The organism is Achromobacter sp. JCM 18799 (assembly GCF_055395645.1).
In genome coordinates, this window is the sequence record NZ_AP043866.1 from 6,269,253 (window position 1) to 6,383,364 (window position 114,112).

Consider the following 114,112-nt stretch of genomic DNA (forward strand, 5'->3'; position numbering starts at 1 on the left):
CCATGACCTGTCTGGCGATGCTGGCCAGCGGCGTCATGAACCTGACGCCCTGGGGCGGCCCGACGGCGCGCGCCGCAAGCGCCTTGCACGTGGACGCGGGCGACATCTTCGTGCCGCTGGTGCCGGTGATGGGCGTGGCCATTGTCGCCATCCTGATCCTGGCGTTCTGCCTGGGCCTGCGCGAACGCCGCCGCCTGGGCGTGCTGTCGCTGCCGGACGGCGCTTCGCTGCACGCCGGCTATGACGAGGACGGCCCCAAGAACCTGCCCGAGATCGAGGTCGACCAGGACCTGCGCCGCCCCAAGCTGCTGTGGGTGAACGCCGGATTGACGCTGGCGCTGATGGTGAGCCTGGTGATGGGCGTGCTGCCGCTGCCGGTGCTGTTCATGATCGCCTTCGCCATTGCGCTGGTCATCAACTATCCGGACCTGGCCGAACAGCGCCGCCGCGTTGCGCAGCACGCGGGCAATGTGCTGTCGGTGGTGTCGCTGATTTTCGCGGCCGGGATCTTCACCGGCATCCTGTCTGGCACGGGCATGGTCGAGGCCATGTCGCGCAGCCTGCTGGCGGTGATCCCGGACGCCATGGGGCCGTACCTGGCGGGCATTACCGCGCTGGTGAGCCTGCCCTTTACCTTCTTCATGTCCAACGACGCCTTCTACTTCGGCGTGCTGCCGATCCTGAGCGAAGCGGCCCAGGGTTACGGCATTTCGCCGGTCGAGATGGCGCGCGCCTCGTTGATCGGCCAGCCCGTGCACTTGCTGAGCCCGCTGGTGCCGTCGACCTACCTGCTGGTCGGCCTGGCCGGCGTGGACTTCGGCGACCACCAGCGCTATTCGCTCAAGTGGGCCACGATGGTCTGCCTGGTGATGCTGGCCGCGGCGCTGGCGTTCGGCCTGTTCCCGCTGGTCGGCCAGATGGGCTGAGCGGCGGCGCGATACCGTCTTTTCAAAAGGGGAAGTACATGGCTTTGCGCATTGCTTACGTCACCAGCGGTATGGGCCACACCGGCACCGCGATCTGCCAGGCGCTGCACAACGCGGGACATCGCGTGGTGGCAGGCTGCGGGCCGCGCTCCTCGCGCAAGGACCACTGGCTGAAGGAACAGAAATCCCTGGGCTACGATTTCGTCGCCTCCGAGGGCGACGCCACCGATTGGGCCTCGACCGAGGCGGCCTTCGCCAAGGTGCGGCGCGAGGTCGGCGAGATCGACGTGCTGGTGAACAATGCCGGCGCCATGCTGGACATGCGCTTTCGCCAGATGAGCCAGGCGGACTGGTCGGCGGTGCTGCGCAGCAATCTGGACACGCTGTTCAACACCACCAAGCAGGTGGTCGACAGCATGGCCGACCGCGGCTGGGGCCGCATCATCAACATCGGCTCCGTGGCCGCGGAGAAAGGCCAGATCGGACAGATCAACTACGCCACCGCCAAGGGCGCCGTGATCGGCTTCACCCGTTCGCTGGCGCAGGAAGTCGCGGCGCGCGGCGTGACCGTCAACCTGGCGTCGCCGGGCTTCATCGCCGACGACACCGTGAAGGCCTTTCCGCCGGCCCTGCTGGACCGTATCGTCGAAAGCGTGCCGGTGGGCCGGCTGGGTACTGCCAAGGATCTGGCGGGGCTGTGCGTCTGGCTGGCGTCGGATGACGCCGCGTTCGTGACGGGCGCGAACTATGCGATCAATGGCGGCGTGTATATGAGTTGAGGGCGAGACCTCAATTCGCCAGCTTCACCGCCCCGCTGTCGATCAGCTTCTGCCACTTGGCGCTATCCGCCTGGATGAACGACTGCAATTCATCCCGCGAGCCGCCGCCGGCGATCATGCCGGCGTTGTCCAGGGCGGCCTTGAACTCCGGCGTGGCCACGGCGGCGCGCAGCGCGGCGTTGACCTGATCGAGCTGCGCGGCCGGGATGTCCTTGCTGGCCGCGACCGAGAACCATTGGGTGGCGGCATAGCCTTTGAAGCCGGACTCTTCCACCGTGGGCACGCCGGGCAGGCTGTCCAGGCGGTAGGGCGTGGTGACGGCGTAGGCTTTCAGCGTGCCGGCCTTGATCTGCGGCATGACCGGGGCCGAGCCCAGGATCGCCAGGGGGATCTGGCCACCGGCCACGTCGGCCACCGCCTGGCCGCCGCCCTTGTAGGGCACGTGCACGATACGGGTGCCGGCGTACTGGTTGAGCAGTTCGCCCGCCAGGTTCTGCGAGGTGCCGTTGCCTGAGCTGCCGTAGCTCCAGGCCTCGGGCCGCTGGCGGGCGTCCGCCAGCACGTCCTGCAAGGATGCCCGGGCGTCCTTGGCGGGGCCGACGATGACCATGGGACCCTGAGCCATCAGGATGACGGGCGCCAGCTCGCGGCCGATCTCGGGCTGGGGCGTGGGGTAGATCAGCGGGCCGGGCACGGTCAGCAAGTAACCGTCGCTGGCCTTGCTGCGCGCCACCAGCTGCAGGGCGATGGCGCCCGCCGCGCCGGGGCGGTTTTCCACGATGACGTTCAGGCCGCTGCGCCGCGCCAGTTCCTGGGCGGCGATGCGGGTCAGCACGTCGGCGGTGCCGCCCGGCACGAAGCCGATCACCCAGGTGATCTGCTTGCCAGGCCATTCCAGCTTGGTGTCTGCCGCGCTGGCGGTGGCGGTTAGCGCGGCGCCCAGCAGTAGCGCGCAGCAGCGGATAGCGAATTTCATGTTTTCCCCTTTGTGTTTTTTTGCCCGGACCGCCGCGCGTCTCAGCTCGGGTCCGGCTTGCCGGGCGGCGTATTCGGATGCGCGGCGCAAGACTGGTTGAAGGACTGCACCATTTTCAGGATCGGACCTAGCACCCAGGTGTTGAAGATGAGGATGTCGCTTTCTTCCTTGGGGTCCTGCTTCAGGTTGAACAGGTACGGCGACTCCAGTTTGCCCTTGCCTTCGTTGACCTCGGGCTCCCAGTAGAAATGCAGCTTCCAGTCGCGCCATTTGACCGCGCGCAGGTCGTTCTTGATGTAGAACAGGAAGCCCTCGCGCGGCGAGGCGGGGCTGGCGCCGGTGAAAAAGTCGGTCTGGTCTATGCCGTCGATGGGCCGGTCTTGCGGAATGGACGCGCCGCCGATGCGCGACAGCGTGGTGTACAGGTCGGTGACGTGGACGATCTCGTTGGAGACCTGGCCGGGCTGGACCCGGCCGGGCCAGCGGATCATGAAGGGCACGCGCAGGCTGCCTTCCATGGCGGTGTGGTAGGTACCGGTCCAGGGGCCGGCGGTGCCGCGGTAGGGCTTGCGAAATTCCGGACCGTTGTCGCTGCAGAAAATGAACACGGTGTCGTCACGCAGATTCAGCTCGTCCACCGCCTGCACGATCTGGCCGACGCGGTGGTCCATTTCCACCATGGAGTCGGCGAAGTCGCCGGCGCCGGTGCGGCCCGCGAAGTCCGGGTGCGGCAGGGTGGGGAAGTGCAGGTGCACCAGCGGCAGGTATAGGAAGAAGGGGCGGCTGGCCTCGGCATGCTTGCGCATGAAGCCGATGGACCGGTCGACCAGTTCGGCGTCGATGCCGCGGCGCGTCTCCAGGTCGTAGACCTTGACGTTTTCCGAAGGCGAGCCGGCCTGGCCCTGCATGATGTGCGGGATGTCGGCGACCGAGGGATCGAAGCCGATGGACGAGGTGAACTGGCTTTCGTCCGTGGTGCGCGGGATGCCGTACCACTCGTCGAAGCCGCGGTCGGACGGATAGCGGCCGGGGATGTCGCCCAGGTGCCATTTGCCGTAGTGCGCGGTGGCGTAGCCCTGGCCCGACAGTTGCTGGGCCAGCGTGATTTCATCGCGCGCCAGGCCTTGCGGCAGGCCGGGAGGCACCGATTGCAAACAACCGGTGCGGATGGGATGCCGGCCGCTCATGAGCGCCGAGCGCGTAGGCACGCAGTCGCTTTCCACGTTGAAGTTCTGCAGCAGCAGCCCTTCCGAGGCCAGCCGGTCGATGTTGGGGGTGGGAGCGCCGCGCAGCGCGCCGCCGCCGTAGCAGCCCAATTCGCCCCATCCCAGGTTGTCGGCCACGATCAATACGATATTGGGCTGCTTGTCCACGCGCTGCGTCTCCTGTCTGCGGGTTTATCCAGGGATTCTAGGAGCGCGGGCCCGGCTTAATATTCCTGAAGCTGAGTCTATGCATAACTGTTGATTATGAATCTGTCCTTGCGCGACATCGAGTATTTCCTGGCCGTGGTGGAACACGGCAACCTGGACCGCGCCGCAGCCGCCTGCGGCGTCAGTCAGCCGGCGCTGTCCAAGTCTTTGCAGCGGCTGGAAGCCGACACGGGACTGGCGCTGCTGGACCGCGGCGGGCGTGGCTTGCGCCTGACCTCGGCGGGCCTGGCGTTTCGCGAGCATGCGCAGCGGCTGTGGGCGGAATACCGTGACGCCGTGCGCAACGCGATGGAGCTGCGCCTGGGCGAGGCCGGACTGCTGCGCATTGGCGCCACCGGCGCTACCGTGGACAGCGTGGTGATGCCGGCGTTGCGCCGCCTGCTGCCGCGCCGGCCCGCGCTGCGGGTGCAGTTGACGCAAGGCCAGTCGGACGACCTCAACGAGCAGGTGGCGGGCGGCAAGTTGGACCTTGCGGTGACGCCAATCTACGCCGACGTGCCGGGTTCGCTGCACCAGGAATCGATCCGCGAGGACGGCCTGTGCGTCGCCGCCAGCCGCAAGCATCCGCTGGCGTCGCGGCGCAAGCTGGCGTTGCGCGACCTGGAAGGCCAACGCTGGATCCTGCCCATGCAGGGATCGGTGGCGCGTCAGGCGCTGCAGGCCCGCTATGCCGAGGCGGGCCTGGCGCAGCCCGCGGCGGCGCTGGAAGTCCAGCATTTCTCGGGCGGCGCGCTGGCCTTGCTGGCAGGCTCGGACTTGTTGGCGCTGATGCCGCACAGCGCGCTGGCGCCGGACATTGCGGAGTTGCCGGTGGCGCTGGGCCGTCCTTTGCGGCGCAGCATGGCACTGGTCACGCGCCACGGCGCCACCTGGTCGCCGCTGATGCAGGAGTTCCGCGCCGTGGTGCTGGAGGCCGCGGGCCAAGATGCCTAGCGCTCCGACTCCCTCCGCCCGCGCGCGGCGCTAGCGGAACGCCGTCCAGGCCAGGGTCAGCGAGAACAATCCCAGGATGACGGAAGCCCCGCGCTGCGCCCGCGCCGGATCGATCCAGCGTGTTTTCGCGCCACCCAGCGACGCGCCGAACGCCACCCAGGCCAGGCCGATCGGCACCAGCAGCGCGGCGAACAGCGCCATGGCTGCAAGGTAGGCGGGCAGGCTCCAGAACGCCGCCGGCGGAAATACCGCGCTGGCAAAGAGGATGCCCTTGGGATTGAGCAGGGTGGCCGTGAACAGCGTGCGCATGCCGATGACCTGCCGAGCCACCGCCGGCACGGCGCGGGCGGCGCGCCACATGCGCACGGCCAGGCAGGCGATGTAGATGCTGCTGGCGGCGCGCACGCAAGCCGGCAGCCACGGCAAGGATTTCGCCGCCTGCTCAAGAAAGCGGCCCCAGAGCGAGATCGACACGATGTAGCCGGCCAGTTCGGCCATCGTCAGCCGCGCCGCGCGCGCGAAACCCAGGCGCAGGCCGGCTGCGGCCAGCAAGGTATTGGTCGGGCCTGGCATGGCCAGGATGACGGTGACTCCGACGGCGAATACTCCTGCGGTGGCAAGACTAAGCATGGACGAAACAGGCGGCGTTGAACATGACGGCGGGTAGTGTAGCGGCGCGCGCCCTGCCAAGGGAAACGCCGGGCGGGCCCGGGCCGCTCCCAACGCTCAGGCAGTTCGCGGCAAGCCCCCGTAGGGCGCCCACCCTGATCCGGCGATGACGCCGCCGTCGCAAGGGATGGTGGCGCCGGTGATGACCGCGGCCGCGGGCGACAGCAGGAAGAACACGACGTCTGCTATCTCGCGCGGCTGCATCAGGCGGCCTAGCGGCGTGGCGTTCAGGATCGGCGTCATGTCCCGCTCCCCCTGCCGCTCCTTGGGTTTCAGGAAGGGCGTGTCGGTCCAGCCGGGCGCGATGGCGTTGACGCGCAAGCCGCGGCGCGCCCAGTGCACCGCGAGGGCTTCGGTCAGATTGACCACGGCGGCCTTGGCCGGACCGTAGGCCAGCACCGGGCCGGGGCGGAAGGACAGCACGGACGCCACGTTGACGACCGCCCCGCGTCCGCGTTCGGCCATCGCGCTGCCGAATACGCGGCAGGCGATATAGGTGCCTTTCAGATGGGAATCCACCACACGGGCCCAGGCCTCCACCGGATAGTCTTCGATGGCGGTTGGAACCTGGGCGATACCGGCGCAGTTCACCAGTCCGTTGACCGCGGGCAAAAGGGCGGCAAGCCGTTCCTGAGTGGCCCGCAGTCCGGCCTCGTCCAGCACGTCGCCCGGGGCGGCCACCGCGCGCGGTCCCAGTTCCCGCGCCAGCGTGTGCGCGGCTTCCTGGTTGAGGTCCAGGATCGCGGCGTAGCCGCCTGCCTCGATCACGCGCCTGCATACCGCCGCGCCGATGCCGCTGGCGCCGCCCGTGACGATGACCGACAGGGTCGAGTCCGATATTGCGTGGTCCATCAGCGTCCCCAGCGCGCCTTCAGGCGCTGTTCAAACATGCGCAGCGCAACGTCGATGCAGATGCCGACGATGCCGATGGCGATCATGCCGGCCATGACGATATTGGTGGCGACGTTGAGCTGCCCCTGGACCATCATGTAGCCGATGCCGTTGCCCACCACGATCAGTTCCGCGCCCACCAGCGATTGCCAGCCGATGCCGGCGCTGACGCGCAGACCGGCCAGGATGGATGGCAACGAGGCCGGCAGCAGCACTTCGGCCACGATGCGCGGGCCGCTGGCGCCCAGCGTGCGCGAGGCTTCCAGCAGCCGCGTGTCGACGAACTTGGCGCCGCGATAGGCGCTGATCAGGCAGGGCGGAAAGGCGCCGGCGAAGATGATCAGGGTGGGTCCGCCGATGCCGGTGCCGAACCACAGGCCGGCGAACGGCACCCAGGCGATGGGCGCCACGAAGCGCAACGCATCGAAGAACGGACTGACCACGTCGTCCAGCCAGCGGTACCAGCCCATCAGCAGCCCCAGCGGTATGCCTACCGCCGCGGCCAGCAGGAAGCCGCAGGCGAAGCGGTAGAGGCTGGCGCCCAGGTGCGTCCAGAGCGTGGCGCCGGAATAGGGTTCGCTGCTGTACTGCGCGATGGTCTGCAGCACGGTCAGCGGGCCAGGCAGGTAATTGGGCGGGAAAACGCCTGCCACGCTCAGCAGGTGCCAGGCCAGGAAGAAGCCGGCCAGCCCCAGGCAGGACAAGCCGAAGGTGAAGGCGGGCGGGTCGCCCGAGGTGCGTGTCAGCGTAGCCATGGCAAGGCCCTCTTTTCGATCCATTCCAGTCCGCGCGTCATCACCGCGCCCAGCAGGCCTACCCAGACCATGGCGTACAGGATCATGCCGGGCCGGATGTCCAGCGCCGCGGTGTCCAGCACCTTGCCCAGGCCGATGAAGGCGCCGATGAGTTCCGCCGCCACCAGCGTCATCCACGCGGTCTGCAGCGACAGCCGCAGGCCGGTGAAGATCATGGGCATGGAACCGGGTATCAGGACCTCGCGCAGCATCCGGACCGGATTGCCCGCGCCGTGCACGCGCGCGGCCTCGATCAGCGTGGGGTCGATGTTGCGCACGCCTGCATAGGTGTTGATGACGGCAGGCGTGAAAGAAGACACCCAGATCAGGAAGATCTTCGCCGGATCCCCCAGGCCCAGCCAAAGGATGGCCAGCGGAATCCAGGCCAGCGGCGGAATCGGACGCAGCAGCGAGAATACCGGCCCGACCAGGGCGTCGATGCGCTTGCTGAAACCCATCAGCAGGCCCAGCGGGACGCCGGTGCCGATTGCGACCAGAAATCCCAGGAATACCAGGCGCAGGCTGTGGCCGATGTGCTGGAACAGCGTGCCGCCGGCGTAGCCCGAATCGCGCGAGAGCTGCACCGCGGCCTGCCAGGTGGTGAGCGGGGTGGGAAAGCGCGCGCCATTGACCAGGCCCAGCGCCGACACGATCCACCAGGCGGCAAAGGCGATGGCGACGGCGGCCACGCCCACGGTGACGCGGCGGCGTGATGCGCGCGGCCGCCGCGCGGGCAGGGTTGCGATGTGTTCACTCATGGCCGGACCCCGCGGCCTCGCGGTCCAGGTGGGCCACGTCTTCGAGCAGCAGCAGCATGGCGGTGCAGTCCTGCTCCTGCCGTCCCCACGACTTGGCAAGCGCGAACATCTCGCGGGCGTAGCCGCCCAGGCCCAGCGGCGCGCCCACCGACGCCGCCAGGTTCATGGCCAGGTTGATGTCCTTGTAGCCCATGCGCATGGGGAAGTCGGGGCTGATGTCGCCCGCCAGTACCTTGCCGGGGAAATTGGTCAGGAGCTGCCCGCGCCCCGCCGTGGTGTTGGACAGCACCTTGACGACGGTGGCGCGGTCCAGTCCGAGCTTGGCGGCGAACATCAGCGCTTCGCCCGTCAGCACCATGCCAACCATGGACATGTAGTTGTTGACCAGCTTGAGCCGGATGCCCGAACCGAAAGCGCCCACATGCACGATTTCGTTGGCCATGGCGGCGAAGATGGGCGCGGCCTGGTCGAAGTCGGCCTGCGCGCCGCCGGCCATGATCAAGGCCTTGCCCTGCGCCGCCTCGCGCGGCGTGCGGCCCACGGGAGCATCCATGCAACGCAGGCCCAGGGCCGCGAGATCGGCGGCGATGCGGTCGGTCTCGACCGCGTCGCCGGTGCTCATTTCGATGACCAGGGCGCCCGGGTTCAAGCCCGCCGCCGCGCCGTCGGCGCCGAACAAGGCGTCGCGGACCTGGGCCGAGGTGGGCAGCATGGTGATCGCCACGTCGCAGCCGCGCGCGGCGTCCAAGGGCGTGGCGGCCCGCCGGAAGCCGGTGTCGGCCAGGCGCTCCATGGCTGCGGGAACGACGTCGTAGCCTGATACTGCATACCCCTGCGCGGCCAGGTTGCGCAGCATCGCGCTCCCCATGACGCCCAGGCCCAGGAATGCAATGCGGGGTGATTCGATGTGTTCCATGGGGCTTGCTCCGTTGTGGTCAGCTGCCTAGCCGCGCACTGGTGCTGCTGCGCGGCGGCGCGGTAGTGTCGCGGACGATCAATTCCAGTTCGATGCAGACATTCTCGGGCGGCGTGTTGGCGTCGGCTGCCAGCAGAATGTTGGCGGCGCGCTGGCCCAGCTCGAAGGCCGGCACGTTCAGGGTGGTGATGCCGGGCCGGCAATGGGCGGCCATTTCGATGTTGTCGAAGCCCGTGATCGAGATCTGCTCGGGCACGCGCAGGTTTTGCCACAGGCATTCCTGCAGCGCGCCGTAGGCCAGGATGTCGTTGCCGCACATGACCGCAGTGGGCGGCTCGGGCAGGCGCAGCAGGGTGGCCATGGCGCGGCGGGCTTCGGGCACGGTGTAGGGCTTTTCGATGACGTACTGCGGCGGCAGTTCGATGCCGCGGCGCGTCAGGGCGCGTGTGAAGCCGGCCACGCGGTCGGCGGCGCGGTCGTTGTCCTTGGATATGCCGGCAATCACGCCGAGGCGGCGGTGGCCGATGTCCAGCAGGTAGTCGGCGATGCGTTGCGCCGCCGCGGCGTTGTCCCAGCCCACCATGGGCCAGGGATCGGCGGCGTCGTAATGGCAGGTGGTGACGAAGGGGATGCCCTTGGAGTGCAGCAGTTCGTAGAGTTCCGGGTCGCGGCTGCGGCCGACCAGCATCATGGCGTCCACGCCGCGCTCGATCAGCGCGCGCACTTCGCCCGCTTCGCGCGCCGGGCTGTAGTTGGTGCTGGCCAGCAGCAGCTGATAGCCGTGTTCGTGGATCGCCTGCTGCATGCCGTCGACCAGCTTGGCGAACAGGGCGCTGTCCACCGTGGGGATGATGGCGCCCATGGTGCGGGTCTTGCGGGAAGCGAGCGAACGGGCTGCGCCGTGCGGTACGTAGCCAGCCTCGGCCAGCAGGGCCATGGCGCGCGCGCGCAGGTCGGGCCGCACTTTTTCCGGGTGGTTCAACACCCGCGACAACGTTGCCGACGAGATGCCGCCAGCGACGGCGATGGACTTCAGGGTGTCCCCGGATAGGGGCGCGGATTTTCGCTTCATTTTTTGAAAGCGCTTTCAGAAATTTGATGGTGTGAATATACAGTTATTGAAACGCTACGGTCTATCTCTAGGGTTTTCTCGGGGTTGAACGGGATTCTTGCGCGCTTATTCTTTGTATGCGCTTTCAAAAAACCGAGCCCGGACGCAGATCCGGGCCTGCTATCCGGGGAATGTCGCGGCAGCTCGCGCATGCAGACCGGAATCCACTATCGGAGACTAAGCATGTCGAGAATCCCCCGCATCCTGGGTCTGTGCCTGGCGCCGCTGGGCGCCTTGTTGTTGAGCCCGTCCGCGTCGGCCCAGACGCCGACTCCCATCAAGGTCAGCTACCAGATTGCCTATTGGGCGCTGCCGATCTACATCGCCACGGAAAAGAACTGGTGGGCGGAAGCCGGCCTGAAGCCGGAGTTCGTGGTGTATCCGGCGGGGGCGCAGCAGATTGCCGGCGCCGCGTCCAAGTCCTGGGACGTGGGCGGAACGGGGTCGCCGCCCGCGGTGCTGGGCGCGCAGCGCTACGGCATCGTGACGCTCGGCGTCACCAATGACGAATCGACCGCCAACGGCGTGATGGCGCGCAAGGAAAACGCCGCCGCCGTGCGCAGCAACGCGGCCAAGGAAGTGAAGGGCAAACAGATCCTCCTCAGTCCGAACTCGACGGGCGAATACGCCACCATGGCCTGCCTGAAGAAATGGGGCATGCAGCGCAGCGACGTCAGCGTGGTGACGCTGGCCCCGGCGCAACTGGTGTCCGCCTACACCGGAGGTAACGGCATGCTGGCCGGCACCTGGGCGCCCAATTTCTACACGCTCAACGAACAGATAGGCGCGGAAGTCGTGTGCAGCGGCAAGGACGCGGGCGTGATGATTCCAGGCGCGCTGGTGGCGCGCGGCGAATTCGCCCAGCAGAATCCGGACGCGGTCGCCAAGTTCCTGGCGGTATATCTGCGGGCAGTCAGCTTCGAAAAGAACAACAAGGCGGAAGCCATGGGCTACCTGCGCAAGCTGTTCCAGGCCAACGGCATCAAGCTCAACGACGGCTACCTGGGGCAGGAGCTGGAACGGCCGATCTTCACGCTGGATGAACAGCTCAAGCTGATGTCGCGCAGCGGCGGCAAGTCCACACTGGACAACGCCTACGAGGCTCTGTCTGGCTACTTGAAGAGCGTGGGCACGCTCACCGAGGTGCCGGATCCCAAGGCCTACATCACGGACGACTACATGAAGCGAGTCGAGCAGACGCCGGCGCTCAAGACCTTCGCCAACAAGACCAACTGAGCTTCATCCATTCTTCCGCGAGGCCATACCATGGCAGTAAGCAAGCTCAAATCCGCGTCCAGGCAGCCCCAGGGCAATGAGGCCGCCGCGCGCGAGGTCGCAGCCGAGATGCTGGCGAACATCAAGTCGGGCGGCGAGGCCGCGGTGCGCGACTACGCCCGGCGGCTGGATAAATGGGAGGGGGAAATTCTGGTCGGCCCCGCAGAGATGGAGCGGCGCACCGCGGGCATTCCCGACGGCATCAAGCGCGATATCGAGTTCGCCGCCGGCCAGGTGCGCAAGTTCGCGCAGGCGCAGATGGCTTCGGTGCGCGAGTTCGAATTGGAGCTCGCGCCCGGCCTGGTCGCGGGCCAACGCCTGATACCGGTCAATGTGGCGGGCTGCTATGTGCCCACCGGGCGCTACGCGCACATCGCCTCGGCCTACATGAGCATCGCCACGGCCAAGGCGGCGGGCGTGCCCATGGTCATCGCCTGCTCCACGCCCTACCGCGGCGAGGGCATACATCCGCAGGTGCTGTACGCCATGAAGGTGGCGGGCGTGGACGCCGTGATGACGTTGGGGGGCGTGCAAGCGATCGCCGCCATGGCCTACGGCCTGTTCACCGGCAAGCCGGCCGACATCATCGTCGGACCGGGCAACAAGTTCGTGGCCGAGGCCAAGCGCATGCTGTTCGGCAGCGTGGGCATCGACGTATTCGCCGGGCCTTCGGAGGTCTGCATCATCGCTGACGCGTCGGCGGACCCGGCGATTGTGGCCTCGGACCTTGTTGGGCAGGCCGAGCATGGGCACGAATCGCCGGCCTGGCTGATCGCCACCGACCGCAAGTTGGCCGAAGCCGTGCTCAAGCGGGTGCCCGAACTGATCGCGTCCCTGCCGCCTACCGCAAGGGACGCGGCCGGCGCCGCCTGGCGCGACTACGGCGAGGTGGTGCTGTGCGATACGCGCGACGAGGCGGTCGAGGTCTCCGACCGCTATGCCAGCGAACACCTGGAGGTCCATTGCGAGGACCTGGACTGGTGGTTCCGGCATCTGACCTGCTATGGCTCGCTGTTCTTGGGCGAGGAAACCACGGTGGCGTTCGGCGACAAGGCCAGCGGCACCAACCACATCCTGCCCACCAAGGGCGCGGCGCGCTATTCGGGCGGCCTTTCGGTGCACAAGTTCATCAAGACCGTCACCTGGCAGCGCATGACGCGCCAGGCCAGCCGCGACACCGCCCAGGTGACGGCGCGGATCTCGCGCCTGGAAGGCATGGAGGCGCATGCGCGCACAGCGGACGACCGCCTGGCCAAGTACTTTCCCAAAGAGTCCTTCGAACTTGGCGAACCGGTGCGGGAGTGAAGCCATCATGCAGAACGACATGTTCCGCCTGTTCGACCTGGACGGCCGAGTTGCGCTGGTAAGTGGCGGCAGTTCCGGCATAGGCAAGGCCATCGGCCTGGCGCTGGCGCGGGCCGGCGCCAGCGTGGTGCTGGTGGCGCGGCGCGAGCAGGAGCTGGCTTGCGCCGCGGGTGAATTCGAAGCGCAAGGCCTGCGGGCGCGCGCCTTGTCCTGCGATCTGGCTGACCGCGATGCGTTGCGCGGCTTTGCCGCCCGCGCGGCCCAACCGTTCGGCGCGCCCGACATCCTGGTAAATGCCTCGGGCATCAACGTGCGCAAGCCCTTCGAGGACACGGCCGACGAGGACTGGGACCGCTCGCTGGCGATCAACCTGACCGCGCCGTTCCTGCTGACCCGCGCGCTGGCGCCGGCCATGCGCGAACGCGGCTGGGGCCGCATCGTCAATATCACCTCGCTGCAGTGCGTGCGCGCCTTTCCCGACAGCGCGCCCTATGGCGCGTCCAAGGGCGGCCTGATGCAGCTGACCCGCGCCATCGCCGAGTACTGGTCGCGCCACGGAATTACCTGCAACGCGATCGCGCCGGGCTTCTTCGAGACGCCGCTGACCGCGCCCGTGATGAGCGACCCGGCCCGGGTGCAGGCCCTGGCGGCCAGCACCATGATCGGTCGCAACGGCCGGCTGGAGGACCTGTACGGCGCGGCCGTGTTCCTGGCGAGCGAGGCGTCGGCCTACATCACCGGGCAGACCCTGTTCATAGACGGCGGCTTTTCGGCTCGCTGATCGGCATCTCCGTGGAGTCCCGCCATGAAAGCCCTTGTCTACACCGCGCCCGGCCAGCTGACTTACCGCGATGAACCCGACCCCGCGCCAGCGGACGGTGATGCGCTGCTGCGCATCGAGGCCGTGGGCATCTGCGGCTCGGACATGCACGCCTATCATGGGCATGATCCGCGCCGCAATCCGCCGCTGATCCTGGGCCACGAGTTCGTCGGCACGCTGGTGGGCGGCAGCCGCGCGGGCCAGCGGGTCACCGGCAATCCGCTGATCCACTGCGGCCAGTGCGATTTCTGCGTGCAGGGCCGCAACAATCTTTGCCGCAACCGCGGCATGGTGGGCATGACGCGTCCCGGCGCGTTCGCCGAGTTCATGGCCATACCGGAGCGTTGCCTGATACCCGTGCCGCAGGACATGCCGGCCGCCGCGGCCGCGCTGACCGAGCCCGCGGCCACGGCCTTGCACGGCTTGGCGCTGGCGCAGCGGGCGCTGTTCCGCCCGCTGGCCGAAGCCCGCGCGCTGGTCGTGGGCGGCGGCGCCATCGGCCTCCTGACGGCGCTGCTGCTGCGCAGCCAGGGCTGCCGCGTCAGCCTGGCCGAGACCAATCCGTTGCGGCGCGCCTCGGCGCAGCGGCATGCGGGCTGCATGGCCTTCGATCCGCGCGAGGCTGCGCCCGAACCGGGCGCGTACGAACTGGTGGTGGACGCGGTGGGCGGCAAGCTTACGCGCGCCGCGGCGCTGGCCGCGGTGCAGCCAGGCGGCGTCATGCTGCACATCGGCCTGCAGGACTGGGCCAGCGAGATCGACATGCGGCGCCTGACGCTGGACGAGATCACCCTCATTGGCGCCTATACGTACACCAGCGCCGACCTGCGCGCGACAGTAGAGGCGCTGCATCGCGGCGCTTTCGGCGACCTGTCCTGGATCGAGGAGCGTGAGCTGGGTGCGGGCGCGCGGGCTTTCTCCGACCTCGATGGCGGACGCGCGGCGTCGGCAAAGATCGTGCTGAGGACGCATTGACATGGCCCGCCATCCTCTTTCCCCGCCCGCCGTCGGCGGCGTTCCGGCCGCCCTGGCCCTGCTCGACCGGAGCGCCGCCATGACCGTCGCCAGGCCACCCGCCCCTCCGCCCGCGCCGGTGCGCCGGCGCCTGTCCCTGCGCTGGCTGGTCAGCGGCGCGTCGGTCACGGCGCTGTTCCTGGCCTGGTACCTGGCCACGGGGCCGTTGGAGTTGTTGAGCCCGGTACAGCTGCCGTCGCCCGCCGACGCCTGGGACGCCCTGCTGGAGATCGCTGGGGAAGGCTATGCCGACGGTACGTTGTTGCAGCACATCGCGGCCAGCTCCGGACTGGTGCTGTACGGGTTTGCAGCGGCGGCGTTGACGGGGGTGCCGCTGGGCATCCTGATGGGGCAGAACCGGCTGGTCGAGGCCTACGTCAATCCGGTGTTCCAGATTGTCCGGCCGATCGCGCCCATCGCCTGGATTCCGCTGACCATCCTGTGGTTCGGGCTGGGCACCAGCGCCAAGGTCTTCGTCATCTGGCTGGCAGCCTTCGCGCCGACCGTGATCAATACCTACACCGGCGTGCGCAACATCGACGACACGCTGCTCCAGGCGGCGCGCGTCAATGGCGCGGCGGGCCGCCTGATGCTGCTGGACGTCATTGTTCCAGGCGCGCTGCCCGCCATCTTCACGGGCCTGAGGACCTCGCTGCAGGCCTGCTGGATGGTGCTGGTGGCGGCCGAGCTGGTTGGCTCTTTCGTCGGCCTGGGCCATGTGCTGATCATCGCCACCCGCGACCTGAACTCGGGAATGATAGTGGTGGCCATGGCCGCCGTGGCCAGCATGGGCATGCTGATGTCGGCCCTGCTGGCGCAGGTCGAACGCAAGGTGATGCCATGGAAAGCCTGAGCCGCGCCGGCCCGTCCCGCGCGCGCGCCCTCGTGTCGCGCCGCGTGCTGGAACGCTGGCTGATGCCGGCGCTGGGCATCGCCACCCTGTTCGGCAGTTGGGCATTGCTGTCCGGGCTGGGCCTGGTGTCCCCGGCCTTCCTGCCTGGACCGTTGACGGTGCTGCGCAGCATGGCCGAGCACACGCACGAACCTTATGCGGGCTCGGTGCTGCAGATGCATCTGCTGGCCAGCCTGGAGAAATTCCTGATCAGCTTCTCCATCGCGGTCCTGCTTGGTGTCCCGCTGGGCTTGTTCATGGGGCGTTTCAAGGCGCTGGATTGGGCGGTGGCGCCGGTGTTCGAAGCCTTCCGCTTCATTCCCCCGATCGCCTGGGTGCCGTTCGCGATCTTCTGGTTCGGCACCGGATTCCTGTCGCCCACGCTGGTGATATTCGCCGGCGCCTTCGCGCCCTGTGTACTGAACTCCTATCGCGGCGCCAGGCAGATCGACCGCGCCTTGATCGAGGCCGGCCAGATGCTGGGGGCGGGGCGCTGGACGACGCTGACGGAAATCCTGCTGCCGGCCGCATTGGCGCACATCGTCGCTGGCATCCGCGTCGGCGCGGGGTTCGGCTGGCAGTCCTTGATCGGCGCGGAACTGATCGTGGGTTCGACCGGGCTGGGCTACATGATCGTGCAGGGCGGCAGCAATCTGGAGCCCGCCATCGTGATCAGCGGAATGATCACCATCGGCCTGATAGGCGCAGGCATCGACTACGGCATGCGCGCCTTGCAGCGCAGGGTGCAGCGCGACTGGTCGCGCTGACCCCGGGAACAAAGGAGGGAGTACAGGCAGGCAGTGCAGGCAGCGTCATTTCATACTGGAGAGAGACAGATGAAACACTACAAAGGCCTCAAGGCCTTGGCAGCGCTCGTGATCGGGTGCTGGCTGGGGGGACCCGGACAGGCGGCGGCCCAGGCCGCGCCGGCGGGAGATGAACTGTTCACCATCCGCATCGGGCAGCAGCCGCAGCGGTGGGCGCTGGAGTGGTACATCGCCAGCGAGAAGGGGTGGTGGAAGGAGGTGGGCCTGAAGCCGGAGATCTCGACCTTCGCTTCCGGCGCGGTCGAAATCGCGGCGGGCGCGTCCGGATCATGGGACGTGGGCGGGGCGGGCAATATTCCGTCGCTGCTGGGCGCGTCGAAGTATGGCTTGCAGACCATAGGCATCGCCGACGGCGAGGCCGCCATCATCACGCTGATGGCCACCAAGGACCGGGCGGACGAGTATCTCAAGAACCCGGCGCTGCTCAAGGGTGAGACCATTCCCGTCACCAGCAACTCCACGGGCCAGTGGGGCGCCACGGAATGCCTGTCGCAGAAGTTCGGCCTCAAGCCCGACGACTACCGTTTCGTGAACCTGTCGCCGCCCGACATCAATGCCGCGGTAATGAGCGGCAAGTACGACATTTCCTCGGTGTGGGCTCCCAATACCTACATCCTGGAAGAGGCCATAGGCGCAAAGGTGATCTGCACCGGCGCCGAGCTGAAGATGCCTATCCACAGCTACCTGTTCACGACGCCGGACTTCGCCAAGAAGCATCCCGACAAGGTCGCCCGCTTCCTGGCGGTCTACCTGCGCGCGGTGGCCTGGCAGCGCGCGCATCCCGAGGAGGCCCAGGCGTATCTGAAGGCCTTCTTCGGCAGCGTGGGCGTGAAGTTCCCCAACAAGTACCTGGCGCAGGAATTGCGCGACCGTCCGGCTTTCGACCTGGCGGAGCAGACCAAGTTGTTTGCGCCGGGCCCGGGCGGCTCCTCGGAGATCGTGGGCTGGTGGAACAGCGTGGGGGAATTCATGGTGTCCGTGGGCGTGGTCAAGAAGATCCCCGATCCCAAGACCATGGTCACGGGCAAGTATCTGCAGATGATCCAGGACGATCCCAAGCTCAGGGCCTTCGTCGCCGATGTCGCCAGGTAAGCCGGCGGCCGCGGCTCTCAACAAAGGAACGCAAGCATGAGTCAGATTACTTTCGAGCGGGTGCAGCGCACGTTCAGCCGGGGTGGGGAAAGCTTCCTGGCCCTGGATGACGTGAGTTTCGAGGTGGGCGAGAGGGAGTTCGTTTCCATCGTCGGGCCGTCCGGCTGCGGCAAGACCACGCTGATGCGCATGGCGGCCGGCCTGGAGTTTCCCTCGGCCGGCAGCGTGCGGGTGGGTGGCAAGGAAGTCGAGGAACCGGGACCGGACCGCGCCGTCGTGTTCCAGCAGTTTGCACTGTTTCCCTGGAAGACCGTGACCGAGAACATTGGCTTCGGCTTGAAGTGCAAGGGCGCCTCGCGCGAGGCGCGGGCGCGGACCGTGGCGCGCTACATCGAACTGATGGGCCTGGCGGGCTACGAGCAGGCCTATCCGCACCAGCTGTCCGGCGGGATGCAGCAGCGCGTGGCCATCGCCCGCAGCTACGCGCTGGATCCCGACGTGCTGCTGATGGACGAGCCCTTCGGCGCGCTGGACGCCCAGACCCGCGTGGTGATGCAGGAAGAACTGGTCAAGCTGTCCCGCCTCAATCCGCGCACCGTGCTGTTCATTACCCACAGCGTGGAAGAAGCGGTGTATCTGTCCGACCGCGTGGTGGTGCTGACCGGCCGCCCGGGACAGATCAAGGAAATCATCAACGTGGCCGACGTGCGCAAGCGCGAGGACTGGGACAGCATGGAGCGGATCGAGGACGTGATGGACATGGAGGCATTCGTGCACCTGCGCACGCACATCTGGAAGTTGCTGCGCGCGCAGGAAACCGAACCGCTGGATGCCGCCCTGGCCGCGGCTCACTGAAGGGAAGCGTAGATGAAGCACATCAATGAAGGCGCGGCGCCTGCCGCGAAACCCTCGCGGCTTGCCGCCCTGCACACCGACACGCCGTGGTGGCGGCTTACCGCCACCGCCGCGGATGGGGGGGCCATCGCGCCGCGCGAGATGGTCCGCATGCTGGAGCAGTTGATACTGATCCGGCGCTTCGAAGAGAAGCTGCTGAAGCTGAGCGTGGCCGGCATCCTGCATGGTCCGGCGCATTCCAGCATCGGCCAGGACGGCGCCGCCGTGGGCGCCATGTCGGTGCTGGAGTCGGCCGACAAGATCAACGGCACCCACCGCATGCACCACCAGTTTCTTGCCAAGGCGCTGAACCACGCCACACCGGCGGACTATTCGCCGTTGGACTCGGAAACGCTGGATTCGCACCGCGAGGTGGTCTACCGGACTTATGCCGAGATCCTGGGCCTGACGCCGGGTTATTGCGGCGGCCGCGGCGGTTCCATGCATCTGCGCTATCCCGAGGCCGGCATCTATGGATCCAACGCCATCGTGGGCGGCAATCCGTCGCATGCGGTGGGTTACGCCTTTGCCGACAAGCTGCGCGGGCGCGATCATGTGTCGGTGGCCTTCTTCGGCGACGGCGCCATGCAGAGCGGAGCGGCGTACGAGGCCATGAACCTTGCGGCGCTCTACAACGCTCCCACCATTTTCTTCGTGGAAAACAACCTGTACGCCGTGTCCACCCACGTGTCGGAACAGACGCGCGAAACCCGCTTGTCGGCGCGCGGCCTGTCCCTGGGCGTGCCGGCGATCGAGTTCGACGGCATGGACGTGGTGGCTGCGCGCCTGGCCATGCAGGAAGCTCGGGCCATCATCCGCCGCGACGGCGGGCCGGTGCTGCTGGAAGCGCAGACCTACCGCTACCTGCACCAGTCGGGCGCGCTCAAGGGCAGCGCGTTCCGCTACCGCGACAAGGACGAGGAAGAGGCCTGGGGCGCGCGCGATCCCATGTCGATGTTTCCCGCGCAGCTGAAATCGCTGGGCCTGATCGACGATGCCGGCTTCACCCGCCTGGAGCGCCGTGCGGACGAACTGATAGACGGCGCCCTAGGGCGGCTGTTGGAGCACTACGGCGACGAGGCAGCGCAACGCATCCGGCCCGAACTGTGGCCGGACCCGGCCAGCGTGGACAGCGGTATCCGCGGCAACCTGGGCGAACTCGCGGGCCAACGCGCCATCGAGCTGGAGGAGCAGACGCCAGCGAGCCTGGCGGACGCCAAGTTCCAGGACGTGATTTCGCGCGCCATGCTGCTGAACATGCAGCGCGACGACGGCATCTTCATCCTGGGCGAGGATGTGCATCGCCTGAAAGGCGGCACGGCCGGCGCTACCAAGGACATAGGCGATCACTTTCCGGAACGCCTCATCGGCACGCCCATCTGCGAGAATGGTTTCACTGGCCTGGCCTTGGGCGCGGCGTTGAACGGCATGCGGCCCGTGGTGGAGATCATGTATCCCGACTTCGCGCTGGTGGCCGCGGACCAGCTGTTCAACCAGATCGCCAAGGTGCGCCACATGTTCGGCGGCAAGTTCGCAGTGCCGGTGCTGGTGCGCAGCCGGGTCACGGCGGGCACCGGCTATGGCTCGCAGCATTCCATGGACGCCAGCGGCCTGTTTGCCCAGTATCCAGGGTGGCGGATCCTGGCGCCATCGCGTCCCTATGACTATATCGGCTTGCTCAACGCCGCGCTGCGCTGCGACGATCCGGTCCTGATGGTGGAATACAACGACCTGTTCAAGACGGTGGGCAAGGTGCCCGCCGAGGACTGGGACTACATCGTGCCGATCGGCCGGGCCCGGGTCGCGCGCGAGGGCGCACGCTGCACCATCCTGACCTACGGCGTCATGGTCGAGGTCTGCTGCCAGGCGGCGGAACGTACGGGCATCGACGCCCAGGTGATAGACCTGCGCACGCTGGATCCGCTGGGCATCGATTGGGACACCATCGCGGCCGGCGTCAAGCGCACGCAGGCGCTGATGATCGTGGAGCAGACTACCCGCGGCACCTCGATCGGCTCGCGGGTGGCGAGCGAGGCGCAGTCAAGGCTGTTCGACTGGCTGGACCACGAGATCGTGCACGTTACGGGCGCCAATTCCTCGCCCGTGGTCTCCAAGGTGCTGGAGCGCGCCGCATTGGCGGACGCGCAGGCCGTGGAGATGGCCCTGAAATCCATGGACAGCCGCCGCGGCGGCGCCCGCTGAACCGGACGCCATAGGAGAGAAAAATGCTCAAGGACAAACTGCTAGCCACGCATCACACGGCCGTCTGCGTCAATGATTTCGAACGCGCGCGCAACTTCTATACCGGCTTTCTCGGCTTCGAGCTGGAGGGCGAGATGGACCACCGCAGCGAGCCCGCGCTGGGCGAAGTGGTCGGCCTGCCGGGTGCGACCATACGCTGGGCCATGCTGCGCCATGGCGGACACCGGGTGGAACTGTTCAAGTACTACACGCCGGAAGGCGACAGGCAGCCCCGCCGCCAATGCGATTTCGGCTACAGCCACGTGGCCTTCGAAGTGGAGGACGTGGATGCCGTATACGAGCAGGCCACGCGCGCCGGCTATGAAAGCGTGTCCTCGCCGCGTGTCATGCGGCAAGGGCGCACCAAGGTGTTCTATCTGATGGAGCCGGAAGGCGCCATCACGGAGTTCATCCAGTTCATGAATCCGGCGGCCTGACGCTGCGCTGGCGCAACTCCGCTTGCCGGGGCGCGCATCGATCTTCGAAGGAACAAGCATGACGAGAACGCTGGATATGGTCGTCCCGCCGACAGGCGAGGCCCTGGACGCTGCCCGCCTGGTCGCCTGGATCGTGGCGCCTGGGCAGGCCTTCAAGACGGGCGACGTGCTGGTCGAAATCGAGACCGACAAATCCATCATCGAGGTGCCCGCGCACGACGACGGGGTCATGGTGGAACATCTGGTCGCGGTGGACGGCCTCGTCAACGCGGATACAGTGATCGCGCGGGTACAGATGGAAGGCGAGGCTGTGGCGGCGAGCGCGGGCGGCGCGGCGGCGCAATCCGCGGCAGCAAAGCCTGCGGATGCCGCGGCGGCCGCTGCCGCGGCGGCCGTTGTCGCGCCGCCGGCCGCGCCGCCTGCCGCGCGGACGCCGGCGGCCTCGCCGTCGTTGGCGCATCCTGTCGCGCAGCCTTCGGTAGACCGCAAGTTCGCCACCCCCGCCGCCCGCCGCGTCGCGGCCGAGCGCGGCATCGCACTGGACGCAGTGGCGGGGACCGGGCCCAACGGCCGTGTGACCGTGGCGGATGTCGGTCAGGCAAGCGCCAGCGGACAGGGCAGCATGCAGGCCCGCGGCGCGCCAGGAGAAAAGCGCGAGGCCTGGGCGTACACCCGCCACGGCGAAGTCCGGTTCACGGTGTGGGAAGGGGGGCGTCCGGGCAGCCAGACGGCGGTGTTGATCCACGGCATGTTCGGCGACCGCGACGCCTGGGCCAGCCTGGCGCATGCGCTCAGCCGCGCCGGACTGCGCGTGCTGGCGATGGACCTGCCTTGCCATGGCGCCACGCGTTCGCAGGCCACGCGCTTCGAACATATCGTCGATGCGGTGGCCGACACGGTGGCGTCCCAGTGCATCGGACCCGTGAACCTGATTGGCCATTCTTTTGGCGCGGCGGTGGCGGCCCGGGCGGCATCCCGCCCCGGCATGGCCGTGGATAGCCTGGTCCTGATCGCGCCGGTCGGGCTGGGCACTGAAATCGACCAGAGCTTCCTGACGGGCATGACGCATGCCGGCACCAACGAAGCGGCGCAGCGCGAGCTGCAGAAGCTCACCGTCTCCGGCATGACTCCGTCGGGAAATTTCATCGACGCCTTGCGCCAGAGCACGCAGGCGCGGCGCGAGCCCCTGATCGAGTTATGCCGGGAGGTGGGCTGGAACGGCGTGCAGCAACTGAGCATCGCCGCGGACCTGGCCAGCCTGCAATGCCGCTGCACGTTGATCCACGGGCGGCGCGACGCCGTCATCCCCTGGCGCCACGCGCTGAATGCGCCAGCCAGGACCGCGCTGCATCTGCTGCCGGATGCCGGCCACATGCCGCAATGGGAGGCCGGCAAGCTGGTGGCGGATATCGTGCTCGGGGCGATGGCGCGGCCCTGATGGTATGGCGGTTGGGGCTTGGCGTTTGCCGGGACGGCCGGCGCGGAGTCAGCCCTTCAGCCCGATGCGCCGCGCCAGCTTGTGCAGATTGCTGGAGTCCACGCCCAGTGCGCGCGCGGCATGGGCCCAGTTGCCCTGGTGCGTTTCCAGCGCCCGGCGGATGGCCTGGCGCTGGCAGGCGTCCACGGCCTCGCGCAGCGTCTGGTCAGGACCGGCGGGCGCGTCGGCGTTCTCCTGAGGCGCGGCCAGCGGCATGTCGCCGTCGGACAGGTCCAGCAGCTTGGCGCCCAGCGTCACGATCTCGTTGCGCGTGGCGCCGTGGCTGACGGCCTTGATGGCGGCGCGGCTGATGACGTGCTCCAGTTCGCGCACGTTGCCGGGCCAGCGGTAGCGGCGCAGCATGTCCTCGGCCTCCGGCGACAGCCGCAGGCTGCGCAAACCCAGGCGCGCGCGGTTCAGTTCCAGGTAGCGGCCCGCCAGCAGCAGCACGTCGTTGCCGCGGTCGCGCAGCGGCGGAATGGGGATGGGATAGACCGATAGCCGGTGATAGAGGTCGGCGCGGAAATCGCCGACCCGCACCAGGTCGCGCAGGCTGCGGTTGGTGGCGGCCAGGATGCGCACGTCGACGCGGCGCGGCCGGTCGTCGCCCAGGCGCTGGATTTCGCCGTTCTGCAAGGTGCGCAGCAGCTTGGCCTGCACCAGCAGCGGCAGTTCGCCCACTTCGTCCAGGAACAGCGTGCCGCCATTGGCGGCTTCGAAGCGGCCGGGCCGGTCGGCCACGGCGCCCGAGAAGGCGCCCTTGGCGTGGCCGAACAATTCGCTTTCGGCCAGCGATTCGGGCAGCGCGGCGCAGTTCACATGCACCAGCGGCTTGTCGCGGCGGCGCGAGAGGCGGTGCACGCGATGCGCGAACAGTTCCTTGCCCACGCCGGTTTCGCCCAGCAGCAGGATAGGCAGCTCGGAATCCGCCACCACCTGGATTTCGTGCAACAGGCGGCCGATGGCTACGCTTTGCCCCAGGATCTCGCTGTTGTCGGCGACGGCGCTGTCGGCCGGTTCGGCGCCGCGCGCCACGCGCAGCGCGCGGATTTCGGCTTCCAGGCGCGTGGTGCGCAAAGCGGCTTCCAGCAGCACGATGTAGTCGCGCAGGTCGGACTGGGCCTCGGCGTCGAAGGTGCCGACTTCCAGGGCGTCCAGGGTCAGCACGCCCCAGGGGCGGCCCTCGATGTGCAGGCTGGTGCCCATGCAGTCGTGCACCGGCAGCGGTTCCCCAGCCATGCCGTTGATCAGGCCGTCATAGGGATCGGGCAGGGTGCTGTCGTGGTGGAAACAGGTGACGCCGCGCCGCGCCAGGATGGCCGCCAACCGCGGATGCTGTTGCACGGCGAAACGGCGGCCCAGGGCGTCTTGCGTCAGGCCATCCACCGCGATGGGGCGTAGATGGTCTTCCTCCAGTTGCAGCAGCGCCACCGCGCCGCAGCGGAAGTGCGTACGCAGGCTGGACACCAGCCGCTGCAGGCGGACGGCGGGGGGCAGGTCGGCGACCAGATCGGCGAGCAGGAGGTTTTGCATGGGGTGAATTTTACCGTTCGGGGTGGATAAAACCTTGACCTGCCAGGGTGATATTCACCCTTTAATTTGCAATTCATTGATAAATAGCAAGTTTTTCCTGGCACGGATTTCGCATTGCTTCCAGTACCCGTCACGAACTATGGAGAGACGCGATGAGCATGGTTGAGCAATCCCTGGGCCAATTGGCCCGCAGCATCCCCGGCGCCACGCAGGTGTTTCATGAGTACCAGCTGGACTTCTGCTGTGGCGGCAAGAAGAGCCTGGCCGAGGCGGCGGCCGAGCGTTCGTTGGACGCGGCGCAGATCGAGGCGCGCCTGATGGAGCTGGCGCGCAGCCCGTCCCACGAAACGGATTGGGGGCTGGCCTCGCCGGCCGAACTGGTCGACCATATCCTGGCGCGCTACCACGAGGTGCACCGCCAGCAATTGCCCGAGCTGATCCGGCTGGCGCTCAAGGTGGAGCAGGTGCACGCCGACAGCCCTGACTGCCCGACCGGCCTGGCCGATCACCTGCGCGTGATGCAGCAGGAGCTGGAAAGCCATATGCAGAAGGAGGAACAGGTGCTGTTCCCGATGCTGGCCCGCGGCCATGGCGCCATGGCCGGCATGCCCATCATGGTCATGCGCGCCGAGCACGACGACCACGGCGTGGCGCTGGAACGGCTGCTGGCGCTGACCCACGACATCACGCTGCCGCGCGCCGCATGCAACACGTGGCGGGCGCTGTACCTGGGATTGCGTACCTTCAAGGAAGACCTGATGGCGCACATCCACCTGGAAAACAACATCCTGTTCGAGAACGCGGCCAGCCCGGCGGCGCACGCGCACAGCTAGCGCCCGCGTTCGGGCGTTGCAGCCGCTAGCGGCGTTCCGGCGGAACGCCGTCCAGGCTGCGCCGCAAGGCGTCGTGCGCGGCCAGGTCGACCGGACGATGCTTGCGCTCGGTGCTGGCCGGGTACTTGCCCAGGAAGTTGCCGCCCTTGCGGTCGCTGGCGGGGCGGACCGGCCGGGGCGCGAAGCCGCCGCCGCAATTGGGGCAGACATTGCCCAGCAATCCTTCGGCGCAAGCGGCGCAGAAGGTGCATTCAAAACTGCATATGCGGGCGGCGGTGGAGTCTGGCGGCAGCGCCGCATCGCAGTGTTCGCAGCTGGGTCGCAAGGCAAGCATGTGGCCTCCTGGGGGGGGCAATAGTCGGGTCCAGCCGCCAGGGTAGGCCGGCATGCCCGGCCGCGCCATCGGGGTTACGGACAGAAAAGAAGTGAAAACGGCCAGGCGGGCGACGCTTGGCGGACGCCGGCCGCCTGTACACTCGAAAATCCTTTCGAGGCACAGGGGATTCTTGATGGCGGGAAGCAGCTTCTTCGCACTGTTTGACGATATCGCGACCATATTGGACGACGTGTCCGTCATGACCAAGGTCGCGGCCAAGAAAACGGCCGGGGTGCTGGGCGACGACCTGGCGTTGAACGCCCAGCAGGTTACGGGCGTGCCGGTCAACCGGGAACTGCCGGTCGTCTGGGCGGTGGCCAAGGGCTCCTTCATCAACAAGCTGATCCTGGTGCCGGCGGCGCTGCTGATCAGCGCCTTCGCGCCCTGGGCCGTGACGCCCCTGCTGATGGTGGGCGGGGCCTTTCTCTGCTACGAAGGCGTGGAGAAGCTGGCGCACAAGTTCCTGCCGCACGGCGATTCGGACGAAGGCAACCACGCCGCGCGCGCCCAGGCCCTGCAGGATGATACGGTCGACATGGTGGCCTTCGAGCGCGACAAGATCAAAGGCGCGATACGCACGGACTTCATCCTGTCGGCGGAAATCATCGTCATCAGCCTGGGGGCGGTGGCGGGCGCCGACTTTACCCGGCAGGTGCTGGTGCTGTCGGTCATCGCCATCGCGATGACGGTTGGGGTCTACGGCCTGGTGGCCGGCATCGTCAAGCTGGACGATCTGGGCCTATACCTGAGCCAGAAATCGTCCCAGGCGGTGGCCTGGCTGGGCCGGCGCATCGTGGGTGCGGCGCCCTATCTGATGAAGACCCTTTCGGTGGTCGGCACCGCGGCCATGTTCATGGTGGGCGGCGCCATCCTGACGCACGGCATTGCGCCGGTGCAGGCTGCGGTCGACCAGGCCGCCGCGGCGGTGGGCGGGGGCGGGGTGGTGCAGGCGCTCACGGCCACCTTGCTCAATGCCTTGTTCGGCATCGTGGCCGGAGCCGTGGTGCTGGGGGCGGTCAGCCTCGCCAAGCGGCTGTTCAAGAAAGGCTGAGGCGGACTGGCGCCGGCCCGCTGAGCGGGGGCGCCGGCGCCATCCAGGGGAGCGCCGCGGCGCTCCCTTTTTACGTTCCTAGGGAATCCCCTGCCTTGTTGCGCCGGAATACGTGCGCCTAAAATTGGCGCCAATTTATGTGATCATTATTTCGACCACCGGCATAGACCATCGGCCCCGCGGCCATGGAAACGAGGAAATCATGCAGTCCAACGCAGCACCCGCCATCCAGCCCGACGCCGCCCGCGCGCGGGCCATGTACGACCTGGGCCACAGCACCGTCTTCGCCGCCCGCTCCGACCCGCGCTTTTCCTATTGCACCTATGTCCCGCCGCACATCGACAGCGCCAGGCATCCCATGCAGCTGGTGGTGATCATGCACGGCACCGGCCGCGCCTTCGTGGAATACCGCGACGCGTTCGCGGAGTTCGCCCGCTGGAACGACTGCATCGTGCTGTGCCCGCTGTTCCCCGTAAGCCCGCTGGGCGACGGCAACCGCGACGGTTTCAAGCAATTGCGCGAAGGCGACATCCGCTACGACGAGATCCTGCTGGACATGGTGGCGGAAGTGGGCGAGAAGTTCGGCTGCGACTTCAAGAAGTTCGGCCTGTTCGGCTATTCGGGCGGCGGCCAGTTCGTCAACCGGTTCGCCTACCTGCACCCCGAAAGCCTGTGGGCCGTGTCGATCGGCGCGCCGGGCTCGGTCACGCTGCTGGATCCCAGCCAGGATTGGTGGGTGGGCGTGCGCGATGCCGAGGCCCGTTTCGGCAAGCGCATCGACATCGAAGCGCTCAAGCAGGTGGCGGTCCACATGATCGTTGGCAAGGCCGACCTGGAAACCTGGGAAATCACCCACCGCGAAGGCGGCAAGTTCTTCATGCCTGGCGCGAACTCCGCCGGCAGTACCCGCCCGGAGCGCCTGGAGTCGCTGCGCCGTTCGTTCGAAGCGCAGGGTGTGAACGCGGTGCTGGACGTGGTGGAAAACGTGCCGCATGACGGCTTGAAGTGCGTGGGCCAGGTGCAGGACTTCCTGGCCGCCGCCCTGCGCAAGCTGCGGCATGAAGACAACTGAGACCGGCGGACGCGGCGCTTGCGGGCATCCGCGAGTCCGCGACCAGGAATAGGAGAGGGGCATGCTGCGTTTCGCGCTATCCCGGATCGTCATGGCCATACCGACGCTGCTGATTGTGGCGGTGGCGGTGTTCGTGATGATCCGGCTCATCCCGGGCGACCCAGCCCAACTGCTGCTGGGCGACCTGGCGACGCCGGCCGCGCTGGCCGACCTGCGGGAGCGGCTGGGGCTGGACCAGACCTGGCTTACCCAGTTCGGCATCTGGTTCGGCAACATGCTGCACGGGGACCTGGGTTCGTCCATCAATACCGGCCAGCCGGTGCTGCCGCTGGTGTGGGACCGCTTCCTGATCAGCGGCCGCGTGGTGGTGGTGGCGGTGCTGTTCGCCGCGCTGGTGGCGGTGCCGGCCGGCATGATCGCCGCCTGGAAGCAGAACAAGGCGCCCGACCTGTTCCTGGTCGGCACGGCCACGCTGCTGGTGTCGATTCCGACCTTCTGGCTGGGCCTGCTGCTGCTGATCTTCTTCGGCCTCAAGCTGCAATGGCTGCCGGTGGTGGGCTACGTGTCCATCGGTGAAGACTGGAAGGCCGGCCTGTTGTACCTGGCCATGCCCATCCTGACGCTGTTCCTGCATGAGATCGGCGTGCTGATGCGCATGGCGCGGGCCAGCACGCTGGAAGTGCTGCGGCTGGACTACATCACCCATGCGCGGGCCAAGGGCCTGTCGGAATCCGCGGTGCTGATGCGCCACGCCTTCCGCAATGCCTTCGGTCCCACCTGGACGCTGATCGGCCTGGTGCTGGGCAACCTGCTGGGCGGCATCGCGGTGGTGGAGACGGTGTTCACCATCCCCGGCCTGGGACGTCTGCTGGTGGACTCCATCTTCGCCCGCGATTACCCCGTGATCCAGGGCTGTCTGCTGTTCGTGGGCGTGGTCTACGTGATCGTGAACCTGTTCATCGACCTTTGCTATCCCCTCTTTGACCCGAGAGTGACCGCCGAATGAAAAAGCGAATTGCAGCCAACGCGCTACTGGGCGGCGTCATCGTGGCGCTGATGCTGGTGGCGGCCATCATGGGCGCCTTCTGGACGCCGCATGACCCGCTCAAGATCAACTTCGTGGCGCGCCTGAAGCCGCCGGGCGGCGAGTTCCTGCTCGGCACGGACGAATTCGGCCGCGACGAGCTGTCGCGCCTGCTGGCCGGCGCCTCCAGCAGTGTCTGGATCAGTTTGCTGACGGTGAGCTTCGCCATCGTCGCGGGCACGATCGTCGGCACCCTGACCGGCTTTGTGCGGGGCTGGACCGACCGCATCATCATGGCCTTCAACAACGCGCTGCTGGCCTTTCCCGGGCTGTTGCTGGCGCTGGGCCTGCTGGCAGTAGTAGGCGCCAACAAGTACGGCATCATCCTGGCGCTGGGCCTGGCCTATACGCCCTCGGTGACGCGCATCGTGCGCGGCACGGTGCTGTCGCTGCGCGAGAAGGAGTTCATCGAATCCTCGCGCGTGCTGGGCAACTCCGAGCTCTACACCATGTTCCGCCACGTGCTGCCCAATTGCGTGGCGCCGCTGACGGTGCTGGCGACTTCCATGTTCGGCTGGGTGATCCTGGCGGAAAGCGCGCTGTCCTTCCTGGGCCTGGGCGTGCCGCCTCCCGCGCCCACCTGGGGCAACATGCTGGCCGCCGCAAGGCCGTTCATGGCGCAGGCTTCCTATCTATCCATACTTCCCGGCCTGGCCATCGCGCTCGCGCTGCTGGGAATCAATCTGCTGGGCGACGCGGTGCGTGACCGCTTCGATCCCCGCATGAGGGGCGTGTAATGAGCGCATTGGTATCCGTATCGAATCTGTCGCTGACCGTTGGCGCGGGCGGGCGCGAAATCGTCAGCGGCGTGTCCTTCGAGGTGGCGCCTGGCGAGATGGTCGGCATCGTCGGGGAATCCGGCAGCGGCAAGACGCAGGCCGCGCGCGCCATCATGGGCCTGACGCCATCGCCGCTGGTGGTGGCCGGCGGCTCCATCAAGTTCGAAGGCGTGGACGTGACGCAGGCGTCCCCGGCCGCGCTGCGCAAGCTGCGCGGCGCGCGCATCGGCATGGTGTTCCAGGAGCCGATGACCTCGCTGAATCCGTCCATGCCCATCGGCCGCCAGCTGGAGGAGGGCCTGCGCCTGCACCGCAAGGGCCTGTCCGCCGCCGCGCGCCGCGAACGCATCCTGGAAATGCTGCGCCGGGTGGGCATCCGCGATCCCAAGGGCGCGATGGAAGCCTGGCCGCACGAGTTCTCCGGGGGCATGCGCCAGCGCATGATGCTGGCGTCCGTGATGCTGCTGGAGCCCGCGCTCCTGATCGCCGACGAGCCCACCACCGCGCTGGACGCGGTGGTGCAGCGCGACGTGCTGGAGCTGATGGTGGACCTGACCCGCGAACACCATACGGCGGTGCTGATGATCAGCCACGACCTGCCGATGGTCGCGCGCTACACCGAGCGCATGGTGGTGATGCAACACGGCAAGGTGCTGGAGACAGGCGCCACCGCCAGCATTCTGGAGCGGCCGCAGCACCCCTACACCCGCAAGCTGCTGGACGCCATGCCGCGCCGGCTGCCGGCGCGCCAGCTGGGCAAGGAGCCGCCCATCGTCGAGGTCAAGAGCCTGGTGGTCGACTACGCCGGCCATCAGCGGCTGTTCTCGCGCACCGGCGCCAAGCGCGCGCTCAACGGCATCGACCTGCACGTCAAGCCGCGCGAAGTGGTGGCGGTGGTGGGCGGCTCCGGTTCGGGCAAGACCACGCTGGGACGGGCCATCGCTGGATTGCTGGCGCCGACTTCGGGCCAGATCCTGTTCCGCGGCCAGGCCGTGAACCGCCGTTCGGCCTCCTGGCGTGATTACCGGCTGAACTGCCAGATGGTGTTCCAGGATCCGTATTCCTCGCTGGACCCGCGCATGACCATCGGCCAACTGGTGGGAGAGGGCCTGCGCATGCTGGACGACATGCCCGCGGCGGAGAAGCGCCGCCGGGTGGACGAAGTGCTGGCCGAAGTGGGCCTGGGTTCCGAGTACGCCAAGCGCTATCCCCACGAGATGTCGGGCGGCCAGCGCCAGCGTGTGGCAATTGCCCGCGCCATCGTGCGCCGTCCGGCCTTCGTCATCGCTGACGAACCGGTGTCCGCGCTGGATGTGACCGTGCGCGCGCAGGTGCTGGACTTGTTTGCCGACCTGCAGGAACGCCATGGCTTTTCCTGCCTGTTCATCAGCCACGACCTGGGCGTGGTGGAGCAGGTGGCCGACCGCGTGGTGGTGATGCGCGACGGCGGCATCGTCGAGCAGGGCTCTCGCGACGCCGTGTTCGACCAACCGCAAGAGGAGTACACCCGCAGCCTGCTGTCGGCGATTCCGGCGCTGGAATCCACCGATACCGGCGGCGTGCGCCTGCGCTGGCGGCTGGACCAGCAGCAGCCGTTGCGGGCCAGCGCCTGAGGGGCGGGTATCCCAGGGGGCGCAGGCGCCGTCCCCCGGGAATACTTACGCATAAAATACGCGCTTCGGATTTGATAGACGGGAGTGGTCCATGCCGAAAGCGGCAACGGCGCAACCCGGCCTGGTTGATCGCATCGCCCACGATATACAGGCGGGCGTTTACGGTCCCGGCGCCTGGCTGAAACAGATCGACCTGCAGGAACGCTACGACGCCAAGCGTCTGGACGTCCGGCGGGCGCTAGACCAATTGGCCGCCAAGCGGCTGATCGCGCACATCCCGAACCGGGGCTATCACGTCTACGCCATGGATCCGGACCAGCATCTGCAGATCCGCGACATCCGCATCCTGCTGGAAACGGGCGCGGCGGCGGACCTGATGCCCAACGTCACCGTGGCCAAGGTCAAGGCGCTGCGCACCCTGGCCGAACGCTTCGCCAAGCTGCTGCAGGACGGCACGCTGCTGGAGCAGTACGAGGTCAACCTGGCTTTCCACGCGGGCATGTACGACATGTGCCGCAACCGCGAACTGGTCGCGCTGATCCACGAAACCCGGGCCCGCGGCCCGGCGGCGCCGGCCAAGGAATGGGTGACGCGCTCGCGCATCGAGATTTCCGCGCGCGAGCATTTCGACATGGTGGACGCGCTGGAAGCGCGCGACGTCAAGCGCCTGCAGAAAATCATTGCCCAGCACGTGGGGCAGGACATCTCCTGAGGCGGCCGGCGCAACCGGCGCTGCAAGCATGCGGCGGCCTTCGGAATGAAGGCCGCCGTTTTTCATTCCGGCGGCGCCTTCAGGGATACCCCCGATAGCGAAGCGGCGCATTCCGCTCATAATGGGCAGCTAATTTTGGCGCCAATATATGCGTGAATTTTGCGCCGCACGCCGGGGAGTCTTTGCATGCACCATGTTTTCGTACCTAGAGCGCTCGCGCTCAGCCTGGCGCTGGCCGCCGCCGGTTCGGCCCAGGCCGCGCTGCTGACCATCGCCCAGCCCGCCGACATCCGCTCGACCAACCCCGGCGTCAACCGCGACAACACCACCGACGGCGTGATCCTCAACATCGTCGAGGGCCTGGTCGGCTATCGCGAGAACGGCACCGTGGGGCCCTTGCTGGCCAAGTCGGTGGACCTGTCGGAAGACGGTTTGACCTATACCTTCAAGTTGCGCGACGGCGTCAAGTTCCACAACGGCGCCGCGCTGACCTCGGCCGATGTGGTCTGGAACTGGCAGCGCTACATGGATCCCAAGACGGATTGGCGCTGCCGCAGCGACTTTGATGGCCGCAACGGCCTGAAGGTGACGGACGTGTCCGCGCCCGACGCGCAGACCGTGGTGATGAAGGTGGACCGCAAGTCGGCCGTGTTCCTGGATTCGCTGGCCCGCACCGATTGCGGCATGACCGCCATCATCTCCAAGGATTCGGTCGCCGCCGACGGTTCCTGGATCAAGCCGGTGGGCACCGGCCCCTACATGTTCAAGGACTGGAAGCGCGGTGAATACACCTTGCTGACGGCCTACAAGGATTACGTCTCGCCCGCTGGCGACAAGCCGGACGGCTACGTGGGCTCCAAGCGTCCGCTGGCCGATGAGGTCAAGTTCCTGGTGGTGCCGGATCCGTCCACTTCGAAGGCGGGCCTGTTGTCGGGCGCCATCGACGCCGCGCAGATCACCAACACAGATGTGGGCGAACTGAAGAACGCCAAGAACCTGACGGTGTTCAGCCCGCATGACGCGGTCAAGCACGTGCTGCTGTTCCAGACCGAGGATCCGGTGCTGAAGAATGTGAAGATCCGCCAGGCCATCGCCGCCTCGCTGGATATTCCGCAGGTCGTGGCCGCCGCCTCCGAAGGACTGGGCCAACTGAACAATTCCGCGGTCTACGCGGGTTCGGCCTATTACAAGGACGCGGAAAAGCGCGGCTACAAATACGATCCGGCCCGGGCGCAGCAATTGCTGAAGGAAGCCGGCTACAAGGGCGAGCCCGTGATCATCTACGCCAACAAGCGCGCCCACGTGCCGAGCTATCAAGTGGCGGTGATCGCCCAGGCCATGATGCAGGCGGTGGGCATCAACGCCAAGATCGAGGTGCTGGAATGGGCCACGCAGCTGGACCGCTACAACACCGGCAAGTATCAGATCAGCTCGTTCTCGTTTTCTTCGCGCCTGGACCCTTCGCTGAGCTTCGAGCAGTTTTCGGGCGACAAGACCAAGCAGCCGCGCAAGGTCTGGGATGACCCCGCGGCGCAGAAGCTGATCGATGAGAGTTTCCTGGAATCCGATCCGGCCAAGCGCCAGGCGCTGTTCGACCAGTTGCACGCCCTGATGCTGGAACAGACCCCGATGCTGATGCTGTACAACGGCGCGGACGCCTGGGCATCCAGCAAGCGCGTGGAAGGATTTTCGGTCTGGGAAGGCAAGCCGCGGGCCTGGGAAACCAAGGTCCGCGACGGCAAGTAAGGACGCTTGATGGCGCCGGGCCGCGCTCGCGGCCCGGCGCCAGCCGCTAGTCGAGCTTCACGCCCGCCTGCTTGATCACCGCGGCCCAGTCGCGCACTTCATTGCCCAGGAACGCGCTCAGCTCCGCCTGCGTGGACGGCGCCAGGATCAGGCCCTCGTCGGCAAAGCGCTTGCGCAGCTCGGCGTTGGTCAGCACCTTTTCCAGCGCCGGATGCAGGCGCTGCACCACTTCCGCCGGCACGCCCGCGGGCGCCATCAGGCTGTACCACGTGGTGGCTTCCAGTCCCTTCACGCCTTGCGAGGCAGCGGTGGTCACGTCGGGCAGGGCGGGCGACTTCTCGATGCCCGTCACCGCCGCGGCGCCAACCCGGCCGCCCTTGTACTGCGGCAGCATCTCCACAACCTGCGTCACGCCCATGCTCAATTCGCCCGAGGCCACCGCCAGCAGCACCGGCGAGCTGCCCTTGTAGGGCACGTGCACCAGTTTTCCGCCCGTGGCCAGGTTCAGCACTTCACCGGTCAGGTGGGTGATGCTGCCCGCGCCGGAAGAGCCAAAGGTCAGCTTGCCGGGATCCTTGTTCGCCAGCGCGATCAGTTCGGGCAGGTTCTTCGCCTGCAGGCCCGGATTGACCGCGAATACCAGTGGACTCTTGCCCACCAGGGTTATGGGCGTGAAATCCTTCACCGGGTCGTAGTTCAGGTTCGGATACAGGCTGGGCGCGATCGCCAGCGTGGACACGTTGCCCAACAGCAGCGTGTAGCCATCCGGCTCCGCGCGCGCCACCGCATTGGTGCCGATGGTGCCGCCCGCGCCGGCGCGGTTTTCCACGATGACCTGCTTGCCCAGCGTGTCGTTCAACTGCTGCGACAGCGCGCGCGCCAGGGTGTCGGCCGCGCCGCCGGGCGGGAAGGGCACGACGATGCGGATCGGCTTGCTGGGATAGGCCTCGGCTTGCGCCGCTGGGCTCAAGCCCAGCGCCAGCAACCCGGCCAGGGCCGTGGCCAGCAGGCCGCGGCGATTGATTTTCTGGTACTTCGACATGCTGCTCTCCTGATGAGAAAACGTGGGCGATGCAGAAAACGAATCAGCGCGCGGCGCCCTGGGCGGCCGGATGGTGCGCATGCCAGTGGCGAGCGATGTCGGCGCGCCGGCAGACCCAGACGTCGCCGTGCGCCGCCACGTGGTCCAGGAAGCGCGCCAGGCCTGCCGCGCGGCCCGGCTGGCCGACCAGCCGCAGATGCAATCCCACGGACATCATCTTGGGAGCCGTGGCGCCTTCCTCGTACAGCATGTCGAATGCGTCGCGCAGGTACTCGAACAGGTCCTGCCCCGTGGCCATGCCGCCGCGGATGAACTTGGCGTCGTTATTGGCCAGGCCGTAAGGCACCAGCAGGTGGGGCTTGCCGCCGACCTCGGTCCAGTAGGGCAGCTCGTCGTTATAGGTATCGGAGTCGTACAGAAAGCCGCCTTCCTCGGCCAGCAAGGCGCGGGTGTTCAGGCTGGGGCCGTAGCGGCAGTACCAGCCCAGCGGGCGCGAACCCACCGTGCGGGTGATCGATTCCACGGTGCGGCGGATGCGCTCGCGCTCTTCTTCCAGCGTCAGGTTCTGGTGCCGTTCCCAGCGCCAGCCGTGCGCGCACACGTCATAGCCCGCCGTCTTGATGGCCTCGCAGACCTCCGGATTGCGTTCCAGCGCCAGGCCGCAGCCCAGTATCGTGGCCGCCATGCCGCGTTCCTGCAGCAGCCGGTGCACGCGCCAGAAGCCGATCCGGCTGCCGTACTCGAACATCGATTCGGCCGCCAGGTCGCGCCCGGCGAAACCGCCGGCGCCGCCCTCGGTCAGGCCGGTCTCGGATTCAGCGTCGCCGTCCGGCACCGAAGGCTCGCCGCCTTCCTCGTAATTGATGCAGAGGTTCAACGCCAGGCGTGCGCCGCCCGGCCAACGGGGATCGGGCGGGTTGGCGCCGTAGCCGACGAAATCGCGGCGCAAGTGCGGATGATCGGTAGTCATAGCGGGGCTAGCCATCGAGGTAGGGTCAATCGGAAATCGAAACCAGGGCGTGCGGAGCCGGCGCCTGCCAGAACTCGTCGTCATCGCCGCGGCCGGTCTGGCCCATCAGGACCAGGAACTCCGCCGGCCCCTGCAACACGGTCAGGCCGTGATGCCAGACGCCCACGCGGTAGCACACGCCCTGGCTGCCAGTCGCGAGAAACGCTTCCAGCCGCGCCATGTCGGGCAGATCGTCGGCGCCGGTCGGCGCCACCACCACCAGATAGGGCGAGTCCGTCAACGGCACGAAGCTCTGCGCCGCATGGCGGTGGCGTTCCATCAGCCGGATTTCCACCGGCCCCGGCGCCGCCGCCTGCACCCGGCTGACCCAGCCGGCCTGGCGAACCACCTCGGGCCCATGCCGCATGGGCTCGGTCAGATAGTGACGGCGCTCCGCGCCCTGGTGCGCGATCACCTCGCCATATGGCGCAAAGGCCTCGGGCGTGAGCGGCCGCGGGCGGATCACGCGCGGGGATGCGTCCAGGTCACGCGCCATGGCTCAGATACCCCAGCGAGTTCACATAGCTGCGCCGCACGTTCTCCAGATGCGCCGCCATCGCCTGCCGCGCCCGGGCCGACTCGCCCGACAGCAGCGCTTCCACGATCGCCAAGTGTTCTTCCCGCGCCTGCACCTGCCGTTGCGGCAAGCGCTCCACATCGCACATCCGCACCTGCCGCCGCGTCGCCGTGATCATCGTCGCCAGATTCCGGTTGCCGCAGTACGCCGCCACCAGATCGTGCAGCGCGTTATCGACCTCCCAATCCGACTTTTCGTCCGGCGTCTTCGCATCCAGCAAGGCCTGCAAGCGCGCCCGCAGCCCTTCCAGCGGCTCCGCCGGAATCCGCCCGGTCGCCATCGCCGCCGCCTCGCTTTCCAGCAGGCTGCGGATCTGCAGCAATTCCAGCAGGTCCGTCACGCCAAACGAGCGCACCACGATGGATCCGTTGGACAGCCGCTCCAGCATCCCTTCGCCCAACAACCGGTTCATCGCCGCGCGCAACGGCGTGCGCGACACCTCCAGCTCATCCGCCAACCGGCGTTCCTCCAACACTTCCCCCGCCGGAATCCGGCGCGAAACGATCTGGTCCAGCAGGGTCTGATAGGTGCGTTGAGTAGCGTTCATGTGTGTTGCAGCGTAAGAAAAAAGCGCGGACGACAGAGACTCCGAGTTGCCGTCGCGCGTAACGGATGAGAAGGTACCCCACTGGTATCCCAAAGAGATACCAGTAGTATCCCTAATAGGCGTGGCCGGATACGGCCAGGCAATCAGAGTGGCGAGAAAAGGGGAGAAGAAGGGAAGGCAGAGCGAAAGCGGAGAAAAAAACGGAAAGGAAGGTGCGGGGGGAGAAAACCGCAGGAGAGAAAAAACAAGACCCACGCCAGCGCGCCAGCGCACACCGCTCCGACGCCCCACCACCAAGTAAGCTGAATGCGGCCGCGCAGGCGGCCGCATTCAGCGGGCCCCGCAAACCTCGCCACTACCCACGGGTCTGACGGCGCAGCGAACCAAGAAACTCGTAGCCCGGCGGCGCGGGCCTGGTGGCTGCGAGCAACCTCGATGCGCCCGAGGGAATCTGAAGGAGTCGCCGAAGGCGAGGACGAAGATGACGAAGGGGCAGTCCGGAGCGAACGCTCCGGACCGCAATCGTGGGCGCGAGCAGCCACCAGGCCCGCGCCGCCGGGCGACCTACGAAGACCGCACCGGCACCAACAAAGACAACAAAATCAACATCAAGGGGCCGAAACCCGCTCCACCTCCCATGCCCGCGGCTTCTTAACCGCCCAAGGCTGATACCCCCTGATATCCGCCCGATAAGCCCCAATATCCAACCCGTTGTACAAAGGAATACTAGGCACATCCGCCAGGAACAGCCTATGCAGCTGATCAAACGAAGCCTGCCGCTTCGCATGATCCGTATCCGACGACGCCGCCTCGATCAGCTTCAGCGCGGCGGGATTGTCCCAGACCTTGCGCGGCTGCTTCGCCTTGTCCCCCGTCACCATCTCGTAGTTCAGCGCCGCGTCCAGCCGCGCCGAATAAGGGAACGTCATCATCTGGTAAGTGCCCGCGTTATAGCGGTCCAGCTGCGTCGCCCACTCCACCACCGACAGCTGCGCCTTGATCCCCACCGCCTGGAACATCGCCTGGATGATGACCGCCGAGTTGTACGACTGCGGATAGCGCTTGGTCGTCAGGATCGTCAGATCCTGCCCTTTGTAGCCCGCTTCGCCCAGCAGCTTCTGCGCCAGCGCCGGATCGTAGTTCCAGCCCTGCTTCTGCGCCGCGTCGTAGTAGGGCGAAACCAGCGGCACGATCGAATTGTTGGGCTGGGCCAGGCCTTCCGTCACTGCCGCCGCCAGTTGCTGGTAATCGATCGCGTGCGCCAGCGCCTGCCGCATCTTGGGATTGGCCAGCACCGGATCCCTGGTCTGCATCAGCAGCGCCGTCATGCTCATCACCGGCGCATGCGCCACCTTGACGTTCGGCGTGCCTTGCAGCACCGGCACGTCGCTGTTGGACACGTCCTCGATGATGTCGATGTTGCCGCGCTGCAGGGCCGCCTTGGCGGTGGAATCGTCCGGCACGATCAGGAAGCGCACCTCGTCCACCAGCGGCCGCTTCGATCCCGTATAGCCGTCGCGCTTGCCGTCCAGGTTCGAATAGCCCGCGAACTTCGTCAGGCGCACGTACTCGCCACGCTTCCATTCCGCCAATTCGAATGGCCCGGTGCCGATGGGCTTGTCCCAGGAACCGTCCGCGCGCACCGAGTCCTTGGACAGGATGCCGGTGCCGCCGCAGTCGGCGCGCGCGAGCGTCGCCAGGAACAGGCTGCTGGGCTTTTCGATGCGATAGACGACCGTCTGCGCGTTCGGCGCTTCCACGCCCGTCACCTTGACCGTGCCGCGCCCGTCGAACTCGCTGGCGCAACGCCAGCCCGAATTGGCCGCGGTGTAATGCTGCCAGGTCCACAGCACGTCGGCCGACGTCATCGGCTTGCCGTTGTGGAACGTGATGCCTTCGCGCAGCTTGAAGGTATAGGTCTTGCCGTCCGGGCTGATGTCCACCGACTTGGCCAGCAGCGGCCGCACCTCGGCATCCTCGCCGTAGGCCACCAGGCCCTCGACGATGTGCAGCACCACCGCGTCGCTGTTGCTGTCGCGGTTGACGCCGGGTTCGGTGGAGCGGATGTCCGCCGTCAGTGAAATGCGCAGCGGCGGGGCCGATTGCGCCCAGGCCGCGCCGGCCATGGAACCCAGCGCCAGCGCAACCGCGGCGCTCAACAAATGGTTTTTCATCGATACGTCTTCCTGGGGTTGCGCGGGCGCGCCGCTTCAGGCGGCAGCCAGCAGTTCGGGTTCGGCGCTCAGGCTGTAGCGGGTGAAACTGCGGTTCAGCGCCGGCAGCGGCGCGACTTCCATCAGGCCGGCCTCGGGCTCCATGATCACCATCGCCACCGTGGCCGACAGGTTGTCGTGGCTGCCGGGGCGCGGCGGACGGCAGACCGAATAGGGCGCGCCGAAGTCATCGAACAGCGCGCGCTTCAAGTCTTCGCGCGTCAGCTTGGATTGTTCGTTCAACAGGCGGCGCACGCGCCAGTCGCGGTAGGCGCTTTCCGGCGTGCTGGCGCGGCCCGTGTCGCGCAGCTTGCACAGGGCCACGTCGCTGACCCAGTGGTTGGCGTGGACGATGAGGTCATCGCTGCCCGGGTAGATGGGGAAGGCTTCGTCGGTGGTGCATTCGTAATCGACCCCGAAGCCCGCCGCCATGCCGATCATGATGTTGTTGGAGCAAGACTTGGGCGTGGTTGCCACCGCCTTGATCGCCAGCGCGAAGTGTTCCTGTTCCAGCACCTTGCGGCGGATCAGCGACAGCGGCACGCCCAGCTGGCGGAAGTCGCGGTCGGATTCCAGGTAGTTGGCGGTGATCGAGACGCCGGCGCTGTTCAGGCCGCTGCGCGCCAGGCCGCCCGCTTCGACGAAGGTCAGCATGTCGGGGCCGTTGTCGTTGCGCACACGCAGCACGATGGCGGTGTCGGCGCATTCCGCGCGCCAGTCCCAGTTCTGGCCATGGATCAGGCGGCCGTTGGCCGAGCGCGTCGGCAGGATCAGCGCGCCGGTGCAGCCGTCGCCCGGCTCCAGTTCGGCGGCCTTCTTCTTTTCGGCGCGGGCCTTGGCGATGACTTCGGTGCGGGCGTTCACCATCACGATGTCTTCGAACGGCACGTCGGCGCCCGCGGCGATGCCGCGCATCTCTTCCAGGTAGTGCGGCGCGAAGTTCTCGATCTCGCGGGCGAAGCCGTTGATCAGCTGGGTGCGCGCCATGGCGTCGTAGCCCAGGTCGACCAGGGTCTGGCCGTACATCTTGGCGCTCTTGCGCACGCGGTCGGCAGCTTGCTGGCCATAGGAGCGGCCGCGGGCCTCGGGCGCGCCCGAAACCGATACGAAGGGAAATTGGGTGATCTGGGTCATGGACATAGGGCGGCGCGCCGCGCCGCAATCTGGGGTGGAAATTGGTTGGCGAAAAAATGTTAGCTTATTTTGGCGCCAATATTGCTCAGGGTTTACCAGTGCAAGCAGGCCATGGGCGTCCTGCGTTCAGCGCGTATGGTGGGAGGCGGCGGCCAATTCGGCGCAGGTCTTGAAGCTGGCGCCCGCGGCGCGGAAGCGCTCCAGCAGTTGCTCGACTTTCAGCAGCCTGGCCGCGCGGCCCACGCCGTTGTCGGCGCGCGGATGCAAGGTCAGGCAGGCATAGCCATCGGCCGCGAGCAGCGCGTCGCCTTGTTCCACCCAGTGCGCGTAGGCGCGGTCCTGCGTCACGCGGCGGCTGAAATGGGTGGCGTCGCACAGGCCTTCGCTCCAGGGCAGCTCCAGCATGCCGGGGCCGCCGTCGGCGTCCAGGGCGTAGGGGGCGTCGTCGTCGATTGCGCTGCTGTCGTAGCGATAGCCGAGCCGGTGCAGCAGCGGTACGGTGCTGGCGGTAAACGCGCTGGCATAGCGAAAGCCCTGCGGGGGGGCGCCGGTCAGTTCGGCCAGCCGGTCGCGGGCCCGTTCCAGCACTTCGCCTTCGCGCTCGCCCAGCGCGGGCAGGTCTTCGTAGGCATTGCCTTGCGAGGCTGCCTCGTGACCGTCGCGCAGGCTTTGTTCCAGCAGGCCGCGGCAGCGTTCGGCTTCGAACACCGGCCAGAACAGCGTGGCGCGGATGTCCTGGCGGCGCAGCATGTCCAGCACGCGCGCCAGGCCGCCGCCGTAGGTATAGCGGCCATGCGCGTCGCGGCCGTGCAGCGAGGCTTCCGGCTGGGTCGCGGCTTCGGGGCCGATGCCCTGCACATTGAGGGTGACCAGTACGGTTTTGTCGGCGCTCATGCGCTTCTCCAGGCGTCGGGGCGGGCAAGGCAGTGGCGCGCCAGCGCTTCCAGCGTCATGACGTGCACATCGGGTTGGGCGGCCAGATAGGCCAGGAAGCGGTCCAGCGCCGCGGCGCGGGCCGGCGTGCCGGAACCGCCGGCAGCCTTGGGGTGCACGGTCAGGTGCACATAGCCTTCGGCTTGGCGCAGCGCCTCGAATTCCTGCACCCAGTTGTCATACGCTTCCGCCGCGAGGCTGTGGCCCGAAAAGTAAAACGGATAGTCGTCCAGCGAGACCGTGTTGTTCGGCAGCATGATGAAATCCGCCGTGTCCGCCGGCAGGTAGGGACGGTCCTGGTCCTTTTCGCTGGCGTCGTAGCAATAGCCCAGGCGTCGCAGCGCGGGCAGGGTCCGATGGCTCTTGCGGCCCGAAGGCGAACACCAGCCCGCCGGCGTCACGCCCAGCTCGCGCTGGATGATGCGATGGGTTTTCTCCAGCAGCGCGGGCTCGTCATCGCCCAGGTCCCAGGCTTCGTGCAGATAGCCGTGGGCGGCGATCTCGTGGCCTGCCTCCAGGATGCGGTGGAAGGTCGCCGGATAGTGCTCGACGTCGTAGCCGCAGGCGAAGAACGTGGCAGGCATGCCGTGGCGCGCCAGGATCTCCAGGTGCCGCGCCACGCCGCGGCGGATGGCATAGCGGCCCGCGGTATGGGGACCGGCCGGGAACTGCTTGCGGCCGACCTCGACGGCGGGGCCGTCGACGTGGACGGTGACGCAAACCACCGCGCGCACCGGCGCGGCGCCCGCGGCGCGCAGGCCCTGCGCGCGCAGTTCGCGGTCCAGCGGCAGCCAGGGATTGGCGCTGGCGTCCAAGGGGACGCCGTAGGGTATGCGTTGCATCAGGTGGCCTTGATGTCGGCGTTCTTGATCAGCGTGCGCCACTTCTCGCTCTCAGTCGCGACGAAACGGCTCAGTTCTTGCGGGGTGCTGCCGTGCAGCTCCAGTCCGTTCTGCGTCAACTGCTCCAGGGCGGGCTGCTTGAGCGCGCTTTGCACGGCGCCATTGAGCGTCTGGATGATGGCGGCGGACGTGCCCGCGGGCGCGAACACGCCGTTCCAGCCTATGGCCTGATAGCCGGGAAAGCCCGATTCCGCCACGGTCGGCACGTCGGGCAGCGCCTGCGCGCGCTGCGCCGAGGTCACGGCCAGCGGGCGCGACTTGCCGCCGCGGATGAATTGCTGCTGGTTGATCACCACGTCCATCAGGATCGGAAACTGCCCGCCCAGGAAGTCGTTGACCGCGGCCGCCGCGCCCTTGTACGGCACGCCGGGCAGGTCCAGGCCGGCCGTGGCCTTGAGTAGTTCCATGGCCAGGTGGGCAGAGCTGCCGTTCTGCGTGATGCCATAGAAGTACTTGCCCGGATTGGCCTTGATGAGCGCGACCAGCTCCTGCAGCGTGCGCGCCGGAAACGACGGATGCAACACCAGCACGTTGTTGTAGTAGCAGACCATGGACACCGGCTCGAAGTCCTTGACCGGGTCGTAGCCGATGTTCTGGTACAGGCTCTGGTTCACCGTGTGCGTGCCGGTGGAGCCCAGCGCGATGGTGTAGCCGTCCGGCGCCGAACGGGCGGCCTGCTGCGTGCCGATGTTGCCCGCGGCGCCGCCCTTGTTGATCACGACCACGCTTTGCTTGAGCGCCTCGCCGATGCCCTGGGCCAGCGGACGAGCCACCAGGTCGGTGCCGCCGCCGGCCGGGAAGGGCACGATGAACTGGATGGCACGTTCGGCCGGATAGCCGGCCGCCCAGGCGCGGTCGGGCCGCGCCAGCGCAGCGCTGGCCAAGGTGGCGGCCGAGGCCCCCAGGAAATGCCGGCGGCTGATGCCGCCCTTGGTGCCGCAAGACTGCTTCATGGATTTTCCCCTGATGTTTTCCGCAGGTGCAGTGGCGTGTTGGACGTCAATCTGCTCATTGCTTGAATGTCATTATTCGATAAAAAATAATTCAATCCAATTAGTTTTTATCTATAAATGATAAAAAATAGGAAAACGATAGTTTTGGACTTGAGCTTGGGCTAGGGGCGATAGGCAGCGCCAATGGCACAGGCGCGCCGCACGCACCCCTGTGATACGCTGCGCCCGATCCCGCGTTGTTCCCCGCCCCACGACCGCCATGTCCACCCTGAAGCGAGCCCTAGCGATACTTGACCTCTTCAGTCTCGAAACCCCGGTGCTGTCGGCGGAAGAGATCATTTCGCGCCTGTCGTATTCGGCGCCCACGGGCTACCGCTACATCCGTGACCTGACGGACCTGGGCTATCTGCTGCGGGTGACGGGCGAAGGCTACAAGCTGGGGCCACGCATCATCGAACTGGACCACCTCATCATCGACGGCGATCCGGTGCTGGGCGTGGCGCGCCCGATCATGCGCGAGGTGGTGGACCAGGTGGGCGGCGACGTGCTGCTCAGCGTGATCCACGGCCTGCGCATCCTGAATATCCACCACGAGCGCGGTCCCGACGAGCTGGGCATTCCGCACGGCCGCGGCCGCGCCCATCCGCTGTTCCGCGGCGCCACGGCCAAGACCATCGTCGCGTTCCTGCCGCGCAAGGACCAGCGCCGCCTGTACGAAGCCCATGCGGACGAGATCCGCGACCTGGGCCTGGGCGCGACGCAGGCCGAATTCACCGGCAAGCTGGACCAGATCCGGGTGCAGGGCTTTTATCTGGGAGTGGGCGAGATCTCGCCGGAGCGGGCGGGCATCGCGGTGCCGGTGTTCCAGGAGGACCGCCGCGTGTTCGGCGCGCTGACCGTCACCTTTCTTGCGGCCCGGCTCAACACCATCGCGCAGGACAAGACCACGGCCTTGCTGCAGTCGGCCGCCCGCCGCATCGAATCGCTGGCGCTGGCCACGCGCATGAAGGAACAAGCCCCCGCGCCGTGAGCGCGAGGGCTTGCGTGCGGGCCTGCGGCGATCTTGGCTGGATGCGCTATTGCTGCGCGGCGCGGGCCGGCGACCCCATGGCCTGAAACAACGCCGCCGTTTCGGTCAGGCGCGCATTGGCGTACTCGATCTCGCGCAGGCGGGCCGCCACGTAATGCTGTTCCGCGGCGTATTCGGTATAAGGCGCCAGCGCGCCCAGCCGCACGCGGCTGGCGGTGTTGCGGTAGGACTGTTCGGCCGAGCGGCGCGAGGCTTCGGCGGAGGCCAGCGCCTGCCCGTCGGCATCCAACCGCGACAGCGTGTCGGCCACGTCGCGGAAGGCGGTCAGCACGGTCTGCTTGTATTGCAGCAGCGCGGCTTCGTAGCGTTCCTTGGCCGCGCTGCGTTCGGCCAGCAGCGCGCCGCCATGGAAGATGGGTTGCGTGAGCGTAGCGCCAACCGCCCAGATGGCGCCGGCGCCCGACATCGCCGCGGGCCAATTGAAGCCGCTCTTGCCCATGGACGCGGACAAGGACAGGCTGGGGAACAACTGCGCGGTGGCCAGGCCCACGTCGGCCGCGGCGGCTTGCACCACCGCATCCGCGAACAGGATGTCCGGGCGCGCAGCCAGCAGTTCGGACGGCACCACCACCGGCACTTGCCGCGGCACGGCCAGCATGCTGAAGGCGAGATCGGGTGGGGCCTGGTCTGGGTTGCGGCCCAGCAGCACCGCCAGCGCATGGCGCGTCGCATGCCAGCGCGCGCGCAGGCCGGGCAGGGACGCTTCCAGCGTGGCGGCATCCTGGTCCGCGTCCAGCGCGTCGTTCTGCGAGGCCGAACCCAGTTCGTAGCGGCGCTGCGTGTCGCGCGCCACCTGTCGCGCCAGCACGACCTGCTTTTCCGTCAACGCCACGCGTTCGGCCAGTGCGGCGGCAGTGATGGCGCCGGTGACGATATTGCTGGCGAGCGAACGGCGGGCGGATTCCAGCTGGAAGGCCTGCTGCTCGACCTGGGCCGCGAGCGAGGCGTTGGCAAAGCGCGCCGCGCCGAACAGGTCCAGGTCGTACTTGGCGTGGATCTGGCCGGTGAAGACGTTGTACTGCGCGGTCGGTTCGTGCAGGTTCGGCATGGTCAGCGCGCGCCGGCGGGAGGCGTCGGCGCCCGCGTCCACCGAAGGCAGCAGCGACGAATTCACCTGGCCGCGCAGCTGTTCGCGCGCGCCGGCCAGGTTGCGTTCGGCGGCGGCGAGGTCCGGGCTGTTGGTCAGGCCTTCGGCCACCAGCGCGTTCAGCGCCTCTGATTCATAACGCTTCCACCATTCGGGCACGGGCCGCGCGCCTTGTTCGAAGCGCTGCGCCACGCCCTGGGCGGCGGCGCTTGCGGCGGGCGTGGCCTCGACGCCGTATTGCGCCGGTTGCGCGACCGCGGGCGGCTTGCTGCTGGGCGCGAAGGCGCAAGCGCCCAAGGCCAGCGTCAGGGGCAGGGCGGCCAGGCGCAAGGAAAGTCGGTTCATCGTCATGCTCCCCGTTCCACCGTGTCGCCGGCGTTGGCGCCCGGCGGCACGCCTTCGGGTTCGTCGCGCTCGTCGTGGCGGACGCGGAACCACGCGGCATACAGGGCCGGCAGGAAGAACAGCGTCAGCACGGTGGCGATGGTGATGCCGCCCATCAGGGCGGTGGCCATGGGGCCGAAGAAGTTGCTGCGCAAAAGCGGGATCAGGGCCAGCACGGCGGCCGCGGCCGTCAGGGTAATCGGGCGGAAACGGCGCACGGTGGCGCCGACGATGGCGTCCACGCGCTTGTGGCCGGCGCCGATGTCCTGTTCGATCTGGTCCACCAGGATGACCGAGTTGCGCATGATGATGCCGAACATGGCGATCACGCCCAGCATGGCGACGAAGCCGAAGGGCTTGCCGAACAGCAGCAGCGCCGCGACCACGCCTATCAGTCCCAGCGGCGCGGTCAGCACCACCATCAGCACGCGGGCGAAGCTTTGCAGCTGCAGCATCAGCAGGGTCAGCACGGCCACCGCCATCAGCGGCATCTGGGCGTTGATCGAGGACTGGCCCTTGGCGCTTTCCTCCACCGGGCCGCCCACCTCGACGCGGTAGCCGACGGGCAGTCCGGCGCGCAGGGCGTTGAGCTTGGCGTCGATGGCGCGGGTGACGTCGATGCCTTGCGCGCCAGCGGCGACGTCCGCTTGCACCGTGATGGTGGGCTGGCGGTCGCGTTCCCAGATGACGCCGTACTCCAGGTCATAGCGCACGTGGCCCAGGCTGCCCAGCGGCACCGCGCCGTTGGGCGTGGGCATGGCCAGGGTGCTCAGGCGCGCGGGGTCGATCCGTTCTTCCTGCGGCGCGCGCAGGCTCACGGTGATCAGCTTGTCGCGTTCGCGGTATTGCGTGACCGCGTAGCCCGACAGCGTCATGGCCAGGAAGTCCGAGATGTCGCTGGAACTGACGCCCAGCTCGCGCGCCTTCTGCTGGTCGATCTCGAAGCGCACCGAACGTTCGGACGGCTCGTCCCAGTCGAACTGCACATTGGTCGAACGCGGATCGGCGCGGACTTCGGCTGCCACCTGTTCGGCCACCGCGCGCACGTCGGCGATCTTGTCGCCGCTGACGCGGAACTGCACCTGGAAGCCCACGGGCGGGCCGTTCTCCAGGCGCGACAGGCGGCTGCGGATGGCCGGGAACTGCTCGCGCAGCACGGGCTGCAGCCATTGCGCGAGCTTCTCGCGGTCCTCGACCGAATGCGTGGTGATGACCAGCTGGGCGAAGTTCGGGGTGGCGAGCTGTTGGTCCAGCGGCAGATAGAAGCGCGGCGCGCCGGTGCCGACGAAGCTGACCGAGTGGTCGATTTCCGGACGGCCTTCCAGCGTCTTTTCCAGCCGCTCGACCTGGCGCAGCGTGGCCGCGAACGACGCGCCTTCCTGCAGGCGCACGTCCACCAGCAGTTCGCTGCGGTCGGAGCTCGGGAAGAACTGTTGCGGCACGAAGCGGAAGCAGGCCATGGCAGCCACGAAGACCAGCGCCGTGGCGCCCAGCACCAGGTAGCGGCGGTCCACGCACCAGCCCACCCAGCCGCGCAGGCGCTGGTAGAAGCGGGTGTTGTAGATATCGTGTTCGTGGTCGTCGGGCAGATGGGCTTCGCGTTTGCGCTCGGGCAGCAGGCGGTAGCCCAGCAGCGGGATCAGCACCACGGCGGCGAACCAGGAGGTGATCAGCGCGATGGCGGACACCTGGAAGATGGAACGGGTGTATTCGCCCGTGCTGGACTTGGCCAGCGCGATCGGCAGGAAGCCCGCCACCGTGACCAGGGTGCCGGTCAGCATGGGGAAGGCGGTGCTGGTGTAGGCGAATGCGGCGGCGCGCGCGCGGCTCCAGCCCTGTTCGAGCTTCACTGCCATCATTTCGACCGCGATGATGGCGTCGTCCACCAGCAGGCCCAGCGCCAGCACCAGCGTACCCAGGGATACCTTGTGCAGGCCGATGCCGAACATGTCCATGAACAGCGCCGTGACCGCCAGCACCACCGGGATCGAGATGACCACGACCATGCCGGTGCGCAAGCCTAGCGACACCAGGCTCACGGCCAGCACGATGGCCACCGCTTCGGCCACGGAGCGCAGGAAGTCGTCGACCGAATGCGATACCGCCTTGGGCATGCTGGAGACTTCCTTCAGGGTCAGCCCGGCGGGTAGCTGGGCCTGGAGTTCTTCGAACTTGGCGCTCAAAGCCTTGCCCAGATGGACCACGTCGCGCCCCGGCTGCATGGTGATGCCTATGCCCAGCACGGAGCTGCCGCCCAGCCGCATCTGTTCGACGGCCGGGTCTTGGTAGCCGCGGCGGATGATGGCGATGTCACCCAACCGGATCGATTTGCCGTTGACCCGGATCAGCGTGTCGGCCAGGACGCGGCTGTTGGCGTACTGGCCGCTGGGCCGCACGAAGACGCGGTCGTCGGCGGTGGTCAACGTGCCCGCGCTCGTCACGGCGTTCTGGCTGTTGATGGCCTGGGCGATCTGCTGCGCCGAAACGCCCAGTCGCGTGAGCTGGGTGTTGGAGATCTCGACGTAGATGTGCTCGGGCTGGTCGCCGAAGTAGTCCACCTTGGCCACGCCCGGCACGCGCAGCAGCACGGTGCGCAGCCGGTCGGCGTAGTCGTGCAGCTGGGCGGGCGAAAAGCCGTCGCCCTGCAGCGTGTAGATGTTGGTGTAGACGTCGCCGAATTCATCGTTGAAGAAGGGGCCTTGCACGCCCGGGGGCAGCGTGGCCGAGATGTCGCCGACCTTCTTGCGCACCTGGTACCACTGCTCGGCCACGGCGCTGGCGGGCGCGGAGTCCTTCATGGTGTAGAAGATCAGCGACTCGCCCGGCCGCGAATAGCTGCGCATGAAGTCCGTGTTGGGGGCTTCCTGCAGCTTCTTGCCGATGCGGTCGGTGATCTGTTCCTGCACCTGCTGCGCGGTGGCGCCGGGCCACAGCGTCTTGATGACCATGACGCGGAAGGTGAAGGGCGGATCTTCCGATTGCGCCAGCTTCGAGTACGACAACACGCCGAACAGCGTGATCAGCGTGATGATGAAGACGACCAGCGGCTGGTGCCGCAGCGCCCAGGCCGACAGGTTGAAGCGGCCTTCCTCGTGGCGATGCGCCTGGGTCGCGGCGTCCTGCTGCGGGCCGCTCATGAGGCGAAATCCTCGGGATGCAGCGGCGGCACGGCGCGGACTTTCTCGCCGGCGGCCACCGTGTGCACGCCTTGCCAGACCACGCGTTCGCCGGCCTGCAAGCCCTTGGACAGGGTGACGGTGCGGGCGTCGTAGCGCAGCACCTGGACGCGGCGCAGCTCCAGCGTGTCGGCGTCCGGCTTGACGATCCACACGGCGGGCGCGGGGCCGTCATGGAACAGCGCGGTGGCCGGCACCGTGTAGGTCGTCAGGCTTTCGCCTGAGCGGTTGTCGAAGCTGATGTTGGCCGTCATGCCCAGGCGCACCTCCGGGGTCGGGGATTCCAGCGTGAGCTTGGCGCGATAGGTGCGGCTTTGCGGATCCGCAGCCGGCGCGATCTCGCGCAGCACCGCGGAAAACGTCTGGCCGGGCAGGGGGCCGAGCGTGACGCTGGCGCGCTGGCCGATGGCCAGGCCTGCCAGCACGCTTTCCGGTACGTCGCAGATGGCATCGATGTCGCCGGACCAGGCCAGGTTGTAGACCGGCTCGCCGGCGGCCACGTTCTGTCCGGTGTCTGCCTGTTCCGCGGTGATGACGCCAGCATGGTCGGCCTGCAGCGTGGTGTATTTGAGCTGGTCGGCCGCCAATGCCGCCTGCTGTTGCGCCTGGTCGCGCTGCGCCAATGCCGTGGCGTAGTCGTTGCGGGTTTGCTCCAGCTGGGTCGCAGCGATCAGGTTTTCGCGGGCCTGGGCGCGGTCGCGGTCCAGCTGCTGGCGCGCATAGTCCAGCTGGTGCTGGGCCGCCGACAACTGCGCGCGGGCGCTGGCCGCGTTCTTGGCGGCGTCGGCCGGATCCAGCTTCGCGACGATCTGCCCGGGGGTGACGGCATCGCCCAGTCGGACCTGGCGCTCGATGATCTTGCCGCCCACGCGGAACGACAGCGGCGTGCTGTAGCGCGCTTGCACTTCGCCAGGCAGCGTCCAGGCCGGCAAGCGTTCATCGGCCTGGGCCGGCATGGCGACCACCGGACGCGGCGCGGGCGGGGGCGCCTCGTTGCGGCCGCAGGCGGCCAGCAACAAGGCGAGGGCGGCTGCGCCCGGCAGCGACAACAGGCGCGGCCAACGGCGGGAACGGGTGGAGGGCGAAAGCGGCGCCGCGGGGGCGGCCGCGGCGGAGCGCGCGGCAAGGCGCGCGGCAGGGCCAGGGCAAGTCACGTAACACCTCGCGGCGCGGAAATTCGGGAATAAGGGCCGGTTCCGGCCCGATACGGCCTGGATTCTAATACAGGTATGAATTCAGATTCAATGGTGAATTTGAAATGCGCCCCAGTGCTAAACTCGCGCCATGTCAAAAGTCCGCCTTACGCGAGAGCAAAGCCGTGATCAGACGCGCCAGCGTCTGCTCGACGCTGCGCAATCGATTTTTGTAGCGAAAGGGTTTGTGGCGACCAGCGTGGAGGACATCGCCGAACAGGCGGGCTACACGCGCGGAGCCTTCTATTCCAATTTCAGCAGCAAGTCCGAACTGTTCCTGCAACTGCTCAGACGCGACCACGAAAGCGTCATGAACGAGATGCGCGCCATCTTCGAGGACGGGTCGTCGCGCCCGCAGATGGAAGCGCGCGTGCTCGAGCACTACTCCACGCACTTTCGCCAGAACGACTGTTTCCTGCTGTGGATGGAAGGCAAGCTGCAGGCGGTCCGCGACCCTGAATTCCGCGAGGGCTTTCTGGCCTGTATGCGGGAATTGCGCGCAGCCGTCACGGACTACGTGCAGCAGTTTTCGGCCCGGGTCGGCACGCCGCTACGCATGCCGCCGGAGCAAATGGCGCTGGGCTTGCTGGCCCTGTCGGACGGCATGCAGTTCAGCTATGCCTTCGACCCGCAGGCCGTCACGCCGGAAATGACCGAGGCCGTGCTGGCCGGTTTCTTCCGCAGCGTGGTCTTCGGCGAACCGAAGACCGAGTAAGGCGGCCGGTCCCCGGCCTCAGGCCAGCAATTCCGAGATTTCGATGAGGTTCAGGTCCGGATCCCGCAGGTAGACCGAGCGGATCTTGCCGGTCGCGCCGGTGCGCGGCACCGGGCCTTCGATGATCCGGGCGCCTTCGCGGTTCAGATGCGCGATCACCTCTTCCAGCGGACGGTCGGCGATGAAGCACAGGTCCAGCGCGCCCGGCACGGGCAGGTGGGCCTTGGGTTCGAACTCATGGCCGCGCACGTGCAGGTTGATCTTCTGGTTGCCGAAGCGCAGCGCCTGACGGTTCTCTCCGAACGTCTCCAGGCGCATGCCCAGGATCCGGGTATAGAAGTCCACCGTGGCGGCGGGGTCGGTGCAGGTCAGGACCAGATGGTCCAGGTGATCGATCATGGATATCTCTCCTCTGGCCGGCCCGGCTTGAGGTTACTGATTGTCAGACGGCCTTAGGCCGTGATAGTAATACTTGCGGCGCGCGCCGGACTGAGGGGGACGCGCGCTGGAATTTCCAACCCTCGGGCGAAAGGAGCGGCAGCATGACTTCAGAAACCCGACCATCCACCATCAATCGTCCCGTGTTTTTTCCGGCGGCCGTGTTCACGCTGCTGCTGGTGGGATTCGCGATCCTGGCGCCCAAGGTCGCGCAAGGCCTGTTCGAGTCCATGCAGGGCTGGATCCTGGGCAACGCCAGCTGGTTCTACATCCTGGTCGTGGCCATCATCCTGATAGCGGTGGTGTTCCTGGCGGTCAGCCGGTACGGCGACATCAAGCTGGGGCCCGACCACAGCGAACCCGATTACCGCAACTTCACCTGGTTTGCGATGCTGTTCTCCGCGGGCATGGGGATCGGCCTGATGTTCTTCGGCGTGGCCGAGCCCGTGATGCACTTCATCGCGCCGCCGGTGGGCGAAGGCGGCACCGCCCTCGCGGCGCGCGAATCCATGAAGATCACGTTCTTCCACTGGGGGCTGCATGCCTGGGCCATCTACGCGGTGGTGGCGCTGATTCTGGCTTTCTTCAGCTATCGGCACGGGCTGCCGCTGACCTTGCGTTCGGCGCTGTATCCGCTGATCGGCAACCGCATCCACGGGCCTATCGGGCATGCGGTCGACATCTTCGCCATCATCGGCACGGTGCTGGGCGTGGCCACTTCGCTGGGCCTGGGCGTGGCGCAGATCAACAGCGGCCTGAACCACCTGTTCGGCATTCCGGTGGGCGTGACCACGCAGATCATCCTGGTCGTCGTCACCTGCGGCTTGGCGACCCTGTCGGTGGCCAGCGGCCTGGACAAGGGCATCCGCATCCTGTCCGAGACCAATCTGGTGCTGGCGGCGGTGCTGCTGCTGTTCGTGCTGGTGGTCGGCCCCACGGTATTCCTGTTCCAGACCTTCGTGCAGAACACGGGCGCTTACCTGTCCGATATCGTCAACAAGACCTTCAACCTCTACGCCTATGAACCGACCGACTGGATCGGCGGCTGGACGCTGTTCTACTGGGGCTGGTGGATTGCCTGGTCGCCCTTCGTGGGCCTGTTCATCGCGCGCATTTCGCGCGGCCGCACCATCCGCGAATTCGTCACCGGCGTGCTGCTGGTGCCGGCCGGCTTCACGCTGTTCTGGATGACGGTGTTCGGCGATACCGCCATCCACATGATCCTGGTCGACAAGGTGCAGGGCCTGGCGGAAGTGGTGCAGGCCGATTCTTCCCTTGCGCTGTTCGCCTTCCTGGAACAATTGCCCTGGAGCGGGGTGCTGTCCGTCGTCGCCATCGCGATGGTGGCGGTGTTCTTCGTCACCTCGGCCGACTCGGGCGCGCTGGTGGTCGACCTGCTGGCTTCCGGCGGCTCGGACCGCACGCCCGTGTGGCAACGCATCTTCTGGTCGGTGCTGATGGGGGCGGTGGCGATCGCGCTGCTGCTGGCCGACGGCCTGACAGCGTTGCAGACCGCTACCATCGCCAGCGCGCTGCCTTTCTCCATCATTTTGCTGCTGTCGCTGTGGGGCCTGTTCAAGGCGCTCAAGCTGGACGCGACCAAGCGCGGCATCCGCTATCAGTCGCTGACGCTGTCGCGCCCGGCGCGCGGCGGACAGTCTTGGGAGCGGCGGCTGCGCAACATGGTCATGATGCCGCGCCGCGCCCATGTGCAGCGCTTCATCGGCGACGTGGTGCGCCCCGCATTGGAAGACGTGGCGGATGAACTGCGCAAGCAGGGCTATCAAGTGGAAGTGCGCGAACACGGCAACGATGAGGGCGTGATCATGGAAGTCTCCCATGGCGAACACCTGGACTTCTCCTACGCCGTGCTGCCGGAGGCCTTCGTACGCCCCAGCCTCACGCCCGAGGAAGCGGCCGACGAGGAAGAGCGCAAGTACTTCCGCGCCGAGGTCCACCTGCGTGAAGGGGGGCAGGATTACGACATCATGGGCTGGAGCCGCGATGCCGTTATCGGCGACATCCTGGACCAGTACGAACGCCACCGCCACTATCTGCACATGGTGCGGACCTAGCCGCGCCGTACCCCGCGAAACCGCCAGCTTGCTGGCGGTTTTTTTATGCCCACACGCCCCGCAGGGGCTTGCACGCCATAGTCCGCCGCTATGCCGGGGATTGGATTAGCCCTTTTGACGAAATGCCCGATATCGTGGATTATCCAAGAACATTCTTTGATAAATAGCGAGTCAATCATGAAGGCGAAATCAGGAGCGTGGGCGGCCGGGGTCGTGGCGCTGGCGCTGGCGGGCGGCGGGCTGTACTGGAAGTACGGCGGCGCGCAGCAAAAGGGCGGCTGGGCCATGGCGCCGGCCAAGGTCGCGGTGGCCGCCGCGCGGCAGGCGGACTTCCCGGTCACGCTGAGCGGCATCGGCTCGCTGGAGGCCGCGCGCCAGGTGCAGGTCGCGGCCGAAGTGGACGGCCGGGTCGACCGTATCCTGTTCGCCTCGGGCGCGCAGGTCCAGGCCGGCCAGTTGCTGGTGCAGTTGAACGACGCGCCCGAGCAGGGCGAACTGGCCCGCTTGCAGGCCCAGGCGCGCAATGCGCGCGCCTTGCTGGATCGCACCCGCCGCCTGCTGCCGCAGCAGGCCGCCACGCGCGAACAGCTGGACCAGGCGCAGGCCGACTACGACCAGGCCGCGGGCGACATCAAGCGGGTGCAGGCGCTGATCGAGCAAAAGCGCGTCAAGGCGCCGTTTGACGGCGTGCTGGGCGTGCGCCGCGTGAACCTGGGGCAATTCGCCCGCGCCGGCGATCCGCTGGTATCGCTGACCGACGCTTCCGCCATGTATGCCAACATCACCCTGCCCGAGCAGGCCATGGGTGCGTTGCGCGCGGGCCTGCCGGTGGCGGTGACTGTCGACGCCCATGCGGGCCGCGTCTTCGAAGGCCAGATCAGCACCGTGGAGCCGCAGGTGGATGCGGGATCGCGCACCGTGCGCGTGCAGGCGACCCTGCCCAACGCCGACCGCGCGCTCGCGGCCGGCATGTACGCCCAGGGCCAGATCGGCCTGCCGGCGCGCCCCGGCGTGATCACCGTGCCGGAAACCGCGGTCAGCTACAGCGCCTATGGCGATTCCGTCTACGTGCTGAACCCGCCCAAGGCGGGCGAGGCGTCCACCGGCCCGACGGTCCGGCAGGCCTACGTGAAGACGGCCGAGCGCGTGCGCGGCCGCGTGGTCGTGACCGAAGGCCTGCAGGCGGGCGACCAGGTCGTGACCTCGGGCCAGCTGCGCCTGCACAACGGCGCGGCGGTCGAGGTCAGCGCCCAGGACACCGTGGCGCTGGACGCCGCGCAGCAGACCGTGGCGCAAGTCCGGTGAGGGCGCGGAGCAGAACATGAAATTCACCGATCTCTTTGTACGCCGGCCGGTGCTGGCGCTGGTGGTCAGCACGCTGATCCTGCTGCTGGGCATCAAGGCCCTGAGCGGCCTGCCGGTGCGGCAGTATCCGCTGACCGAAAGCACCACCATCACCATCACCACCCAGTATCCGGGCGCTTCGCCCGATCTCATGCAGGGCTTCGTCACCCAGCCCATCGCGCAGTCCGTGGCCACGGTGGAAGGCATCGACTACCTGTCGTCTTCCTCCACCCAAGGCCGCAGCGTGATCACGGTGCGGATGAAGCTGAACGCCGATTCCAACAAGGCCATGACCGAGGTGATGGCCAAGGTCAACGAGGTCAAGTACCGCTTGCCGCAGGACGTGTACGACCCTGTGCTGGTCAAGTCCGCCGGCGAGGCGACCGCCGTGGCCTATGTGGGCTTTTCCAGCAGCACCTTGTCGCTGGCGTCATTGACCGACTATTTGTCGCGCGTGGTGCAGCCGCAGCTCTCGTCCATCGACGGCGTGGCCAGCGTGGAGCTCTACGGCGGGCAGAAACTGGCGATGCGGGTGTGGCTGGACCCGAACCGGATGGCGGCGCGCGGTATTTCCGCGGGCGAGCTGGCCGACGCGCTGCGCGACAACAACGTGCAGGCGGCGCCGGGACAGGCCAAGGGCCTGTACGTGGTGTCCAACATCCAGGTCAACACGGACCTGGTCAACGTCGCGGAATTCCGCGACATGGTGGTCAAGCGCGAGGGCGACGCGATCGTGCGCCTGGGCGATGTGGCCACGGTGGAACTGGGCGCCGCGTCCACCGATTCCAGCGGCCTGATGGACGGCGAGCCGGCGGTGTACTTCGGCCTGAACGCCACGCCGGTGGGCAATCCGCTGGTGATCGTCAAGCGCCTGAACGAGCTGCTGCCCAACATCAAGCAGAACCTGCCGCCCGGCACCAGCGTGCAGGTGCCGTTCGAGCTGGCCCGCTTCATCAGCGCCTCGATCGACGGCGTGGTGCGCACGCTGATCGAGGCCGTCGCCATCGTGGTGGTGGTGATCTTCCTGTGCCTGGGGTCCTTGCGCGCCGTGCTGATTCCGGTACTGACCATTCCGCTGTCCATGCTGGGCGGGGCGGCCATCATGGCGCTGTTCGGCTTCAGCGTGAACCTGTTGACCTTGCTGGCCATGGTGCTGGCCATCGGCCTGGTGGTGGACGACGCCATCGTGGTGGTGGAAAACGTGCACCGCCACATCGAAGAGGGCAAGTCGCCGGTGCGCGCGGCCCTCATCGGCGCGCGCGAAGTGGCGGGGCCGGTGATCGCCATGACCATTACGCTGGCGGCGGTCTACGCGCCCATCGGGCTGATGGGCGGGCTTACCGGTTCGCTCTTCAAGGAGTTCGCCTTCACCCTGGCGGGATCGGTGGTGGTGTCGGGCGTCATCGCGCTGACCTTGTCGCCGGTGATGAGTTCGTTCCTGCTGGACAGCCGCGTTTCCGAGGGCTGGATGGCACGCCGCGCCGAGCATTTCTTCGGACGCCTGGGCGACGCCTATGGCCGCGTGCTGGACGTCTCGCTGCATCACCGCTGGGTGACCGGGTTGATCGCCGTGGCGGTGCTGGCCAGCCTGCCGTTCCTCTACAACGCGGCGCAGCGCGAGCTGGCGCCGGTAGAGGACCAGTCCACCGTGCTGACGGCGATCAAGTCGCCGCAGCACGCCAACATCGACTACGTGGAGAAGTTCGGCCGCAAGTGGGACGACGTCATGAAGACCCTGCCCGAACAGCAGGGGCGCTGGCTGATCAATGGCTCCGACGGCGTCTCCAACAGCATCGGCGGCGTGGACTTCGTGCCCTGGGATAAGCGCCACCGTTCGGCCGACCAGATCCAGGCCGACATGCAGGCCATGGTGAACCAGGTCGAGGGCAGCAACATCTTCGCCTTCCAGCTGCCGTCGCTGCCGGGATCGACCGGCGGGCTGCCGGTGCAGATGGTCATCATGAGCGCGTCCGACTATCCGGTGGTCTACGAGGCCATGGAGGGCTTGAAGAAGGCGGCGCGCGAGAGCGGCCTGTTCATGGTGGTCGACAGCGACCTGGACTACAACAACCCGGTGGTGCAGCTGAAGGTGGACCGCGCCAAGGCCAACAGCCTGGGCGTCACCATGAAGGCCATCGGCGACACGCTGGCCGTGCTGGTGGGCGAGAACTACGTGAACCGCTTCGGCATGGACGGCCGTTCCTACGACGTCATTCCGCAGAGCCTGCGCGAGCAGCGCATCTCGCCGGAGTCGCTGGCGCGCTACTACGTCAAGAGCGCCAGCGGCGCCCAGGTACCGCTGTCCAACCTCGTGACCGTGTCCATGGGCGTGGAGCCCAACAAGCTGACCCAGTTCAATCAGCTCAACGCGGCCACCTTCCAGGCCATTCCCATGCCGGGTGTCACCATGGGCGATGCGGTGCAGTTCCTGACCGACCAGGCCAAGTTCCTGCCCGCGGGCTTCAGCTACGACTGGCAGTCGGACGCGCGCCAGTACAGCCAGGAAGGCTCGGCGCTGATGATCACCTTCATCTTCGCCATCATCGTGATCTACCTGGTGCTGGCGGCGCAATACGAGAGCCTGCGCGATCCCTTCATCATCCTGGTGAGCGTGCCCATGTCGATCTGCGGCGCGCTGATACCGCTGGCGCTGGGCATGGCCACCATCAATATCTACACCCAGATCGGGCTGGTGACCCTGATCGGCCTGATCAGCAAGCACGGCATCCTGATGGTGGAGTTCGCCAATGAAATGCAGGTCAGCCACGGGCTGGACCGGCGCACCGCGATGGAGCAGGCCGCCCGCATCCGGCTGCGCCCCATCCTGATGACGACCGCTGCCATGGTCATGGGCCTGATCCCGCTGCTGTTCGCCAGCGGCGCGGGCGCGCACAGCCGCTACAGCCTGGGCCTGGTCATCGTGGTGGGCCTGCTGGTGGGCACGCTGTTCACGCTGTTCGTGCTGCCCACCGTCTACACCGTATTCGCCCGCGACCACCGCGCAGCGCACGACACGCCGCGCGCCCGGGAACTGGCGCTGGCCCAGGCCGAGGACGCCGCGGCGCCCGCCGCCTCCGCTTAGCCGAAGGAAACCATCATGAAGCATCCACAACTTTCCCTACGCTTGCGCCGCGGCGCGGCCGTGCTGCTGGCCGCGCTGGCCACCGCCGGCTGCGCCGTCGGCCCCGACTACCAGAAGCCCCAGGCCGCGCCGGTGGCGCTGGCCAGCCCTGAACAGGCCCTGTTCTCCACCGATCAATTGCAGCGCGACTGGTGGAAGCAATTGCAGGATCCGCAGCTGGACCGGTTGATCGATCTGGCGCTGTCCCGCAACCTCGACATCCGCATAGCGCAGGCGCGCCTGGCCGAATCGCGCGCGGTGCTGGACGAGAAGGATCTGGACCGGCTGCCCGTGGTCACGCTGGGCGGCGGCTATGAGCGCAGCCTGTCCCAGGCCAATGCTGGCGTCGCGGGTCAACGCAACCTGGCCGAAAGCTATCGGGCCGGCTTTGACGCCACCTGGGAGCTGGACCTGTTCGGCCGGCTGCGCCGGGCGGCCGAGGGCGCCGCCGCGCGCAGCGAGGCGCAGGCCGCGGACCTGGCCCAGACCCGCATCGTGGTGGCGGCCGAAGTGGCGCGCAACTACTTCGAGCTGCGCGGCGCGGAACAGCGCCTGGCCGTGGCGCGCGCCAATCTGCAGAGCCAGCGCGACAGCTTGCGCGTGATCCAGGCCATGGTGTCGGCTGGCCGTGGCGACGAAGGCGACCTGGCCAGCGCGCGCGCCGAACTGGAGACCGTGCAGGCCAGCGTGCCGGTGCAGATCGCGGCCCGGCGGCTGGCGCAGTACCGGATCGCCGTGCTGGCGGGCCTGCGCCCGGTGGAGCTGGGCGAGCTCGATGCGGGCAAGGCGCTGGCTCCCCTGGACACCCGCCTGCCGATCGGCGACGTGAGCGCCTTGCTGTCGCGGCGCCCGGACGTGCTGGCGGCCGAGCGCGGCATGGCCGCTGCCAACGCCGACGTGGGCGTGGCGACCGCCGAACTGTATCCGCGCATCGACCTGGGCGGATTCCTGGGCTTTGTCGCCCTGCGCGGCGCGGATTTCGGCTCATCGGCCAGCCGCGCGTTCAGCGTGGCGGCCACGGCCAACTGGCCCGCCTTCCACCTGCCCACGGCGCTGGCGCGCAAGCGCGGCGCGGTGGCGCGCGCGGACGGCGCCGTCGCCAGCTACGAACTGACCGTGCTGCGGGCGGTCGAGGAACTGGAATCGGCGCTGACGGAATACGGCCAGACCCAGCAGCGCCTGGGCAGCCTGGCGCAGGCGGCCGCGCACAGCGGCAGGGCGGCGGAACTGGCGCAACTGCGCTACCGTGAAGGCAGCACCCCGTATTTGACGGTGCTGGACGCGCAGCGTACGCTTTTGCGCGCCCAGGACGCCGTGGCCGTGGCCGAAACCGAGTCCTATACCCGCCTGATTGCGCTGTACAAGGCGCTGGGAGGCGGATGGGAAGCGCCGGCGGCCGACCCGCAGGCGGCTTCCGGCTGACTGGCAGCCGCGGTTCATGGCACCATAGGCAAACAACCGGAGACTCCACATTCATGTCTGACAGTCCGTCCCATCCCGTGGTCTGGGAGCATCAGCCCGCCGACCGCGTGCTCATGACCCTGAAGACGCGCGGCCCGCAATCCGTCGCCGTCATTGCCAAGACCTTGGACGTGACGGCCGAGGCGGTGCGTCAGCAGATGACGCGCTTGCATGCGGAAGGACTGGTGGATTCCGAAAGCCACAGCGCGGGCCGCGGCCGGCCCACGCAGATCTGGTTTCTGACCGATGCCGGAAACGGGCGCTTTCCGGACACGCATGCCGAAATGACGGTACAGATGCTGGGCGCCGTGCGCCAGGTGTTCGGCGAAGAGGGCATCGAAAAGCTGATCCAGGCGCGCGAAACCGCCATGCTCAACGGCTATCGCCAGGCCATGCAGGGCGCCCGCAGCCTGAAGGAAAGGCTGGAGCGGCTGGTGGAAGTCCGCTGCGCCGAAGGCTACATGGCCGAGCTGCGCAAGGATGGCGCGGACTTCCTCTTCATCGAGAACCACTGCCCGATCTGCTCCGCGGCCAAAGCCTGTATGGGCTTTTGCCGCAGCGAGCTGGAACTCTTCCACAAGGTGCTCGGAGCAGAGGTCCGGGTGCGGCGCGAAGAGCACATCCTCGCGGGCGCGCGCCGCTGCGCCTACCGCATCGACAAGGCTGACTGATCCGTCAGGATCCGGGCTGCTCCCAGCCGCCCAGCGCCTTGTACAACTCCACCGCGTTGACCAGCCGGCGCTGCTGCAGCCGGATGAACTGCTGTTCGGATTCGAACAGGCTGCGTTGCGCTTCCAGCATTTCCAGATAGCTCGCCACGCCGCGCTCGTAGCGCCTTTCGGTCAGGCGCTGGCGGTCGCGGTCGGCGTCGCGCACCTTGCGCTGGGCGTCGATCTGGGCGCGCAGCGTGTCGCGCGCGGACAGCGCGTCGGCCACTTCGCGGAAGGCCTGCTGGATGCTGCCCTCGTACTGGGCCACCGCGATGTCCTTGCGCGTTTCCGCCAGCGACAGGTTGGCGCTGTTGCGCCCGGCGTTGAAGATGGGCAGGGTCAGCTTGGGCGCGAAGGTCCAGGTGCCGGTGCCAGAGCCGAACAGGTCCGAGAAGCTGCCGGCCGTGGTGCCGATGTCGGTGGTCAGCTGCACCGATGGGAAAAACGCCGCGCGCGCCGCGCCGATGTCGGCGTTGGCGGCCCGCAGCGTGTCCTCGGCCTGGCGCAGGTCCGGACGACGGATCAGCAGGGCGGAGGGCAGGCCCGCGGCCAGCGGCGTCAGGCTCTGGCTTTCCAGCGTGACGGCATCGGTGTCGGGCGGCAGGGAAAAGTCTCCCGCCAGTATGCCCAGCGTATGCACGGACTGGCGGTATTCCCGGCTCAGTTCGGCATGCGTGGCGCGCGAGGACTCCACCAGCATCTGCGAGGTGCGCAGCCCCACGGCCGTTTCCAGCCCGGCGTCGTAGCGGCGCTGGGTGAGCTTGAGCGAGGCCTCGCGCAACGCCAACGTGCTCTCGGTCAGGCGCAGCTGTTCCGCCAGCGAGCGCTGGTTGAAGTAAGCCGTGGCCGTCTCCGACACCAGCGACAGCGTGGCGGCGCGGTGCGCTTCCTCGCTGGCCAGGTAGCGCGACAACGCGGCGTCGCTCAGGCTTTTGACGCGGCCGAAGAAATCCAGCTCGAAGGCCGCGATGCCCACGGCGGCACGGTAGCGGTCCGCCACCGGCATGCGCGGCTGGCCGGGTTCCGCGCCGCGTCCGCGACTGAACTCGCCCGTGCCGTCGATGGACGGCAGGCGGTCGGCCTGCTGCACGCCGTACAGCGCCCGGGCTTCCTGGATACGCAGCGCCGCCACCCGCAGGTTGCGGTTGTTCTCCAAGGCGGCGGCGATCCAGGCCTGCAGCGCCGGGTCGTTGAAGTAATCGCGCCAGTCCTGCGGCATGGCCGCCAGCCCTTGCGCGTCGGGCGTGTCATAGGCCTGCGGGACCGGCGCAGCCGGCCGTTCGTACTTGGGGGCCAGCGAGCAGCCGGCCAGGGCCAGCGCAAGCAGGGTCATTGCCATAGCCTTCATGGCGTGGTCTCCAGCGTTTCGCGGCCTTGCGGACGCGAGGGGCGCACGCGCATGCCCAGCGCGCGGCCCACGATCAAAAAGAAGAGCGGCACCAGGAAGATGGCCAGCACCGTCGCCGTGACGATGCCGCCCAGCACGCCCGTGCCGATCGCGGCCTGGGCGCCCGAGGCCGCGCCGGTGGCCAGCGCCAGGGGCAGCACGCCCACGCCGAAGGCCAGCGAGGTCATCACGATGGGCCGCAGCCGCAGCCTCGCGGCCTCCAGCGTGGCCGACACGATGCCCTGGCCGTCGCGCACCAGGTCCTTGGCCACTTCCACGATCAGGATCGCGTTCTTGGCCGACAGCCCGATGGTGGCGATGAGGCCGACCTTGAAGTAGATGTCGTTGGGCATGCCGCGCAGCGTCACGCCCAGCACTGCGCCGATCACGCCCAGCGGCACCACCAGGATCACCGCCAGCGGGATGGACCAGCTTTCATACAGCGCGGCCAGCGCCAGGAACACGACCAGCACCGACAGCGCGAACAGCACCGGCGCCTGGTTGCCGGACAGCCGTTCCTCATAGGACTGTCCCGACCAGTCGAAGCCGATGCCGCGCGGCAGTTCGGCCGCCAGCGTCTCGATGGCGCGCATGGCCTCGCCGCTACTGTGTCCAGGGGCGGCCGAACCGTTGATGGTGAACGAGGGGAAGCCGTTGTAGCGGTTGAGCTGCGGCGGTCCCATCGACCATTTCAGGGTGGCGAAGGCCGACAGCGGCACCATCTGCCCCTGCAGGTTGCGCACGTGCAGGCGCGACACGTCTTCCAAGTCGACGCGGCTCTTGCCGTCAGCCTGCACGGTCACGCGCCGCACCTGGCCATTGAGCATGAAGTCGCCGATGTAGTCCGAGCCGTACATGACCGCCAGCGCCGTGTTGATCTCGTCCAGCGGCACGCCCATGGCCTGGGCCTTGTCGCGGTCGACGCGCAGCTCCAGCTGCGGCGCTTCTTCCTGGCCCGCGAAGACGACCTCGGTCAGCGCGGGGTGCTTGGCCGCCGCCGCCAGCAACTGCTGGCGCGCCTGGGTCAGGGCTTCGTAGCCCAGCCCGGCGCGGTCCTGCAGGCGGAAGTCGAAGCCCGAAGTGGAGCCCAGGTCCGGCAGCGGCGGGGAGTTCAGCGCATGCACCATGACGTTCTTGCGGTCGGCGAAGGCGGCGTTGATGCGTTCCACCACCGCGTTCACGTGCAGGTCGGCGCCGCTGCGCTGCTTCCAGTCCTTCAGCGTGACGAAGAACATGGCCGAGTTCGGTCCGCTGCCGTAGTTGCTGAAGCCGTTGACCGAATACACGTACTCGACGGGCTCGTGCTCCATCATGTAGCGCTCGACCTCCTTCACCATCGCCATGGTTTCGGCTTGCGGCGAACCCTGGGGCAGGATGACCATGGCCATGAAGCTGCCCTGGTCTTCGTCCGGCAGGAAAGAAGAGGGCAGGCGCGCGAACAGCAGCACCACCGCGGCGATCACCGCCAGATAGGCCAGGCCGAAGCGCACCGGACGGGCCAGCACGCCCGACACCCGGGCGGTGTAGCGCGCGGTCAGGCGCGCGAAGGCCCGGTTGAACCAGCCGAAGAAACCACGCTTCTCGTGGTGGCCGGCGGCGATGGGCTTGAGCATGCTGGCGCACAGCGCCGGCGTCAGCGACAGCGCCAGGAAGGCCGAGAAGGCGATCGACACGGCCAGCGTCACGGCGAACTGGCGATAGATGTTGCCCACCGCGCCGTCAAAGAAGGCCATGGGGACGAACACCGACACCAGCACCACCGTGATGCCCACGATGGCGCCGCTGATCTGGCCCATGGCCTTGACCGTGGCCTCGCGCGGCGACAAGCCTTCCTCGGCCATGATGCGTTCGACGTTCTCCACCACCACGATGGCGTCGTCGACCAGGATGCCGATGGCCAGCACCATGCCGAACATCGTCAGCACGTTGATGGAATAGCCCAGTCCCAGCATCACGCCCAGCGTGCCCAGCAGCGCCACCGGCACGACCAGCGTCGGAATCAGCGTGGCGCGGAAGTTCTGCATGAACAGATACATCACGCAGAACACCAGGGCCACGGCTTCCAGCAGGGTCATCAGCACCTTTCTGATCGAAATCTCCACGAAGGTGGAGGTCTCGTAGGGGATGTCCCAGGTCACGCCCGGCGGGAAGTACTGGGCCAGCTCCTGCATGGTCGCGCGGATGCGCTTGGTCGTGTCCACCGCGTTCGAACCCGGCGCCAGTTTGATGCCCAGTCCCGTGCCGGTCATGCCGTTCACGCGCGACAGGTACATATAGTCGGTGCCGCCCAGTTCGACCCGCGCCACGTCCTTCAGGCGCAACGTGGCGCCGCCCGGCTGCGCGCGCAGCGGAATGTTGCCGAACTGCTCGGGCGTGCGCAGCGACTCGCCGGCGACGATGCTGGCGTTCAGCGGGGCGTCCTTCGGCACGGCCTGGTTGCCCAATTCGCCGATGGTGACGCGCGCGTTGTGGCTGCGCAAGGCAGAGACGATGTCGCCCGGAGTCAGGGACATGGCCGTCAGCTTGGCGGGATCCGGCCAGATGCGCATGGCGGCTTCCGCGCCAAACAACTGCACCTTGCCCACGCCTTCCACGCGGCGCAGCGCCTGCAGCACGTTGGAGGCGGCCAGCTCGCCCAGCTGGATGTCATCCAGGCCGCCGTCCGATTTCAGCGACACCACCAGCTGGATGTTGTCGGCCGCCTTCTCCACGCGCACGCCGTCGCGGCGCACCGATTCGGGCAGGCGTGGCTCCACCGCCTTCAGGCGGTTCTGCACTTCCACGGCCGCCAGGTCCGGATTGGTGCCTTGCTTGAAGGTCAGGTTGATGCTGGCCCAGCCCGTCGAGTCGCTGCTGGACGAGGTGTACATCAGCCCCGGAGCGCCGTTCATCTCGCGTTCGATGATGGCGGTGACCGCCTCTTCGACCACCTTGGCCGAGGCGCCGGGATAGCTGGCGCCGACGTTGACCACCGGCGGAGCGATGTCCGGATACTGCGCCACCGGCAGCGCGCGGATCGACAGAATGCCGATCAGCACGATCAGCAGCGAGATCACCCAGGCGAAGACGGGGCGATCGATAAAAAAACGCGCCATTGCGGTTTATCCTTTTTGACCCGCGGCGGGCGTCCTTGCCTGGACCCCGGCCTCCGGGTTGCCGGGGGCGGGAGCCTGCGCGCTGGGCGCGGCCCGCTCCACCGGTTTGATTTTCTGTCCCGCCGCGAGATGCGCGGCGTTCTCGACGACGATGCGCTCGCCGCCCGCCAATCCCTGCGTGACGATCCAGTTCGGACCCTGCAGGCGCTGCGCGGTGACGACGATCTTCTGCAGTTCTCCGTCCGCATCCGCGGCCAGCACGTGCGCGCCTTCGGCGTTGCGCAGCAGGGCGTTGCGCGGCACCAGGTAGGTGTCGCGGTTGATCGCCTGCTCCAGCCGCACCCGCACATACATGCCCGGCAGCAGGTCGCGGCCCGGGTTATCGAACAGCGCCCGCATGGTGACGTTGTCCGTGCCCGGATCCACCGCCAGGTCGGCGAACGACAGCGTGCCGCCGCGCCCGTACTCGGAGCCGTCGGGCAGCAGCAGCCGCACCCGCACCTGGTCCGGCGCCACGCCTTCCAGGGCGCCCGCGCGGATCTGCTTTTGCAGCTGCATCACCTCGGCCGCCGGTTGGGCGAAGTTCACGTAGATGGGATCGATCTGCTGCACCACCGTCAGCGGCGTGGCCTGGCCTTCGCCCACCAGCGCGCCTTCGGTCACCAGCGCGCGCCGCGCCCGGCCGTCGATGGGCGAGGTGACGCGCGCGTAATCCAGCTTCAGCTTGGCGCTTTGCAGGTTGGCGCGGGCCAGGGCGACCTCGGCCCGCGCCTGGCGCTCCTGCGCCACGCTTTCGGCATGGTCGCGTTCGCTGATGGCGCGGTCCGACACCAGGTCGGCGTAGCGGCGCAGCTTGTCGGCGGCGGCGGACAGGTTGGCCTGCGCGCGCGCCAGGTTCGCGGCTTCGGAATCGTAGGCGGCCTGCAAGGGTGCGGGATCGATCTGGAACAGGGCGGCGCCGCGCGTCACGTCCTGGCCTTCCTCGTACAGACGCGCCGTGACGATGCCGGCCACCCGCGCGCGCACTTCGGCCTCGCGGTAGGGCTCCAGCCGGCCCGGCAATTCGGTGGCGACGCTGGTGGGCGTGGCCCGGGCAACGATGACGCCGACTTCGGCGGGAGCCTCGGTGGCTTGTTGGGCTTCCGGTTTCGAGCAACCGGTAATAAGAATTAGTACGGAAGAAAGGGCGAGCGTGCGTAGAGAGACTCTTTGCTTCATTTTTAAAATTTCTGATGGGCCCTGGGAGGGCTGAGGTGGGGAAAGGCGCCGACTTTCCCGCGTGGGGAAGCGAGTCTATCATTTAATCCGTCACGCTTGATTAATTATTTTGTTCGGAAGTATGCTCCCCGCTTCACACTTATTCACAGTGACGAAAAGGGCGGCTTCTTGTTTTGAAGTCGCCATTTTTTTGCAGCCGATTTTTTAAGAAGGAGGTCCCCGCATGGCCCGCAAGACGAAGGAAGAGTCCCAACGCACCCGCGACCGCATCCTGGATGCCGCGGAACACGTGTTCCTGTCCAAAGGGGTGGCCGCCACCACCATGAGCGACATAGCCGACCACGCAGGGGTGTCCCGGGGCGCCGTCTACGGCCATTACAAGAACAAGATCGACGTCTGCATCGCCATGTGCGACCGCGCGCTGGGCGAGGCTGCGCCGCTGACTCATGTCTCGACCGACGGCGAGGCGCTGGAATCGCTCTACACCTCCATGCGGCAGTACATCCAGATCTACGCGCAGGAAGGCTCGGTGCAGCGCGTGCTGGAGATCCTGTACCTGAAATGCGAACGCAGCGACGAAAACGCGCCCCTGCTGCGCCGCCGCGACCTGTGGGAGCGCCACGCCCTGCGCACCTCGGAGAAACTGTTGCGCGCCGCGGTCAAGCGCGAAGACCTGCCGCGCGCGCTGGACGTGCGCCTGTCCAATCTTTATCTGCACGCCCTGGTCGACGGGGTGTTCGACAGCATCTGCTGGTCCGATCGCCTCAAGGGCGACATGTGGCCGCGCGTCGAGCGCATGCTCCGCGCCGCCATCGATACCCTCCGGTTTTCCGCGCATCTGCTGACGCCGAAAGCCGTCTGATACCGCGGGGGCGCTTTGCAACGCAGCGTCCCAAAGGAGGGCATTTCCATGCCGGGCGCCTCTACAATCCCGGCATGACCCTCAAGCAACTCGAAGCCTTCTACTGGGCCGCCACCTGCGCAAGTTTCGCCGTGGCGGCCGAGCGCCTGCACCTGTCGGTATCGTCGCTGTCCAAGCGCATCACCGAGCTCGAGGAAGGTCTGGGCCTGCCTTTGTTCGATCGCAGCGGCCACAAGGCGGTGCTGACCGACGCCGGCCAGCGCCTGCTGCCGCAGGCGCGCGACCTGCTGGCCTCGGCCGAACAGATCCGCGCGTCGCTGGCGCAAAGCGCCGGGCTCAGCGGGCGCTGCCGCTTCGGCGTGGGCGAACTGACCGCGCTGACCTGGCTGCCGCGGCTGATCCGGGGCGTGCGCGCCGCCTACCCGGACCTGGTGCTGGAACCCTACGTGGACATCGGCCAGGTGCTGGAGCAGCGCGTGGCCGACGGTGAACTGGACTTCGCCGTGATCGCGGGCCGTTCCTCGCGGCCCAACATCGCTTCCTCCGCCATAGGTCAGGCCGAATTCTCCTGGGTCGCCGCGCCGGCGCTGCTGGACGGCGCCACGCGCATGACGCCGGAACTGCTGGCGCGCCTGCCGCTGGTCACGCTGCCGGCCGGGGCCGGCACCACGCGCATCATCGACGACTGGCTGGCGGGCCGCGAGGCGGGCGGCGAACGGCTCTGCTGCAACAACTGGGGGGCGGTGGTCGGCCTCCTGATAGAAGGCACCGGCGTCGGCCTGCTACCCAGCCATTGGGCCCGCGCCTTGCAGGCCGAGGGCAGCCTGCGCGTGCTGGAAGGCGATACGCCCCTGGCGGCCATGCCTTATGCGTTCCAGTACCGCCGCGACGATGCCCGGCCGCTGGTCGCCAAGCTGCGCGCCGAGGTCCAGGCCGCCGTGGACTTCGCGGCGCCTTGCCGGATTCCCTGAAAGCGCGTCCGCAAGGCGGCCGCCCGGCGCGCATTTAGGCTTACGACAGCCGCCGCTCTATACAATCGCCGCGCGCCTGGCGCAGAATCCAACAAGAACGTGCGCGGCGGGGGATGGACCCGGATGCGGCACGGCTCGGGTCTGTTCCCTCATGCCGGGCGGCGCGTCCGCGCGGGGAACCAGGCCGACCTGAACCGACGGAGATCTTTCATGCGTAAACTTTGCCTCGCCATGGCCATGGCGGGAATGCTGGCCAGCGGATTGGCGCAAGCCCAATCCACCCTGCGTATCGGCCTGCAGGACGACCCTGACGTGCTGGACCCGGTGCGCGCGCGCACCTTCGTGGGCCGCATCGTCTTCGCTTCCCTCTGCGACAAGCTGGTAGAGATCACGCCGGACCTGAAGATCGTGCCGCAGCTGGCGCAATCCTGGACCATCAGCCCGGACAACAAGGTCCTGACCTTCAAGCTGCGCACCGACGCCGTCTTCCACGACGGCACGCCGGTGAACGCCGCGGCCGTCAAGGCCAACCTGGACCGCGCCCGCACCTTGCCCGACAGCAACCGCAAGAGCGAACTGGCCACGGTCGCCAGCGTCGAGGCCCCGGACGCCAGCACCGTGGTGCTGACCCTGTCCGAACCCGACGCCTCGCTGCTGTCGCAGTTGTCCGATCGCGCCGGGATGATGATGTCGCCCGCCAGCTTCGACAAGGACCCTGGCGGCAAGCCGGTGTGCTCGGGGCCGTACCAGTTCAAGGAGCGCGTGCAGAACGACCGCATCGTGCTCGAGAAATTTCCCAAGTACTGGGACGCCGCCAACTATCACTTCGATCGTCTGGTCTACACCCCGATTCCGGACAACACCGTGCGCCTGAACAACCTGCGCGCCGGCGACCTGGACATCATCGAGCGCGTCGCGCCCAGCGATGCCAAGGCCGTGAAGGACGACAAGAACCTGACCCTGGCGCCGGTGACCGGCCTGGGCTTCCAGGCCATTTCGGTGAACCTGGCCAACGGCGCGCGCGCCAACAACCCCCTGGCCAAGGACAAGCGCGTGCGCCAGGCGCTGGACCTCGCCATCGACCGCGACGTGCTCAACCAGGTGATCGGCGAAGGCATGTTCCAGCCCGCTTACCAGCCGTTCCCGCCGGCCAGCTTCGCCTACAACACGGCCTTCGAGCACAAGGGCCGCGATCCCAAGAAGGCGCAGGCGCTGTTGAAGGAAGCGGGCTTTGACCGCGTCAAGTTCGAGATCACCTTCGGCAACAACACCACCATGCAGCAGGTGTTCGAGCTGGTGCAGGCCATGGGCGCCGAAGCGGGCTTCGACATCACGCTGCGTCCGGTGGAATTCGCTTCCCTGCAATCTTCGCTCGCGCGCGGCGACTTCGAAGTGGGGCAGAGCGGCTGGTCGGGCCGGGTTGATCCCAGCGGCAACATCCACCAGTACCTGAGCTGCAAGGGCAATCTGAACGACGGCAAGTTCTGCGATCCCGCCGTGGACAAGCTGCTCAACGATGCCCGCGCCGAATCGGACACCGCCAAGCGCCGCGCCATGTATGACCAGGTGCTGACGGCGATGCAGGACCAGCGCCCGATCGTCTACCTGTTCTACCTGCCGTGGACCTTCGGCGTGCAGAAGAAGGTGGAAGGCTTTGTTCCGTACCCGGATGGCTTGATTCGCCTGAAGGGTGTCACTGTCGCTAAAAAGTAGGCTCCCTCCTACCCGCTGGCGCCGGCCCCCCTTGGGGCCGCGCTGGCGGACCGGCGGAGCCGGATCCGCGGCGCCCCTGATGTATTGCGCCCGTAGATCTTTCTGGCGTGCTTGGCTTTTTCGCCGCCTGGTATTCGCCGCATAGGAAGTGCTCTGCGTGTCAGCGGCTTGATGCCTGACCACAGCCCCATAGGAACCATCATGTTTACCACTCGCCCGGAAATCCTTGGCACCTTCGGTGTCGTGACCTCCACCCATTGGCTGGCCAGCGCGGCCGGCATGTCGCTGTTGGAGCGCGGCGGCAACGCCTTCGACGCCTGCGTCGCCTCGGCCTTCGTGCTGCAGGTGGTCGAACCCCATCTGGTCGGCCCGGCCGGCGAAGTGCCCGCGGTGTTCTACTCCGCGCGCACCGGTCGCGTCGAAGTACTCTGCGGCCAGGGCACCACGCCCGCAGCCGCCACGCTCGAACGCTACCGCGCCGAAGGCCTGAAGCTGATCCCCGGCAACGGCCTGCTGGCCACCGTCATTCCCGGCGCCTTCGACGCCTGGATGCTGCTCTTGCGCGACCACGGCAGCATGCGCGTGCGCGACGTGCTGGAGCCCGCCATCTATTACGCGGAGCACGGCCACGCGCTGATGCCGCGCATCTCCAACACCATCGCCGGCCTGAAGGACTTCTTCCAGACCCATTGGCCGACGACCGCCGCCGTCTACGTGCCGGGCGGCAAGGTGCCCGAGGCCCGCAAGCTGTTCCGCAATCCGGCGCTGGCGCGCACCTGGACCCGCGTGCTGCAGCAGGCCGAAAGCGCCGGCGCGGACCGCGAGCGCCAGATCGAGGCGGCGCGCGTTGCGTTCTACCGCGGCTTCGTGGCCGAGGAAATCGACCGGTTCGCCCGCAGCACCGACGTCATGGACGAGAGCGGTTCCACGCACCGTGGGGTCATTACCGCCGAGGACCTGGCGGGCTGGTCGGCCAGCTACGACAAGCCGGTCACCTACGACTATCACGGCTACACCGTGGCGAAAGCCGGCTCCTGGAGCCAAGGCCCGGTCTTCCTGCAGACCCTGGCGCTGCTCAAGGAAATGGACCTGGCCGGCGTTAGCCCGACCAGCGCCGAGTTCGTGCACCGCGTGACCGAAGCCATGAAGCTGGCCTTTGCCGACCGCGAGGCCTATTACGGCGATCCGGCCTTCGTCGACGTGCCGCTGGAGCATTTGCTGTCCGATGCCTACAACGCCGAACGCCGCGCGCTCATCGGCGAGTCGGCCTCGCAGGATCTGCTGCCTGGCCAGGTGCCGGGTTTCGAGGCCCAAGTGAAGCGCGTCATGGACACGCTGGAGCGTCTCTCCAAGGTGTCCGCGCCCGGCAGCGCCACCAATGAACCCACGCTAGCCGACATGCGCGCCTCCGCCAAACGCGGCGACACCACGCACGTGGACGTCATCGACCGCTGGGGCAATATGATCTCGGCCACGCCTTCGGGCGGATGGTTCCAGTCTTCGCCGGTGATTCCGGAACTCGGCTTCGGCCTGAATACCCGCGCGCAGATGTTCTGGCTGGAAGAAGGGCTGCCCGGCACGCTGGCGCCCGGCAAGCGTCCGCGCACCACGCTGACGCCCTCGCTGGCGCTGCGCGATGGCAAGCCCTACCTGGCCTTCGGCACGCCGGGCGGCGACCAGCAGGAACAATGGCAGCTGCTGTTCTTCCTGCGCCACGTGCACCACGGCCTGAACCTGCAGGAAGCGATCGATCTGCCCATGTCGCACACCATGCATTTCCCCACGTCCTTCTATCCGCGCGACCGCAAGCCGGGGCATCTGGCGGTGGAGGCGAGCTTCGGCGCCGAGGTCATTGCGGCGTTGCGCCAGCGCGGGCACCAGATCGAGGAAGTGCCCGAGTGGTCGGTGGGCAGGTTGACCGCTGCCTCGCGCGATGCCGACGGCCTGCTGCACGCGGCGGCCACGCCGCGCCTGATGCAGGCTTACGCCGTCGGCCGCTGAATGGCCGCGGCGGGCGCGCCAGGCGTGCCCGCCGCGGGCCTTGTTGCGGCGTTTTGCCGGCATGGGGTATGTTTGACGCATGACGTCAACCCAGCAGAAACCGGCAACAGAGGCCCATTCCCTGACGGGACAAGAACCCCTCTTCATCGTCCTCAATACCGGATCGGGACGCGGCGACGCGCAGATCCTCCAAGACACGATCCGCCGCATACTCGACGAGGCCGGGCGCCGCTATGAACTGATGCCCGTGCAGGACCCGTCGCGCCTGACCGCCACGGCCGAGGCCGCGGTCACGCGCGCGCAGGAACAGCAGGGCGTGGTCATCGCTGCGGGCGGCGACGGCACGCTCAATGCGGTCGCGGGCGTCGTGCTTGGCAAAGGCGTGCCGTTCGGCATCCTGCCCCAGGGCACGTTCAATTACTTCGGGCGCAGCTACGGCATCTCGCAAGATACCGAGGTGGCCCTGCGCGGCTTTCTGCAAGGCCAGCCCAGGCCGGTGCAGGTCGGCATGCTCAATGGCAGGCTGTTCCTGGTCAATGCCAGCCTGGGCCTGTATCCGCAATTGCTCGAGGACCGCGAAGCCTATAAACAGAAGTACGGCCGCAGCCGGCTGGTGGCGCTGTGGTCCGGCCTGGTCACGCTGCTGCGCGCGCCGCGCCAGTTGAGCCTGCTGCTGGACCATGGCGGCCAGGCCCGCAACCTGCGCTCGCCCACGCTGGTGGTGGGCAACAACAAGCTCCAGCTGGAGCACATCGGCATCGAATCCGCGGAGCTGGACCAGAACCGCCTGATCGCCATGGCGGCGCGGCCGGTCGGCACCCTGGCGCTCTATGGCTTGCTGCTGCGCGGCTTGTTCAGCCGCCTGGGCGAAGCCGAGCATGTGGTGAGTTTCGCCTTCGACCGCCTGACGGTGGCCGTGCGCGGGCGCCGCCGGGTCAAGGTGGCGATGGATGGCGAAATCTCCTGGATGGATACGCCGCTGGAGTTCAAAGTGGCCGACGAACGGCTGCCGCTGGTGGTGCCGGCGGACTCGCAATATCTGGACCGTTCATGACCCGTATCCTGCATTTTTCCGATACCCACTTCGGCACGGAACGCAAACCCGTGGTCGAAGCCGCGCTGGACCTGGCCTGCAATCTCGCGCCCGACCTGGTGGTGCTCAGCGGCGACATCACACAACGCGCGCGGCGCGGCCAGTTCGCCGCCGCCCGCAAATTCATTGAACGCCTGTCGCTGCCGGTGTTGACGGTGCCGGGCAATCACGATATTCCGCTGTTCAACGTGTTCGCGCGCGCGCTCAATCCTTACGGCAACTACAAGCGGGCTTTGGGCCCGGTGCTGGAGCCCGTGTTTGAAAACGCCGGCCTGCTCGCCATCGGCGTCAACACGACACGCCCGCGCCGCCGCAAGGATGGCGAGATATCCGGCGCGCAGATCGCGCGGGTCGCCGAGAGGCTGCGCCAGGCCAGGCCAGGGCAGTTGCGCATCGTGGTGGCGCACCATCCCGTGCGCGCCAAGGTCGAGTCGGACCTGTCCAACCTGTTGAACGGCCGCGAGAGGGCCCTCGAAGCCTGGGCGCAGGCCGGCGTGGACCTGATCCTGGGGGGGCATATCCATCTGCCCTATGTGCTGCCCGTGAACCCGGCGGCTCCTTCCGGCGGCTGGGTCGTCCAGGCCGGAACCACCTGCTCGCGCCGCGTGCGCGGCAACGTGCCCAATTCGGTCAATGTCATTACCCGCGAGGGGCAGGGCGATTGCCGGATCGAGCGTTGGGACTACGCCGCAGGGGCGCATGCGTTTGCACCGGTGGACAAGACCCTGGTCGCGTTGTATTGAGACAGAGCGGGAATTTCTTGGTGACGGGTTCTTATTTATGACGGATGCCTATGCGGCATGGGCCGCGGCCCATGCCTTGCAGCTGTTTGTCGCGCTGCCCTTGCTGGCCGCGGCGGCTGCGCTGACCTTGGCGTGGTGCTGGCCGCGCCTGTCCGGCGGCGGCCGCGTTGCGCTATTCGCGCTGGGGACGTCCGCGGCGCTTGTCGTGTTCCTGGTCCTGGCCTACGCCATCGAGCGCGAGGGCGCGGTGGTCACGTTCGACCGGGCGCTGGCTGGCGCGCTGGGCATGTCCATGTCGACGCCCCTGCTGTGGCTGCTGTCTTGGTTCACGTATCTGGGCGACAGGAATTTCCTGACCGGGGTGGCCGTGCTGATGACCCTGTTCCTGCTGTCTCGCCGGCAATGGGGGCTGGCCGTCGTATGCGCCGTTGCGACCGGCGTCGGCGGGGCGCTCAACTGGCTGCTCAAGCACGCCTTCGAGCGCGTCCGGCCGGACCATGACCATGGCTACGCCAGCGTGGCGGGGTGGAGCTTCCCCAGCGGCCATTCCTCGGCCGCGATGGCGGTGTACGGCATGGCCTGCTACCTGCTTTGGCGTCTGGCGCCTCCGGCATGGCGCTTGCCGGGCACCGCGTTGCTGGCGGGGCTCATCATGGCGATCGGACTCAGCCGCATCCTGCTGCAGGTCCATTTCGTCAGCGACGTGCTGGCGGGCTTCGCGATCAGCCTGGCTTGGCTGGCGCTGTGCGTGGCGGTGGCGCAGCGCTTGCGGCCGTCATGCTCCGAGCGCCAGCGCGTTCAGTAAGCGCGCCTCGGCAACCGGGGCGTCGGCCGCCGCGGCCAGGGGCGCGCAGGTGTATCGGCCGCCCGCCGCGACGATGGCCTGGTCCAGGCTGCGCGCGCGTTCGCCGCAGGGCGGCTCCAGGTCCACGATCAGCTTGCCTGCCACCGGCGCGGTCACGTTGCCGTCGCTGAAGCGCTCCAGCGTGCGGTCGATCTCGCGTTCGCGCGGCAGGGCCAGCACGATGGTGTCGGATTCTTCCAGTGCTTCCCGCGCGGAGGTGGCCAGCGTGGCGCTGCCGCGGAAGTCCTCGCAACGCCCCGGCTCGATGTCGTAGAGAGTCAGCGCGATGTCCGGCTCGGCCGCCAGGAGGCGTTGCGCGGCCCGGGTGCCGGTCTTGCCCATGCCGACGATGCTCACTCGCATGCTCATGGCTTGGGCACGGACCACGTGCTCACGATATGGGCGAGGGGCTCGTCCGAACCCTCGCCGGTCAGGATGACTTCCCCGGCGGACAGCCGGCCGACTTTCAGCAGCCGGGCGTCGGCATAGATGGCGCCCGCGGGGCTCTTGCGCAGGAAATTGATCGTCAGGCTCGCGGTCACCGCGTGCGCCTGTCCGGTGGCGCCCACCACCGCCGCGTACATGGTCAGGTCGGCCAGGCCCATCAGCATGGGGCCGGCGACGATGCCGCCCAGCCGCTGGTGGGCGTCGCGCGCCGGAAGCACCGCACGCGCCGTGCCGCGGCCGATGCGTATCACGTCTATGCCCAACAGCAGGGAAAACGGATGCTGGTCGGCCAGCAATATATGGAAGTCGGCCAGGCTGATCAGCGGGGCGTCGGCCGGGGTGTCCAGGTCGGTTGCGGTCATCGTTGCTCCAGGGCGAGGCAGTAGTTGTCCAGCAGCGTTTCCGCTTGCTGGCCCAAGGATTTCAGGCGCCGGGTGTGCAGCAGCAGCAGCAGGCCCATCAAGTAGGTGAAGAGATTCATCTGTTCGACCGCGACGGTCGCGGCCTCCCAGGACTTGGTCCGGGCCAGCGCCACGCCCAGCAGGTCTACGCACTGCCGCAGGCGGGCGTTGAGCCGTTCGTCCATTTCCCGGCCCAGACCGCGCGGCCCCAGCCCCTGGAACAGGTACATGCCCAGCGAGAAGTCGGTCCGCCGTTCGGCGTAGTAGCCAAAGAACGCATGGATCGCGGTGCGCGCCGCCGTCGGGGCCGGGCCGTCGGAGGCAGCCTCGGCCAGATGGGCATGCAGGCGTTCCAGCGATTCTTCCAGCAGCGCGCCATAAATGCTCTCCTTGCCGGCGAACCAGGGGTAGATGGCGCCAGTGGTGCAGCCGGCCTCCTTGGCGATCGCGCGGATCGTGGTCTGCTCCAGGCCGTCGCGCTCGAACACGCGCTGCGCGGCGTCCAGAACCAGTTGGCGGCGCAGCGCGTTCAGCCGTTCGGAACGGTCGGCGCGGGAAGGGGGCGTAGGCATATGGCTGAATGGAGGAGTCGACGACTCGATAATATCGGCGATTTTTATAAATAACAACGTTATTGATAGTGGACGGATCAGCGCATTCCTGCTGCGGGGGCCTTATGGCGAAGGTGCGATTCCGATGGCTGGTTGGAGGCCGCGGCGACGCGGAAACAGGGCTCGGAAGGGGGCTGTATTTGATGGCGGGGATGGTATCCGGGGCATCCAGATAATTAGGGGCAGGGCTGAAAGTCGCATGAATAGGTGCTTGGCCTAAAAACTAAGGGTAAGCCCTAGCGTGTCCGGCCAGGCTTCGCTGAGATGTTGCAATATCCCAACAAGCCTGTCGTAAACCTGCACTTTTCTGGCGCCGACCATAGCCAGCCCCCCTGATTTTTGATGCAATAGCGTCAACTTCCCTTCGCGGAGTTAGGGGGGCGGCAGGCTGGTTTGCTGGATTGCTGCTCTTGTCACTCAAATCAACGGAGATTTCTTAAATGAAAAAGACTCTGCTCGCTGCCGCCCTGCTCGCCGGTTTTGCCGGTGTCGCCCAGGCAGAAACGTCTGTCACCCTGTACGGTATCATCGACACGGGTATCGGCTACAACAAGATCAGCGGTGGTCCCGATGCCGTCAACGGCAGCCGTTTCGGCATGATCAACGGCGTCCAGAACGGTTCGCGCTGGGGTCTGCGTGGTTCGGAAGACCTGGGTGACGGCCTGCGCGCTGTTTTCCAGCTGGAATCGGGCTTTGATTCGGGTAACGGCAAGTCGGCTCAAAACGGCCGTCTGTTCGATCGTCAAGCCACCATCGGTCTGGCCAGCGACAGCTGGGGTCAACTGGACTTCGGTCGCCAAACCAACATCGCGTCGAAGTACTTCGGCTCGATCGACCCGTTCGGCGCTGGCTTCGGTCAGGCTAACATCGGTGCCGCCTTCAGCGCTGCCAACACGCAACGCTACGACAACATGGTCATGTATCAGACCCCGTCGTTCAGCGGCTTCCAGTTCGGCTTGGGCTATTCGTTCAATGCTGACGACCAAAACACCGCCCAAACCGGTTTCCGCACCGCCGACAACACCCGCGCGATCACGACCGGTCTGCGTTACGTGAACGGCCCGCTGAACATCGCCTTCTCGTACGATCAGCTGAACGCTTCGAACAAGCTGTCGACCACCCAGACCGACGCCACCCCGCGTATGTACGCCCTGGGCGGTTCGTATGACTTCGAAGTCGTGAAGCTGGCTCTGGCCTACGCTCGCACGACCGACGGTTGGTTCGCTGGCCAAGGCCTGAACTCCACCGCCGGCAACATCGGCTTCAACAGCAACATCTTTGCTGATGGCTTCAAGGCCAACTCGTACATGGTCGGCCTGTCCGCCCCGATCGGCGGCGCAAGCAAGCTGTTCGGTTCGTGGCAAATGGTTGACCCCAGCAACGGTCGCCTGAGCGGTGTTGATAGCGCCGACCAGACGATGCAAATCTTCTCGCTGGGCTACACCTACGACCTGTCCAAGCGCACCAACCTGTACGCTTACGGTTCGTACGCCAAGAACTACGCCTTCGTGGAAGACATCAAGTCGACCGCCGTCGGCGTCGGTATCCGTCACCGCTTCTAATCCAAAGCAGGGCGCAAGTCCTGCCTGGATTTAAAGTGCGCGAACGGGCTTCGGCCCGTTCGTATGAAACCACCCTTCGGGGTGGTTTTTTTCGTTTTCGCGCCTGTGTTTTTGCGTGTGTTTGTGCGTGCATCGGCAGGCTGCTGTATGCTTGCGCACCGGTGCTGAAAGCAGCCATTGTTCCATTTGAGGAATGCTGTCTTTCGCCTGCTGTTCGAGCTACAGAGTTCAGCCAGAAGTAACCGCGCGAATGCTACAATCCTAAGGTTTGCGCATTTGACGGACGCCTGAATGAACCTGCAACAGTATTTTCCCGTCCTGCTGTTTATCGTAGTGGCCACCCTTATCGGGTTCGCGCTTCTAACGGCCGGCTCCCTCCTTGGCCCGCGGCGTCCCTACGCCGAGAAGCTCTCGCCGTACGAATGCGGTTTCGAGGCCTTCGAAGACGCTCGCATGAAGTTTGACGTGCGCTACTACCTAGTGGCGATCCTGTTCATTCTTTTCGACCTGGAAATCGCCTTTCTGTTCCCGTGGGCCATCGCCCAGGGCACGGTCGGCCTCGTCGGTTTCTGGACGGTCATGGTTTTCCTGGCCGTGCTGACGGTCGGCTTCATCTACGAATGGAAAAAGGGCGCGCTGGACTGGGAATAACCCGCCGGGTTTTTCCACAGCACGCTATCAGAGACGAATATGGCTATAGACGGCATTCTCAAGCAAGGGTTCATCACAACCAGCGCGGACAAGTTCCTTAATTGGGCAAAGACCGGCTCCATGTGGCCCATGACCTTCGGTCTGGCCTGTTGCGCGGTTGAAATGATGCACGCGGGCGCGGCCCGCTACGACCTGGACCAATTCGGCATCATCTTCCGTCCCAGCCCGCGCCAGTCCGATCTGATGATCGTGGCCGGCACGCTGTGCAACAAGATGGCGCCGGCGCTGCGCAAGGTCTACGACCAGATGCCCGAGCCGCGTTGGGTGGTTTCCATGGGCTCCTGTGCCAACGGCGGCGGTTACTACCACTACTCGTATTCGGTGGTCCGTGGCTGCGATCGCATCGTACCGGTAGACGTCTACGTGCCGGGCTGCCCGCCCACGGCCGAGGCGCTGGTCTACGGCTTGCTGCAAATGCAGAACAAGATCCGTCTGACCAACACGATTGCGCGCTGAGCATCGCCGCGCCAGGCAGCAGTCCTTGCAGCCGGCCCCGCGAAACCAGCGTATCGGTTCACCTAAGCGTACAAGATGATGACCAGGCTCGAAACCCTGAAAAACAATTTGCAGACCACCCTCGGCGCGGATATCGCGCTGACCGAGGCGTTGGGCGAGCTGACGCTCGAAGTGCCCGCGCAGCAGTGGTTCTCCGTCTGCAACAAGCTGCGCACCGAAGTCGGCCTGCGCTTTGAAACCTGTATCGACCTCTGCGGCGTCGACTACCTGACCTGGGGCAACGGCACGCGCCAACTGCCCGAGGAAACCAACGCCAAGGTCCACCGCTCGCGTTTCGCCGTGGTCGCGCACCTGCTCTCGATCGAGAACAACTGGCGCCTGCGCGTGCGTACCTGGGCCGAAGACGACGAATTCCCGATGGTCGCGTCGTTGATGGAATGCTGGCCTGCCGTGGGCTGGTTCGAACGCGAAGCCTTCGACCTGTACGGCATCGTCTTCGAAGGCCACCCGGACCTGCGCCGCATCCTCACCGACTATGGCTTCATCGGCCATCCCTTCCGCAAGGACTTCCCGCTGTCCGGCACCGTCGAAATGCGCTACGACCCGGAACAACGGCGCGTCATTTACCAGCCGGTCACGATCGATCCGCGCGAAGTCACGCCGCGCGTGGTCCGCGAAGACTCCTACGGCTTGGGGCGTTAAATCATGGCAGAAATCAAGAACTACACGCTCAACTTCGGCCCTCAGCACCCGGCCGCGCACGGTGTGCTGCGCCTGGTGCTCGAACTCGACGGCGAAGTGATCCAGCGCGCCGACCCGCACATCGGCCTGCTGCACCGCGCCACTGAAAAGCTGGCCGAACACAAGACCTACATCCAGGCGCTGCCCTACATGGACCGCCTGGACTACGTGTCCATGATGTGCAACGAGCACGCCTACGTCATGGCCATCGAAAAGCTGCTGGGCGTGGAAGCCCCGCTGCGCGCGCAGTACATCCGCGTGATGTTCGACGAGATCACCCGTCTGCTGAACCACCTGATGTCGCTGGGTTCGCACGCGCTGGACGTGGGCGCCATGGCGGTGTTCCTGTATGCCTTCCGTGAGCGCGAAGACCTGATGGACTGCTATGAAGCGGTCTCGGGCGCGCGCATGCACGCGGCCTACTATCGTCCTGGCGGCGTCTACCGCGACCTGCCGGACTCGATGCCGCAATACGGCGACACCAGCAAGTACCGCGGCGACAAGGAAGTGCGCGTCATGAACGACGCGCGTTCGGGTTCGCTGCTGGATTTCATCGAAGACTTCACCAACCGCTTCCCGGCTTGCGTCGACGAGTACGAAACGCTGCTGACCGACAACCGCATCTGGAAGCAGCGTCTGGTGGGCATCGGCGTGGTCGATCCCGAACGCGCCAAGGCGCTGGGCTTCACCGGCCCGATGCTGCGCGGTTCGGGCGTGGCCTGGGACCTGCGCAAGATGCAGCCCTACGAAGTCTACGATCTGCTCGATTTCGACATCCCCGTGGGTGTCAACGGCGACTGCTATGACCGCTACCTGGTCCGTATCGCCGAAATGCGTGAGAGCAACCGCATCATCCGCCAGTGCGTGGAATGGCTGCGCAACAACCCGGGCCCGGTCATGATCGAGAACCACAAGATCGCCCCGCCCAAGCGCACCGCCATGAAAACCAACATGGAAGAGCTGATCCATCACTTCAAGCTCTTCACTGAAGGTTTCCACGTGCCTCCCGGTGAAGCGTACGCCTCGGTGGAACACCCCAAGGGCGAATTCGGCATCTACGCGGTGTCCGACGGCGCCAACAAGCCTTACCGCCTGAAGATTCGGGCCCCCGGCTTTGTCCACCTGCAATCGCTGGATGAAATGTCGCGCGGTCACATGATTGCCGACGCCGTCACCATCATTGGCACGCAGGACATCGTTTTTGGCGAGATCGATCGCTGATCCGCCCAGACAGTCACGAGCACGCCCGCATAACCCGGATTCAAACTATGCTGCTTTCCGAACAGGCCTACCAGAAAATCGACCGAGAACTCGCGAAGTTCCCGGGCGACCAGCGGCAGTCCGCCATCATGGCCTCGCTTGCCATCGCGCAAGAAGAGAAGGGCTGGTTGGCTACCGAAATCATTGAAGATGTGGCCAACTACATTGGCGTTCCGCCCATCGCGGTCCAGGAAGTCGCCACCTTCTACAACATGTTCGACGTCAAGCCCGTCGGCAAGAACAAGATCGCCGTCTGCACGAACCTGCCCTGTGCCTTGCGCGACGGCGAACGCGCCGGCGACTACCTGAAGCGCAAGCTGGGCGTCGACTACCGCGGCACCACTCCCGACGGCCAGTTCACGCTGGTGGAAGGCGAGTGCATGGGCGCTTGCGGCGATTCGCCCGTGCTCATCGTGAACAACAAGCATATGTGCGTGCGCATGACCGAAGAGAAGCTGGACGCGCTGGTCGCGGCCCTCAAGGCGCAAGGAGAGTCGGCATGAACGCGCCCGACCTGTACAAGCAGTTCGCGCAGGGGCTGGACCCCAACCCGCTGAACGATGTTTCCAATTCGATGTGCCTGCATGGCCGACACATCCAGCCGCAGATCCTGGCTGACGTCGACGGCGCCAACTGGCGCCTGGCCGACTACGTCAAGCGCGGCGGCTACGAAGCCCTGAAGAAGATCCTGACCACCGGCATGAAGCCGGAAGACGTGATCGCCGAGGTCAAGGCCTCCGGCCTGCGCGGCCGCGGCGGCGCCGGTTTCCCGACCGGCCTGAAGTGGAGCTTCATGCCGCGCGCCTTCCCGGGCCAGAAGTACCTGGTCTGCAACTCCGACGAAGGCGAACCCGGCACGTTCAAGGACCGCGACATCCTGCGCTTCAATCCGCACATCGTGATTGAAGGCATGGCGATCGCGGCCTACGCCATGGGCATCAGCGTCGGCTACAACTACATCCACGGCGAAATCTTCGAAGTCTACGAGCGCTTCGAAGAAGCGCTGGAAGAGGCGCGCGCCGCCGGCTTCCTGGGCGACAAGATCCTGGGTTCGGATTTCAGCTTCCAGCTGCACGCGTTCCATGGCTATGGCGCCTACATCTGCGGCGAAGAAACCGCGCTGCTGGAGTCGCTGGAAGGCAAGAAGGGCCAACCGCGCTTCAAGCCGCCGTTCCCGGCCAGCTTCGGCCTGTACGGCAAGCCCACCACCATCAACAACACCGAAACGTTCGCGGCGGTGCCCTGGATCATCCGCAACGGCGGCCAGGCCTACCTCGAAGTCGGCAAGCCGAACAACGGCGGCACCAAGCTGTTCTCGATCACCGGCGACGTCGAGCGTCCCGGCAACTACGAGATCCCGCTGGGCACCCCGTTCTCGAAACTGCTGGAACTGGCGGGCGGCATGCGCGGCGGCAAGAAGCTGAAGGCCGTGATCCCCGGCGGTTCGAGCGCTCCTGTGCTGCCGGCCGACATCATCATGGAATGCACGATGGACTATGACTCCATCGCCAAGGCCGGCTCGATGCTGGGCTCGGGCGCTGTGATCGTCATGGACGAAACCCGCTGCATGGTGAAGTCGCTCTTGCGCCTGTCGTACTTCTATTTCGAGGAAAGCTGCGGCCAGTGCACGCCGTGCCGCGAAGGCACCGGCTGGCTCTACCGCATGGTGCATCGCATCGAAAACGGTCACGGCCGTCCGGAAGATCTGGACTTGCTGGACAACGTGGCGGGCAACATCATGGGCCGCACCATCTGCGCCCTGGGTGACGCCGCCGCCATGCCCGTCCGTGGCTTCCTCAAGCATTTTCACGACGAATTCGCGCACCACATCGAGCACAAGTCTTGTGTGGTCCCGCAATATCTGTAGGTCTCAGGAACAGCAATGGTTGAACTAACCGTCGACGGCAACAAGGTCGAAGTGCCCGAAGGCAGCATGGTCATGCATGCCGCTCAGAAAGTCGGGCTTTACGTGCCGCATTTCTGCTACCACAAGAAACTGTCCATCGCGGCCAACTGCCGCATGTGCCTGGTTGAAGTGGAAAAAGCGCCCAAGGCGTTGCCCGCCTGCGCCACGCCCGTGACCAACGGCATGGTCGTCCACACCTGCTCCGAGAAGGCTATCGCCGCTCAGAAGTCGGTGATGGAATTCTTGCTCATCAATCACCCGCTCGACTGCCCGATCTGCGATCAGGGCGGCGAATGCCAGCTGCAGGACCTGGCTGTGGGCTACGGCGGCTCTTCCTCGCGTTACCAGGAAGAAAAGCGCGTGGTGTTCCACAAGGACCTGGGTCCGCTGGTTTCCGCCGAGGAAATGAGCCGCTGCATCCACTGCACCCGCTGCGTGCGCTTCGGCCAGGAAATCGCCGGCGTCATGGAACTGGGCATGCTGGGCCGCGGCGAACACTCCGAGATCACGACCTTCGTCGGCCGTTCGATCGAATCGGAACTCTCGGGCAACATGATCGACATCTGTCCGGTGGGCGCGCTGACCTCCAAGCCCTTCCGCTACAGCGCGCGCACCTGGGAACTGGCTCGCCGCCGTTCGGTCAGCCCGCACGACAGCCTGGGCGCCAACCTGGTGGTCCAGGTCAAGGGCGACCGCGTCATGCGCGTGGTGCCGTTCGAAGACGAAGCCGTCAACGAATGCTGGATCAGCGACCGCGACCGCTTCTCGTACGAAGGCCTGAACAGCGAAGACCGCCTGTCGGCTCCGATGATCAAGGGCACCGACGGCAAGTGGCAGGAAGCCTCCTGGAGCGACGCGCTTGCCGCCGTGGCCCAGGGCCTGTCCCGCGTGCGCGACAGCTTCGGCGCCGGCCAGATCGGCGCCCTGGCGTCCGAATACGCCACCACCGAGGAATACGCGCTGCTGGGCCGCTTGGTCCGTTCGCTGGGTTCCGAGAACATCGACTTCCGCCTGCGCCAGACCGATGCCGCCTTCGACGCCGCCCTGACCGGCGCGCCGTGGCTGGGCATGCCCATCGCCGAGCTCGACAACCTGGACCGCGTCCTGGTGGTCGGTTCGTTCCTGCGCAAGGATCATCCGCTCATGGCGCAGCGCCTGCGCCAAGCCGCCAAGCGCGGCACGCAGATCCTGATGGTCGACAGCGCTGCCGACGATCCCCTGATGCCCGTGGCCGCCCGCATTACCGTGGCCCCGTCCGAGCTGGCGCGCGCGCTGGCCGAAGTGGCCGTCGCGCTGGCCCAGGCCAAGGAACAGGCCGTGCCGGCCGAGTTCGCCTCGGTCGCGCCCAGCGAAAACGCCAAGCTCATCGCCGCCAGCCTGGCTTCCGGCGCCAATACCGCCGTGCTGATGGGCAACCTGGCCGTGGCCAGCGCCCAGGCCTCGACCCTGGCCGCCAACGGCCGCGCCGTGGCTGAACTGGCCGGCGGCAAGTTCGGTTTCCTGACCTCCGGCGGCAACACCGTCGGCGGTTACCTGGCAGGCGCCATTCCTGGCAAGGGCGGCAAGAACGCCGCCGCCATGCTGGCCGAGCCGCTGAAGGCCTACGTGGTCCTGCACGCCGAGCCGCTGCTGGATGCCGACAATGGCCAGCAAGCCATCGCCGCGCTGCGCGGCGCGCAGTTCGCCGTGGCCCTGACGCCTTATCGTTCGGCTGCCGCCGAATGGGCCGACGTCATGCTGCCGGTGTCGCCGTTCACCGAAACCTCGGGTACGTTCGTCAACGCCCAAGGCCTGGCTCAGAGCTTCAAGGGCACGGTCACGCCGTTCGGCCAGACCCGTCCGGGCTGGAAGGTCCTGCGCGTGCTTGGCAACGTCCTGCACCTGGCCGGCTTTGACGACGAGACCTCCGAGTCCGTGCGCGACGCCGTGCTGGCGGGCGGCATCGAAGGCCGCCTGTCCAACGAGATCAAGGCCCCGCTGGGCCTGGGCCAGGCCGCCAGCGGCCTGGAACGCGTCGCCGACGTGCCGATCTACCGCACCGACGCCATGGTCCGCCGTTCGGAGCCGCTGCAAGCGGCCCCGGCCTCCAAGAAGCCGGCTGCCGCCATGAACGGCCGCACGCTCACCAGCCTGGGCCTGACGGCTGGCGTCAAGGTGCGCGTGTCGAACGGGCAGGGCGCCGTCGAACTCGAAACCGTGCAGGACGATGCCGTGGCGGACCGCGCCGTGCGCATCTCGGCAGCCTTTGAAAACACCGCAGCCCTGGGTGGCGCATTCGGTCAAATCAGCGTGGAGCGTGCCTGATGGAATGGCTTAATGTTCTTGAGAGCCAGGGTACGGCATTGCTGGGCCCGACGGTCTGGATGGTCCTCTGGACCCTCATCAAGATTGTGGTCATCGCCGTGCCCATCATCCTGTGCGTGGCGTACCTGACCTACTGGGAACGCAAGATGATCGGCGCCATGCACGTGCGCATGGGCCCGAACCGCGTTGGCTTCAAGGGGCTGCTGCAGCCGTTCGCCGACGTGTTCAAGCTGCTGACCAAGGAAGTGGTGGTTCCGTCGCAGGCCAACAAGGTGCTGTTCATCGTGGCCCCGGTGGTCACGCTGATGCCTGCGCTGGCCGCCTGGGCGGTGGTGCCGTTCGGTCCCGACGTGGTCCTGGCCAACGTCAACGCCGGCCTGCTGTACATCATGGCCATCACGTCCGTGGGCGTGTACGGCGTGATCGTGGCGGGTTGGGCGTCCAACTCCAAGTACGCCTTCCTGGGCGCGCTGCGCGCTTCCGCGCAGATGCTGTCCTACGAACTGGCCATCGGCTTCGTGCTGGTGACGGTGCTGCTGGTGTCCGGCAGCCTGAACATGTCCGAGATCGTGCATGTGCAGAACCGCGGCTGGTTTGCCGACAAGGGCCTGACGTTCCTGTCCTGGAACTGGCTGCCGCTCTTGCCGCTGTTCGTGATCTACGTGATTTCGGCCGTGGCTGAAACCAACCGCCACCCGTTCGACGTGGTCGAAGGCGAATCGGAAATCGTGGCCGGCCACATGGTCGAATACTCGGGCATGGCGTTCGCGCTGTTCTTCCTGGGCGAATACGCCAACATGATCCTGCTGTCCTGCATGGCCTCGATCATGTTCCTGGGCGGCTGGGCTTCCCCGATCGACATCGCGCCGCTGACCTGGATTCCGGGTTGGATCTGGCTGGGTCTCAAGACGTTCGTCGTGGTCTCGTTGTTCGTGTGGTTCCGCGCGTCGTTCCCGCGCTACCGCTATGACCAGATCATGCGCTTGGGTTGGAAAATCTTCATCCCGCTGACCGGCGTTTGGCTGGTCGTGGTGGCGATCTGGATGCAGACGCCCTGGAACATTTGGCGCTAAGCCGCCAGGCAGAGGCAGGATATGGAAGCGATCAAGGATTTCTTCGGCAGTCTGATGCTGACCGAATTGCTCAAGGGCATGCGCCTGACGGGCAAGTATTTCTTCAAGCGCAAGGTCACCTTGCGCTACCCCCAGGAAAAGACGCCTGCGTCGCCGCGTTTCCGCGGCCTGCACGCGCTGCGCCGCTACCCCAACGGGGAAGAGCGCTGCATCGCGTGCAAGCTGTGTGAAGCCGTGTGCCCCGCGCTGGCGATCACCATCGAGTCGGACCAGCGCGATGACGGCACCCGCCGCACCACGCGTTACGACATCGACCTGACCAAGTGCATTTTCTGCGGCTTCTGTGAGGAAAGCTGCCCCGTGGACTCCATCGTGGAAACGCACATCCACGAATACCACGGTGAAAAGCGCGGCGACCTGTATTTCACCAAAGACATGCTGCTCGCCGTGGGCGACCGCTACGAAGCCGACATCGCCCGCCGCCGGGCCGAAGACGCTCCCTATCGTTGAAGCCCAGGACCTGATCCATGACTTTTACCACTGTCCTGTTTTACATACTGGCCGCCGTGCTGGTGATCGCGGCGTTCCGCGTGATCACCGCGCGCAGCCCGGTCACCGCCGTCCTGCACCTGATCCTGGCCTTCGTCAACGCGGCCATGCTGTGGATGCTGCTTGGCGCCGAGTTCCTCGCGCTGCTGCTGGTGCTGGTATACGTGGGCGCCGTGATGGTGCTTTTCCTCTTCGTCGTGATGATGCTGGACATCCGCATGGATGCCCTGCGCCAGGGTATGAAGACCTACCTGCCGCTCGGCCTGGTCATCGGCCTGGTGATGGTGGTCGAAATGGCCTTCGTGCTGGGTTCGACCTGGTACGGCGCGGGCCCGCAAGCCCCGGTCGCCGGCGACTACAACAACGCCCGCGCGCTGGGCGAGGCCATGTACACCCAGTACATCTACGCCATTGAAGTGGGCGCCGCGCTGCTGCTGGTCGGCATGGTCGCCGCCATCGCGCTGACCCTGCGCCGCCGCCGCGACGTGAAGTACAACGACCCGGTGGCCGCCGTCCGCGTGCGCTCGAAGGACCGTTACCGCATGGTGAGCATGCCCGCCCAGAGCGAGCGCGCCCAGGCGCAGAACGGCACCCCGACCGCCGCCGCGCCCCAAGGAGAACAAAAATGACGCTGACGCTGGCCCACTACCTGATCCTCGGGGCGATCCTGTTCGCCATCGGGATCTTCGGCATCTTCCTGAACCGCCGCAACCTGATCATTCTCCTGATGTCCATCGAGCTGGTGCTCCTGGCCGTCAACATGAACTTCGTGGCGTTCTCCAGCTGGTTCGGCGACACCGCCGGCCAGGTGTTCGTGTTCTTCATCCTGACCGTGGCCGCCGCCGAAGCGGCGATCGGCCTGGCCATCCTGGTGCTGCTGTTCCGCAACCTGAACACGATCAACGTTGACGAACTCGATCGCCTGAAGGGCTGACGGGGTATTGGAAGAAAATGTCTAGCTCACCCAATCTCTACTTGCTCATCGCGCTGGCTCCGCTGGCCGGGGCAATTCTCGCGGGCCTCTTCGGCACCGGGTTCCTGGGCCGTCCCATCGGCCGCCGCGCTTCGCACATGATCACCATCCTGGGCGTGCTCATCTCCACCATCGGTTCGGTGGTGGTGCTGAACGACGTGCTCAATGGCTTGCGCTTCGACGGCGCGGTCTACACCTGGAGCCTGATCGGCCAGACCAAGCTGGAAATCGGCTTCCTGATCGATCCGCTGTCGGCCATGATGATGGTCGTGGTGACTTCGGTGTCGCTGATGGTGCACATCTACACCATCGGCTACATGGCGGATGACCCCGGCTACCAGCGCTTCTTCTCGTACATCTCGCTGTTCACGTTCTCCATGCTGATGCTGGTGATGTCGAACAACATGGTGCAGCTGTTCTTCGGCTGGGAAGCGGTGGGCCTGGTGTCGTACCTGCTGATCGGCTTCTGGTACACCCGTCCCACGGCGATCTTCGCCAACATGAAGGCGTTCCTGATCAACCGCGTCGGCGACTTCGGCTTCGTGCTCGGCATCGGCCTGCTGTTCGCTTACGCCGGCACCATGCACTACGGCGAAGTCTTCGCCCAGGCCGACAAGCTGGCCACGCTGACGCTGCCCGGTTCCGACTGGATGCTGCTGACCGTCGCCTGCATCTGCCTGTTCATCGGCGCCATGGGCAAATCGGCCCAGGTTCCGCTGCACGCCTGGCTGCCTGACTCGATGGAAGGCCCGACCCCGATCTCCGCGCTGATCCACGCCGCCACCATGGTGACGGCCGGCATCTTCATGGTCGCGCGTTTCTCGCCGCTGTTCGAACTGTCCGACGTGGCGCTGTCCTTCATCATCGTGATCGGCGCCATCGGCGCGCTGTTCCTGGGCATCCTGGGCATCATCCAGAACGACATCAAGCGCGTGGTCGCGTACTCCACGCTGTCGCAGCTGGGTTACATGACGGTCGCGCTCGGCGCCTCGGCTTACTCGGTCGCGATCTTCCACCTGATGACGCACGCGTTCTTCAAGGCGCTGCTGTTCCTGGGCGCGGGCTCCGTGATCATCGGCATGCACCATGACCAGGACATCCGCAACATGGGCGGCCTGCGCAAGTACATGCCCATCACCTGGATCACTTTCCTGCTGGGCACGCTGGCCCTGGTCGGCACGCCGTTCTTCTCGGGCTTCTACTCGAAGGAACACATCATCGAGGCCGCCGGCGCCGCCAATGTCTGGGGCGCGAACTTCGCGTACTACTCGACCCTGATCGGCGTGTTCGTGACCTCGCTGTACTCGTTCCGCGTGTACTTCCTGGTCTTCCACGGCAAGGAACGCTTCGATACCACCGGTCACGGCCATGGCCACGACGACCATCACCACGCCGCCGACGTCGACCATGAGCCGGACGGCCATGGCCATCACGGCACGCCGCATGAGTCGCCCTGGGTGGTCACGCTGCCGCTGGTGCTGCTGGCGATCCCGTCGGTCATCATCGGCGCCCTGGTGGTCGATCCGATGCTGTTCGGCAAGTTCTTCGACGGCGTGATCAAGGTCCTGCCGCAGCATCCTGCGATGCACGAGCTGCACGAAGAGTGGCACGGTTGGGTGGCCTTCGGCCTGCACGCCTTCCAGACGGTTCCGTTCTGGCTGGTCGTGGCTGGCGCCGTCACCGCCTGGTACTGCTATCTGATCAACCCGAAGGTTCCGGCCAAGATCCAATCCAGCCTGTCCGGCATCAACAAGGTGCTCGAGAACAAGTACTACGTGGATTGGGTCAACGAGCAGATCATCGCCCGCGGCCTGCGCTGCCTGGGCCGTGGCCTGTGGCAGACCGGTGACCGCGGCATCATCGACGGCCTGCTGATCAACGGCAGCGCCCGTGTGGTGGGCTGGGTGGCAGCGGTCAGCCGTCACCTGCAGTCCGGCTTCATCTATCACTACGCGTTCGCGATGATCATCGGCATCATGGCGCTGGTGACTTTCTTTGTGCTGATTCCCCAATGATGGCAAGCGAGATGGCATCCAACACTTTCCCCTGGCTCACGCTTGCGATCTTTGTCCCGATCGTATTCGGCCTGCTGGTGCTGGCGGTGGGCCGTGACGACCGTCCCGGCCTGACGCGCGGCCTGTCGCTCGTCGGCTCAATCGCCGGTTTCCTCGTCACGATCCCGCTGTACACCGGTTTCGACTCCACCACGGCCAAGATGCAGTTCGTGGAGAAGACCTCCTGGATCGAGGCCTTCAACGTCAATTACCACCTGGGCATCGACGGCATCTCGATGTGGTTCGTGCTCCTGACCGCCTTCATCACCATCATCGTGGTGCTGGCCGGCTGGGAAGTCATCACCAGCCGCGTGTCCCAGTACATGGCCGCCTTCCTGATCCTGTCGGGTCTGATGGTGGGCGTGTTCTGCGCGCTGGACGGCATGCTGTTCTACGTGTTCTTCGAAGCTACGCTGATCCCGATGTACATCATCATCGGCGTCTGGGGCGGCCCGAACCGCGTGTACGCGGCGTTCAAGTTCTTCCTGTACACGCTGATGGGCTCGCTGCTGACGCTGGTCGCCTTCGTGTACCTGTGGAACGTGTCGGGCGGTTCGTTCGACATCCTGACCTGGCAGCAGACCAAGCTGGGCTACACCCCGCAGATCCTGATCTTCGTGGCTTTGCTGGCGGCCTTTGCCGTCAAGGTGCCGATGTGGCCGGTCCACACGTGGTTGCCCGACGCTCACGTCGAAGCTCCCACGGGCGGCTCGATCGTGCTGGCCGCGATCATGCTGAAGCTGGGCGCCTACGGTTTCCTGCGCTTCTCGCTGCCGATCGCGCCTGACGCCTCGCACAGCCTGGCCGGCATGATGATCACGCTGTCGCTGATCGCCGTGATCTACATCGGCCTGGTCGCGATCGTCCAGGACGACATGAAAAAGCTGGTGGCGTATTCGTCCGTCGCTCACATGGGCTTCGTGACGCTGGGCTTCTTCATCTTCAACACGGCCGGCGTCGAAGGCGCCATCGTGCAGATGATCTCGCACGGCTTCGTATCGGGCGCCATGTTCATGTGTATCGGCGTGCTCTATGACCGCATGCACTCGCGCCGCATCGCCGACTACGGCGGCGTGGTCAACGTCATGCCGCGTTTCGCCACCTTCTTCATCCTGTTCTCGATGGCCAACAGCGGCCTGCCGGCCACCAGCGGTTTCGTCGGCGAGTTCATGGTGATCATGGGCGCGGTCGAGCACAACTTCTGGATCGGCCTGCTGGCGGCGACCGCCCTGATCCTGGGCGCTTCGTATTCGCTGTGGATGGTCAAGCGCGTGGTCCTGGGCGACGTCGCCAACGACCACGTGCGTGAACTGACCGATATCAACCGCCGCGAGTTTGTGATTCTTGGCGTGATGGCGATCGCCGTGTTGTACATGGGGATCTATCCCAAGCCCTTTACCGACGTGATGCACGTTTCGGTGGAGGCCCTGCTGCAACACGTTGCCGTCTCGAAACTGTAAGACAAGACAATGATGCAATCCCAAATCGATTTCGCCCTGGCGACACCGGAAATCCTCCTGCTGGTTTTCGGCCTGGCTATCCTGCTCGTCGACGCGGTCAGCAATCACCCCGAGCGCAAGCCGACGTTTCTGCTGACCATGCTTGCATTGGGCGTGCTGACCGTCGTGTCGGCCCTGCAATGGAAGAACGGCGTTGTTGGTTCGACCTTCAACGGCCTGTACGTCACCGACGAACTGTCGCATCTGCTCAAGATCGCGTCCTACATCGCCGTGGCCGCGACCCTGGTCTATGGCCGTGTCTACGCGCAAGTGCGCGACATGATGCGCGGCGGCGAACTCTACGTCCTGACGCTGTTCGCCCTGCTGGGCCAGATGGTCATGATCTCCTCCGGGAACCTGATCTCCATCTACCTGGGCCTGGAGCTGATGTCGCTGGCGCTGTACGCGCTGATCGCGCTGCGCCGCGACAACGTCGTCGCCACCGAAGCCGCCATGAAGTACTTCGTGCTGGGCGCGCTGGCCTCGGGCTTCCTGCTGTACGGCATGTCCATGATCTACGGTGCCACCGGCCACCTGGATCTGGCTGAAGTGTCCAAGGTCATCGCCGCGGGCAAGGCCGAGAAGCTGGCCCTGGTGTTCGGCATCGTGTTCCTGGTGTCGGGCCTGGCGTTCAAGCTCGGCGCCGTGCCGTTCCACATGTGGGTTCCGGACGTCTACCAGGGTTCGCCCACCGCCGTCACCCTGATCCTGGGCGGCGCGCCCAAGCTGGCCGCCTTCGCCATCACGCTGCGCCTGCTGGTCGATGGCCTGCACGGCCTGGCCGCCGACTGGCAGCCGATGCTGATGATCCTGGCGGTGCTGTCGCTGGCCATCGGCAACCTGACGGCCATTGCGCAGACCAACTTCAAGCGCATGCTGGCCTATTCGACCATCTCGCACATGGGCTTCGTGCTGCTGGGCCTGATGTCGGGTTCGGTCGCGGGCAAGCCGGAACTGTCGTCGGCCGCCTACGGCGCCTCGCTGTTTTACATGCTGACCTACGTGCTGACCACGCTGGCCAGCTTCGGCATCGTGCTGCTGCTGTCGCGCCAAGGTTTCGAGTGCGAGCATATCGACGACCTGAAGGGCCTGAACCGCCGCAGCCCGTGGCATGCCGCCATCGTGCTGCTGCTGATGTTCTCGCTGGCCGGCATTCCGCCGCTGGTGGGCTTCTACGCCAAGCTGGCCGTGCTGCAGGCGCTGGTCAGCGCAGGCCACGTGACCCTGGCCGTGATCGCCGTGCTGTTCTCGCTGATCGGCGCGTTCTACTACCTGCGCGTGGTCAAGGTCGTGTACTTCGACGAGCCGGCCGCCGATGCCGCGCCGATGGTCGCCACCTGCGGCCAGCGCGGCGTGCTGTCGGTCAACGGCGCCCTGATCCTGATCCTGGGCATCCTGCCGGGCGGCCTGATGGCCTTGTGCGTGCAGGCAATCCGCAGCTCGCTCAGCCTGTAAACGGAAAACGGGGCCATGAACCAGACTCTGGCGGTATGGCTGTTGATCGCGCTGGCCTTGGTCAGCGCAAATCTCCCGTTCCTGACGGAGCGGGTATTCGCCGTCATGCCCTGGAAGCAGGGCGGGGTGGCGGCAGTCAAACCGTTCTGGATGCGCCTGATCGAAGTGCTGGTGTTCTACGCCATCGTCGGTGCGCTCGGTTTCGCGTTCGAATCCACGCTGGGCAACCGCTTTTCCCAGACCTGGGAGTTCTACGCGATCACGCTGAGCCTGTATCTGGTGCTGGCGTATCCGGGGTTTGTGTATCGGTACCTGTTCAAGCGGCACCCGCGCCTGCGCACCTGAAGGCAGCCTGGTTCATGCATGAAAAACGCCCTGTGGGGCGTTTTTTTTCGTGGGTGCATGGAACCGGCTTAGCCTGTGCCTTTTGAGCTTGCTGATGCCTTTCCTTGCCCATTCGCGGGTATTCGGGAAGGCGGAGCTACTCAGCGTCTTGCACTAGCGGATCTCCGGCGGGAGCCCTGCGAAGACCCGTGGGGATAACCCGCTTATGGTGTTGTTTTTTCATCTTTTGGATGAGTTTGGGTCTTTCATTCAGGTTTCATTCAGCCGCACAGTTCAGAATCGCAAACGTTAAAAAAACAAGAATCGTTGCTATTTACATTCGGAGAAGCTGGTTTGAAGCCCCAAGATACGTATTCGCTGAATGCGCTCACTACCTCCCTGGCTGCCGCGATCGCGGCCCCCGCGCTGTTCATCAGCCCGTACGCCGCCGCCCAATCCGCGGATTCGGGCGTGACGCAACTTGCGCCCGTGCGCGTGGAGGGTGAGGGGTCGTCCTACCAGACATCCACGGCGCAATCGCCCAAGTTCACGGCCCCCTTGCTGGACACCCCGCGCACGGTGCAGGTCGTGCCAAAGCAGGTGATCCAGGACCAGGCTGCGTCCACGCTGCAGGACGTCCTGCGCAATTCGCCCGGCATCACGTTCGGCGCGGGCGAGGGCGGTCGCCCGGGCGGCGACCTGCCGATCATCCGCGGCCAGAATTCCGCCGGCAGCATTTTCCTGGACGGCATTCGCGATTCCAGCACGCAGGTGCGCGACACCTTCAACCTGGAGCAGGTCGAAGTCATCAAGGGGCCGGACTCGGTCTATTCCGGCCGCGGCGGCGCGGGCGGCAGCATCAACATGGTCAGCAAGACGCCCAAGGCCACCGACTTCACGGAAGCCACGGCGCAGATCGGCACGGACAGCAACTACCGTGCGACCATCGACAGCAATTGGCGCCTGGCCGACAAGGCCGCGTTCCGCCTGAACGTCATGGGCAACAAGGGTGACGCGCCCGGCCGTGACGACGCGGTGGACTTCGAGCGTTGGGGCGTGGCGCCCTCGCTGACCTTGGGCGTGGGTACGCCGACGCGCATCACGCTGAGCTACTACCACTACCAAGACGACAGCATGCCGGATTACTCCATCCCGTATGACCCGAAAACGGGCCAGCCGGTGACGGAGACCATGGGTGTAAGCCGCAAGAGCTTCTATGGCTTGAAGGGCCGCGATTTCATGAAGACCCGCGACGACGTCGCTACCGTGGACTTCCAGCACGACTTCTCCGACAAGCTGCAACTGCGCAACGTGACGCGCTATGGCCGCGGCACCACCGATTTTGCGGCGACCAACCCCGACGACAGCAAGGGCAACGTTCCGAATGGCCTGGTGTACCGGGCGCTCAAGTCGGGCTACTACGTCACCAAGAGCTTCGCCAACCAGACCAACCTGACGGGCGAATTCGATACCGGCAGCCTGAAGCACTCGTTCGACCTGGGCTTCGAGTACAGCAACATCAAGCAGGACAAGGACAGCTACACCGAGTCGGGCGTTCCCGCTGGAACGAGCGGCTGCGTGACTGGCACCGCCAACGGCAAGAATACCTACGCCAATCCGGCGCTTTGCGCCTCGTTGTGGGATCCGGACCCGGGCACCTATTATCCTGGCCATCTGCAACGGAACAACAATCCGGCGCGCTACAACACGGATACGGTCGCGCTCTACGGCTTCGACACGATCAAGTTCAACGAGCAATGGCAAGCCAGCCTGGGCCTGCGTTGGGACAATTACCGTACCAGCGGCAGCAACATCGCCAAGGGCCGCAATGACCCGGCCAGCACGCCGGCGTTCTACAGTACCAGCCGCGAGGACAACCTCTTTAACTACCAGGTTGGCTTGGCATACAAGCCCTCGCCCAACGGTACCATCTACGCCACTTACGGAACTTCGTCCACGCCGTCCGCCATCGCCTCCAGCGCGATCAGCGATGCCGTGTCGGTCACGAACCAGTCGCTGGAGCCTGAGAAGAGCCGTACGGTCGAACTGGGCACGAAGTGGCAGGTGTTCGATGATCGCCTGACGTTGTCGGCGGCGGCTTTCCAGGACATTCGCAAGAACACCAGCGTCGCGGTCTCGGCCACCGAGACCGCGCAGGTCGGCGAGGCCAAGGTGCGCGGCATCGAACTGGGCTTCTCGGGCAGCATCACGCCCAAGTGGAACGTGTTCGGCGGCTACACCTTCATGGACAGCGAAATGACCAAGGGCGCCTACAACAGCGGCGCCGTGGGCCAGGACCTGCCCAACACGCCGCGCAATGCCTTCAGCCTGTGGACCACCTACAAGGTGCTGCCCAAGCTGACGGTCGGCGGCGGCGCCTACTACGTGGACAAGGTGTACGGCAATTCGGACGCGACCAAGAACGCCGACGGCACGCCCAAGGCGCGCTGGGTGCCTTCCTACTGGCGCTTCGACGCCATGGCCGCGTACGAATTCAACGACCATATGTCGGCGCAGTTGAATGTGCTGAATATTTTCGACGAAACCTACTACACCAAGGCCTATGCGGCGCACTACGCGGCGCTGGGCACGGGCCGGGCGGCGCTGCTCTCGCTGCGCGTGCGGTACTGATACGCCGCTGCAATGAAAAAGCCACCGCGAGGTGGCTTTTTTCATGCTCGCCCGCCGGCTGCAGGCACAGGCGCCGGGCGTGACGCGTTCAGCTCTCGAACCAGTTCAGCACCCCGTCCAGCCCCGACACATTCAGCGCGTAGCGCGTCTGCTGACGCACCAGCGGCTTGGCGTGGTAGGCGACGGGGAAGCCGGCGATGCCCAGCATCTTCAGGTCGTTGGCGCCGTCGCCCATGGCGATGATCTGCTCCTGGGAGGCGCCGTGCTGGCGGGCGAACTCGCGCAGGTGGGCTTCCTTGGCGTCGGCGTCGAGGATGTCGCCCAGGACCTTGCCGGTCAGCACGCCGTTGGCGATTTCCAGGGTGTTGGCGTGCGCGCTGTCCAGGTTCAGGCGCTGGCGCAGGCGTTCGGTGAAGAAGGTGAAGCCGCCGGAGACCAGCAGCACCTTGATGCCGGCGGCCTGGGCGGTGGAAATCAGGCGTTCGGCGCCGGGATTCAGGCGCAGCTTTTCCGTATAGACCTGTTCCAGCGCATCGGCCGGCACGCCTTCGAGCAGGGCGACGCGGCGGCGCAGGCTTTCGGAGAAGTCCTTGATCTCGCCGCGCATCGCGGCCTCGGTGATTTCGGAGACCTTGTCCTTCAGGCCCGCCACGCCGGCGATCTCATCGATGCATTCGATGTTGATCAGCGTGGAGTCCATGTCCATGGCCAGCACCTTGCATCCCGACAGCTTCAGGCCGGCGGACAGGAAGGCGGTGTCGACGCCGTGGCGTTCGGCCCAGCCGACGACCTCGGCGCGGGTGGCATCGTCGTGTTGTACGTCGAGCAGACGGGCGGCGGTGGCGCTGATGCGTGCGACGCCTTGCGCCTGGGCCAGGGCTGCCAGCTGTTCGGCGTGTTCCACGGTCAGGCCGGGGGATTGGACGACAAGGTGATGGGTAGTCATAAAAATCAGTGTGGTTTGACGGTTACTTCAAGGCGCGCAGCACGGCGCGCACGGCGTCGGCGCGGGCCGGAATCTGCGCGGCCTTGATCTCAACCCGCAATTTATCCTGTCCCGCCAGTTTGATGTGACGCTGGCGCTGCACGAGTTCGATGATCTTGCCGGGATCGACCGAGGTCTTGGGGCCGAATTGCAGCAGCGCCTGGGTTTCGCTGGCGTCGATCTTGACGATGCCCAGGGGCTGGGCGGCCAGGCGCAGGCGGTGCGTGGCGAGCAGCGTCTGCGCGGCCTCGGGCAGCTTGCCGAAGCGGTCGATCAGTTCTTCCTGGATGTGGATCAGGTCGTCTTCGTCCGCGGCGTGCGCCAGGCGCTTGTAGATGCCCAGGCGCGCATGGACGTCGGCGCAATAGTCGGACGGCAGCAGCGCCGGGGCGTGCAGGTTGACTTCGCAGGCCAGGTTGAAGGGCGCGTCCAGGTCGGGTTCTTCGCCGGCGCGCAGCGCGCGCACGGCTTCGTTGAGCATCTCGTTGTACATCGAGAAGCCCACTTCCTGGATGTTGCCGGACTGCGAATCGCCCAGCACTTCGCCCGTGCCGCGGATCTCCAGGTCATGCATGGCCAGGTAGAAGCCCGAACCCAGCTCTTCCATGGCCTGGATGGCTTCCAGGCGCTTCTTGGCGTTGTTGGTGATGGCGTCCTCGCCGGGCGTCAGCAGGTAGGCGTAGGCCTGGTGGTGCGAGCGCCCGACCCGGCCGCGCAGCTGGTGCAGTTGGGCCAGCCCGAAGCGGTCGGCGCGGTGGATCACAATGGTGTTGGCACTGGGCACGTCGATGCCGGTTTCGATGATGGTGGTGCACAACAGCACGTTGTAGCGCTGCTGGTAGAAGCCCTTCATCACCTGTTCCAGCTCGCGCTCGGGCATCTGGCCATGGGCCACGGCGATGCGGGCCTCGGGCACCAGTTCTTCCAGGCGGGCGCGGCGGTTGTGGATGGTCTCGACTTCGTTGTGCAGGAAATAGCACTGGCCGCCGCGCTTGAGTTCGCGCAAGAGCGCTTCGCGCAGGGTGCTGCCGTCCTCGCGCCGCACGAAGGTCTTGATGGCCAGGCGCTTTTGCGGCGCGGTGGCGATGACGGAGAAGTCGCGGATGCCTTCCAGCGACATGCCCAGCGTGCGCGGAATGGGCGTGGCGGTCAGCGTCAGCACGTCGACCTCGGCGCGCAGCGCTTTCAAGGCTTCCTTCTGGCGCACGCCGAAGCGGTGTTCCTCGTCGATGATGACCAGGCCCAGGCGCTTGAATTTCACGTCCTTGGACAGGATCTTGTGGGTGCCGATGACGATGTCCACGCGGCCGTCGTTGATGCCTTCGATGGCGGCGGAAACTTCCTTGGCCGAGCGGAAGCGCGACAGCTCCACGACCTTCACGGGCCAGTCGGCGAAGCGGTCGGAGAAGGTCTGCGCATGTTGTTCGGCCAGCAGCGTGGTGGGGCAGAGCAGGGCGACCTGCTTGCCGTTGGCCACGGCCAGGAAGGCGGCGCGCAGCGCGACCTCGGTCTTGCCGAAGCCCACGTCGCCGCAGACCAGGCGGTCCATGGGGCGGCCGGAGGTCATGTCGGCGATGACGGCCTCTATGGCGGCGGCCTGGTCGGCTGTTTCCTCGAAGCCGAAGCCCTCGGCGAAGGCCTGGTAGTCGTTGAGCGGCAGGTTGAAGGCGTAGCCTTCGCGCGCGGCGCGCTGGGCGTACAGCGCCAGCAGCTCGGCGGCGGTGTCGCGGACCTGGCGGGCGGCCTTGCGGCGCGCTTTGTCCCATTGGCCGGAGCCCAGCTGGTGCAGGGGCGCGGCTTCCGGATCGGCGCCGCTGTAGCGGGCGATCACGTGCAGCTGCGACACCGGCACGTACAGCGTGCTGCCGTTGGCGTACTCCAGATGCAGGAATTCCATCCCGCCTTCGCCCATGTCCATGTTGACCAGGCCGTGGTAGCGGCCGATGCCGTGCTGCGCATGGACCACGGGGTCGCCTGCACGCAGCTCGGACAGGTCGCGCACCATGGCTTCGACGTTGCTGGCGCGTTCCTGGTCGCGCTTGCCGCGGCGGCCGGTGGTGGCCAGGCCCGGGTACAGGTCGTTTTCGGTGAGGAAGGCCAGATTGGCCTGGGGCAGCCCGAAGCCGGTGGACAGCGGCGCGGCGACGATGCCGAAATGGGCGTCCGAGGCGAGGAAGGCTTCGATGGTGTCGGGCTGTGCGTCCGGTGTGACGCCGAACTCGTTGAGCATCTGCACCAGGGTCTCGCGCCGGCCGGCGGAGTCGGCGCACAGCAGCACGCGTGTCTGGCCGGCCTGCACCAGCGCGCGCAGCTTGGCGATGGGATCTTCAGAACGCCGCGCCACGCTCACATCAGGCGCCGCGCGGAAGTCCGGGTGCGGCTGGCCGGCGGTCAGCGACAGGCGACGGAAGTCCTTCAGCCGCGCGTAGAGCGTCTCGTTGTCCAGGAACAGTTCGGACGGCGGCAGCACCGGCCGTTCGCGGTCGCTCTTGAGGAAGCCGTAGCGGCTGGAGGTGTCCTGGTTGAAGCGCTGGATGGCGTCGTCGATGTCGCCTACGGTGACGGTGACCGTGCCTTGCGTCAGGTAGTCGAACAGGGTCGCCGTTTCCTCGAAGAAGAGCGGCAGGTAGTACTCGACGCCGGCGAACGGAATGCCGTTGCCGATGTCCTTGTAAGGCAAGGCGCGCGAAGGATCGCCTTCGAAGACTTCACGGAAGCGCGCCCGGAAGCGGTTGCGCGCGTCTTCGTCCATCGGGAATTCGCGGCCGGGCAGCAGCTGCACTTCGCGCACCGGGTACAGGCTGCGCTGCGTGTCCACGTCGAAGCTGCGGATGGTCTCGATCTCGTCGTCGAACAGGTCCAGGCGGTAGGGCACCACCGAGCCCATGGGGAACAGGTCGATCAGGCCGCCGCGCAGGCAGAACTCGCCGGGCGCCGTCACCTGGGTGACGTGGTTGTAGTTGGCCAGGGTCAGCTGGGCGCGCAGCGCGGCTTCGTTGAGCTTGTCCTTCTGCTTGAAGGAAAAGGTGTAGGCCGCAAGGAAAGAGGGCGGCGCCAGCCGGTACAGCGCCGTGGTGATCGGCACGGTCAGCACGTCCACCGACTTGGTCATCAGCGAGTGCAGCGTGTGCAGGCGTTCCGAAATCAGGTCCTGGTGCGGCGAGAAGGCGTCGTAGGGCAGCGTTTCCCAGTCGGGCAACTGGCGCACCCGCAGGTCCGGGGCGAACAGCTGGATTTCCTCGGCCAGGCGCTGGGCCTCGACCGGCTCGGCGGTCAGGATGACCAGCGGCGCCGAGGCCTGCCGCGCCAGATCCGCCAGCAGCCAGGCATCGCCGGACCCTGGCGGGCGCGGCTGCGCATAGCGCGCGCCGGCCTTCAGCGCGGACAGAGTGGGGGCCGTGGCGGGGACGGGAGGCGCGAAGGTAGCGGGGGCGGAGGGGGCTGGCATCAGGCTGGAAGCAGGCATCAAGCGGAAGATTATAAAATCACCGCACCATGTCTGCCTCCCTCATTGCAATCGTGCCCGCTGCGGGCGTAGGGGCCCGCGCCAGCCGGCCCGGGCATGAAACCGTGCCTAAGCAATACCGTCCGCTGTCTGGACAGCCCATGCTGCGCCACGCGGTATGCGCGTTGCTGGCCGATGAACGCATCTCGCAGGTGCGGGTGGCCGTGACGCCCGGCGACGGCTGGGTGGATGCGGCGCTGGCCGGCCTGCCGCGCACCGTGTGGCGCGCCTGCGGCGGCGCGACGCGTGCGGATACCGTGGCGGGTGCGCTGGCCGACAGCGGCGTGGCCGACGATACCTGGGTGCTGGTGCACGATGCTGCGCGCCCTGGGCTGCCTGCGGCCGCGCTGGGCCGGCTGATCGACGCCTGCCTGGCGGACCCCGTGGGCGGCCTGTTGGCGCTGCCCGTGGCGGACACCGTCAAGGGCGGCCACGAGCGCGTGGAGCGCACGCTGGACCGCAACGGCCTGTGGCTGGCGCAGACCCCGCAGATGTTCCGGGCCGGCGTGCTGCGCGATGCGCTGACGGCGGCCTCCGTGAGCGGCGCGGCCGTCACCGACGAGGCCTCGGCCATCGAGGCGGCAGGTTACGCGCCGCTGCTGGTGCCCGGCGCCATGCGCAATTTCAAGGTGACATGGCCGGACGATTTCGAACTGATGGAAAAATGGCTATGAGTATTCCTTTCCGCGTCGGCCAGGGTTTCGACGTGCATGCGCTGGTCGAGGGGCGCCCGTTGATCATCGGCGGCGTCACGATCCCCCACACGCATGGCCTGCTGGGGCATTCGGACGCGGACGTGCTGCTGCACGCCATTACCGACGCGCTGCTGGGCGCCGCCGGCCTGGGCGATATCGGCCGGCACTTTCCGGATACCGACCCGGCCTTCAAGGGCGCCGACAGCCGCGTGCTGCTGCGCGAGGCCATGGCGCGCGTGCGCGCCGCGGGCTGGACGCCAGTGAACATCGACGCCACGCTGCACGCGCAGGCGCCCAAGATCGGTCCGCACGCGCCGGCCATGGTGAAGAACATCGCCGCGGATACCGGGCTGGCCGAGACCGAGGTCAACATCAAGGCCAAGACCAACGAGGGCCTGGGGTACCTGGGCCGCAAGGAAGGCATCGCGGCGACGGTGGTGGCCTTGCTGGCGCGCGCGGCTTCCTAGCTCGCGCGAGGGTTCCGCGGCACCACGGCCGAATGCGCTTTTCCGCTGTTCATTTAGTTTGGATACATCTTTAACAAATGAATAAGCGGGTCGAATTGATCTGGCATATTCTGCGCTACTTCAATTCGACTACTGAGACATTCGGATGCATTTACGTGGCATCGCCCTGGCTTCCATCTTCAGCGCGGTAAGCCTGCCCGCGCATGCGCAGTACGAGCAGCAGTTGGGCCCGCTGGCCGGTGCGGTCAAGCAGCAGATGCTGGAGGGCTGGACCGCTGGCGTGCAGGATGGATGGTTCACCCTGCACAACGCGAACAAGGCCGACAGCGAACAGACCCTGTACATGAATGTCGGGCCGGCGCCGGAATCGGGCCGGGTGACCGACGTCAATGTGGTCGTCAAGTCTCCGAATCCGAAAGCGTCCATCGGCGTGGCGCTGAGCAACCGCGCCAACAAGAGCCTGTGCCTGCTCGAACTCACGGCCGACAAGAACACACTGCTGTTCTGTCTGCAGGGGCAGAACCGCCGTGACATCGCGTCGCTGCCCAACATTGCGAAGCTGGACGGTTCCGACCGCATCAGAGTGGTCGAGCTGCCGGGCGCGGCCCGTTTCATCGTCAACGGCCAGCAGATCGGCGATGTCAGCAACGAGCCCGCCACGGGTTCTGAACTGGGCATCATGGCTTACGACGTAGGCACCTTCGGCGTCGCCGACTTCAAGATCACGATGACTGGCGGCCAATCCGGCGCGGCGCCGGCGGCTGCCGGGACCTTGCCCGCGCGCGGCGGCAACGCAGGCGGGGGCACGGCGCAAAAGCCCCAGGCGCAGGCTCCGGCCGCTGGACAGGGCGGCGGCGACTACAACCCGGCCTTGCCGGGGGAAGGCCCCTATCCGCGCTTTGGCGGCGACACCATGCGCATCGTGTCGGTGTACATCGGTATCATGCGCAGCATCTTCATGCACGAGTTCGGGCACGCCCTGATCGGCGAGCTGGAGCTGCCCTCGACGGGGGCGGAAGAGGACGCGGTCGACATCTACTCGGCGCTGCAGATCGTCGAGCCGACCATGTATCCGTCGGACAACAAGGAAGTGAACACCATGGCGCAGGACGCGGCAAAGTACGCGGCCTTGCAGTGGTACTACAGCGGCAAGGTGGCCGAGCGCAGGGGGGCCGACGCCTCCTCGGCCTGGCAAGACGAGCACACTGGCGACCTGAAGCGTTTTCGCAACATGCTCTGCATCATGTACGGCGGCAACCCCGCCGTGTTCGAGTCCATTGCCAAACACGTCGGGCTGGAGGACCGGACCCGGGCGCGTTGCGCGGATGAATTCAACAAGCAGAACCGCGCCTGGAACAAGATCCTGGCGCCTCACACGCGCGTGGGCACCTGGACGCCCGAAGGCCAGCAGCCGGCGAATGCGCCCGGCGCGCCGGTGAAGGTGGTGTTCCAGCCGTCCAAGCGCAAGATCGGCAACTTGTTTGCGAACAATCTGTCCGAAGCGATCTCGAACAACATCAAGCTGCTGGGCGAGCGCTACGTGCTGCCGCGCCCGGTCAACGTGGTGTTCAAGGACTGCGGCCAGCTCAATGCCTGGTACAGCCCGCGCGAAGGCTCGATCACCATGTGCTACGAACTGATCGAAAACATCGCGGTGATGATTTCCGACATCGAGATGGGCACCGTGGGCGGCGAGGTCGCGGCCCAGGGCGGCGGCGCCCCAGGCTCGGCCGCGCCGCGTCAGCAGCCGGCGCCGGGGCAGGGCCTGCCTGCCAGCGCCATCGACGAGCTGAAGGACTTTGGCGTGCCCGCCACGACCATGCTGTTCACCGCGCCGTACAAGGGGCCGACGCCCAACAAGATCTACCGGGCCCAGGTGATCACGACCGCCGACCTGGTCGGGATGATCAAGAAGGACAAGAATCTCCTGATCGTCGACACCAGCGGGCTGCGCGACACGGTGCCCATCGGTTATCCGCTGACAGATGCGGGTTCGGACGGCAGCGTCACGGATCACCTGCAGCAAGGCTTCGACGCCTGGCTGTTGAAGAACAACGGCGGCGATCGCAAGGCGCCCGTCGTGATCCTGGGCGCCGGCATGAACGATCGTTCCGCCTACAACGCGGCGTTGCGCGCCGGCACATTGGGCTGGACCGTGTACTGGTACCGCGGCGGCGTCGAGGCCTGGGTCGCCAACGGCCTGCCGACCACGTCGAGCATGCCGAAGAAATAAGCGATCGACAGCCCTGCATAAGAAAACCCGCCTGCGGCATGCGCCGCAGGCGGGTTTTTTATTGCGCGGGGCCGTTTACTTGCCTTGGGCAGCCAGCGCCAGGGCGGCGGCGTTGACCACGGCGGCAATGCGGCCGGCGTCGCGCAGCTGTTCGGTCGACAGGCCGTCGTTCTTCAGGTTCTCGTAGTGCGAGGCCACGCAGAAATGGCACTTGCCGATGATGGAGGCCACCAGGGCGAACAGCTCGAAGCGCTTCTTCTCGACGCCGCCGTGGGTGGCGTAGGCGTTCATGCGCAACTGGGCCGGCAGGCTCTTCAGTTGGGCGTCGCCGGTCATTTCGACGTAGGGATACCAGGTGTTGTTCATGCCCATGAGGGCAGAGGCCGTCAGCGCGGCGTTGGCGTCGCCTTCCGACAGGCCGCTCTTGAAGGCTTCGACCAGCACCGGGCTGCGCGCGGCGTAGGCGGCGGACAGGGCGGCGCCGACGGCATCTTCGGGAGCCAGGGTCGAGCGGGCGATCACGGCGTCCAGATTCAGGCGGATGTCCTTGGCCCAATCCGGCAGTTGTTCCTTAATGGTCGTAAGAAATTCCATAGCTTTTACCTATAATCTAGAGCAGTTAAAGCCCAGCGCAGGACCCGCAATCGGGTCCCGGGCCGGGCTGGAAATTACAGCGTGGCGCCGCCAACCGTACGGTTGCACGGGCACAGCTCGTCGGTTTGCAGGCCGTCGAGCAGACGCAGAACTTCTTCCGGGTTACGGCCGACGTTCAGGTTGTTCACCGAAACGTGCTGGATCGTGTTGTCCGGATCAACGATGAAGGTGGCGCGCAGGGCAACGCCAGCACCCTTTTCACGCACGCCCAGCTGGTCGATCAGGGCGCCGGTGGTGTCGCCGAACTGGTAGTGACCCAGCTTGTTGAGGTCCGGGTGCTCACGGCGCCAGGCCAGCTTGACGAATTCGTTGTCGCTCGAACCGCCCAGCAGGACGGCGTCGCGGTCTTCGAAATCCTTGGCCAGCTTGTTGAAGCCGACGATTTCGGTCGGGCAAACAAACGTGAAGTCTTTCGGGTAGAAGTAGATGACCTTCCACTTGCCGGGGAACGAGCTTTCGGTGATGTCTTCAAACGCCGACACGCCGTTTTCTTCGTGCTGGTTGAAGCCGGGCTTGACGCCGGTGACCTTGAAGGGTTCGAGTTTGTCGCCAACAGTTTTCATGTTTACTCCCAGTTGTTGGTGGAATTAAGGCTGCGCCTCAAACCTTAATTCTACGCTATGGATTTTCGTTGTCTAATTGATAATTCCTAAACTTTGCTTTGGGCAACTCTATCCTTGCGGTCAGGCCGCCGCCCTCGCGAGGCAGCATGCGCAGCGAGCCGCCCACGTGCTTGAGCAGGCGTTCGACGATGGCCAGGCCCAGCCCCGCGCCGCTGACGCCAGTGCGTGCCGCCTCGCCGCGCGAGAACGGCCGCAGCAGGCGGTCGACGTCTTCCGGCGCGATGCCGGGACCGCGGTCGGACACCTCGATCACGATCATGGAGCCTTCAGCTTGCAGTGTCATGACCAGATGCGCCATGCCGTCGGCGGAACGGCCGTAGCGCCGCGCGTTCTCGATCAGGTTGCTGACGATGCGCTTGAGGTCCAGCGCCGTGATGCGGGCGCGCAGGCCCGGTTCCAGCGTGGCGTCCAGCTCCCCGCCCAGGGATGCGGTATGGCTGCGTTCGCGTTCGTAGAGCTCGGCCAGCACCGCGGAGATGTCCGTGGCCAGCTGCGGCAAGGTGCCGGCGGGGCGCGCGTACTCCATCAATTGGCCGATGCTGTGGTCGATCTGGCCCAGGTCTTCGTCGATGGCCTGGCGGGCGTCCTCGGACACGCCGCTCAACTCGATCTCGAGTCGCATGCGCGCAAGCGGCGTGCGCAGGTCGTGCGAGATCCCCGCGAGCATCAGCTCGCGGTCGGCCTCCGCCTGTCTCAGGTCCTTGGCCATGCGGTTGAACGAGGCGTTCAGGTCGCGGATCTCCAGCGGTCCCTGCTCGGGCAGGGCAGCGGGAGTTTCGCCCCGCGACAGCACCTGGGCGGCCCGGGCCAGCCGCGATAGCGGCCGGTTGACGAAGCCCACGCTGACCGCGGCTCCCACCAGCGACAGCAATAGCGCCGTGGCGCCCCAGCCCAGCCATTCGATCCCGCCCGTCAGGCCGATCTGCTCGCGCTCGAACACCAGCCAGTAAAGGTCTTTCTCTATCTGGAAACTGACCCAGAAGCCGGGCACCTGGTTGACGCCCCAGGCAATCTGCGTTTCCGGGCCGAAGCGCGTGCGGATGTGCTGGGCAACGCGTTGCCAGTAATCGTCGTCGGGGAGGGCTTCGGCGAAGTCGGTGACTTCGCGCGGATAGACCTGGATGTCTTCGTTGGTGGCCAAGTCCAGCAGCAGCTTGCTGCGCTCGTCGTTATGCGAGTAGATCAGCGCGGTGCGCGTGATATTGACGGCCGTGATCACCCGCTGCGCCATTTGATTGGCGCGCGGTCCCAGCTCCATGCTGAAGAATACTTGTAGCCACGCGCCCAGGCTGACGAGCATCAGCGCGGCGAGCAACAGGAACGTGCGGCCGAACAAGCCGAGCCGCAAACGTGATGTCAGGTTCCTGAAGGTTCTGCGCAAGCGGGGCACGAGGCTGCGCTCCTGCCCGGGGCGGGCGAGTCGGTCAGCTACCACCGTCCGGCACAAACACGTATCCGAGACCCCAGACGGTCTGGATGAATACGGGCTTGGACGGATTCGGTTCGATCAGCTTGCGCAGGCGCGAGATCTGCACGTCCAGGCTGCGATCGAAGGCTTCGTATTCGCGGCCGCGCGCCAGTTCCATGAGCTTGTCGCGCGACAGCGGGATCTTGGGGTGGCGTGCGAACACCTTCAGCACCGAGAATTCGCCGGTGGTGATGGGCACCTGTTCGCCGTTGCGCGTGAGCGTGCGGGTGGACAGGTTCAGCGTGTAGGGGCCGAAGGCGATGGACTCGTTTTCCTGGCTGGGGGCGCCGGGGTGTTCCTCGGTGCCGCGGCGGCGCAGGATCGCGTTGATCCGCGCCAGCAGTTCCCGGGGGTTGAACGGCTTGGACAGGTAGTCGTCCGCACCCATTTCCAGGCCGACGATGCGGTCGATTTCTTCCGCCTTGGCCGTCAGCATGATGATGGGGGTATTGTCGTGACCACCGCGCAGCCGGCGACAGATGGACAGGCCATCTTCTCCAGGCAGCATCAGATCCAGCACGAGCAGGTCGAAATGCTCGCGTTGCCAGAGTTTGCCCATCTCTTTGGCGTCTTCGGCAACGAAAACGTTGAATCCCTGTTCGGATAAGTACCGACGCAGCAAATCGCGCAAGCGCGGATCATCGTCGACGACGAGGATTTTTCGGGTGGGGGTGGTGTTTTGCGTATTCATGGCCGGAAATGTAACAGTGGCAAGAACCAGCGGCTAGTGGGCGTTCACAAGATATTACACATTGCGAACCATGGTTGAAATCCCCCTCGCATCCCCCTGATAACCGGGGGCGGAGTCGCGGTATTTCGTACAATCTGCATCTATGGAACTAAACCTGCTGGCTTTGGAAACTTCTTCGTCCCGTTGCGGCGTGGCTCTGTTGCGGGCGGTCGATGGCCGCCTGGAGGTCAGCGTCAGGGAACATGAAGGCTCCCAGGAGCACGCGGAACGGCTCCTGCCCATGGCCAACGAGTTGCTGGCGGCGTCCGGACTGGCGCCAGCCGCCTTGCACGCGGTGGCTTTTGGCCAGGGTCCGGGCGGATTCACCGGCCTGCGGGTGGCCTGCGGAGTGGCGCAAGGCATGGGCCTCGGCCTGGGCATCCCCGTTGTCCCCATTGTCTCTCATCAGGCGGTCGCCGCACAGGTGGAGACCACCCCGGCGGGCGCGATCGTGGTTGCGCTGGACGCCCGCATGAACGAGGTCTATCTGGCCGTCTACCGCCAGGCGAACATTTCAGATGGCGAAATCTCTTGGGAAGTCCTGCAGGCGCCCTTGCTGATCGCGGCGGCCGAAGTCGTGCCATGGACCGCACATCACCTGCCGGCCTGGTCGGCGCGCGCGGGCCTGCCGCTGGAACCGGTATTGGCCGGCGATGCCTGGGATGCCTACGCGTCCGAAATGGAATATCCCGGCGCCTGGCGCCGCGCGGACGCCAGGCGCCCGGAAGCGGCCAGCGTCGCCCGTTTGGGGCGGCAGGGCTGGTTGCGGGGCGAGGCCGTGGCGCCCGAGCTGGCTGCGCCGCTCTACGTGCGCGACAAGGTGGCATTCACCACGGCCGAGCGCATGCGCGGCGAAGGCGGTAATCCGAAAGCCCGGCCTTCGCTGGTTCCCTCGGTGCCTCAACCAATGACCGACGCCGACCTGGACGAGGTCGTGGCGCTGGAGGCGCACGTGCAGGCCTTCCCCTGGACGCGCGGCAATTTCGCGGACGCCCTGGCGGCAGGCTACGGCGCCTGGGCGCTGCGGCGCGAAGGCAAGCTGGCGGGGTTTTGCGTGCTCATGTTCGCGCCCGACGTGGCGCACCTGTTGGTGATCGCGGTGGCCAAACCGCTGCACCGCCAGGGCCTGGGCGGCTTGCTGCTGGACTGGTGCGAGCAGCAGGCGCGCGAACGCGGCATGGAGGGCGTGCTGCTGGAGGTGCGCCCCTCCAATGAGTCGGCCATCAGTTTCTACAAACGGCACGGGTATCTGCAAATCGGCGTGCGCCGAGGCTATTACCCGGCCGAGAAAGGCGGCAGGGAAGACGCCCTGGTCATGCAGAAGCGCTTTGCGGCGGATGGAGCGGCGGCATGAGCCAGCCCAACGCAGCGCCGCCGCCGGCCGCGCCCCGGGTCAATCCGCTGCAGCGCATCTGGTTGCGCGAGATCGGCATGGAGCGGCTGTGGCTGCGTCCGGCCCCTGCGCCCAGCAGGCCGACGGCCGAGACGCAAGTCCTTGTTTCGACGCCGGTTTTGCCGGCTGCGGCGCAGATTCCCGTAGCTGAGGCGCCGATTGCGCCGCAGCCTGTTGCGGCTGTCGCGCCGGTCGCTGCCGTCCCGGCGCGCGAGGCAGCGCCCGCCGCCGTAGCGGCGCCTGCGGAACCGACTCCTGGTCGTGCCGGAATACCGACGTCGATCCTGAACCGCAAAGGCCCGCCGCCGCCGCCAGCTCCCAAGGCCGAGGCTGAGGCAGCGCTTCCGCCGCCCGTGCCGGTGGCAGAAGCGATCCGGAATTCCACGCTGGAAGAAATGCACGATCAGGTCGTGGCCTGTTCCGCCTGCGGGCTGTGCAAGGGCCGCCGCAACGCGGTTTTCGGTCACGGCGGCCAGCCCACGCGCTGGCTGGTGGTGGGCGAGGCGCCTGGCGAGCAAGAGGACCGGCAAGGGCAGCCCTTCGTGGGCCGCTCGGGCCAGTTGCTGGACGCCATGCTGTCGTCGGTGTCCATGAGCCGCGAGCGCGACGTGTTCATCACCAACGTCATCAAGTGCCGGCCGCCTGGCAATCGCAATCCCAAGCCCGAGGAAATCGCGGCCTGCAGTCCCTACCTGATGCGCCAGATCGCGCTGCTCAAGCCGGAGCGGATCCTGGTGCTGGGCCGTTTCGCGGCCCAGACGCTGCTGGGCACGGACGCGACCATCGGCAGCCTGCGCGGCCGTATCCACCAGTTGAAGACCGACGAAGGGCGGGAGATTCCGGTGGTCGTCAGCTACCACCCCGCCTACCTGCTGCGCAGCCCCAGCGAGAAGGCGCGCGCCTGGCAGGACCTGCGCCTGGCCGTGGCGCAATTGGCCTGAGCCTGGCTCCATGGTCGTGGGGCAAAGAAAAACCGGGCGCAAGCCCGGTTTTTTCATTGCAGCGGAATTGCGCGCCTAGTGCGTGGAGTCCAGCGCGCGCCCGTGGCCTTCCTGGCCGATCTGGTCGTGCAGTTCGGGATTGGCCTGCAGGTTGCGCTTGCTCCAGCGCATGAAGACCACCATCAGCACCGCGACCACGGTGCCGAAGATCACGATGATGATGTTGATGGGCAACTGCAGCCACAGCAGCAGCGTGTACATGGCCACCATCAGCAGGATGTTGAGCTGTTCGTTGAAGTTCTGCACGGCGATGGAGTGGCCGGCCGACAGCAGCACGTGGCCGCGGTGCTGCAGCAGCGCGTTCATCGGCACCACGAAGAAGCCGGCCAGGCCGCCCGTGATCAGCAGCAGCAGGTAGACGCTCCAGGGCGAGTAGACCAGCGGCATCAGCAGCACGACCAGGCCCATGGCGGCGCCGACCGGCAACACGGCCAGCGCGCGGCGCAGCGGAATGCGGCCCGCCAGGATGGAGCCGACGACGGTGCCCAGCGCGGCCACGCCCATCAGCATCGAGGCCTTGTCCAGTTGGTATCCGAGGTGGCTGCGGCCCCATTCGATGACGATCAACTGCAGCGTGGCGCCCGCGCCCCAGAACAGGGTGGTGACGGCCAGCGAGATCTGGCCCAGCTTGTCTTTCCACAGCACACGGACGTAGCCCCAGAAGGTGCGGATGAGCCGCACCGGGTTCTTCTGCTGCGGCGGGTAGCGCACGTGGGTGTGCGGAATCAGCAGGTTGCACAGCGCCGCCAGCAGGTACACGAAGGCGATGACCAGGATCGCGGCCTCGGCCGGGGTGTGGACCAGCTTGCCGATGAAGGAGTGGCTGAGCAGGGCGGTGGAAACAGAGGACGAGATCAGCAGGCCGCCCAGCACCGTGCCCAGGATGATGGAGAAGACGGTCAGGCCCTCGATCCAGCTATTGCCCTTGACCAGCATGGCCGGGGGCAGCATTTCCGTGACGATGCCGTACTTGGCGGGGGAGTAGGCCGCGGCGCCGATGCCGACGATGCCGTAGGCCGCGCAGACCAGGTAGGTCTGGTACTCGGGGGCGACGCCGATGCTGGCATACGAGAACATCAGCATGCAGCCGGTCACTTTCAGGGCATTGGTGGAGAACATCACGCGGCCCTTGGGGAAGGAGTCCGCCAGCGCCCCGACAAAGGCGGCCAGCACCACATAAGCCAGCGCGAACGACCACTTCATCATGGGCGCCATCCAGTCCGGCCCATGCAGTTCCTGTATCAAGGCGATGGCTGCGATGAACAGCGCGTTGTCCGCCAATGACGAGAAGGCCTGCGCGGCCATGACCAGATAGAAACCACGTTTCAAGAATGTCCCCGTTCTCAGGCCTGGCCCCGGCCAGTCCGCGTGAAAATTTATGTGTCGTGCAAAAAAGTGTCAGGGAGTATAGCCGGACCCCAGGCGGCGGCCATTGAGCGTTTGCCCGCGGGTTGACCGCCGGCAAGCCTTAGGGACAACACGCCTTGACCCTTGCTGACGTTCGGGGACAGACTGCCTGCGGTATCATACGACCCATGTGTAAGCCGGCCCCCCAGGGGCCGGTTTGCAATCTGTGCGGCAGGTCCGTTAACGCCTTTCGTTCAACCCACCCCGTCGTCATCGTATTGTGCGTCTTACTCAGCTAAAACTCGCCGGCTTCAAGTCCTTCGTCGATCCCACCGTGATTCCCGTGCCCAGCCAACTGGTGGGCGTGGTGGGTCCCAATGGCTGCGGAAAATCGAACATCATTGATGCCGTGCGCTGGGTGCTGGGTGAGGCCAAGGCCTCGGAACTGCGCGGCGAGTCCATGCAGGACGTCATTTTCAACGGCTCCGGCAACCGTAAGCCTGCTGCGCGGGCCTCGGTGGAAATGGTGTTCGACAACAGCGAAGGGCGCGCCGCCGGCCAGTGGAGCACCTACGCGGAAATCGCCGTGCGCCGGGTGCTGACCCGCGACGGCACCAGCAGCTACTTCGTCAACAACCAGCAGGTCCGCCGCCGCGACATCCACGACATCTTCCTGGGCACCGGCCTGGGCGCCCGCGGCTACGCCATCATCGGCCAGGGCATGATCAACCGCCTGATCGAGGCGCGCCCCGAAGAACTGCGGGTGTTCCTGGAAGAGGCGGCAGGGGTGTCGCGCTACAAGGAACGGCGCCGCGAGACCGAGAACCGCCTGTCCGACACGCGCGAGAACCTGACCCGCGTCGAAGACATCCTGCGCGAACTCAATAATCAGCTGGAGAAGCTGGAAGCGCAGGCCGAAGTGGCCACGCGCTACCGCGAACTCCAGGCCGACGGCGAAAAGAAGCAGCATGCGTTGTGGTTCCTGAAGGAAACCGGGGCGCGCGAAGAGCGCGCCAAGAAAGCCCAGGAGATGGCGCAGGCCCAGAATGAACTGGAAGCCGCCATCGCCGGCCTGCGGGCGGGCGAAGCCGCGCTGGAGTCCCGCCGCCAGGCCCACTACGCCGCCAGCGATGCAGTGCATACCGCCCAGGGCGGGCTGTACGAGGCCAACGCGCAAGTCAGCCGCCTGGAAGCCGAAATCCGTCACGTGGTGGATTCCCGCAACCGCCTGCAAGCGCGCCGCGATCAGCTGCAGCAGCAGATCGGCGAGTGGACCGCCCAGCGCGAGCATTGCACCGAACAGATCGCCCAGGCCGAGGAAGACCTAGCCGCCGGCGCCGCCCGCACGGAAGAGGCGCGCGCCAAGGCCGAGGACGCCCAGGCCGCGCTGCCGGCCGTGGAGCAGCGCGTGCGCGAAGCCGCCTCCGGGCGCGACGAGATGCGCGCCGCGCTGGCCCGCGTCGAACAGAATCTTGCCCTGGTGGCCCAGTCGCAGCGCGACGCGGACCGCCAGATGCAGGCGCTGGAGCAGCGCCGCGAACGCTTGCAACAGGAACTGCGCGAACTGCACAGTCCCGATCCGGTGCGCCTGGAGCAACTGGCTGGCGACCGCGCCGCCGGCGAGGACCAGCTCGAGGAAGCCCAGGAAGAGCTGGCTACCCTGGAAGGCCGCGTGCCGGAAGCGGATGCCGAGCGCAGCCGCGCCCAGGCCGCCGCCCAGACCGACGTGCAGAACCTGGCGCGCCTGGAAGCCCGCCTGTCGGCTCTGGTGAAGCTGCAGGAAGACGTGCAGAAGCAGGGGGCGCTGGAACCCTGGCTGGCCAAGCATGAGCTGGCCGGACTGTCGCGTTTGTGGCAGAAGCTGCACATCGAACCGGGCTGGGAAACCGCCCTGGAAGCCGCACTGCGCGAGCGCATGGCCTCGATGGAAGTGCGCAACCTGGATTGGGCCCGCGCCTTCGCCGAGGATGCGCCGCCGGCCAGGCTGGCCTTCTACCAGCTGCCGGCCGCCGCGCCGACGCCCGCCGCGCCGGCCGGCCTGACCTCGCTCGCCAGCCTGCTGCGCATCACCGATCCCGACCTGCGTACGCTGCTGAATGAGTGGCTGGGCGGCATCTACACGGCCACCGACGTGACCCAGGCGCTGGCCATGCGCGCCAGCCTGCCCGCGGGCGGGGCCTGCGTGGTCAAGGCCGGCCATCTGGTCGACGCCCACAGCGTGCGTTTCTATGCGCCCGATTCCGAGCAGGCCGGCCTGTTGGCGCGCCAGCAGGAAATCGAGAACCTGCAACGCGAGATCAAGGCCCAGCAACTGATCGCCGACCAGGCGCGCGCCGCGGTCGCCCGTGCCGAGGCCGCCTGGCAACAAGTGTCCCAGGCCATCGCCCCGGCGCGCCAGCGCGTGGCCGAGGTCACCCGCCGGGTGCACGACATCCAGCTGGAACACTCGCGCCTGCAGCAGCAGGCCGAGCAGTCCGGCGAACGCGCCTCGCGCCTGCGCCAGGACCTGGAAGAGATCAAGGTCCAGGAAGAAGACCTGCGCGCCACCCGCGAAGAGGCCGAGGCCCGCTTCGAGGCGCTGGACGAGGAGCTGGCCGAACACCAATCCCGTTTCGCCGACGCCGAGATCGACGGCGAAACCCTGGCGGCCCAGGCCGAAGCGGCCCGCGCCGGCCTGCGCGAACTGGAACGCGCCGCCCAGGAAGCCGAATTTGCCGAACGCGGCATCCAGGTCCGCATTACCGATCTACAGCGCAACCAGCAATTGGCGGCCGACCAAAGCCAGCGCGGCAGCGTCGAACTGGAGCAGCTGATGGTGGACCTGGCCGAGCTGGACGCCTCGGCGTCCCAGGCCGGCCTGCAGGACGCCCTGGAAGCGCGCGCCGAGCGCGAGGAAGCGCTGTCGCGCGCGCGCCAGGAACTGGAAAATCTGGCGGCCCTGCTGCGCGGCGCCGACGAAGACCGCCTGCAGCAGGAACAGACGCTGGAGCCGCGGCGCGCCCGCATCATGGAACTGCAGCTGCAGGAACAGGCCGCCCGCCTGGCCGAAGAGCAGTTCACCGAACAATTGAACGCGCGCGAGGTCGACCGCGAGGCGCTGGCCCAGGATCTGGCCAACCAGCCCGATGAATGGCGCCGCGCCAGCTGGCTGCAGTCCGAAGTCAGCCGCATTTCGCGCCAGATCGAAGCCCTGGGCTCGGTCAACCTGGCGGCGCTGGATGAATTGAACACCTCGCGCGAGCGCAAGGGCTTCCTCGATTCGCAGCACCAGGACCTGATGACCGCCATCGAGACCCTCGAGGACGCCATCCGCAAGATCGACCGCGAAACCCGCGAGCTGCTGCAAGAGACCTTCAACGTCGTCAACGGCCACTTCGGTGAGCTGTTCCCCAAGCTGTTCGGCGGCGGCGAGGCCAAGCTGACCATGACGGGCGAGGAAATTCTCGACGCTGGCGTGCAGGTCATGGCCCAGCCTCCGGGCAAGCGCAACAGCACCATTCACCTGCTGTCCGGCGGCGAAAAGGCCCTGACCGCGACCGCCCTGGTGTTCGCGCTGTTCAAGCTCAACCCTGCGCCGTTCTGCCTGCTGGACGAGGTGGACGCGCCGCTGGATGACGCCAACACGGAGCGCTATGCGAACCTGGTCGCCAACATGAGCGAGCAGACCCAGTTCCTGTTCATCTCGCACAACAAGATCGCGATGCAGATGGCCAAGCAACTGATCGGTGTAACCATGCAAGAGCAAGGGGTTTCGCGTATCGTTGCGGTAGACATAGACTCGGCCGTCCAGATGATGGCCTCCGAAGCGGCATAAACCCAATATTCAGAAGGGCGTCGGGGTTTCGGCGCGGGATTTATACATGAGTGATTTGCAGATCGGGCTGATAGCCCTGGGCGTATTGCTGATACTGCTGGTGCTGGGATTCAACTGGTGGCAGGACCGGCGCGTCCGGCGCAAGATGCAGACCCATTTCCCCTCCACCGAACAGGATCCGCTGTTGGGGGCGGGGGTGGCATCTGCAGGCGCTGCGCCGGCCGCAGGCGCAGCGGCGTCGCGCCGCGAGCCCGGCATGGGCGGCGAAAGCCCCCGTGCCCAGTCCGGTCAGCCGGCGCCGGTCGATGCCGGCAGCGATGCCGACGATACCGAAGAACCCGATCCCGCCTGCGAGGTGGTCATCGAGATCAACTTCGCCGACACCGTGCGCGGCGCCGACCTGCTGCCCTACATGCAGAGCCTGCGCCACGTGGGCCGCAAGCCCATGCGCGTGTTCGCCGAAACCGATCAGCGCCGCCACCGCGCGCGCGTTCACGCCGGCGAATCCTATGCGTCCATGCAGCTGGCCGTGCTGCTGGCCAACCGCAGCGGTCCGCTGACCGCCATCGAATGGTCGCAGGCCTGGGCCCGCGCCCAGGACATGGCCGAGCGTTTCGACGCCACCATCGAAGGTCCGGACCAGCAGGCCGTGCTGGAGCAGGGCGCCCGATTGGACGACACCTGCGCCGCCCTGGACACCCAGGTTGGCCTGACCCTGCTGCTGGGTACGGCCCAGCCCGCCGCCGAAGTCCTGTCCGTGGCGCGCGACCTGGGCTTTGTCGCCGACGGCAGCCGCCTGGCCTGGCCGGCGGACAACGGCATAGCCCGCTTCACGCTGGCGCGCGGCGACGGTGCGGCATTCGATGCCGGCATGGGCGGCATCGAACGCCTGTACCTGCTGCTGGACGTGCCCTGCAGCCCGGCGGACGAGCGCGCTTTCGGCCGCATGG

General features: G+C 66.6%; 96 protein-coding genes (2 of these 96 only partly in view). 60 read left to right on the forward strand and 36 right to left on the reverse strand.

What is annotated here, in order from left to right:
* Both ACZ5YA_RS29760 and ACZ5YA_RS29765 read left to right on the forward strand, forming a co-directional pair.
* Window positions 1-926 carry the 3' portion of a CitMHS family transporter gene (locus ACZ5YA_RS29760; protein WP_059375112.1) on the forward strand. 415 nt of this gene lie to the left of the window's left edge, so the window shows 926 of its 1,341 coding nt (coding positions 416-1,341); its start codon lies beyond the left edge, outside the window; its stop codon occupies window positions 924-926.
* 38 nt (window positions 927-964) lie between these two features.
* Complete coding sequence (locus ACZ5YA_RS29765; RefSeq protein ID WP_464091621.1) at window positions 965-1,705, forward strand: SDR family oxidoreductase; 741 nt, start codon at window positions 965-967, stop codon at window positions 1,703-1,705.
* 10 nt (window positions 1,706-1,715) lie between these two features.
* On the opposite strand, the gene ACZ5YA_RS29770 is transcribed toward ACZ5YA_RS29765, so the two are convergent.
* The gene (locus ACZ5YA_RS29770) at window positions 1,716-2,681 is read right to left on the reverse strand and encodes a tripartite tricarboxylate transporter substrate binding protein (protein ID WP_118931805.1); all 966 of its coding nucleotides are present in this window, start codon (window positions 2,679-2,681) and stop codon (window positions 1,716-1,718) included.
* Window positions 2,682-2,722: 41 nt separating this feature from the next.
* Entirely contained in the window at window positions 2,723-4,054 is a 1,332-nt protein-coding gene (locus tag ACZ5YA_RS29775; protein ID WP_464091622.1) for an arylsulfatase, read from the reverse strand.
* Between the two features lie 96 nt (window positions 4,055-4,150).
* Here ACZ5YA_RS29775 and ACZ5YA_RS29780 point away from each other — a divergent pair, with 96 nt between their 5' ends.
* Window positions 4,151-5,047 carry a LysR family transcriptional regulator gene (locus tag ACZ5YA_RS29780; RefSeq protein ID WP_059375100.1) on the forward strand — a complete coding sequence of 299 codons (897 nt, stop codon included), beginning with the start codon at window positions 4,151-4,153 and terminating at the stop codon, window positions 5,045-5,047.
* Between the two features lie 30 nt (window positions 5,048-5,077).
* Here the strand turns inward: ACZ5YA_RS29780 and ACZ5YA_RS29785 are convergent, their stop codons facing one another.
* From ACZ5YA_RS29785 to ACZ5YA_RS29810, 6 genes are all read right to left on the reverse strand, one after another.
* Window positions 5,078-5,677: a LysE family translocator gene (locus ACZ5YA_RS29785; RefSeq protein WP_464091623.1), complete on the reverse strand. Its 600-nt coding sequence runs from the start codon at window positions 5,675-5,677 to the stop codon at window positions 5,078-5,080.
* A 96-nt stretch (window positions 5,678-5,773) separates the two neighbouring features.
* A complete protein-coding gene (locus ACZ5YA_RS29790; RefSeq protein WP_118931808.1) occupies window positions 5,774-6,568 on the reverse strand; it encodes an SDR family NAD(P)-dependent oxidoreductase in 795 nt (264 codons plus the stop codon).
* On the reverse strand, window positions 6,568-7,362 hold the full coding sequence (locus tag ACZ5YA_RS29795; RefSeq protein WP_059375092.1) for an ABC transporter permease: 795 nt from the start codon (window positions 7,360-7,362) through the stop codon (window positions 6,568-6,570). Before ACZ5YA_RS29795 ends, ACZ5YA_RS29790 begins: the two co-directional genes overlap by 1 nt.
* A complete protein-coding gene (locus ACZ5YA_RS29800; RefSeq protein WP_059375089.1) occupies window positions 7,350-8,159 on the reverse strand; it encodes an ABC transporter permease in 810 nt (269 codons plus the stop codon). Before ACZ5YA_RS29800 ends, ACZ5YA_RS29795 begins: the two co-directional genes overlap by 13 nt.
* The gene (locus ACZ5YA_RS29805) at window positions 8,152-9,075 is read right to left on the reverse strand and encodes an NAD(P)-dependent oxidoreductase (protein ID WP_059375085.1); all 924 of its coding nucleotides are present in this window, start codon (window positions 9,073-9,075) and stop codon (window positions 8,152-8,154) included. The genes ACZ5YA_RS29800 and ACZ5YA_RS29805 overlap by 8 nt, the downstream gene beginning before the upstream one ends.
* Window positions 9,076-9,094: 19 nt before the next feature.
* Window positions 9,095-10,147 carry a LacI family DNA-binding transcriptional regulator gene (locus tag ACZ5YA_RS29810; protein WP_059375082.1) on the reverse strand — a complete coding sequence of 351 codons (1,053 nt, stop codon included), beginning with the start codon at window positions 10,145-10,147 and terminating at the stop codon, window positions 9,095-9,097.
* Between the two features lie 222 nt (window positions 10,148-10,369).
* On the opposite strand from ACZ5YA_RS29810, the gene ACZ5YA_RS29815 reads away from it, so the two are divergent.
* From ACZ5YA_RS29815 to ACZ5YA_RS29865, 11 genes are all read left to right on the forward strand, one after another.
* Window positions 10,370-11,422 carry an ABC transporter substrate-binding protein gene (locus ACZ5YA_RS29815; RefSeq protein WP_280016113.1) on the forward strand — a complete coding sequence of 351 codons (1,053 nt, stop codon included), beginning with the start codon at window positions 10,370-10,372 and terminating at the stop codon, window positions 11,420-11,422.
* A 30-nt stretch (window positions 11,423-11,452) separates the two neighbouring features.
* Window positions 11,453-12,766 (forward strand): sulfopropanediol 3-dehydrogenase, encoded by a 1,314-nt coding sequence (hpsN, locus tag ACZ5YA_RS29820; protein ID WP_280016114.1) that lies wholly within the window; start codon window positions 11,453-11,455, stop codon window positions 12,764-12,766.
* A 7-nt stretch (window positions 12,767-12,773) separates the two neighbouring features.
* The gene (locus tag ACZ5YA_RS29825) at window positions 12,774-13,547 is read left to right on the forward strand and encodes an SDR family NAD(P)-dependent oxidoreductase (protein ID WP_059375074.1); all 774 of its coding nucleotides are present in this window, start codon (window positions 12,774-12,776) and stop codon (window positions 13,545-13,547) included.
* 24 nt (window positions 13,548-13,571) lie between these two features.
* Complete coding sequence (locus tag ACZ5YA_RS29830) at window positions 13,572-14,561, forward strand: alcohol dehydrogenase catalytic domain-containing protein (protein ID WP_251877518.1); 990 nt, start codon at window positions 13,572-13,574, stop codon at window positions 14,559-14,561.
* Between the two features lies 1 nt (window position 14,562).
* Window positions 14,563-15,453 (forward strand): ABC transporter permease, encoded by an 891-nt coding sequence (locus ACZ5YA_RS29835; protein WP_464091624.1) that lies wholly within the window; start codon window positions 14,563-14,565, stop codon window positions 15,451-15,453.
* The gene (locus tag ACZ5YA_RS29840; RefSeq protein ID WP_464091625.1) at window positions 15,441-16,259 is read left to right on the forward strand and encodes an ABC transporter permease; all 819 of its coding nucleotides are present in this window, start codon (window positions 15,441-15,443) and stop codon (window positions 16,257-16,259) included. Before ACZ5YA_RS29835 ends, ACZ5YA_RS29840 begins: the two co-directional genes overlap by 13 nt.
* A 69-nt stretch (window positions 16,260-16,328) precedes the next feature.
* On the forward strand, window positions 16,329-17,411 hold the full coding sequence (locus tag ACZ5YA_RS29845) for an ABC transporter substrate-binding protein (RefSeq protein WP_464091626.1): 1,083 nt from the start codon (window positions 16,329-16,331) through the stop codon (window positions 17,409-17,411).
* Between the two features lie 36 nt (window positions 17,412-17,447).
* Window positions 17,448-18,266 (forward strand): ABC transporter ATP-binding protein, encoded by an 819-nt coding sequence (locus ACZ5YA_RS29850; protein WP_054450398.1) that lies wholly within the window; start codon window positions 17,448-17,450, stop codon window positions 18,264-18,266.
* 12 nt (window positions 18,267-18,278) lie between these two features.
* Window positions 18,279-20,507, forward strand: coding sequence for an alpha-ketoacid dehydrogenase subunit alpha/beta (locus ACZ5YA_RS29855; RefSeq protein ID WP_464091627.1), 2,229 nt, complete (start codon window positions 18,279-18,281; stop codon window positions 20,505-20,507).
* A gap of 23 nt (window positions 20,508-20,530) precedes the next feature.
* The gene (locus ACZ5YA_RS29860) at window positions 20,531-20,983 is read left to right on the forward strand and encodes a VOC family protein (RefSeq protein ID WP_059375061.1); all 453 of its coding nucleotides are present in this window, start codon (window positions 20,531-20,533) and stop codon (window positions 20,981-20,983) included.
* 58 nt (window positions 20,984-21,041) lie between these two features.
* On the forward strand, window positions 21,042-22,421 hold the full coding sequence (locus tag ACZ5YA_RS29865; protein WP_464091628.1) for an alpha/beta fold hydrolase: 1,380 nt from the start codon (window positions 21,042-21,044) through the stop codon (window positions 22,419-22,421).
* A gap of 48 nt (window positions 22,422-22,469) precedes the next feature.
* On the opposite strand, the gene norR is transcribed toward ACZ5YA_RS29865, so the two are convergent.
* A complete protein-coding gene (norR, locus tag ACZ5YA_RS29870) occupies window positions 22,470-23,993 on the reverse strand; it encodes a nitric oxide reductase transcriptional regulator NorR (protein WP_059375055.1) in 1,524 nt (507 codons plus the stop codon).
* A 152-nt stretch (window positions 23,994-24,145) separates the two neighbouring features.
* On the opposite strand from norR, the gene ytfE reads away from it, so the two are divergent.
* Entirely contained in the window at window positions 24,146-24,826 is a 681-nt protein-coding gene (gene ytfE / locus ACZ5YA_RS29875; RefSeq protein ID WP_059375052.1) for an iron-sulfur cluster repair protein YtfE, read from the forward strand.
* Between the two features lie 25 nt (window positions 24,827-24,851).
* Here ytfE and ACZ5YA_RS29880 read toward each other — a convergent pair whose 3' ends face one another.
* On the reverse strand, window positions 24,852-25,160 hold the full coding sequence (locus tag ACZ5YA_RS29880; protein ID WP_280016118.1) for a DUF1272 domain-containing protein: 309 nt from the start codon (window positions 25,158-25,160) through the stop codon (window positions 24,852-24,854).
* 175 nt (window positions 25,161-25,335) lie between these two features.
* Here ACZ5YA_RS29880 and ACZ5YA_RS29885 point away from each other — a divergent pair, with 175 nt between their 5' ends.
* The 7 genes from ACZ5YA_RS29885 to ACZ5YA_RS29915 all read left to right on the forward strand — a co-directional run bounded on the left by ACZ5YA_RS29885 (window position 25,336) and on the right by ACZ5YA_RS29915 (window position 33,259).
* The gene (locus ACZ5YA_RS29885; RefSeq protein ID WP_251877498.1) at window positions 25,336-26,253 is read left to right on the forward strand and encodes a DUF808 domain-containing protein; all 918 of its coding nucleotides are present in this window, start codon (window positions 25,336-25,338) and stop codon (window positions 26,251-26,253) included.
* A 202-nt stretch (window positions 26,254-26,455) separates the two neighbouring features.
* Window positions 26,456-27,325: an alpha/beta hydrolase family protein gene (locus ACZ5YA_RS29890; RefSeq protein WP_251877496.1), complete on the forward strand. Its 870-nt coding sequence runs from the start codon at window positions 26,456-26,458 to the stop codon at window positions 27,323-27,325.
* Between the two features lie 61 nt (window positions 27,326-27,386).
* Complete coding sequence (locus ACZ5YA_RS29895; protein ID WP_054450419.1) at window positions 27,387-28,331, forward strand: ABC transporter permease; 945 nt, start codon at window positions 27,387-27,389, stop codon at window positions 28,329-28,331.
* Entirely contained in the window at window positions 28,328-29,146 is an 819-nt protein-coding gene (locus ACZ5YA_RS29900; RefSeq protein WP_059375034.1) for an ABC transporter permease, read from the forward strand. Before ACZ5YA_RS29895 ends, ACZ5YA_RS29900 begins: the two co-directional genes overlap by 4 nt.
* On the forward strand, window positions 29,146-30,801 hold the full coding sequence (locus ACZ5YA_RS29905; protein ID WP_059375032.1) for an ABC transporter ATP-binding protein: 1,656 nt from the start codon (window positions 29,146-29,148) through the stop codon (window positions 30,799-30,801). The genes ACZ5YA_RS29900 and ACZ5YA_RS29905 overlap by 1 nt, the downstream gene beginning before the upstream one ends.
* Window positions 30,802-30,892: 91 nt before the next feature.
* Complete coding sequence (locus tag ACZ5YA_RS29910) at window positions 30,893-31,513, forward strand: GntR family transcriptional regulator (protein ID WP_059375031.1); 621 nt, start codon at window positions 30,893-30,895, stop codon at window positions 31,511-31,513.
* A gap of 186 nt (window positions 31,514-31,699) precedes the next feature.
* Window positions 31,700-33,259: an ABC transporter substrate-binding protein gene (locus ACZ5YA_RS29915; protein ID WP_306633833.1), complete on the forward strand. Its 1,560-nt coding sequence runs from the start codon at window positions 31,700-31,702 to the stop codon at window positions 33,257-33,259.
* 46 nt (window positions 33,260-33,305) lie between these two features.
* Here ACZ5YA_RS29915 and ACZ5YA_RS29920 read toward each other — a convergent pair whose 3' ends face one another.
* The 9 genes from ACZ5YA_RS29920 to ACZ5YA_RS29960 form a co-directional block, all read right to left on the reverse strand.
* Window positions 33,306-34,301, reverse strand: a complete 996-nt coding sequence (locus ACZ5YA_RS29920) for a Bug family tripartite tricarboxylate transporter substrate binding protein (RefSeq protein ID WP_059375028.1) — start codon at window positions 34,299-34,301, stop codon at window positions 33,306-33,308.
* Between the two features lie 43 nt (window positions 34,302-34,344).
* Window positions 34,345-35,271, reverse strand: coding sequence for an allantoinase PuuE (locus ACZ5YA_RS29925; RefSeq protein ID WP_464091629.1), 927 nt, complete (start codon window positions 35,269-35,271; stop codon window positions 34,345-34,347).
* 25 nt (window positions 35,272-35,296) lie between these two features.
* Window positions 35,297-35,806, reverse strand: coding sequence for an ureidoglycolate lyase (locus ACZ5YA_RS29930; protein WP_280016121.1), 510 nt, complete (start codon window positions 35,804-35,806; stop codon window positions 35,297-35,299).
* Complete coding sequence (locus ACZ5YA_RS29935) at window positions 35,796-36,434, reverse strand: GntR family transcriptional regulator (protein WP_059375022.1); 639 nt, start codon at window positions 36,432-36,434, stop codon at window positions 35,796-35,798. Before ACZ5YA_RS29935 ends, ACZ5YA_RS29930 begins: the two co-directional genes overlap by 11 nt.
* A gap of 608 nt (window positions 36,435-37,042) precedes the next feature.
* A complete protein-coding gene (locus tag ACZ5YA_RS29940; RefSeq protein WP_464091630.1) occupies window positions 37,043-38,608 on the reverse strand; it encodes an ABC transporter substrate-binding protein in 1,566 nt (521 codons plus the stop codon).
* Window positions 38,609-38,644: 36 nt separating this feature from the next.
* Window positions 38,645-39,781, reverse strand: a complete 1,137-nt coding sequence (locus ACZ5YA_RS29945) for a C45 family autoproteolytic acyltransferase/hydolase (RefSeq protein WP_059375350.1) — start codon at window positions 39,779-39,781, stop codon at window positions 38,645-38,647.
* Window positions 39,782-39,907: 126 nt separating this feature from the next.
* Entirely contained in the window at window positions 39,908-40,675 is a 768-nt protein-coding gene (locus ACZ5YA_RS29950) for a polysaccharide deacetylase family protein (RefSeq protein ID WP_464091631.1), read from the reverse strand.
* Complete coding sequence (locus ACZ5YA_RS29955) at window positions 40,672-41,556, reverse strand: polysaccharide deacetylase family protein (RefSeq protein WP_251877482.1); 885 nt, start codon at window positions 41,554-41,556, stop codon at window positions 40,672-40,674. Before ACZ5YA_RS29955 ends, ACZ5YA_RS29950 begins: the two co-directional genes overlap by 4 nt.
* Window positions 41,556-42,569, reverse strand: coding sequence for a Bug family tripartite tricarboxylate transporter substrate binding protein (locus ACZ5YA_RS29960; protein ID WP_464091632.1), 1,014 nt, complete (start codon window positions 42,567-42,569; stop codon window positions 41,556-41,558). Before ACZ5YA_RS29960 ends, ACZ5YA_RS29955 begins: the two co-directional genes overlap by 1 nt.
* Window positions 42,570-42,828: 259 nt before the next feature.
* On the opposite strand from ACZ5YA_RS29960, the gene ACZ5YA_RS29965 reads away from it, so the two are divergent.
* Entirely contained in the window at window positions 42,829-43,599 is a 771-nt protein-coding gene (locus ACZ5YA_RS29965; RefSeq protein ID WP_280016124.1) for an IclR family transcriptional regulator, read from the forward strand.
* A 46-nt stretch (window positions 43,600-43,645) separates the two neighbouring features.
* Here ACZ5YA_RS29965 and ACZ5YA_RS29970 read toward each other — a convergent pair whose 3' ends face one another.
* The 3 genes from ACZ5YA_RS29970 to ACZ5YA_RS29980 are packed head-to-tail and all read right to left on the reverse strand — an operon-like array spanning window position 43,646 to window position 49,460.
* Window positions 43,646-45,091 carry an efflux transporter outer membrane subunit gene (locus tag ACZ5YA_RS29970; protein ID WP_059375009.1) on the reverse strand — a complete coding sequence of 482 codons (1,446 nt, stop codon included), beginning with the start codon at window positions 45,089-45,091 and terminating at the stop codon, window positions 43,646-43,648.
* A 2-nt stretch (window positions 45,092-45,093) separates the two neighbouring features.
* Window positions 45,094-48,267 carry an efflux RND transporter permease subunit gene (locus ACZ5YA_RS29975; RefSeq protein WP_464091633.1) on the reverse strand — a complete coding sequence of 1,058 codons (3,174 nt, stop codon included), beginning with the start codon at window positions 48,265-48,267 and terminating at the stop codon, window positions 45,094-45,096.
* Complete coding sequence (locus ACZ5YA_RS29980) at window positions 48,264-49,460, reverse strand: efflux RND transporter periplasmic adaptor subunit (RefSeq protein ID WP_059375006.1); 1,197 nt, start codon at window positions 49,458-49,460, stop codon at window positions 48,264-48,266. Before ACZ5YA_RS29980 ends, ACZ5YA_RS29975 begins: the two co-directional genes overlap by 4 nt.
* 130 nt (window positions 49,461-49,590) lie before the next feature.
* On the opposite strand from ACZ5YA_RS29980, the gene ACZ5YA_RS29985 reads away from it, so the two are divergent.
* Complete coding sequence (locus ACZ5YA_RS29985; protein ID WP_059375005.1) at window positions 49,591-50,214, forward strand: TetR/AcrR family transcriptional regulator; 624 nt, start codon at window positions 49,591-49,593, stop codon at window positions 50,212-50,214.
* A gap of 18 nt (window positions 50,215-50,232) precedes the next feature.
* Here ACZ5YA_RS29985 and ACZ5YA_RS29990 read toward each other — a convergent pair whose 3' ends face one another.
* Entirely contained in the window at window positions 50,233-50,613 is a 381-nt protein-coding gene (locus tag ACZ5YA_RS29990) for a VOC family protein (protein WP_059375003.1), read from the reverse strand.
* 143 nt (window positions 50,614-50,756) lie between these two features.
* Between ACZ5YA_RS29990 and ACZ5YA_RS29995 the strand changes: the two genes are divergently transcribed.
* From ACZ5YA_RS29995 to ACZ5YA_RS30015, 5 genes are all read left to right on the forward strand, one after another.
* Window positions 50,757-52,727, forward strand: a complete 1,971-nt coding sequence (locus tag ACZ5YA_RS29995) for a BCCT family transporter (RefSeq protein ID WP_464091634.1) — start codon at window positions 50,757-50,759, stop codon at window positions 52,725-52,727.
* 177 nt (window positions 52,728-52,904) lie between these two features.
* The gene (locus ACZ5YA_RS30000) at window positions 52,905-54,032 is read left to right on the forward strand and encodes an efflux RND transporter periplasmic adaptor subunit (RefSeq protein ID WP_464091635.1); all 1,128 of its coding nucleotides are present in this window, start codon (window positions 52,905-52,907) and stop codon (window positions 54,030-54,032) included.
* A gap of 16 nt (window positions 54,033-54,048) precedes the next feature.
* Window positions 54,049-57,153, forward strand: a complete 3,105-nt coding sequence (locus ACZ5YA_RS30005) for a MexW/MexI family multidrug efflux RND transporter permease subunit (RefSeq protein WP_059374997.1) — start codon at window positions 54,049-54,051, stop codon at window positions 57,151-57,153.
* Between the two features lie 15 nt (window positions 57,154-57,168).
* Window positions 57,169-58,614, forward strand: a complete 1,446-nt coding sequence (locus ACZ5YA_RS30010; protein WP_464091636.1) for an efflux transporter outer membrane subunit — start codon at window positions 57,169-57,171, stop codon at window positions 58,612-58,614.
* A gap of 53 nt (window positions 58,615-58,667) precedes the next feature.
* The gene (locus ACZ5YA_RS30015) at window positions 58,668-59,324 is read left to right on the forward strand and encodes a helix-turn-helix transcriptional regulator (protein WP_059374993.1); all 657 of its coding nucleotides are present in this window, start codon (window positions 58,668-58,670) and stop codon (window positions 59,322-59,324) included.
* Window positions 59,325-59,328: 4 nt separating this feature from the next.
* On the opposite strand, the gene oprZ is transcribed toward ACZ5YA_RS30015, so the two are convergent.
* From oprZ to ACZ5YA_RS30030, 3 genes are read right to left on the reverse strand one after another with little or no spacing between them, the layout of a single operon-like run.
* On the reverse strand, window positions 59,329-60,711 hold the full coding sequence (oprZ, locus tag ACZ5YA_RS30020) for a multidrug efflux RND transporter outer membrane subunit OprZ (protein ID WP_464091637.1): 1,383 nt from the start codon (window positions 60,709-60,711) through the stop codon (window positions 59,329-59,331).
* Entirely contained in the window at window positions 60,708-63,845 is a 3,138-nt protein-coding gene (locus tag ACZ5YA_RS30025) for a multidrug efflux RND transporter permease subunit (protein ID WP_464091638.1), read from the reverse strand. Before ACZ5YA_RS30025 ends, oprZ begins: the two co-directional genes overlap by 4 nt.
* A 6-nt stretch (window positions 63,846-63,851) precedes the next feature.
* Window positions 63,852-65,063, reverse strand: coding sequence for a MexX/AxyX family multidrug efflux RND transporter periplasmic adaptor subunit (locus tag ACZ5YA_RS30030; RefSeq protein WP_251877468.1), 1,212 nt, complete (start codon window positions 65,061-65,063; stop codon window positions 63,852-63,854).
* A gap of 223 nt (window positions 65,064-65,286) precedes the next feature.
* Between ACZ5YA_RS30030 and axyZ the strand changes: the two genes are divergently transcribed.
* From axyZ to ACZ5YA_RS30065, 7 genes are all read left to right on the forward strand, one after another.
* Window positions 65,287-65,925, forward strand: a complete 639-nt coding sequence (gene axyZ / locus ACZ5YA_RS30035; protein ID WP_059374984.1) for a multidrug efflux transcriptional repressor AxyZ — start codon at window positions 65,287-65,289, stop codon at window positions 65,923-65,925.
* A gap of 74 nt (window positions 65,926-65,999) precedes the next feature.
* The gene (locus tag ACZ5YA_RS30040) at window positions 66,000-66,896 is read left to right on the forward strand and encodes a LysR family transcriptional regulator (RefSeq protein WP_059374982.1); all 897 of its coding nucleotides are present in this window, start codon (window positions 66,000-66,002) and stop codon (window positions 66,894-66,896) included.
* Window positions 66,897-67,106: 210 nt separating this feature from the next.
* On the forward strand, window positions 67,107-68,609 hold the full coding sequence (locus tag ACZ5YA_RS30045) for an ABC transporter substrate-binding protein (protein WP_059374980.1): 1,503 nt from the start codon (window positions 67,107-67,109) through the stop codon (window positions 68,607-68,609).
* A gap of 201 nt (window positions 68,610-68,810) precedes the next feature.
* Entirely contained in the window at window positions 68,811-70,610 is a 1,800-nt protein-coding gene (locus ACZ5YA_RS30050; RefSeq protein ID WP_464091639.1) for a gamma-glutamyltransferase family protein, read from the forward strand.
* Window positions 70,611-70,689: 79 nt separating this feature from the next.
* Window positions 70,690-71,664: a diacylglycerol/lipid kinase family protein gene (locus ACZ5YA_RS30055; protein WP_059374979.1), complete on the forward strand. Its 975-nt coding sequence runs from the start codon at window positions 70,690-70,692 to the stop codon at window positions 71,662-71,664.
* The gene (locus ACZ5YA_RS30060; protein ID WP_059374977.1) at window positions 71,661-72,446 is read left to right on the forward strand and encodes a metallophosphoesterase family protein; all 786 of its coding nucleotides are present in this window, start codon (window positions 71,661-71,663) and stop codon (window positions 72,444-72,446) included. The genes ACZ5YA_RS30055 and ACZ5YA_RS30060 overlap by 4 nt, the downstream gene beginning before the upstream one ends.
* Window positions 72,447-72,483: 37 nt before the next feature.
* Window positions 72,484-73,251 (forward strand): phosphatase PAP2 family protein, encoded by a 768-nt coding sequence (locus ACZ5YA_RS30065; protein WP_464091640.1) that lies wholly within the window; start codon window positions 72,484-72,486, stop codon window positions 73,249-73,251.
* On the opposite strand, the gene ACZ5YA_RS30070 is transcribed toward ACZ5YA_RS30065, so the two are convergent.
* From ACZ5YA_RS30070 to ACZ5YA_RS30080, 3 genes are read right to left on the reverse strand one after another with little or no spacing between them, the layout of a single operon-like run.
* Window positions 73,222-73,659, reverse strand: a complete 438-nt coding sequence (locus ACZ5YA_RS30070) for an NAD(P)-binding domain-containing protein (protein ID WP_251877462.1) — start codon at window positions 73,657-73,659, stop codon at window positions 73,222-73,224. The two genes, ACZ5YA_RS30065 and ACZ5YA_RS30070, sit on opposite strands and share 30 nt — an antisense overlap.
* Window positions 73,656-74,099 (reverse strand): PaaI family thioesterase, encoded by a 444-nt coding sequence (locus ACZ5YA_RS30075; protein WP_059374970.1) that lies wholly within the window; start codon window positions 74,097-74,099, stop codon window positions 73,656-73,658. The genes ACZ5YA_RS30070 and ACZ5YA_RS30075 overlap by 4 nt, the downstream gene beginning before the upstream one ends.
* Window positions 74,096-74,710, reverse strand: a complete 615-nt coding sequence (locus tag ACZ5YA_RS30080) for a TetR/AcrR family transcriptional regulator (protein WP_059374967.1) — start codon at window positions 74,708-74,710, stop codon at window positions 74,096-74,098. The genes ACZ5YA_RS30075 and ACZ5YA_RS30080 overlap by 4 nt, the downstream gene beginning before the upstream one ends.
* A 479-nt stretch (window positions 74,711-75,189) precedes the next feature.
* Here ACZ5YA_RS30080 and ACZ5YA_RS30085 point away from each other — a divergent pair, with 479 nt between their 5' ends.
* From ACZ5YA_RS30085 to ACZ5YA_RS30165, 17 genes are all read left to right on the forward strand, one after another.
* On the forward strand, window positions 75,190-76,311 hold the full coding sequence (locus ACZ5YA_RS30085) for a porin (RefSeq protein WP_464091641.1): 1,122 nt from the start codon (window positions 75,190-75,192) through the stop codon (window positions 76,309-76,311).
* Between the two features lie 291 nt (window positions 76,312-76,602).
* A complete protein-coding gene (locus ACZ5YA_RS30090) occupies window positions 76,603-76,962 on the forward strand; it encodes an NADH-quinone oxidoreductase subunit A (protein ID WP_006217959.1) in 360 nt (119 codons plus the stop codon).
* A 39-nt stretch (window positions 76,963-77,001) separates the two neighbouring features.
* Window positions 77,002-77,478, forward strand: coding sequence for a NuoB/complex I 20 kDa subunit family protein (locus ACZ5YA_RS30095; protein ID WP_006217960.1), 477 nt, complete (start codon window positions 77,002-77,004; stop codon window positions 77,476-77,478).
* Window positions 77,479-77,553: 75 nt separating this feature from the next.
* On the forward strand, window positions 77,554-78,180 hold the full coding sequence (locus ACZ5YA_RS30100) for an NADH-quinone oxidoreductase subunit C (RefSeq protein ID WP_059374964.1): 627 nt from the start codon (window positions 77,554-77,556) through the stop codon (window positions 78,178-78,180).
* Window positions 78,181-78,183: 3 nt separating this feature from the next.
* Entirely contained in the window at window positions 78,184-79,440 is a 1,257-nt protein-coding gene (locus ACZ5YA_RS30105; RefSeq protein ID WP_059374957.1) for an NADH-quinone oxidoreductase subunit D, read from the forward strand.
* 47 nt (window positions 79,441-79,487) lie between these two features.
* The gene (gene nuoE, locus ACZ5YA_RS30110) at window positions 79,488-79,982 is read left to right on the forward strand and encodes an NADH-quinone oxidoreductase subunit NuoE (RefSeq protein WP_059374951.1); all 495 of its coding nucleotides are present in this window, start codon (window positions 79,488-79,490) and stop codon (window positions 79,980-79,982) included.
* Window positions 79,979-81,346, forward strand: a complete 1,368-nt coding sequence (gene nuoF / locus ACZ5YA_RS30115; protein WP_464091642.1) for an NADH-quinone oxidoreductase subunit NuoF — start codon at window positions 79,979-79,981, stop codon at window positions 81,344-81,346. Before nuoE ends, nuoF begins: the two co-directional genes overlap by 4 nt.
* Before the next feature lie 15 nt (window positions 81,347-81,361).
* Window positions 81,362-83,689: an NADH-quinone oxidoreductase subunit NuoG gene (gene nuoG, locus ACZ5YA_RS30120; protein ID WP_059374945.1), complete on the forward strand. Its 2,328-nt coding sequence runs from the start codon at window positions 81,362-81,364 to the stop codon at window positions 83,687-83,689.
* A complete protein-coding gene (nuoH, locus tag ACZ5YA_RS30125; RefSeq protein WP_059374944.1) occupies window positions 83,689-84,762 on the forward strand; it encodes an NADH-quinone oxidoreductase subunit NuoH in 1,074 nt (357 codons plus the stop codon). The genes nuoG and nuoH overlap by 1 nt, the downstream gene beginning before the upstream one ends.
* Window positions 84,763-84,783: 21 nt before the next feature.
* A complete protein-coding gene (nuoI, locus tag ACZ5YA_RS30130; RefSeq protein ID WP_008161196.1) occupies window positions 84,784-85,272 on the forward strand; it encodes an NADH-quinone oxidoreductase subunit NuoI in 489 nt (162 codons plus the stop codon).
* Window positions 85,273-85,289: 17 nt separating this feature from the next.
* A complete protein-coding gene (locus ACZ5YA_RS30135; RefSeq protein WP_054450491.1) occupies window positions 85,290-85,940 on the forward strand; it encodes an NADH-quinone oxidoreductase subunit J in 651 nt (216 codons plus the stop codon).
* A complete protein-coding gene (gene nuoK, locus ACZ5YA_RS30140; RefSeq protein WP_006217969.1) occupies window positions 85,937-86,245 on the forward strand; it encodes an NADH-quinone oxidoreductase subunit NuoK in 309 nt (102 codons plus the stop codon). The genes ACZ5YA_RS30135 and nuoK overlap by 4 nt, the downstream gene beginning before the upstream one ends.
* Window positions 86,246-86,262: 17 nt before the next feature.
* Window positions 86,263-88,299 carry an NADH-quinone oxidoreductase subunit L gene (gene nuoL, locus ACZ5YA_RS30145; RefSeq protein WP_059374943.1) on the forward strand — a complete coding sequence of 679 codons (2,037 nt, stop codon included), beginning with the start codon at window positions 86,263-86,265 and terminating at the stop codon, window positions 88,297-88,299.
* Window positions 88,296-89,798, forward strand: a complete 1,503-nt coding sequence (locus ACZ5YA_RS30150; protein ID WP_059374942.1) for an NADH-quinone oxidoreductase subunit M — start codon at window positions 88,296-88,298, stop codon at window positions 89,796-89,798. Before nuoL ends, ACZ5YA_RS30150 begins: the two co-directional genes overlap by 4 nt.
* A 9-nt stretch (window positions 89,799-89,807) precedes the next feature.
* Window positions 89,808-91,292, forward strand: coding sequence for an NADH-quinone oxidoreductase subunit NuoN (gene nuoN / locus ACZ5YA_RS30155; RefSeq protein WP_042796786.1), 1,485 nt, complete (start codon window positions 89,808-89,810; stop codon window positions 91,290-91,292).
* A 15-nt stretch (window positions 91,293-91,307) separates the two neighbouring features.
* Window positions 91,308-91,637, forward strand: a complete 330-nt coding sequence (locus ACZ5YA_RS30160; protein WP_054450498.1) for a DUF2818 family protein — start codon at window positions 91,308-91,310, stop codon at window positions 91,635-91,637.
* A 333-nt stretch (window positions 91,638-91,970) separates the two neighbouring features.
* Window positions 91,971-94,247 (forward strand): TonB-dependent receptor, encoded by a 2,277-nt coding sequence (locus tag ACZ5YA_RS30165; protein ID WP_464091643.1) that lies wholly within the window; start codon window positions 91,971-91,973, stop codon window positions 94,245-94,247.
* Between the two features lie 88 nt (window positions 94,248-94,335).
* Here the strand turns inward: ACZ5YA_RS30165 and serB are convergent, their stop codons facing one another.
* Both serB and mfd read right to left on the reverse strand, forming a co-directional pair.
* Entirely contained in the window at window positions 94,336-95,193 is an 858-nt protein-coding gene (serB, locus tag ACZ5YA_RS30170) for a phosphoserine phosphatase SerB (RefSeq protein ID WP_059374940.1), read from the reverse strand.
* 22 nt (window positions 95,194-95,215) lie between these two features.
* A complete protein-coding gene (mfd, locus tag ACZ5YA_RS30175; protein WP_280015326.1) occupies window positions 95,216-98,698 on the reverse strand; it encodes a transcription-repair coupling factor in 3,483 nt (1,160 codons plus the stop codon).
* 29 nt (window positions 98,699-98,727) lie between these two features.
* On the opposite strand from mfd, the gene ispD reads away from it, so the two are divergent.
* From ispD to ACZ5YA_RS30190, 3 genes are all read left to right on the forward strand, one after another.
* Window positions 98,728-99,411 carry a 2-C-methyl-D-erythritol 4-phosphate cytidylyltransferase gene (ispD, locus tag ACZ5YA_RS30180; RefSeq protein ID WP_059374938.1) on the forward strand — a complete coding sequence of 228 codons (684 nt, stop codon included), beginning with the start codon at window positions 98,728-98,730 and terminating at the stop codon, window positions 99,409-99,411.
* Entirely contained in the window at window positions 99,408-99,899 is a 492-nt protein-coding gene (gene ispF, locus ACZ5YA_RS30185; RefSeq protein ID WP_059374937.1) for a 2-C-methyl-D-erythritol 2,4-cyclodiphosphate synthase, read from the forward strand. The genes ispD and ispF overlap by 4 nt, the downstream gene beginning before the upstream one ends.
* A gap of 145 nt (window positions 99,900-100,044) precedes the next feature.
* Window positions 100,045-102,132, forward strand: coding sequence for a DUF4344 domain-containing metallopeptidase (locus ACZ5YA_RS30190; protein WP_251877451.1), 2,088 nt, complete (start codon window positions 100,045-100,047; stop codon window positions 102,130-102,132).
* A 75-nt stretch (window positions 102,133-102,207) separates the two neighbouring features.
* On the opposite strand, the gene ACZ5YA_RS30195 is transcribed toward ACZ5YA_RS30190, so the two are convergent.
* The 4 genes from ACZ5YA_RS30195 to risA form a co-directional block, all read right to left on the reverse strand.
* Window positions 102,208-102,726 carry a carboxymuconolactone decarboxylase family protein gene (locus ACZ5YA_RS30195; protein WP_042796792.1) on the reverse strand — a complete coding sequence of 173 codons (519 nt, stop codon included), beginning with the start codon at window positions 102,724-102,726 and terminating at the stop codon, window positions 102,208-102,210.
* Window positions 102,727-102,800: 74 nt separating this feature from the next.
* Window positions 102,801-103,349 (reverse strand): peroxiredoxin, encoded by a 549-nt coding sequence (locus ACZ5YA_RS30200; RefSeq protein WP_006389231.1) that lies wholly within the window; start codon window positions 103,347-103,349, stop codon window positions 102,801-102,803.
* Between the two features lie 55 nt (window positions 103,350-103,404).
* Window positions 103,405-104,799 carry a sensor histidine kinase RisS gene (gene risS, locus ACZ5YA_RS30205; RefSeq protein ID WP_464091644.1) on the reverse strand — a complete coding sequence of 465 codons (1,395 nt, stop codon included), beginning with the start codon at window positions 104,797-104,799 and terminating at the stop codon, window positions 103,405-103,407.
* Window positions 104,800-104,833: 34 nt separating this feature from the next.
* Window positions 104,834-105,568 carry a response regulator transcription factor RisA gene (gene risA, locus ACZ5YA_RS30210; RefSeq protein WP_013392162.1) on the reverse strand — a complete coding sequence of 245 codons (735 nt, stop codon included), beginning with the start codon at window positions 105,566-105,568 and terminating at the stop codon, window positions 104,834-104,836.
* Window positions 105,569-105,710: 142 nt separating this feature from the next.
* On the opposite strand from risA, the gene tsaB reads away from it, so the two are divergent.
* Entirely contained in the window at window positions 105,711-106,961 is a 1,251-nt protein-coding gene (tsaB, locus tag ACZ5YA_RS30215) for a tRNA (adenosine(37)-N6)-threonylcarbamoyltransferase complex dimerization subunit type 1 TsaB (RefSeq protein WP_118931873.1), read from the forward strand.
* A complete protein-coding gene (locus ACZ5YA_RS30220) occupies window positions 106,958-107,941 on the forward strand; it encodes a uracil-DNA glycosylase (protein WP_118931872.1) in 984 nt (327 codons plus the stop codon). Before tsaB ends, ACZ5YA_RS30220 begins: the two co-directional genes overlap by 4 nt.
* A gap of 75 nt (window positions 107,942-108,016) precedes the next feature.
* Here ACZ5YA_RS30220 and lplT read toward each other — a convergent pair whose 3' ends face one another.
* Complete coding sequence (gene lplT, locus ACZ5YA_RS30225; protein WP_059374923.1) at window positions 108,017-109,330, reverse strand: lysophospholipid transporter LplT; 1,314 nt, start codon at window positions 109,328-109,330, stop codon at window positions 108,017-108,019.
* Window positions 109,331-109,628: 298 nt separating this feature from the next.
* On the opposite strand from lplT, the gene smc reads away from it, so the two are divergent.
* Window positions 109,629-113,162 (forward strand): chromosome segregation protein SMC, encoded by a 3,534-nt coding sequence (gene smc / locus ACZ5YA_RS30230; protein ID WP_251877447.1) that lies wholly within the window; start codon window positions 109,629-109,631, stop codon window positions 113,160-113,162.
* A gap of 46 nt (window positions 113,163-113,208) precedes the next feature.
* On the forward strand, window positions 113,209-114,112 hold the 5' portion of the coding sequence (locus ACZ5YA_RS30235) for a cell division protein ZipA C-terminal FtsZ-binding domain-containing protein (protein ID WP_464091645.1). The gene runs 179 nt beyond the window's last position; only the first 904 of its 1,083 coding nucleotides appear in the window; it begins with the start codon at window positions 113,209-113,211; its stop codon lies beyond the right edge, outside the window.

Bases quoted from the DNA above. Each gene is read 5' to 3' on its own strand.
- ACZ5YA_RS29765 (WP_464091621.1), top strand. From the start codon at position 965: ATGGCTTTGCGCATTGCTTACGTCACCAGCGGTATGGGCCACACCGGC.
- ACZ5YA_RS29770 (WP_118931805.1), bottom strand. From the start codon at position 2,681: ATGAAATTCGCTATCCGCTGCTGCGCGCTACTGCTGGGCGCCGCGCTA.
- ACZ5YA_RS29780 (WP_059375100.1), top strand. From the start codon at position 4,151: ATGAATCTGTCCTTGCGCGACATCGAGTATTTCCTGGCCGTGGTGGAA.
- ACZ5YA_RS29785 (WP_464091623.1), bottom strand. From the start codon at position 5,677: ATGCTTAGTCTTGCCACCGCAGGAGTATTCGCCGTCGGAGTCACCGTC.
- ACZ5YA_RS29790 (WP_118931808.1), bottom strand. From the start codon at position 6,568: ATGGACCACGCAATATCGGACTCGACCCTGTCGGTCATCGTCACGGGC.
- ACZ5YA_RS29795 (WP_059375092.1), bottom strand. From the start codon at position 7,362: ATGGCTACGCTGACACGCACCTCGGGCGACCCGCCCGCCTTCACCTTC.
- ACZ5YA_RS29800 (WP_059375089.1), bottom strand. From the start codon at position 8,159: ATGAGTGAACACATCGCAACCCTGCCCGCGCGGCGGCCGCGCGCATCA.
- ACZ5YA_RS29805 (WP_059375085.1), bottom strand. From the start codon at position 9,075: ATGGAACACATCGAATCACCCCGCATTGCATTCCTGGGCCTGGGCGTC.
- ACZ5YA_RS29810 (WP_059375082.1), bottom strand. From the start codon at position 10,147: ATGAAGCGAAAATCCGCGCCCCTATCCGGGGACACCCTGAAGTCCATC.
- ACZ5YA_RS29815 (WP_280016113.1), top strand. From the start codon at position 10,370: ATGTCGAGAATCCCCCGCATCCTGGGTCTGTGCCTGGCGCCGCTGGGC.
- hpsN (WP_280016114.1), top strand. From the start codon at position 11,453: ATGGCAGTAAGCAAGCTCAAATCCGCGTCCAGGCAGCCCCAGGGCAAT.
- ACZ5YA_RS29825 (WP_059375074.1), top strand. From the start codon at position 12,774: ATGCAGAACGACATGTTCCGCCTGTTCGACCTGGACGGCCGAGTTGCG.
- ACZ5YA_RS29830 (WP_251877518.1), top strand. From the start codon at position 13,572: ATGAAAGCCCTTGTCTACACCGCGCCCGGCCAGCTGACTTACCGCGAT.
- ACZ5YA_RS29835 (WP_464091624.1), top strand. From the start codon at position 14,563: ATGGCCCGCCATCCTCTTTCCCCGCCCGCCGTCGGCGGCGTTCCGGCC.
- ACZ5YA_RS29840 (WP_464091625.1), top strand. From the start codon at position 15,441: ATGGAAAGCCTGAGCCGCGCCGGCCCGTCCCGCGCGCGCGCCCTCGTG.
- ACZ5YA_RS29845 (WP_464091626.1), top strand. From the start codon at position 16,329: ATGAAACACTACAAAGGCCTCAAGGCCTTGGCAGCGCTCGTGATCGGG.
- ACZ5YA_RS29850 (WP_054450398.1), top strand. From the start codon at position 17,448: ATGAGTCAGATTACTTTCGAGCGGGTGCAGCGCACGTTCAGCCGGGGT.
- ACZ5YA_RS29855 (WP_464091627.1), top strand. From the start codon at position 18,279: ATGAAGCACATCAATGAAGGCGCGGCGCCTGCCGCGAAACCCTCGCGG.
- ACZ5YA_RS29860 (WP_059375061.1), top strand. From the start codon at position 20,531: ATGCTCAAGGACAAACTGCTAGCCACGCATCACACGGCCGTCTGCGTC.
- ACZ5YA_RS29865 (WP_464091628.1), top strand. From the start codon at position 21,042: ATGACGAGAACGCTGGATATGGTCGTCCCGCCGACAGGCGAGGCCCTG.
- norR (WP_059375055.1), bottom strand. From the start codon at position 23,993: ATGCAAAACCTCCTGCTCGCCGATCTGGTCGCCGACCTGCCCCCCGCC.
- ytfE (WP_059375052.1), top strand. From the start codon at position 24,146: ATGAGCATGGTTGAGCAATCCCTGGGCCAATTGGCCCGCAGCATCCCC.
- ACZ5YA_RS29880 (WP_280016118.1), bottom strand. From the start codon at position 25,160: ATGCTTGCCTTGCGACCCAGCTGCGAACACTGCGATGCGGCGCTGCCG.
- ACZ5YA_RS29885 (WP_251877498.1), top strand. From the start codon at position 25,336: ATGGCGGGAAGCAGCTTCTTCGCACTGTTTGACGATATCGCGACCATA.
- ACZ5YA_RS29890 (WP_251877496.1), top strand. From the start codon at position 26,456: ATGCAGTCCAACGCAGCACCCGCCATCCAGCCCGACGCCGCCCGCGCG.
- ACZ5YA_RS29895 (WP_054450419.1), top strand. From the start codon at position 27,387: ATGCTGCGTTTCGCGCTATCCCGGATCGTCATGGCCATACCGACGCTG.
- ACZ5YA_RS29900 (WP_059375034.1), top strand. From the start codon at position 28,328: ATGAAAAAGCGAATTGCAGCCAACGCGCTACTGGGCGGCGTCATCGTG.
- ACZ5YA_RS29905 (WP_059375032.1), top strand. From the start codon at position 29,146: ATGAGCGCATTGGTATCCGTATCGAATCTGTCGCTGACCGTTGGCGCG.
- ACZ5YA_RS29910 (WP_059375031.1), top strand. From the start codon at position 30,893: ATGCCGAAAGCGGCAACGGCGCAACCCGGCCTGGTTGATCGCATCGCC.
- ACZ5YA_RS29915 (WP_306633833.1), top strand. From the start codon at position 31,700: ATGCACCATGTTTTCGTACCTAGAGCGCTCGCGCTCAGCCTGGCGCTG.
- ACZ5YA_RS29920 (WP_059375028.1), bottom strand. From the start codon at position 34,301: ATGTCGAAGTACCAGAAAATCAATCGCCGCGGCCTGCTGGCCACGGCC.
- ACZ5YA_RS29925 (WP_464091629.1), bottom strand. From the start codon at position 35,271: ATGACTACCGATCATCCGCACTTGCGCCGCGATTTCGTCGGCTACGGC.
- ACZ5YA_RS29930 (WP_280016121.1), bottom strand. From the start codon at position 35,806: ATGGCGCGTGACCTGGACGCATCCCCGCGCGTGATCCGCCCGCGGCCG.
- ACZ5YA_RS29935 (WP_059375022.1), bottom strand. From the start codon at position 36,434: ATGAACGCTACTCAACGCACCTATCAGACCCTGCTGGACCAGATCGTT.
- ACZ5YA_RS29940 (WP_464091630.1), bottom strand. From the start codon at position 38,608: ATGAAAAACCATTTGTTGAGCGCCGCGGTTGCGCTGGCGCTGGGTTCC.
- ACZ5YA_RS29945 (WP_059375350.1), bottom strand. From the start codon at position 39,781: ATGACCCAGATCACCCAATTTCCCTTCGTATCGGTTTCGGGCGCGCCC.
- ACZ5YA_RS29950 (WP_464091631.1), bottom strand. From the start codon at position 40,675: ATGAGCGCCGACAAAACCGTACTGGTCACCCTCAATGTGCAGGGCATC.
- ACZ5YA_RS29955 (WP_251877482.1), bottom strand. From the start codon at position 41,556: ATGCAACGCATACCCTACGGCGTCCCCTTGGACGCCAGCGCCAATCCC.
- ACZ5YA_RS29960 (WP_464091632.1), bottom strand. From the start codon at position 42,569: ATGAAGCAGTCTTGCGGCACCAAGGGCGGCATCAGCCGCCGGCATTTC.
- ACZ5YA_RS29965 (WP_280016124.1), top strand. From the start codon at position 42,829: ATGTCCACCCTGAAGCGAGCCCTAGCGATACTTGACCTCTTCAGTCTC.
- ACZ5YA_RS29970 (WP_059375009.1), bottom strand. From the start codon at position 45,091: ATGAACCGACTTTCCTTGCGCCTGGCCGCCCTGCCCCTGACGCTGGCC.
- ACZ5YA_RS29975 (WP_464091633.1), bottom strand. From the start codon at position 48,267: ATGAGCGGCCCGCAGCAGGACGCCGCGACCCAGGCGCATCGCCACGAG.
- ACZ5YA_RS29985 (WP_059375005.1), top strand. From the start codon at position 49,591: ATGTCAAAAGTCCGCCTTACGCGAGAGCAAAGCCGTGATCAGACGCGC.
- ACZ5YA_RS29990 (WP_059375003.1), bottom strand. From the start codon at position 50,613: ATGATCGATCACCTGGACCATCTGGTCCTGACCTGCACCGACCCCGCC.
- ACZ5YA_RS29995 (WP_464091634.1), top strand. From the start codon at position 50,757: ATGACTTCAGAAACCCGACCATCCACCATCAATCGTCCCGTGTTTTTT.
- ACZ5YA_RS30000 (WP_464091635.1), top strand. From the start codon at position 52,905: ATGAAGGCGAAATCAGGAGCGTGGGCGGCCGGGGTCGTGGCGCTGGCG.
- ACZ5YA_RS30005 (WP_059374997.1), top strand. From the start codon at position 54,049: ATGAAATTCACCGATCTCTTTGTACGCCGGCCGGTGCTGGCGCTGGTG.
- ACZ5YA_RS30010 (WP_464091636.1), top strand. From the start codon at position 57,169: ATGAAGCATCCACAACTTTCCCTACGCTTGCGCCGCGGCGCGGCCGTG.
- ACZ5YA_RS30015 (WP_059374993.1), top strand. From the start codon at position 58,668: ATGTCTGACAGTCCGTCCCATCCCGTGGTCTGGGAGCATCAGCCCGCC.
- oprZ (WP_464091637.1), bottom strand. From the start codon at position 60,711: ATGAAGGCTATGGCAATGACCCTGCTTGCGCTGGCCCTGGCCGGCTGC.
- ACZ5YA_RS30025 (WP_464091638.1), bottom strand. From the start codon at position 63,845: ATGGCGCGTTTTTTTATCGATCGCCCCGTCTTCGCCTGGGTGATCTCG.
- ACZ5YA_RS30030 (WP_251877468.1), bottom strand. From the start codon at position 65,063: ATGAAGCAAAGAGTCTCTCTACGCACGCTCGCCCTTTCTTCCGTACTA.
- axyZ (WP_059374984.1), top strand. From the start codon at position 65,287: ATGGCCCGCAAGACGAAGGAAGAGTCCCAACGCACCCGCGACCGCATC.
- ACZ5YA_RS30040 (WP_059374982.1), top strand. From the start codon at position 66,000: ATGACCCTCAAGCAACTCGAAGCCTTCTACTGGGCCGCCACCTGCGCA.
- ACZ5YA_RS30045 (WP_059374980.1), top strand. From the start codon at position 67,107: ATGCGTAAACTTTGCCTCGCCATGGCCATGGCGGGAATGCTGGCCAGC.
- ACZ5YA_RS30050 (WP_464091639.1), top strand. From the start codon at position 68,811: ATGTTTACCACTCGCCCGGAAATCCTTGGCACCTTCGGTGTCGTGACC.
- ACZ5YA_RS30055 (WP_059374979.1), top strand. From the start codon at position 70,690: ATGACGTCAACCCAGCAGAAACCGGCAACAGAGGCCCATTCCCTGACG.
- ACZ5YA_RS30060 (WP_059374977.1), top strand. From the start codon at position 71,661: ATGACCCGTATCCTGCATTTTTCCGATACCCACTTCGGCACGGAACGC.
- ACZ5YA_RS30065 (WP_464091640.1), top strand. From the start codon at position 72,484: ATGACGGATGCCTATGCGGCATGGGCCGCGGCCCATGCCTTGCAGCTG.
- ACZ5YA_RS30070 (WP_251877462.1), bottom strand. From the start codon at position 73,659: ATGAGCATGCGAGTGAGCATCGTCGGCATGGGCAAGACCGGCACCCGG.
- ACZ5YA_RS30075 (WP_059374970.1), bottom strand. From the start codon at position 74,099: ATGACCGCAACCGACCTGGACACCCCGGCCGACGCCCCGCTGATCAGC.
- ACZ5YA_RS30080 (WP_059374967.1), bottom strand. From the start codon at position 74,710: ATGCCTACGCCCCCTTCCCGCGCCGACCGTTCCGAACGGCTGAACGCG.
- ACZ5YA_RS30085 (WP_464091641.1), top strand. From the start codon at position 75,190: ATGAAAAAGACTCTGCTCGCTGCCGCCCTGCTCGCCGGTTTTGCCGGT.
- ACZ5YA_RS30090 (WP_006217959.1), top strand. From the start codon at position 76,603: ATGAACCTGCAACAGTATTTTCCCGTCCTGCTGTTTATCGTAGTGGCC.
- ACZ5YA_RS30095 (WP_006217960.1), top strand. From the start codon at position 77,002: ATGGCTATAGACGGCATTCTCAAGCAAGGGTTCATCACAACCAGCGCG.
- ACZ5YA_RS30100 (WP_059374964.1), top strand. From the start codon at position 77,554: ATGATGACCAGGCTCGAAACCCTGAAAAACAATTTGCAGACCACCCTC.
- ACZ5YA_RS30105 (WP_059374957.1), top strand. From the start codon at position 78,184: ATGGCAGAAATCAAGAACTACACGCTCAACTTCGGCCCTCAGCACCCG.
- nuoE (WP_059374951.1), top strand. From the start codon at position 79,488: ATGCTGCTTTCCGAACAGGCCTACCAGAAAATCGACCGAGAACTCGCG.
- nuoF (WP_464091642.1), top strand. From the start codon at position 79,979: ATGAACGCGCCCGACCTGTACAAGCAGTTCGCGCAGGGGCTGGACCCC.
- nuoG (WP_059374945.1), top strand. From the start codon at position 81,362: ATGGTTGAACTAACCGTCGACGGCAACAAGGTCGAAGTGCCCGAAGGC.
- nuoH (WP_059374944.1), top strand. From the start codon at position 83,689: ATGGAATGGCTTAATGTTCTTGAGAGCCAGGGTACGGCATTGCTGGGC.
- nuoI (WP_008161196.1), top strand. From the start codon at position 84,784: ATGGAAGCGATCAAGGATTTCTTCGGCAGTCTGATGCTGACCGAATTG.
- ACZ5YA_RS30135 (WP_054450491.1), top strand. From the start codon at position 85,290: ATGACTTTTACCACTGTCCTGTTTTACATACTGGCCGCCGTGCTGGTG.
- nuoK (WP_006217969.1), top strand. From the start codon at position 85,937: ATGACGCTGACGCTGGCCCACTACCTGATCCTCGGGGCGATCCTGTTC.
- nuoL (WP_059374943.1), top strand. From the start codon at position 86,263: ATGTCTAGCTCACCCAATCTCTACTTGCTCATCGCGCTGGCTCCGCTG.
- ACZ5YA_RS30150 (WP_059374942.1), top strand. From the start codon at position 88,296: ATGATGGCAAGCGAGATGGCATCCAACACTTTCCCCTGGCTCACGCTT.
- nuoN (WP_042796786.1), top strand. From the start codon at position 89,808: ATGATGCAATCCCAAATCGATTTCGCCCTGGCGACACCGGAAATCCTC.
- ACZ5YA_RS30160 (WP_054450498.1), top strand. From the start codon at position 91,308: ATGAACCAGACTCTGGCGGTATGGCTGTTGATCGCGCTGGCCTTGGTC.
- serB (WP_059374940.1), bottom strand. From the start codon at position 95,193: ATGACTACCCATCACCTTGTCGTCCAATCCCCCGGCCTGACCGTGGAA.
- mfd (WP_280015326.1), bottom strand. From the start codon at position 98,698: ATGCCTGCTTCCAGCCTGATGCCAGCCCCCTCCGCCCCCGCTACCTTC.
- ispD (WP_059374938.1), top strand. From the start codon at position 98,728: ATGTCTGCCTCCCTCATTGCAATCGTGCCCGCTGCGGGCGTAGGGGCC.
- ispF (WP_059374937.1), top strand. From the start codon at position 99,408: ATGAGTATTCCTTTCCGCGTCGGCCAGGGTTTCGACGTGCATGCGCTG.
- ACZ5YA_RS30190 (WP_251877451.1), top strand. From the start codon at position 100,045: ATGCATTTACGTGGCATCGCCCTGGCTTCCATCTTCAGCGCGGTAAGC.
- ACZ5YA_RS30195 (WP_042796792.1), bottom strand. From the start codon at position 102,726: ATGGAATTTCTTACGACCATTAAGGAACAACTGCCGGATTGGGCCAAG.
- ACZ5YA_RS30200 (WP_006389231.1), bottom strand. From the start codon at position 103,349: ATGAAAACTGTTGGCGACAAACTCGAACCCTTCAAGGTCACCGGCGTC.
- risA (WP_013392162.1), bottom strand. From the start codon at position 105,568: ATGAATACGCAAAACACCACCCCCACCCGAAAAATCCTCGTCGTCGAC.
- tsaB (WP_118931873.1), top strand. From the start codon at position 105,711: ATGGAACTAAACCTGCTGGCTTTGGAAACTTCTTCGTCCCGTTGCGGC.
- ACZ5YA_RS30220 (WP_118931872.1), top strand. From the start codon at position 106,958: ATGAGCCAGCCCAACGCAGCGCCGCCGCCGGCCGCGCCCCGGGTCAAT.